Genomic DNA, 114360 nt, shown 5'->3' on the forward strand with positions numbered 1-114360 from the left:
CATTGTAAAATGAAGTGTAAGACCAAGACTATTTATAAAAATAGAATTGTCTTTATTATAATTTCTAATTCTAAAACTAAAGGCTGATTTTTTTAACTTTCGTTGTTTCTCAACACTACTCGTTACGTTACATGATCATTTTTTAAAGAACTTCTATCGCATCCGCTTCGCGCTTCTGCTTTTATGATGCCGGAAATAAATCCCTTATCTTACTTTTTCTGTTGCCCTTCGTTTCCGTTGGGACTGCAAAGGTAGGAATCTTTTTCAAACCTCCAAAATAAATGTGAAATTTATTTTTAACGGTCTTCCTTTCATTCCTGCGTTTAAATAACTTTAAACCCCTCTTTTTTCATGGCCTCGTCCTCAGATCCGACCGTTCCTCCCTTGCGGAGTGGTGCAAAGATAGGACAATAATCCTATCAGTTCCTAATATTTAATGACTTATTTATTTACATTTAACTTAACCTACTGTAACATTGAACGATAAAATCATCGGGACACGGCTCCTATCCCCCCGGGAACGTCCTAAATAAGAACCGGCACCTGTAGTATATTAGATATCTAATATACGGAACCACGAAAAACAGGCATCCTCAACTATCCCTTCGCCCCTATGATAACAAAGAAGGCAGGGGGATTCCAGGCTTTCCATATAACACTCCTATTTTAACAGAGGGTTGACAGAGAGAAAATAGGGCTTTACCTCTATGAACCCTCTACAAACCCTCTATTATACCCCTAGAAAATCTCTATAAAACTAGAATATGTATCGGTTCTACCATACAGTTGGTAGCTATAAAGAAGTACTTTGATTAAAATAGAGAAAAACTAAAATGTAGACAGTTTATTTTTTAGACTCCGATCCTCCATCCGATTTCACCTCGTCGTCAAAAAGAATGCGCACCGATGGAGTATACGTATCATCATTTTGCCCTGTTTTATTGGCCCAAAAAAAAGCGCCCAAAAAAATCAAAGCAATAAAAACACTACAACCGATTAAGAAAAAAATTATGGACATAATACCAAAGTTAAATAAGATTTCTCTTCTTCCCATACCACCTTGTCATTAAACTGGTAAAGGAAATAATTGTGACTGTACTTATAGGCATTAAGATCGCTGCGAATAAAGGAGACATCGTTCCTTGGACCGCAAAGCTCAATCCTATGATATTATAGAGTATAGAAATAACAAAGCTCATTTTAATAACTTTAACCGTATCTTTACTAAAGGCGAAGAAACTAGGAAGCTTTTCGAATGAAACACCATCTAGAATGGCATCGCAACCTGGTGAAAAATTATTGATATCATCAGATACCGCGATCCCAAGATCTGCTTTGCGTAAAGCACCTGCATCATTTAGACCGTCCCCCAGCATACACACCTGCTTCTCTTCCCCCTGCCAATCACTAATTTTTAGCAATTTATCATTTGGATTCTGATTAAACAACAGTTTAGCGTTTGACGGAAAGATCAACTGCAAAGCCTCTGCCCTACGTTCATTATCCCCAGATATTAAATGTAACCCATAACGATCTTTCAATCCGCCAATTACTTCTGTAAGTCCTTTCCTCCACGATTGCTCCATCGTAAAAAATCCCTTCACTACACTATTTATCTTTATATACACAACAGAACCTTCAGTATCGGAATGTCTCACACCTGTAAATAATGCACTGCCCACCATTACCTGAAAATCAGAATACCAGGCCGATTGTCCTTTTCCAACAAACTCCTCATACCCATTGATTGGCAGGATAGTACATGGTCCCAACCATTTGATTATTTCTCTACTTAGGGGATGATTCGAATTCCGACAGAGTGTATATACCAAATCTCTTTCCATCCTGGACAAGCTTCCTTCGAAATACATATTAGAGATGCTGGGAGAAGAAATTGTCCCCGTTTTATCAAACACAATCGTATCAATAGAAGCCATCTGTTCAATAGCAGAAGTATTTTTGATATACATTTTATTTTTATCAAATATGCTCAATGCGGCGCTTAAGGTGAAAGGCGAACTTAACGCCAACGCACAGGGACAAGCGATTATAAGCACAGCAGTAAATGATGCCCATGCCTTATCTGTGTCGTATCCGATTAACCAAAAAGCCGCAGCAAACACGGCTATTGAAATCAATCCTACCGTAAAATACTTGCTGATTACTCCAACAAAAGTTTCAAATTTTCTTTCATAGGATTTAAAACTCTCATTATTCCACAACTTTGTAAGATAGCTTTGAGAAACTGCTTTTACCACTTCCAACTCAATCGCTCCCCCCGTCTGGCGTCCCCCAGCATATACAACTTCACCTAAATTTTTTTTGACCGGATTGCTTTCTCCTGTAACGAAACTAAAATCAACCAACGCATCTCCTTTTAGTAGAATAGCATCTGCAGGAATGATCTCATTATTTCTTACCAAAATTCGTTCTCCAATCTTAATATCTCCAATTGGTGTGGGTTTCTCGCTACCTTCTGCCAAAACCGTAACCGCAACAGGAAAATATGATCTATAGTCCCGTTCGAAGGAAATATGATAATAGGTTCTTTCCTGCACCCATTTACCAATTAAAATAAAAAAGACTAAGCTACACATGGTATCGATGAAACCAGCCCCTGTTTGCGTTAAAATTTCAAATGCAGATCGAAAAAAAAGAACAAAAATTCCGAGAGCTAAAGGCACATCAAGATTCAATCTTTTCTGCTTTAAACTATACCAAGCTGATTTAAAGTAATCTGAAGCACTGTACAGCAGAACAGGAAAGCCAAATGCCAAGTTCATATAACCAAAGAAAGTGGCATATTCTCTTTCGAAGTCAGCCATTCCAAAGTACTCTGGAAAACTGATCATCATGGAGTTTCCAAAGCAAAAACCAGCGACAGTAATTTTACCAATTAAACCGGTTTGATTAACCTTCTTTCCTTCTTTTACAATATCCTGCAAGGTAATCTTTGGATCGTATCCGATACTATGAAGAAGCTGAACGACTTCCTTGAGCGAAATCTCTTGTTTACTAAATGTAATACTGGCTTGCTTTTTCATAAAATCTACCTTAGCTGATTTTATAGCAGTATTCAACTTAAACAAATTTTCAAGCAACCAAATACAGGAGCTACAATGAATAGCAGGCACATAGAATGTGATAATCGTGATATCATCGTCCTGATAATCGACTAATTTTGCTACAATATTAGGTTCATCGAGATAATTTAGATCTTCCTTATGACGATTTTGAGATTTACCAGGGTGTGTATTGTATTTGTAATAACTCTGTAGGTCATTTTCGTTCAAAATTTGATATACCGTTTGACAACCTAAACAACAGAACTGATGCTCATTCAAAATATAGGGAGTTTGCTCCACGACATCTCCACAGTGATAGCATTTGGTTTTAGTGATCAAACTGCTCTGCTCTGCCATAAAAAAATACGTCTAAATTGCTTGACTAAACAAATTATCTCTTTCTTTTGTTTTTTGCAACCTCTCATCAAAAGCCATACAGACATTTCTCAGAAAAGACTTGCCCAATTCGGTGATTTCGACTTTCGAATCCTCCACCAGTACCAATCCATCAATCATCAAAGGAACTAATCTTTTTTTGATTTTATCATCAATTTCAATATTTCCTTTTAGACACACTTTTCCTCTACACATCATATCTAATATATAACCCCGAATAATCAAATCTTCCTCATTAAGAAGATGACCTTTAAACACGGGTAATTCGTCCGCATTAATTTTAGCGTGATACTCTTCTACAGTTTTCACATTCTGCGCAAATGCGCTCCATGAATCGCTAATCGAAGAGACACCTAGACCAATCATTAAGGGAGTGTACCTATCCGCATATCCCATAAAATTACGATGTAAAGTTCCACTTTGAGAAGCTAAAAACAGAGCGTCATCTTTTTTCGCGAAATGATCCATACCCACATCCTCATACCCAGCGGCTTGAATCATATCTTTACCCTTCTTATATAGCTCAAGTTTTTCCTCTCCTTCTGGTAGATCATGCTCTGTAAACCTTCTTTGACCAGGCTTTATCCAAGGCACATGTGCATAACTATAAAAAGAAATTCGATCAGGCTGCATCTTCAATGAAATTTCAACAGTTTTCAAAACCGACGCTAAGGTCTGTAAAGGTAATCCGTAGATTAGGTCAAAATTAATTGATTCGTAACCAATAGCTCTTGCTATTTTCATCACCTGCTCCACATCCTCAACAGTCTGATGTCGATTTATTATCGCTTGAACACGCTCATCAAAATCCTGAATACCGAGACTTAACCGCTTGAATCCCAATCCATATAACGTATGCAGATGATCTGCTGTAGTGTTCGCCGGGTGAGCTTCAAATGAAAATGAAGCGTTTTCACTTTTCTCATTCCCGTGTAGAATTCCTTCGATCAATCTCTTCAGATTATCAGGGGTAAAGAAAGTCGGTGTACCTCCACCTAAATGAATTTCACTAATTGTCAACGCTCCTGCCCCCAACACCTTTCTATACATTTTCCATTCGCTCAATAACGAAGTAATATAAGGATCTTCGACATTATGGTTCTTCGTAATACGTGTATTACAACCACAATATGTACAAAGACTTTCGCAATAAGGCAAATGAATATAAATACTTATGCCTTGCTCTTTTGATTCTTCATAACGTTTCTTTACACGAAACTTCCAGTCCGACTCATTGAAGTCTTCATTCTGCCAAAATGGTACTGTCGGGTAACTCGTATAACGAGGAGCCGCTACGTTATATTTGGAAATTAACAAGTTTTTGCTATCTACACTCATAGTTGTTTATTAATATCGTTTTTGCTATCACAATTAAAAGAACAATAACAGGCATCGCCCAAACATGTTTTTTTGTCCCAATTATTAAGATTAACGATCGTCTGTACTGCAATATTTTCGGGAGATTTATCCTGAGAAGGTGTATTAGCCACGTGCAATTTGAGCACAGAAGCATAGGAGATATCGATATGATCTAAAGTCGTAGATCGAGTTATTATCTTCTTAACTCCTATTTCCCGTAATGCATCGAGCAGAGACCTGTCCAATAAATCCCGCTCAGAAACAATAACCACTTCTTTACCTTTTGCATAATGAATCGTATTTAAGTTAAGTCCATTTGAAATCAGGGTAAGATCATGTACTTTGGCATTCGCCTTTGCAAGTAGTTCTTTCTCGAACTCTATTATATTGTATGCAACAACTCTCATTGATTCATTCATGGTGTAACACCCCAAATCTAACAGTAGTTCTGCACTTTACGAGTGTAGCTCATCAAGCAAATAAATGATTTTTATCACTTATTATTTAAACGAACAGCGGCCATCTGTTCTGATGGCCGCTGTTTCTATCTTATTTTCTTTAGTCTTTTAATAGACAATATTCGAATCGCTGTTCTCTCTTTGACTATTATTCCTTCGTCTTTTAGTTCTGCGAGAATACGACTTACCGTTTCATTTGCTGTTCCGGCAAACGCGGCAAGATCCTCTCTGGAAATGCGCACGAGTACTTCGTCATCTTCTTCACTGTCCCTACTTTTCAATGCTATTTGAGTCAAAGCATTCGCCACCCGCTTTCTAACACTGTCATAAGCAAATCCCAACATTTGCTCCTCCTTCTCTTTAATATCTCCCGACAGCATTTTTATAAATTTATTTGCAATCCCAGGCTTACTATAGAGCAACTCAAAAAAACTATCCTTAGTAATCAAAGCCACCTCCGAATCCTCTAAAGAAGCTGTACTTTCAGTATAGTTTTCATTCATCAGAATAGATTCGTAACCAAAAAAATGACCATCACCATGAATACCAGTTGACAACTCTCTTCCGTCTTGATAGTTAAGAAAACTACGCACCTTACCTTTCACTACATAATACATAAAGACAGGAGAATCATCTGTTTCATAAATCAGCTGCTTCTTCTTGAACATTTTGACACGTGATTCGGCGACAAGGTGTTCCAATAAATAGTTTTGTTCATCCTCTTCCAGATCTAGGAATCGATTATTACTTGCTGCAACATTTAACAAACTTTCCTTTTTCTTGAGCCTGCTTTCAATCGCATTCAACAATTCAATATCATCAAAGGGCTTAACTATATAATCATCTGCTCCCATCTCCATCGCCTTGCGCATATCCACACGCTCCGACTTCGCTGTTATGAAAATGAAAGGTATATGCATTGTACTTTCCTGTTTACTTAGCATATAAAGCACACCATACCCATCCAGCTCGGGCATCATGATGTCACAAAGAATAAGATCTGGATGATATTTATTGGCTAGTTCGACACCGATCATACCATTCTCCGCTGTGACAATATCATACTCACCAGTGAGTTCCAAAATTTCCGCACTTCCTTCTCTAATCTCTAGATTGTCCTCGATGATTAAAATGGTTCGTTTCTTCATTTATTTTGCTTTAAGCTTAGCGTTTAAATACCATACGAAAAAGTGCCCCTTGATTTATGGCTGACCAATACTCAAGTTCTCCATCCATAAGGCTAATGTATCGTCTTACAATATTAAGTCCCAATCCTGTACCGGGGATATTACCTGTATTATGTGCTCTAAAAAAAGGCTCGAATAAATTCTTTTGATCCTCAACAGGAATACCTATTCCGTTATCTTTGACAACTATTGTACATTTGTCTTCTGTAATCTCCGTAGAAAACTCTATAAAAGTATCTTCACCAGAATATTTTATCGCATTGGATATCAGATTAATAATACTATTTTTAAGTAAATGGGCATCCAAATAAAATTCGGCCGTTGCTCCTGTATGCTGATAAACAATGTGTTGATTCTTTTTACAGATCAATTGCATTTCACCTGAAATCTCTTCACCTAGGTGTACCAGATTTATATTTTGCTTATTAACCGCAACAACACCTGCTTCTAGCTTCTCTAAAGATAGAAAATCATTAAGGATATTGTTGAGCAACTGTACCGACCCCTTGATACGATTCGTATGCTTTATCACAGCTTCAAAGTCCGGTCGTTCAATATACTTATCAATCAACGATGCGGAAAGCTGTACCGAACTCAAAGGAGTTCTAAACTCGTGTGATGCCATTGATACAAAGCGGGATTTAAGTTGATTTAATTCTTTTTCCTTTTCTAAAGAATTACTTACGTCCGCTTTAGCCTTTTCTAATTCAGACACCAAAGATATTAGATCCTTGGTACGATGCCTAACGACCTCCTCCAATTCTAATGTGTGCTTCAAGAGCTCGTCTTCTGCCTTCTTCTCCTTAGTTAAGTCGTGAATAAATCCAGTAAAAATACTTTTGTCCTTATAAAAAACTTCACTCACAGCTAGTCGAAACGGGAAAGTAGTACCATCTTTCTTCTTCCCTCGTACTTCTCTACCTATTCCGATTATTTTCTTTCTTCCTGTTTCTTTGTAATTGGAAATATAACTATCATGACTACTCCGATCTGGCTCTGGCATCAGCATAGATATATTATTTCCTATTACCTCTTCTGCGTCATATCCAAATAAAGTAAGAGCTGCTGGATTGATCGTTTCGACAATACCTTTATTATCGATAGTTATAATTCCATCTATCGCCGTCTCTATTATTGCTTCTAATAACCGTGCGGATTCGAGACTCATCTATTTGACCAATTTTTTGTAACGGATACGTTTGGGAGCTACATCTCCTAATCTCTTTTTACGATTCTCTTCATATTCCGAATAGTTTCCTTCATAGAAATAGACTTCTGAATCTCCTTCAAAAGCTAAAATATGAGTACAAATTCTATCTAAAAACCACCTATCGTGTGAGATAACAACAGCACAGCCTCCAAAGTTTTCCAGCCCCTCTTCTAATGCGCGTAGTGTATTCACGTCGATATCATTTGTTGGCTCATCTAATAACAGTACGTTCGATGCCTTTTTCAAGGTAATAGCAAGGTGAACCCGATTGCGTTCTCCTCCTGACAATACACCGACTTTCTTCTGCTGATCGGCACCGTTAAAATTAAATTTTGAAACGTAGGCTCTAGAATTTGTAGAACGATTGCCCAACATAATGTTATCATTACCTTCTGTAATATTTTCCCATACAGACTTTTCAGGATCTAGGTCATTATGCATCTGATCGACATAGCCCAAAACCACGGTCTCACCAACTTTGAATGTCCCTGTATCCGGAGTTTCTTGTCCTGTAATTAAACGAAACAACGTTGTCTTCCCTGCACCGTTTGGACCGATGATACCGACAATACCAGCCGGAGGCAGTGAAAAACTCAGATTTTCGAATAAAATGCGATCTCCATAAGCTTTGGATATATTATCAGCCTCTATCACGACATTCCCAAGGCGAGGCCCAGGAGGGATAAACAACTCTAGTTTCTCTTCTCTTTCCTTTGTTTCTTCAGAAGCTAATTTGTCGTAGTTATGCAGACGCGCTTTGGATTTAGCATGTCTCGCTTTCGGAGCCATCCGCACCCATTCTAACTCCCTTTCTAATGTCTTTTGACGTTTTGTCTCTTGTTTCTCTTCTTGTGCTAAACGCTTAGATTTTTGATCTAACCAAGAAGAATAGTTTCCTTTCCATGGAATTCCTTCCCCGCGATCAAGTTCCAAAATCCATCCTGCAACATTGTCCAAGAAGTACCTATCGTGTGTGACCGCAATGACCGTACCTTTATAATGCTGTAGGTGTTGTTCCAACCAATCTATAGATTCTGCATCCAAGTGGTTGGTCGGTTCATCCAGCAATAATACATCTGGTTCTTGTAGTAATAGTCGACAAAGAGCAACCCTACGTCGCTCTCCCCCTGACAAATTGGCAATTTTGGAATCTGGCTCTGGACAGCGAAGTGCATCCATAGCACGCTCTAGTTTAGAATCCAGTTCCCAAGCGTTAGTAGCATCTATTTTGTCCTGTAACTCGCCCTGTCTAGCCAGTAATTTATCCATTTCATCTGGATTCTCATACACTTCAGGCAAACCAAAACGCTCATTAATCTCTTCATATTCTTTCAGAATCGCTGCAGTCTCTGCAACTCCTTCTTCTACAATCTCCTTTACGGTCTTCTCCAAGTCCAATTCTGGCTCTTGTGCCAAATAACCAACCGAATACCCTGGGGAAAAGACAACCTCTCCTTGGAAGGACTTATCTAAACCAGCAATAATTTTTAAAAGAGATGATTTACCTGATCCATTGAGACCTATAACACCGATTTTGGCACCATAGAAAAATGATAGGTATATATTTTTTAAAACCTGCTTTTGGGGTGGGTAAATTTTATTTACACCAGCCATTGAAAAAATTATTTTTTCGTCTGACATATCTTTTTAGACCTAAACTTTTATATTTTTAACTATATGCTCCAAAGATACCAAATTCGCGACGAATTGTGAAACACTGTAGCTATACTAAAGATCAAAACGTTATATATCAATGAACGAAACCTGCCATTTTGACTTTATCACCCTATGGCTTGATTGTTGATAATTTATAGAAAATAATAGGTTGGGATTTACATTTATTTCATACATTTATAAAAGTCCTAACTTAGTTTAAAAGAAAGAAAGGTAATTACATGGAAGCAAAATTCTCACCAAGAGTCAAAGATGTGATATCTTATAGCCGAGAAGAAGCATTACGTCTTCGTCATGACTATATAGGCACAGAGCATCTCCTACTTGGACTTATTCGAGAAGGTGATGGGGTGGCGATAAAAATCCTTAGAAATCTATTAGTAGACACGGCCTCAATCCGTCAGTCTATTGAGGATGCTGTAAAAGGTTCATCGGTATCCAGAGCACCGGTAGGATCGGTCCCGCTGACAAAACAAGCGGAAAAGGTATTGAAGATTACATATCTTGAAGCAAAAATTTTCAAAAGTGATATTATCGGTACGGAACATCTACTGTTGGCTATATTGCGGGACGAAGACAACATCGCCTCACAAATCTTACAACAGTTTAATGTAACGTACGATTTATTCAAAAATGAAGTAGAACAGAATAAAGCGACAATTACGGATGAGGCACCAGGCTCGTCTACACCTGATGACGATTACGCAGAAGAGGAAAATTTTTCGGCACCGAAAAAAGTCTCCGACATTAAATCCAAGACTCCAGTTCTTGACAATTTTGGTAGGGACTTGACTCGTGCTGCTGAAGAAGGCAAACTCGATCCTATCGTCGGCCGTGAAAAAGAAATCGAACGTGTATCTCAAATACTATCTCGCCGTAAGAAAAATAATCCAATTCTTATCGGTGAACCAGGCGTTGGTAAATCCGCAATAGCAGAAGGCCTTGCGCTTCGTATAGTACAGCGTAAAGTTTCACGTGTATTGTTTAATAAACGTGTTGTTACACTAGATCTAGCTTCTCTTGTCGCTGGTACCAAATACAGAGGGCAGTTCGAAGAACGCATGAAAGCAGTCATGAATGAGCTTGAGAAATCTCCCGATGTAATTCTATTCATCGATGAGATCCATACTATTGTTGGAGCAGGTGGGGCATCAGGCTCATTGGATGCCTCGAACATGTTCAAGCCGGCATTAGCCCGTGGTGAGATTCAATGTATTGGAGCAACAACACTGGATGAATACCGACAGTTCATCGAAAAAGATGGGGCGCTCGATAGACGATTCCAAAAGGTGATGATCGAGCCAGCTTCTCACGACGAGACTATTGAGATCCTCAACAGAATAAAAGACAAATATGAAGAACATCATAACGTCAATTATACTCCTGAGGCAATTGAAGCTTGTGTCACGTTAACAACCCGATATATTACGGATCGTTTTCTACCGGATAAGGCTATTGATGCTCTAGATGAAGCGGGATCCCGCGTACATCTAACCAATATACATGTCCCTCAATCTATCATCGATATTGAAGAGAAAATTGAAGAGATTAAGGTAGAAAAAAACAAAGTTGTCCGTTCTCAAAAGTATGAAGAGGCAGCAAAACTCCGGGATACAGAGAAGAAATTATTAGAAGAACTGGATAAAGAGAAGGCGGCATGGGAAGCTGAAACCAAAAGCAAACGCTACACGGTTACAGAAGATAATGTTGCAGAAGTTGTTTCTATGATGACGGGTATCCCTGTACAACGCGTAAGTCAAACCGACAGTCAAAAATTACTGAACATGGGTGAGTCCATGAAAGGACGAATCATAGGTCAGGATGATGCTGTTCATAAATTGGTAAAAGCCATACAACGAACACGCGCTGGATTAAAAGACCCGAAAAAACCTATTGGTTCCTTTATCTTTTTGGGACCTACTGGTGTAGGTAAGACTGAACTTGCTAAAGAATTAGCTCGGTTTATGTTTGACTCTGAGGACTCCTTGATTCAGGTTGACATGAGTGAGTACATGGAAAAATTTGCTGTATCTAGACTAGTTGGAGCGCCTCCAGGATATGTAGGTTATGAAGAAGGAGGGCAACTCACTGAAAAAGTCCGTCGTAAACCTTATTCTGTGGTGTTATTAGATGAAATAGAGAAGGCACATCCAGATGTATTCAATCTTCTGCTCCAAGTCCTTGATGAAGGTCAGCTAACCGATAGTCTGGGCAGGAAAGTTGATTTTAGAAATACGATCATCATCATGACTTCTAATATCGGGGTGCGTCAACTGAAAGAATTTGGGCAAGGCGTTGGATTTACGACTGCTGCGAAAGAAAATCAAGCGGATTCGCATTCGAGAGGTGTGATAGAGACGGCTTTAAAACGTGCATTTGCTCCTGAATTTTTAAACCGTATCGATGATGTGATTGTTTTCAATTCGTTAACCAAAGAGAATATTTTCAAAATTATCGATATTGAATTGAGATCGCTCTTTGGTCGTATCGAAGCACTGGGACACTCTATTGACCTAACGGATAAAGCTAAAGAGTTTATTGCCGAAAAGGGCTATGATACAAACTTTGGTGCACGTCCTTTGAAACGTGCGATACAGAAGTATCTTGAAGATCCGATTGCCGAAGAAATCCTCAAAGGAGAACTAAAAGCAAATGCAGTCATTATGGTTGATCTAGACGAAGAGAAAAAAGAAATCGTCGTTAAAGGAGGCAACTCTGGTGATAGTTCTGTCGCGTCAGATGTAAGCGAAGAAAATGAAAAATAAACGTAAAGTTTAAATAAAAAAAAACCTGACCAAATGGTCAGGTTTTTTTTTATTGATTATGGTAACTTATCGAAATCTATCACAGGAACTTCTCCTTTTTTAATAGCATCAAATTTACTACCTGGACTTACAATGTTATTAAAAAAACCACCATTCTGAAGATAAAACCCATCTTTTGTAACACCTCCAGTTGCATCTATGCGTTGCTTTTGCGTATATGTATTATCTACTGTAAACCGAGCTCTTTCTATAGGTTTCCATGCATTATCAGCATAGTACCATTGGTTTTTATAAACTACTTTTCTTCCCAAATACCCTTGATTAGGGTCAAAGTTTTCTAGGAAACTATGAAACCTCTTCAAGTGACTATCTGTCTGTGGCCGCTTAAAGCTAGCTATAAGCTTCCAATCATTTACTTCGGGAGCAAAAAACCAAGCTGTAAAATCTGTATTCCCACTTCCATCGGGGCTACCCTTCAATAAAAACCGATAGGTATTTCCAGCTTTCCAATTGTACTTAAGATAGCTCTGTCCTCCGGAACCTTCATTTCCAAATTCGCCGGTATGCACCGCAACGCCCTTTTTTAACAATCTTATCTTATGGTCTTCTGGTATGGATTTCGGATCATCCGTTTCGAATGGACTCCATACAGAAAATAAAACACGTCTTTCTGAAGCAGAATTTACTTGAATACCGAAATATCCCTGAGCAAACCCAACAGCCATAAAATAGGATCCAATTTTATCTTCACCTACAGGAATCTGCATTTCATTATAATAATAGCGTACTGTTTCATTCTCCGGCACCTCATACCCCATATGACAAGAAGGCCCTCTCCTACTCCAATAATAGAAACTGGGATCATCTGAAAAAATTAGTCCTTCCTCAACAGCAGATCCGGAGACAATAATATGGCTAACCTCTGCCTCACCTTCCATTCCTTTTAGGTCGAGATGATGGTATCCTGGCTCTTTGATCTTAAAAGTACCTAAATCAATATCTGTGAATCCATCTTTATCTATAACAGCCTGTCTTTTATTTTTCAAAAACACAATTTCTAATTTGGCTATTGAGGGACCTGCTTTTCGTCCACGTAGCTTTATTTGAAGATCTCCCTTTCCAAGCACTTTAAAATATGTATTGGTATTTCGGGAATCGCTTGCGGCGATAAATGCGGTTTCTCTTCCGATTCTTGACTTCCCGTGATTTCCCCCTATCTGAAAAGCGTTCCCAGCTAATGATACTTCATAAGATTTTGTAGATTGCGCCCATACATCGACACAGAAACTACACAAAAGAAAAGTAAGAAGGTAAAAAATAGACTTTGTGTTCTTCATCTTTAAATATTAACTAAATTAGAATATGCGAATTTATTAATTAGTATTCCTCCTTAAAAGTATCGTAATCAAAGGATACTAGAAAAGATGCGAAAACAATCAAACGTTTGTCAAACAGGAATGTTACGATAAATTAAAAAAGGCGGGCCTCCCAATATCGAAAGCCCGCCTTTAATCTCCTATTCTTCTTCAGATCAAAACCCCACCGATTTAAGGTTTAATCCTGTCCTCTCACTTAATCCAAACATAAGGTTCATATTCTGAACAGCTTGACCAGACGCACCTTTTAACAAATTATCCGTAGCATTTAAAACAAGCAGCTTATCGCCATGTTTCTCCAGATAAAGAATACTTTTATTCGTATTCACTACCTGCTTGAGATCGATATTGACACGTGAAACAACGGTAAATGGATGATCCTGATAATAATCTTCATAATAGGTGTACGCCTCTTCCTCCGTCAAATCTGAATCGACATAAATACTGGAAAAGATACCACGCGGGAAAGCTCCGCGTAACGGAACAAAGTTGATACGTTTTGCAGCTCGATCCATTAATGGACAATCCGAATCTTCTAAAAATCCATTTTGCAGCTGGTTCAATGATTCAGAAATTTCTTGCAGATGTTGATGCTCAAAAGACTTGTAGGCTGAAAGATTGCCTGACCTCCAGGAAAAGTGCGAAGTAGCCCCTGGTTTCTGCCCTGCTCCCGTAGATCCAGTAGTCGCCGTGACATGTACCTGTCCTGGTAATAAATTATGGGCAGCCAGAGGTAAGAGCGCGAGTTGGATATTAGTTGCAAAACATCCCGGATTGGCCAAATATTGAGCAGATTTTATGGTATCACGATTTAATTCAGGCAGCCCATAGATAAATTTTTGTCCTTGATACATTGAGTTAGATTTAAGACGATAGTCTTGTGACAAATCAATTATCTTGACTCTAGGGGACACCGTATTTGCTTCTAGAAACTTACGTGCATCTCCATGACCTACACACAAGAATAATACGTCTATTTCTGAATGAAAATCTGTAGTAAAGTATAACTCTGTATCACCCAAAAGGTCATTGTGTACCTCATATATTTTCTTGCCAGCATTTGATCCACTATTTGCAAATACAATATCTACATGGGGATGATAGATAAGAATCCGCAACAACTCTCCTCCTGTATAACCTGCAGATCCGACAATGCCTACTTTAATCTTTTCCATAAAATATGTTCTCTTATCTTAAAAAAATGGGCACTACGTACAAAACGCGGCACCCATTTTCATTTATCAATACAATCTAGTGATTGTCGATTAACCTTTTTGGTTTACTTTGTGCCAAATAATAGTTTGATTTCCGAATATTTTTGAGAACCCTTTTACGTCATCCCCTGTATAGCCTTCATTCATCTCACCATAACTACCGAATTCATTGTTCATCAAATCATGTGCAGATTCAATACCAACGATTACAAATCGATACGGATGTAATTCCACAATAACTCGTCCGGTAACCGTGCTCTGTGAAGATGATAAAAATGCTTCTATATCACGCATTACCGGATCATGCATTTGTCCCTCATGCATCCAGTTTCCATAAAAACCGGAAATTTGATCTTTCCAAGCGAGTTGCCACTTCGTTAATGTATGTTTTTCCAAGGTATGGTGAGCCTTAACCAAAATAATAGGTCCAGCTGCTTCAAAACCAACCCGTCCCTTGATCCCGATAATAGTATCACCAACGTGGATATCCCGTCCAATGCCGTAAGGCTGTGCCAGATCCTGCAATTGTTGTATAACCGCGACTGGTCCGATTTTGTTACCATTCAACGCAACAGGCTCACCTTTCTCAAAGTCAATTGTGACTGTTTGAGGGCTGGTAGAGGTCGCTGCAGTCGGCCAAGCAGATTCTGGCAGGTATTGATTGGATGTTAAGGTCTCTGCACCTCCTACCGAGGTTCCCCAAAGTCCTTTATTAATTGAATACTTTGCTTTCTCTGCGCTATAAGGGAAACCATGATTACCAAGGTACTCTATCTCCGCCTCACGTGATAATTTCAAATCTCTAATCGGCGTAATTATTTCTACGCCTGGGATCAATGTGTTAAAGATCATATCAAAACGAACCTGATCATTTCCAGCCCCCGTAGATCCATGTGCTACGCACTCTGCGCCGATCTTCTTCGCATAATTAGCTATCGCTGTAGCTTGACAAACGCGCTCTGCTGATACAGAAAGAGGATATGTTGCATTTTTCAGTACGTTCCCAAAAATAAGGTATTTAATAGTGTCGCGATAATAGTCCTGTGTCTCATCAATCGTCGTATGCGATTTTACACCAAGCTCGTACGCTCGCGCTTCGATATGCTTTATTTCATCTTCTGAGAAGCCACCTGTATTAACGACCACAGAGTGAACTTCCATACCTAAATCCTTAGAAAGATAAATACAGCAAAACGATGTATCTAAACCTCCACTGAATGCTAAAACTACTTTTTTCATCGAATAAATATTTGTGAGTGCTTATTTTAAAATTGTATAAATGCAATTTCTACACTCGTTTTGTGTTTAAGAGGGTATCAAATCAAAATCCTTTTACTGGCCTACTGCCCAAAGGAAATAACATGCCTAACATTTTCCGCGTCGATTTCCACAATTTTGCTTCAATACGCTTCAGTAAAGATTGCTTCTTTGAAATGCGATCTAAACGTTCCTTTGCTTCGGCTTTACGTTGTATTTTTTCTTTCAATTCCTTTTCTTTTTCAACAGGATCCCAAAGCATAGCTGTACACATACAGTTCTTACGATCTTTACTCATCAATATATCGTAATTTATACAACTTTGGCAGCCTTTCCAAAATTCTTCGTCTTGCGTTAATTCGGAATACGTTACGGGCTCATACCCTAGATCAGAATTAATCTTCATCACTGCAAGTCCAGTTGTCAATCCGAATATTTTCGAATTCGGATACTTCTCCCTAGAAAGTTCGAATACACGCTTTTTTATTGCCTTTGCTAATCCCACTTTCCGAAAAATAGGATTCACGATTAACCCGGAGTTAGCTACATAATCTCCATGCCCCCAAGTCTCAATATAACAAAACCCGGCCCAAGTACCATCCTTATGCAAAGCGATAACAGCCTTTCCTTCATTCATTTTCATAGCCACGTATTCGGGCTTACGGCGGGCAATACCTGTGCCCCGAGCCTTCGCTGACTCAAACATTTCGTCACAGATCTGCTCGGCATACCTCACATGGTCTGCCGTGGCTGGGATAATTAAAAAATCTGAAATTGTCATCTTAAGATGTCGACCTAAAAATTAATACACTAAACGTGCGCTAAAAGTAATAACCAAGGATTAAGAAATTCATCGAGCCAGATGAATTTACCATTAATGAGAATTTTCCTGCCTCTTGTATCAAGCTCGAGGCAGAATAGGTCGTCGGAATCGGAGAATTGGACAGTTTAAGATAATACGTCCAGTCATAACCATAACAACAAACTTTTTAAAAGTTTGCTCCATGTTATTTATATGCCTTTTTTTATTATACATTTAAACTCTTCTATTTACTTCTTATATCTGACAGTGCAAAAGTAAAGAATTATTTTTTTCTTTTATGTAAGAAGATTACAGTTTTTTTTTGAAAAACATCACTTTTAATTTCAATGACACAAAAACTATCAATAAGACTGCAAAATCCTTGAAATGTTTAAAAAACAAAATAAAAAAATAAAAAAACTAGATTTTAGGATTCTATTTGGCTTCTCTTTTCAAATAGCTTATTTTTGCAGCTGAACATATTAATTAGCTATGGTAGGCCCGAGTATCATTTTTTACATTTTATTTGCTGTTCCTTATGTTTTTGTGATGTATTGGCTGGTCAAACAAGATAAACGCAAATACGCATGGGGACTCGCTATAGTGACCTTAATTGCAATTTTAGGTATTTATGTATCACAGAAAGCCAGTAAAAATGCAATCGAAAATTATAGACAACATCAAATTGATGCTAGAGAACAAGAGTCTGAAAATGCAACAGATTCTTTAAAGAATAGAAAATAACAACTACTTTTCGATAAACTAGAACAGGAGTGCCGGATAAAATATCCCGCACTCCTGTTTTTATTATTCTAAATTATTTCTTTTCGGCGATAATCGAAATATCCAGCACAAAATGGTCTTCAATAGCCTTATCCCCTAAACTTGTGAATATGGATCCAGAATTATACTGTATTCCATATTGGGTCCGATCCACTTTTACGCCAGATGCTTTTGCTTCTACCCTATTTTTATGGGTTAAAATCGTTGCCGGAAATGTTATGGCTTTTGTAATACCCTTGATCGTCATATTTCCAGTAATCATAGATTTACCATTTTCTGATTTAACATTCGTAATCACAAATTTAGCCGTAGGATATTTCTCTACATCAAAAAAATCTTCATTTTTCAAATGACTGATCAATCGACTTGAAGCGGTAGAAGAGGCTATTGTATTCGTACTCAAAACAAACTCCCCAGCAGTGAGTCTTTCTCCTTCGAGAATCATCTTACCACTTTGTAGAGATATCGTACCTTCAGTATTTCCTCCTACAATCTTCTTACCCGCCCACTTTACCGAGGATTGTCCTACATTTACAACAAATTCATTCTTCTTTTGCGCTTGTACGGACAGACTAAACGCAACAAATAACAACATTAAAATATTAGCTTTCATTTTTTTTATTTATCTAATTCATCATTTATTAATACCTTCCAATTTTAAGATAAACGCATATTCAAGCGCCTGGTCTTTTAAGTAATCGAATCGTCCTGAAGCGCCTCCATGTCCAAAATCCATATCAGTCTTCAGTAAAATTACATTATTTCCTGTATGAGCTGTACGCAAACGAGCGACCCATTTTGCGGGCTCAAAATACTGCACTTGACTATCATGTAGTCCCGTAGTCACCAATAAATTAGGATAAGCCTTGGCTTCAACATTTTCATACGGCGAATAAGACTTCATATACGCGTAGGCATCTTTATTATTGGGATTTCCCCATTCGTCATACTCATTAGTTGTCAATGGGATCGTCTCATCCAGCATTGTGGTAACAACATCGACAAAAGGCACCGCTGCAATCACACCGTTCCATAGATCCGGGGCCATATTAATAACAGCTCCCATCAATAAACCACCGGCACTTCCCCCTTCGGCATACAAATGTCCCTTACTGGTGTACTTTTGCTTAATTAAATACCTTCCACACTCAATAAAGTCTGTAAAAGTATTTTTCTTCTTCATCAGTTTACCGTCTTCATACCATTGTCTTCCCATTTCCTCTCCTCCTCGAATATGGGCTATAGCATAAATAAACCCTCGATCGAGAAGAGACAACCTTGTACTACTGAAAGTAGGGTCCATAGAAGCGCCGTAAGATCCATAAGCATACAAATAGAGTGGAGCTGTTCCATCTTTCTTTGTCCCCTTTTTGTACACCAGTGATATCGGTACAAGTACACCATCCGCAGCTGGCGCAAAGGACCGTTCGGTAACATAGTCCTCTACATTATACCCTCCTAAGACCTCCTGCTGTTTCAAAAGCACTCTTTCCTTGGTATACATGTTATAATCGAAGGTCGATAAAGGCGTCACCAAAGATGTGTATCCATAACGTACAATATCACTGCTATACTCGGCGTTGATACTGGGATAAACAGTATAAGCTGCCTCACCAAAATCTAACGGATGTTCTTTATTCGTTTTCAGATCCCGTATCGTTAGGTTTGTAAGTCCGTTTTTACGTGTCGAAATCACCAAAAAGTTCTTGAATTCGTCCAAACCTTCAATAAGCACGTCGGGCCTATGTGGTATATATTCTACCCAGTTTTCCTTTGTCGTCTTATCCAATGGGCAGGATACGACTTTAAAATTTTGTGCATCAGCATTGGTCGTTACCAAGAACCGATCTTCCAATGCCGTCACCGCGTATAAAACATCTTTTTGTCTCGCCTGAAACACGCGAAAAACACCAGTAGGTTCATCTGCCGACAAATACCTGACTTCGGTACTCAAAGTTCCTTGGGATTGTATAAATATATATCTCCCATTTTTTGATTTACTAACCTCAATATAATTTGTGTTATCTCTCTCGTGATATACTTCAACATCCAGCTCACTGCTGGTACCCAATGTATGCCGTTTGATCTTTTCAGACAAAAGCGTTAAAGGGTGAATCTTTGTATAAAACACGGTTTTATTATCTGCAGCCCACACCGCACTACCTGTTGTATTTGAAATCCTATCTGTAAGCAACTCTCCCGTTTCCAGGTTTTTGATATGAATAACATATTCTCTCCTCGAGACGGTATCTACTCCATAAGCGAGAAACTTGTTATCAGGGCTTACAGCAAATCCAGATACCGCATAATAGGGCATCCCTTTGGCCATATCATCAACATCCAATAAAACTTCTTCTTTACCGTCCAGTCCGCCTTTTTTTCTACAGATTTTATAGTACTGTTTGCCCTCTTCTGTACGTCGGTAATAATAATAACCATTCTCTAAGTAAGGTACAGACTCATCTTTCTCCTTAATTCTGGACTTCATTTCGTTGAATAGCTTCTCTTGTAGAGGTTCTGTACTTTTCAACATGGCGGCGGTATAATCGTTCTCTTGTTCTAGATACTTAATCACCGCTGATGAATCTGCTCCTTTTTTAAAATAGTCATTCAACCAGTAATAATTGTCAATAACGGTGTCTCCATGCACAATTCTGGTATAAGGTTTTATTGTCGCTACAGGAGCTTGAACATCGGGCCAAGTCACGGTATCAACGGTATCTGATTGTGGTGCACAAGATGCTGTTGCCATACTTAATATCATTATGTAATTACTTATTTTTCTCACCATAGATCTAAGTTATAATTGACGAATAGAATTTAAAAATACAAAAACTCTGCAATTATTAAGTTACAATACTTATTTTACATAGATTTAACTATTTTGGCATACCTCCTAGCATTATATTTGCAATTGAAACAAAAAACAAACTATGCATAAGACAAAATTATTCATTGCCCTATTGGGTATTAGTATACTTCCTTATTCTGGATTCTCTCAGGACAAGAAGGATAAAGCCCCCGCAAACTGGTACAATCTAGACTACAAGACTGACGGCATTTTTGGTATCAGTACTGAAAAAGCTTATGAACTATTAAAAGGACAAAAATCTACACCAGTGGTGGTTGCTGTAATCGATGGAGGAGTAGATGTAAACCATGAAGATCTTAAGGAAGTATTATGGATCAATAAAAAGGACGCCAATACAAATGGAAAAGACGATGATGGAAATGGTTATATCGATGACAAATACGGCTGGAATTTTATAGGAAATGCGAATGGCGAGAATGTGAATTATGACAACCTAGAAGTCACTCGTCTAATCCGTAAATTTGAACCTAAGTACATATCGATCCTTCCGAGCACACGTCTTTCTGAAGCTGAAAGAAGAGAGTTTGTTGCTTACCAAAAAATGATATCGGATTATACCAGTAAAATGGACGAAGCTCAATTTGGTGATTTAAATTATGGACGTCTTAAACAAAGTATCGACAAAGTCATTGCTAAAATTGGAAAAGAACCTAAGGATATCACAAAGGAAGATCTAGATAACTTCAAGACAGAAAACGACCAGCAAAAGCTAGCTATCCGTATTGCTAAGAAAGAGGTCGAAGGTGATGGTTTCGAAAAATTCTATAAGGATATTGAAGAAGCTACAGATTACTTTGGTTCACAAGTAAAATATCATCTAAACAAAGACTATGATTCAAGATCGATTATTGGCGACAACTACGATGATGCAACGGAGCGCCATTATGGTAATCCAGATGTAAAAGGCCCCGATGCAGAACACGGTACGCACGTAGCAGGAATTATTGGTGCCAAAAGAAACAATAATATTGGCATTAATGGGGTAGCCGATAATGTAGAAATCATGTCTATCCGCGTTGTACCTAATGGGGATGAAAGAGATAAGGATGTGGCAAATGGGATCCGCTATGCGGTAGACAATGGTGCAAGGATCATAAACATGAGTTTTGGAAAGGGGTACTATTACAATAAGAAAACAGTCGATGATGCTGTCCGTTATGCTATGGAAAAAGACGTACTATTGGTGCATGCCGCTGGAAACGACGGAAAAAACATCGATATCACGCCAAACTACCCAAACAAATACTATACAGATAGTCTCAACGCTATAACTGGAGAAGCGAAAGGATGGATTACTGTCGGTGCTACCTCATGGAAAATGGATAGTGATCTCTTAGCAGACTTTTCAAACTACGGTTATAAATCCGTGGACGTATTTGCGCCTGGTGTAGCTATAAACTCTACAATGCCAGAGAACCAGTACAAAGATCAACAAGGTACAAGCATGGCTGCTCCGGTAGTCTCTGGACTCGCCGCTATCCTTCGCTCCTACTACCCCCAATTAAGTGCTGAAGAGATAAAAGATGTAATTCTCAAATCTGTGACGAAGGTGGATCAGAAAGTAAAAGTAAAACAAGATGGATCTAGCAAAAAAGTATACCTAGACGAAATCTCTGTAAGTGGGGGAATAGTAAATGCATATAATGCTGTTGTAGAAGCAAATAAGAAAGTTTCTGGCAAAAAGTAAAAAAATGTTAAATTTTCTATAATAATAATTCTTATTTTGCGTTTTACTACTAAACAACAATAAATAAGACGCTTATGGTTGAAAATTCTACTACAATTTATGAAGAAGCTTACAACAGTGATTTAAAAGAAGTGGTAACTGAAACAGAAGTAAAATTCGAGACGAAGATCAGAAATGGCATTCAAAGTCTAGCAAAAGAACCTTCTCAAAGTGTCATAGACAACATTCTAGCCTACTCAAAAACGTTTGTAAGCAAGTAAACAACAAAGTCTCTAAAAGTTTAGAGACTTTGTTGTTTTAAGAGTATCCGGCAAAATGAGTATCTTTGTTTATGTTAAAAAAAGACCGGTATAAAGCCTTTGTAGAATATTTTTCGACGCATAATCCAGATGCTCAAACGGAACTCCATTATGGAAATCCATATGAACTTTTGGTAGCCGTTATTTTATCTGCGCAATGCACGGATAAAAGAATCAATCAGGTTACGCCAGCCCTTTTCAAACGCTTCCCTGACCCAGAATCTCTAGCCGCTAGCAATCAGGATGAGGTATTTACTTATATTAGATCTGTAAGCTACCCAAACAACAAAGCGAAACACTTAGTAGGTATGGCTCAGAAATTGTTGGGTGATTTTAACGGCATTGTCCCTGAAAAGGTGGAAGATCTAGTAAAGCTCCCTGGAGTAGGCCGCAAGACTGCCAATGTAATATCATCTGTTGTCTACAACAATCCTTCTATGGCAGTCGACACCCACGTGTTTAGAGTCAGCAACAGACTGGGATTAACAAGCAATGCTACAACTCCCTTGGCTGTAGAGAAACAATTAGTCAAATATCTCCCTCAAGAAACGATAGCCATAGCACACCACTGGCTGATCCTTCATGGTCGATATATTTGTCTTGCTAGGACACCAAAATGCGACCAATGTCCTATCACATATTTCTGCAAATATTTTGAAAAAACAAAAAAGGCAAAACCTATTGCTAAGGTCGCCAGCGCATAAAATATCAACACGAACCATAACAGACTAATTATTTTAGTAAAAAAATTGTATTTTTAAATTAAAGCTTATATATTTGACACAACAATACTAAAAACATGAGTAACGCAGACAAACTAAAAGCACTACAGCTGACCTTAGATAAGTTAGAAAAATCTTACGGAAAAGGTACTATCATGAAATTAGGTGATTCAGCAGTTGAACCTATTGAGGCTATTTCTACAGGTTCATTGGGGCTAGATATCGCATTAGGTATTGGTGGAGTTCCTAAAGGTCGTATTATCGAGATATATGGACCTGAATCTTCCGGAAAAACAACCTTGGCCACACATATTGTAGCAGAAGCCCAAAAAAAAGGAGGAATAGCAGCAATAATTGATGCGGAGCATGCATTTGATAAATACTATGCTCAAAAGCTAGGCGTTGATGTAGAGAATCTTTTAATATCTCAACCTGACAACGGCGAACAAGCTCTAGAAATTGCAGACAACCTTATCCGTTCGGGAGCTATAGATGTAATAGTGATTGACTCTGTAGCAGCTTTAGTACCTAAAGGAGAAATAGAAGGTGAAATGGGAGAATCCAAAATGGGACTTCAAGCTCGCCTCATGTCACAAGCATTACGTAAATTAACAGGTACTATCTCCAAAACAAACTGTTGCTGTATTTTCATTAACCAATTACGCGAAAAAATTGGTGTGATGTTTGGTAACCCCGAGACAACAACAGGTGGTAATGCACTCAAATTCTATGCATCAGTACGTTTAGACATTCGTCGTACATCTCAAATCAAAGATTCCGACGAAGTATCTGGAAACCGGGTAAAAGTAAAAATTGTCAAGAATAAAGTCGCCCCTCCTTTCCGTATAGCAGAATTTGACATTATGTTTGGAGAAGGAATTTCAAAAGTAGGAGAAATTATTGACTTAGGTGTCGAATATAACATCATAAAAAAATCGGGTTCTTGGTTTAGCTATGGCGATACTAAATTAGGTCAAGGCCGTGATGCTGTTAAGAATCTCCTGTTTGATAATCCAGATTTAATGGATGAACTTGAAGGAAAAATAAGAGCCGAAGTAACGGGTGAAACTGTTGATCAATCAGCTTTATTGGAAGAATAACAATATTTAATTTAATATGTATCGAAAGGGAGCTTTTATCAGAAGCTCCCTTTTTTTGTTATGCAAACTGCAACAACGCTATTACTTCTATAAATATATTTCTATTTTATGTACTTTAGCTAGCAACAACCTTTACTTATTATGGCAATTGATAGAAGATTTTTCCTAAAAACTGTAGGAGCTATTGGTCTTAGCACAACTATTAAGACGACTTCTGCGTATACAGAAAATCAACAAAAGAATGATTTTTCATTATCCTGTCCTCCCTATCTTCAAAACTTTGATTCCGAAAATGTCACAATCTGTGCATTTTTTAACAAACCTTGCTTGGCCTGGGTCGAGCTCTTGGATGATAATGGCAATTCTTATAGCTCCATTTATCAGACAGAAGATGGAATGCGCAACGCAAATACAGACTTCTTTAAATTTAAAGTCCCTCATTTAGACAAAGATTTCAAATATCGTATAGTCGCAAAAGAGATTATCAAATTTGACCCTTATAAAATTGAATATGGCAAAGAGATCGGGACGCAAGCGATAACAACCAAACTACCTTTCGCAAAAGAAGACGTTCACGTACTCATATTAAACGACATCCATGAGGATGTAAAAAGTTATAAATTACTTTTTGATCGAAGCACTTTACCAAGAAAGGACGCCATCTTATTAAATGGAGACCTATTCCATTATGTCACTCAATCCCAAGAACTAGTTAGTAAACTATTTCAACCTATGAATGACCTTTCTTCATCGCAGACCCCCTTTGTAATGATCAGAGGCAATCACGAAACAAGAGGCTCATTCGCAAGGGATTATAAAAGATATTTCGATTACCCAAACAACAAGTTTTACCAGGCATTCTTATTGGGACCTATCTTTTGGATCCTCTTAGACGGAGGAGAAGATAAACCAGACAATCATGAGGTATATGCGAACACCGTTGATTATGACACATATAGACTCGAACAGAAAGAATGGTTAGCTAAAGTTCTAACATCAAAAGAAAGAAAAAAAGCCAAACATACTCTGGTCCTAAATCATATTCCATTCTTCCATTCCGATGATTGGCATGGTACACTACATAATAGAGAATGTTTTCATGATCTCTTGCAGAAACATAAAGTGGATGCATTGATTTCCGGCCACACACATAAATTTGGATTTTACCCTGCGAATACCGATCACAATTATCCAGTTATTATAGGTGGTGGCCCAAAACAAGGTCAACGTACGCTTATTGAAGTATCCGCATCAGGAAAAAAACTAGATGTGAAATTAAAGAAGGAAACTGGAGAACTCATTAATAGCTTCTCAAAAGCTTAAAGTGATGATTAAAAAAAAGGCACAATCTGACGATTGTGCCTTTTCTACTAAAACGATCTTGATTTTATTGCTCGTCAGACAAGAATGGATACCTATAATCCGTATCTGGCGTAAAAGTTTCTTTAATTGTACGAGGCGAAACCCAACGTAATAAGTTGATCATCGACCCCGCCTTATCATTTGTACCAGAGCCTCTTGCTCCACCAAATGGTTGTTGGCCTACAACAGCTCCTGTACATTTATCATTTATATAGAAGTTACCTGCAGCATTACGTAACGCATGTGTAGCTTCTTGTGCAGCATAGCGATCCTGGGAAATAATCGCACCTGTTAACGCATAAATAGATGTGCTATCTACCAATTTTAACATATCCGACCATTGCTCATCCTCATAAACATAAATAGTCAAGACTGGTCCAAATAATTCTTCAGATAGTGTTTCATAATCTGGCGTTTTAGCTAGAATGACCGTCGGATGGATAAAATATCCTGTTGACTTATCGTAAGCACCTCCGATGATAACTTCAGCGTCTTTAGACTCTTTTGCTCTATCGATGTAACTCGTGATTTTATCAAACGATTTCTCGTCAATCACAGCATTGATAAAATTACTGAAATCTTCTGTCCCTCCGATCTTGAAAGATTTAATATCTCTTTCCATTAACCCTTTTAGATCTTTCCAAAGTGATTGTGGAATATATGCTCTAGATGCAGCAGAACATTTTTGTCCTTGGAACTCAAACGCGCCACGAATCAATGCTGTATTCAACACATCTAAGTCGGCTGACGAATGTGCAACGATAAAATCTTTTCCACCAGTCTCACCAACAATACGTGGATAGGTTTTATACAAATGGATATTTTCACCGATAGTCTTCCAGATATCTTGAAATACTCCTGTGGATCCTGTGAAATGTATACCTGCAAAATCTGGGTGTTTAAAAATCACATCACCAGCATCAGGTCCAGAAACATACACCAAATTGATAACGCCATCAGGAAGTCCGGCTTCTTTGAAAATCTGCATAAGCACATTCGCCGAATAGATCTGTGTATTGGAAGGCTTCCAAACAACTACATTTCCCATCATCGCTACTGATGTTGGCAAATTACCAGCAATTGCCGTAAAGTTAAAAGGTGTCAACGCAAAAACAAACCCCTCTAAAGGACGTTGCTCAACACGATTCCATACTCCTTTGCTGTTTGCTGGCGGTTGTTGTTGATAGATCTCAGACATATATTTCACGTTGAAACGTAAAAAGTCTACGATTTCACACGCCGAATCAATCTCTGCTTGATAAGGATTTTTGGATTGCCCTAACATTGTAGCTGCGTTGAGCTTATAACGATATTTAGTAGCGATCAACTCGGCCGCTTTCAAAAATACAGCAGCACGTTGTTCCCAAGGTAAGTTTTCCCAATCTTCCTTAGCAGATAGAGCCACCTGGATAGCCTCTTTAACATGTTCTTTGGTACCTTGAGAATAATATCCCAAAATATGTTTATGATCGTGTGGAGGAGTCAATTTAACTTTTTTCTCCGTACGAACTTCTTTATCACCGATGTACATAGGAACGTCAATTTCTTGCGCTCTTGCATCATTGATAGCCTGACGTAATAAAGCTCTTTCCTTCGTGCCTGGTGCGTATGAATATACCGGTTCGTTAATAGGAGCCGGAACATTAAAAAATCCCTTTAACATAATTTTATTTTATTTATTATAACTGTAAAATAACGAAATATATCCCTGAATTTATAATCTTCAATTGTCCATAAATAAACATATTATATCCAAAAAGAAGACTCCATGCATTTACAACAAAAACAAAACATCTCCCAAAAGCAACTAAAAATCAAAAGTATACATCAAAAATAAAAATCATAAAAGCCAATTCCCAATTGCAATTTTTGTTATACTTCTACCGTATGCTGCGCTATATATTTTCGTGGAGACATCTTGGTAATAGACTTAAAAACGCGATTAAAATGGACAACATTATTAAATCCCGATTGAAAAGCTGCTTCTGCTATATGTTCCGATTTATTATCAATCAAAATCTGGCAGGCCTTCTCAATTCGTACCTCGTTCAAAAAGCTTATATATGTTTTTGTTGTGTGCTTCTTAAAAAACTTACAAAATGATGTCGCCGTCATATGTACAATTGAGGCAACCTGTTCGACGGTGATATCCTCGTTATAATGATCAAAAGTATACTTGTAGACCTGGCTAATCCGTGCACCATCCTTATCGGAGTAAGTTACGTTTCGAACGCCAGAATAAAGTGACGATGCCTCCCCCCTATGAAAAGCCAATGCATAAAGTAAAGAAAGAAACTCGGTAAAACGCGGCATAGATGTCTTGACCATCAAATTAGTAAAATAATGCATCATTGACTCAGAAACGCTTCGATCTACGCGCTTACTTGTATCTAACTCTAACAAATAATCTTTAACACTCTCGAACTCCGGGATATGGTAAAGCTTTTTCATCCGCTCTAGATTAACAAAAATATGAATAGCATGAATATCGCCAATTTCCTCTTCATCCTCCATATCTCGATCAAACATATGGGGTTCATTTGGCTTCAAAACAAAGATATCTCCAGATTGAAAGGATTGCAGAATATTCCCTACCATAATGGTCCCTTTACCTTTAAGTATGTAGGTTATCTGCGCTTCATCGTGACGATGATAATAATTGTAGAAGTTTTCTTTTTTGTCCTCCATAACAGCGAAAACTCCTTCACCGTACACAGAGACTGTAAATTGAATTGGCTTCATATACCTAACCTTAATCGCTACTTACTTTTGCAACATATTTTTAGTAAAAAAAAGGCGACAATGGAATTCCATGTCGCCTATTATAAAATCCGTTAAACTCAGTACTATTTAGCGGCCGCGTAGTTTTTAGCAACAGCATCCCAATTTACGACATTGAAAACTGCCTCTAAATAGGCTGGGCGTTTATTTTGATATTTCAAATAATAAGCATGTTCCCATACGTCAATCCCAAAAATAGGAGTTCCTTTTACTTCCGCGACATCCATCAAAGGATTATCTTGATTTGGCGTAGAGGTTACTGCTAATTTACCATCAGCACCAACAATTAACCAAGACCATCCAGAACCAAAACGCGTAGCACCAGCCTCTTGTAGTTTCTTCTTCAACTCCTCAAAAGAACCGAATGCTTCATTAATAGCTGTAGCCAGCTCACCAGTAGGTTCTCCACCAGCGTTAGCTCCTAAAACAGACCAAAAAAGTCTATGGTTGTAGTGACCTCCACCGTTGTTACGAACAGCAGGAGAATACTTACTAACATTTTTTAAGATATCTTCTAACGATGCACTTTCTGCATCAGTCCCAGCAATCGCTTTATTCAAATTATCAACATATGCTTGATGATGGCGATCATGATGAATCTCCATTGTTTCTTTATCAATATGAGGTTCCAATGCGTCATTTGCGTATGGTAACGCTTCTAATTCAAATGCCATAGTTACTTATTTTAATTAAATTATCAAGTTTATTTTAATACTACGAATATAACAAAACACTTTAGCTAATGTTTCATAATAATGCCATTTTATCGCTTGGCACGGAAAAAAGAGCGCATTAAAGCTCCACATTCTTCTTCTAAGATCCCTCCAAAAATCTGTGTCTTAGGATGCATAGCATGAGGAGCCACTGTCGTATAACCTCTCTTTTCATCCTTGGCTCCATATACGATTCTGGACACCTGCGTCCAATAGGATGCTCCGGCACACATTACACATGGCTCTACGGTAACATACAGTGTACAGTCCTTCAGGTATTTGCCTCCTAAAAAATTAGCAGCAGCGGTAAATGCCTGCATTTCCGCATGCGCAGTCACATCGTTCAACCGTTCAGTCAGGTTATACCCTCGTCCTATAATTTTGTTTTGCGCAACAATTATAGCACCAATAGGCACTTCATCTTCTTCAAAGGCTTTTTGGGCCAATCGAAGTGCCTCACGCATAAACATTTCATCCGTATTTACTTCGGCTGTTGTATCTTCGAAATTATAAATACGCATATATTACATCAATCTAGCGCCATTTGGCAATGGACGTTCTACAGCTGTGAGCACTATATCCCCATTTTCATCGGGAAGCCCTGTTACTAAACACTCCGACATAAACTTACCGATTTGCTTACGGGGGAAATTCACAACAGCGATAACTTGTTTACCCACTAATTCATCTTTGGTATACAGTTTAGTTATTTGCGCGCTAGACTTGCGCATCCCTATTTCGGGCCCGAAATCGACAAACAATTGATAAGCAGGCCTCCTCGCCTCAGGAAAGTCATTAACCTCAAGAATAGTGCCTACACGTAGATCAACCTTCTCGAAATCCGACCAATTTATTTCATTACTTTCTGACATTACAACCTATTACTTGAAAGATCTTCTAATTGCTTAGATATTGTAAATACAACATAATCTTTTGTCCTTTTTAAACGCTTCGCTAAACGCTCGACCAGCTGCTCTTCCTCTCCCGGCGCATAATATAAATCATCATCAGTCAAATGATTATACTTACGACTCAATTTAATCTTAGCTACTTGCCAATCTTGTTCGTTAATTTTGATACTGCTCATAATTGTGGTATTAAAATTGCATATATTTACAGCGACTGAAATATCGTCTGTACCATAAAACACGTTTTAAACTATAGTATATTAAACAAATCTACATAAATAAATCAACGATGAAAAAGTTTTTACCTTCATTACTTCTATTATTCTCTGGTGCTACTGTGGTCCAAGCACAAGTACTACCTAGTTTTGAAATCGGACTAAAAGGTGCCTTAAACTACTCAAAATTAAAAGAGGAGAGTTTTTTCAATTCGGAAAACAAAGCTGGTTATCAAGCGGGTTTATATTCCCGTATCGGGGTTTTAGGTTTCCACGTACAACCAGAAATATATATCACTGGCAAAAACACGAAATTTACAACGACGGAAGCTCAAGAAGTGACAACGGGCGAGCTAAAGTTTACCAGTATTGATATTCCGGTTTTATTAGGCAAAAGATTTGGATTAGGACCAATCGGGGCTAGAATCCAAACAGGACCCGTATTCTCGTTCATTACAAATGACAATGGTGACAATAAAATCAAAGAAGCCTTAAATTTTTCGGAGTACAAAAAGAGTTCTACAGCATGGGCTTTCGGTGCCGGAGTAGACATTTCTAGCCTCCGGGTGGATCTCCGCTATGAATTAGGTCTGAACGACATCGCCAAAGGAAGTAGTGAAGCTCAAAAAATCAACATGTGGAGTATCGGTTTGGGTTACCGTTTGTTCAAAATCTAGTTTAAGTCATAGCACTTAATCTTATAAATTATTACAAATCGGTCGGGACATATAAAGGATGTCCCGACCGATTTTATTAAAAGCCCTCCGTATTATCCCTGAAAACATCGGTAGGGCATATAAACATCGACAAACAACAAACACTGGTTTTAGCGAAAATTGAAGATCTCGAAATAAAAATCTTTCAATTCGGAAGATTTAGAACAATTCTAAATTAATGCTATTTAATGGATTTAAAGTCATTTTTATAAATGATTTAGATATTTTTGCGATATTAAAATCTATAAAAAAAAGGATAATGAGTAGTAAATCAAAGCCACTATTGACTTCTTCTCTGGGAAAGAAACTCATCATGAGCTTAACCGGACTATTTTTATGTTCGTTCTTAGTAGTTCACCTGATTGGTAACTTACAGTTGTTTAAGGATGATCAAGGCTATGCATTCAACAATTATGCGTACTTCATGACGCACTTCACCCCTATTAAAGTAGTTTCCTACTTGCTTTACGCATCTATTATCATCCATGCTGTTTATGCTTTAATTTTAACGCTAGGCAACAAAGCAGCACGACCAATCGGTTACAACCAAGGTAGCGGAAATGTTAGTAGTAAGTGGAATTCTAGAAATATGGGGATATTAGGCACTGTAATTCTTGTTTTCTTAGCAACACACATGCAGCAATTCTGGTTCCAATACAAATTTGGCACTACGCCTTATGTAGAGTATAACACAGAAATGTCTACTGGAAATCGTCAAATTATCGCTTCAGATGCCATTCCAAGTGATTATGATGGTTATAAAATCTTCGTAAACAATGGTATCGAGACTATTCAAACTAAAGATTTGTACAAACAAGTAGCCTATACTTTTCAAAATCCTTTCATTGTATTATTGTATGTGATAGCAATGGCTGCCTTAGCGTTTCACATGATCCACGGATTCCAATCTGCGTTTCAAACATTAGGCTTCAATCACAGAAGATACATCGGATTCATCAAAGGACTTGGGATCTGGGTATTTGGGGTTATTATCCCTCTCGCTTTTGCAGCAATGCCTTTGTATTTCTATTTTAAAAGTTTGTAATATCGAATTAATAGTATTAAGATATGTTAGATTCAAAAGTACCAGCAGGCCCATTAGCCGAAAAATGGTCAAAACATAAATTCAACATGAAACTGGTTAACCCAGCCAACAAACGCAAATTTACTATTATCGTTGTTGGAACAGGTTTGGCCGGAGCCTCAGCAGCTGCTTCTTTAGCAGAATTGGGCTACAATGTAAAAACATTTTGTTATCAAGATTCTCCTCGTCGCGCACACTCTATCGCAGCCCAAGGAGGTATCAACGCAGCAAAAAACTATCAAAATGATGGTGACTCGGTTTATCGTTTATTCTATGATACAATCAAAGGAGGAGATTACCGTGCCCGTGAAGCGAATGTATATCGTTTAGCAGAAGTTTCTGTTAATATTATAGATCAATGTGTAGCTCAAGGTGTACCTTTTGCTCGCGAATATGGAGGCTTATTAGATAACCGTTCATTTGGTGGAGCGCAAGTATCTCGTACTTTCTACGCGCGTGGTCAAACAGGACAACAATTGTTACTTGGTGCATACTCTGCATTGAACCGTCAAATCCAAAAAGGCAAAGTACAATCTTACACTCGTCACGAGATGTTGGATATTGTCAAAATTGATGGACAAGCCAAAGGTATCATTACAAGAGATATGGTATCCGGCAAAATAGAGTCGCACGAAGGCCATGCGGTACTATTATGTACAGGCGGGTACGGAAACGTATTCTTCTTATCTACAAACGCTATGGGCTGTAACGTAACAGCAGCTTGGAGAGCACACAAACGTGGCGCTTTCTTTGCCAATCCATGTTATACACAGATTCACCCAACTTGTATTCCTGTAACCGGTGACCACCAGTCTAAATTGACTTTGATGTCAGAGTCATTACGTAATGATGGTCGTGTATGGGTTCCTAAGACACAAGAAATGTCAGCTAAAATCCGTAAAGGAGAATTGAAACCGGCTGATGTTAAAGAGGACGATAGAGATTACTTCCTAGAACGTAAATACCCATCATTTGGTAACTTAGTTCCTCGCGACGTTGCTTCGCGTAATGCTAAAGAAGCTGTTGATGATGGACGTGGTGTCGGTAAAACAGGATTTGCTGTTTACTTAGATTTCAAGGATGCCATTGCTCGCTTAGGAGAAGATACCGTACGTGCCAAATATGGTAACTTGTTTGACATGTATGCTAAAATCACAGATGAAAATCCATACAAACAACCTATGCGTATTTACCCTGCAGTACACTATACTATGGGTGGTGTTTGGGTTGATTATAACTTAATGACTACCGTACCAGGTCTGTATTGTTTAGGTGAAGCAAACTTCTCGGATCACGGTGCTAACCGCCTAGGAGCTTCTGCTTTGATGCAAGGGTTATCCGATGGTTACTTCGTTATCCCTTACACTGTTGGAGACTACTTGGCTAACTTAGGAAGCTTTGCTCCTGTAGACAAAAATCACCCGGCTTTTGAACAAACGCGTAAAGACGTAGAAGATAATATTAAGAAATTATTAGCACTACGTGGTACGAAAACAGTCGATGATATACACAAAGAGCTTGGTCTTATCATGTGGGAATACTGTGGTATGGCTCGTACAGCTGAAGGCTTGACTAAAGCTAAAGGATTAATTCAGGATTTGAAAAAAGAATTCTGGTCTAATGCTAATGTGTTAGGAGAAAACGAAGAGATGAATTTGTCTTTAGAAAAAGCTGGTCGTGTTGCTGACTTTATCGAATTAGGTGAATTAATGGTGGATGACGCCTTGAATCGCAACGAATCATGCGGTGGACACTTCCGTCTGGAATCACAAACTGAAGAAGGTGAAGCCAAACGTAATGATGAAGAGTACGCTTATGTAGCCGCATGGGAATACAAAGGAGAAGGACAAGAAGAAGTACTTCACAAAGAAGAGTTAGTATTCGAAAATGTTAAGTTAACACAAAGAAGTTATAAATAGATTTGAGATAAAAGATAAGAGACCTCGGAGTTCTATAAGATTTAACATCTCTTATCCGAAATCTAAAATCTAAAATCATATACAGATATGAGTAATCACATGAATTTAACGCTTAAAGTTTGGCGTCAAAAAAATGATAAATCAACAGGTCAATTCGTGACTATCCAAGCAAAAGACATCGCTGATGATATGTCTTTCTTAGAAATGCTAGATATTGTCAATGACGATTTGACTCGTAAGGGTGAAGACCCAATATATTTTGATCACGATTGCCGTGAAGGAATCTGTGGTATGTGTTCGTTAGTAATCAACGGACGTCCTCATGGACCTAATCAAGGGACTACCACCTGTCAATTGCACATGCGTAGCTTCCATGATGGACAGACTATCGTTATCGAGCCTTGGAGAGCAGCAGCATTCCCTGTACTTAAGGATTTAGCGGTGGATCGTACAGCTTTCGATCGCATTCAACAAGCAGGAGGATATGTTAATGTGAATACCGGTGGTGTTCCAGACGCAAATATCATCCCTATTCCTAAGCGTATCGCAGATGAGGCCTTTGAATCAGCGACTTGTATTGGTTGTGGAGCTTGTGTAGCAGCATGTAAAAATGCTTCGGCTATGTTATTCGTATCCGCAAAAGTTTCGCAATTCGCATTGTTACCACAAGGACAAACAGAGCGTTATGAGCGTGCTCAAGCGATGGTAGATCAAATGGACGCAGAAGGTTTCGGTAGCTGTACAAATACAGGAGCTTGTGAAGCTGAGTGCCCTGTTGGCATAAAATTAACGAACATTGCTAGATTAAATAGAGAGTACCTTGGTGCAAAAATATTTAGACAAGAAGATGTACATAACTAAGCCTTAATATAAGGTTTAGCTAAACACGAAGAGGTTGCCTTGTCTAGGCAACCTCTTCGTGTTTAGAAACTTATCACATTTATTTATATTTTTTTAACATTGAAATAAAACAAACGATAATCAGCTATTTGATTCTTACAATACTTTTCATTACTTTGTATATCAAAAAGATTCCTCTAATCTAGGCGGGATCGTATGCGTTAAAACTATGGAAAACAAAAACAAGATCACAGTATTGTATGTAGATGATGAGGAAAATAACTTGGTTTCCTTTAAGGCTACTTTTCGGTTAAAATATAAAGTATTTACTGCAATCAACGGACCCACGGCTATCGATATTGTGAAGAAAAACCATATCGATATTATTATCACTGACCAGCGCATGCCGGAAATGACCGGAGTTGCATTGTTGGAAGAGATCATCAAAATAAACCCAGATCCAATGCGTATCCTATTAACAGGGTATGCGGACATGAGTGCTGTTGTAGATGCCGTTAATAAGGGAAAAATTTACCATTATCTAAGTAAACCTTGGAGTGAAGAAGAATTAGATGAAACTATACAGAGAGCATACGAAATATATGCCGAACGTAAAGACGTATTAGAAACATATTCTAAACTAGAGGTTTCTAATGAACAATTAGAATTCCTTTTACGTCAAAAATTACTATCCTAAGTAAGAGTGAAAACTCTTACTTACTAGGGATTGATACTTTAAAGGAAGTTCCATTACCTAATTCAGACTGTACAGAAATAGTGCCCTGTAGTTTAGACAAGGCATTCTGAACATTGTAAAGGCCAAACCCCATCCCCTCAGCCTCGTTACTAGCTCTAAAGAAAAGTCTAAATATATCTTTTATATATTCTTGCGAAATACCAATTCCGGTATCACTTACTTCTATGATAGCATGATCGTCTTTAACAACCACGGATAAGTTGACCTGCTTATCAACATTGTCTTTACGTTGATACTTAAAAGCATTAGATAATAGATTATGCAAAACGAGCTCAAGAACAGCATGATCACTTTTAAATGTATCTGTCTGTTCGACCGTAACATGGAAAGCCACCTGGTTGTTCTTCGTATACATTTTGTAAAACTGAGCGATATTATCAAATAGCAAATGAAAATCGATATCCGACAGCTCGAGTTCTCCTCGCCGCAACAAGAAATAATCCCGCAAACTATTAATATAGGCATCCAAACGCATCAAAGACCCTTCCATAAGGCCCAATATCTCATGCATACGTTCAATCTCATCAAAACCTGCTGCCAACTTTATGGCGGTAAGAATACCTGTCAACGGCTCACGCAAATCATGACTCACGCTATAAGCAAACTTATCTAACTCATGATACGCCTTTTGCAGTTCTTCGTTTCTTATATCTAGCATTGAAGTCGCAATATAGAATTTATTTGCTTCCTCTATAGATGAGATTATTTCTTCCTGCTGCCAAGGCTTACGAACGAACCTAAAGATATGCCCTTTATTTACAGCATCAACAACAGTTTCCATATCAGCATATGCCGTAAGCAAGATTCGTATAGGACGTGGAAACTCAGTTCTAATTCGATGTAAGAAGTCAACACCCAATTCTCCGGGCATACGCTGATCACAGAATATAACTCGTATATCCGGATTGGCTAGTAATATATCTCTAGCTTCTGTCGTATTGGAGGCGGTATGAACCAGATACTGATATCTAAAGTTGGCTTTAAAGCCAACTAGGTTATTCACCTCATCATCGATATATAAAATTTCTGGAACTTCTTGCATAAATTTGGAAATAAAATAGTAATAACCAAATAACCTTTAAACAAAGTTACGGAAATTTAGGCTATTTAAGCTTTTATCTTTTCTAAGTATCTTGTTTAATAGGAATAATTAATTTAAATAATGTCCCTTCCCCAACTTCAGATTCAACAATAATTTTCCCCTCGTGTTTCGCGATGGTATTGTAAGCGATCGACATGCCCAGTCCAGTCCCCTCTCCGACATCTTTTGTTGTAAAGAAAGGCTCGAATATCTTCTCTCTAATATCATTTGGGATACCTATACCATTATCAACAATATTGATATAAATGAAAGAATCATCGTCACAAATACCTGTTTCTATTTTAAGCTTTCCGCCTGTGTCACGATCATACTTTTTGTTAATTGCATAAATAGCATTTGTCAGTATATTTAAGAAAACCTGATTTAACTTACCTGCGTAACATTCGATTTGTGGAATATCACCATATAACTTATCTACCTCTATTCCTTCTTTTATTATACTGCCTAAAATGACTAACGTTGATTCAAGTCCTTCATTAATATCTGCATATTTCAGGGTATCTTCATCCACGCGCGAAAAAATCCGAAGACTCTTTACAATTTCAGCTGTTCGGCTAGCACCATCGTGCATTCCCCGAAGAAGAAAATCAACCTCTGTTTTCAAATAATCAATATCGATATCTTCCTTATAGGCTTTAATTTGCGCCAACTTCTCGTCTAAAGATAACTCCTCCGCAAATGCGATACGCTCCACTTCGTCCAGAGTCTCCCAGACCATCTTTATGTCACGCTTAAGTGGAGCAACATTGGACGTTACAAAATTAATTGGATTGTTGATCTCATGAGCTACACCAGCGGTAAGCTGTCCTAGAGAAGCCATTTTTTCTGCTTCAACAAGCTGCGATTGGGTTTCTTTCAAATGAGTCAATGTGGTTTGCAAAGATTCATTGGATTCAGTCAACTCTCTAGTCCGTTCATTAACTTTCTGTTCGAGCACAAAATTTTGCTCGCGGATTAAACGTTCATTTTCTTGAGAGATTGTCAATTCTCGAGCCTGAGACTCTTCTTTCTCTTTGCGATACGTATTTATCTTGTCACCTAATGCAAAAGAAAGCAAAAGAGCTTCTAATGAAGCACCGATTTGGACGGCATGTGCAGTAAACTGATTATAGGTTAATATACCATAGTCCTTCAGCACGTACACAATGACACTACCTAAGAATATGCCCCAAGCAATCATAAACAACATCGCAGACTGATTGCCTTTTCGATAGGAGACATAACCGACAATCAATACGACTATTGATCCCAGTCCTGCTACAAAATTAACCATCCCGTAGCTTTCAATCGGCCTATTTAACAACAATAAAACTATTGCTATTAAATCGCCAAAAATGATAACGTTAAGCCAGTTATTGAGTTTAGGACCGTATTTCTTAATGTTTAAGAAAGACTTCACAAATATAACTGAGGCAATTCCGGACATCGCACCTGCAAAAGTCACCAAGTTTATATCCGAAATATTCTGCCCGAATGAAAAGCGCTGAAAATACCCTAAAATAGCTAACTGTGCAATACTAACCCAGAAGATATAATGTACATAAACCAAATAATGCCTATCTCGAGCAGAGAAAAATAAAAATAGGTTATACAGGATCATCGTCAACATGATACCGATATAAATACCGGAGCGCAAGTCAAATCCCATAATCCGTCCTACAGTTTCTCTTTGGTTATTTATTGACAAAGGTGCCAACAATTGTTTCGTACTAACCAACTTAAGGTAACAAGTCATCGAATCCCCTTTGTTTAGTAAGAGATCGTAAGTGTAAAACTGATGGGAAAAACTTCTAAGGCTAGATGGATCATCACGATTAATTGCCAAACTATCGACCTTACCTCCTTTCACTTTATACAGTGTAGCATGATCTATTGTAGCATTGCTAATCATCAGGTAAAGGTGGTTCTCGTCCGTATTGTTTACAATATTAAACTTAATCCAATTGTTAAAATTGCTTATACCAAAGTTGGGCACTAGGACATCGTTCCTTTTAAAAACAGCTGAATTCGTAATTAAATCACTTATCGTAAGCTGATTACTAGAATCCTGAAACACAGAAACCTTCTTTCCCATGTACCCCTGCAAAGGATCATTCGTTATCTGGATTATAGGTTGCCCGTATAGGATGTCGCCCGAAAAGAATAGCAGAAAAATACAAAATAAAACTCTAAACGTCATAACTTTCAAATCATTGCTTTAATAAATCGTTTGAGCTTTTACCCCAAAGTATGTTTCACGTCTTGAAGTAAAACTTCGTCAATATCAAAATAACGTCTACCCGATACGATATCTTCGTTAAGCAACAACCTTCTTACCACTTCTGTTGTAACCCCGCCTCCTAACGTTACAGAAGATGCCAGTTGTGGCCATGCTCTTAGCGTCTTACCTAGCGCAGCAAACGATAGCTTCATTCGATCGGATAATCCATCCCCGTCCACGAGTTTCAATATCAGATCTATCTTCTCTTTAGGAGACAATGCATTTAGTTGATCCGTATCAGTGACCGAAACTAAACCGTGGAGAATTGGTCGATCAGGCTCCACATCAAATCGTTCAACATCCACCATGCATCTATCATTAGTTTCCATGACTACCGGTACACGATGTTTTTTTGCTTCGATCCTAGTCTTCATTTTGACATCCAGGCTATCACAGACTTCTACGATCGTATCCAGCTTACCATTTGACAAGATAAACTCCTCAATATTCTCCGAAGTCAATCCTTCAGCAAAGATTTCCACCTCAATGAATGGATCTATTTCTGCAATTTCTTGAGCGGCAATAATTACTTTGCTTACGTTCAATTGATGTACTCCTGTGCGTATCCTATTCAGATTACTCAACTCTACAACATCGAAATCCGCTAGACGCAACGCTCCACAGGCACGCTCCATAGCCAAAGTCAACGCAATAGATTGCCCAACAGACAAACCAATTATGCCTACCTTTTTTTTTCTCAAAAGCTCCTGCTCGACTTCTGTTATTTTGTCCTTGTTCCTATTTGTTCGAACCTTTATGAATTCCTCTTCGCCCAATAGATGAACAATACGATGGGACCAAGGATAGTAAACCCAAACTCCATAATCGTAAATATCTGTCCCCTTTAAATGTTCTTTGATAAAAGCGTTATACTCTCCCTCTGTAGGATTCATTGAGGGATTTTGAACTTTTATCAATTCACGGAGCTGAGATTCTATTGTATCAAAGATATAAGGTTCTTTTTTTAGTAAATCATCAAATCTCTTTTTATCCGTATTGGATTCTAAATAAAAAAATTCGGGTCGGTAAATGTTTTTCATTTGATTTGGTATTATTTATAAGGTAGCACTAGAAAAGATTACAAAAAATCTAAATTTTCCAGTCCACCTTCTAAATTTTTGGCTTTATTGGGCTTAAGATTCGTAATGATATCTTTTAAATGCCAGCTGTCCATATTAGGTAGCTCTGCACGATATTCAATTTCTATCTCACGCTTTCTTAACAATTCTATCTTGGTAACATTCAAACATCCCCTAATGTTGCCTATTGCCTTTCGTTCTTCTTCATCTGCAGATGTCAATTCATCCACATCTTTCAATATCATCGTGGTCGCTACCAGGTCTAATTTTGGATAATAAAAAGTTCCATTATTTCCCACACTGGTTTCTAAGTTATAACCAACACTTTCCGCCATCTTTACCGTGTACGGCGCGCAAAGGGCAAACAATGATTTTAATCCAATCTGGGTAGAAATAGCGACTGCGGCACGCGTTAAAAAAATACTTCCAACACCGTAACCGGCAATTTCTCGGGAATTCCATAACCCACACACTTCTCCAGTCCCCTCCTGAGCATAGCGCCACACAAGATCAAAAATCTTAGGATCCATATTCCCTGTCGCCTCCTCAATAGGAAGTGGCTGAGAGCCACCAGCGACATTGACACGTGCACCTCCATACACATTCTCGCCATCTAGGGATTCAACTATTAAAACAAAAGCTGCAGGATTATACATCCACTCATCCTTGGATGAGGTAACTTTCTTAACTCCGATTGATGTCAAGACATGTGCATGCCCCTCTATAAAACGTTCACAAGTTTTAGGGTCATCGATAGCACGGAATGCTCTTAACCTAACAATAGGACGTTCATCTTTAAATACTAATGCCACTGGAACGGTTATATGTTATTCGATTGAAAACAAAACTAATCAATAAAAATTAAATGTGTTAGATGTTAGACATAAATATTTTTTTGAGCTTGACATTCCGATCAACTTACCTATTTTCCCTCTATTAAAGAATCTAAATGGATGAGAAGAGCTACAAAAGTCGCTTCTATATTACGACGCAATTATATTGCGTGTAAAGGCGAATTTATGTAGGTTTGAACAAAACTTAACAATAAATGGAACTTGACAAAGCAACTCTAGTAAATATTGTACTTTTAATTCACATGGCACTCACCGGAATTATGCTGTTCCGTCTTTTTAAATTAAACAATGCTACCGGTGGACAACTTATTATTACTTTCTTAGCATTAGTAATCCCTGTACTGGGTCCTTCAATAATGATTTGGATATTTAATAAAGAGCTTGAAAAAAAATCAAAACGAACTATTAATTCAGCTCCAAAAAAAAAGAAAAAATAATCCGGCAACTTCTATTAAGACACAACACTGGATCTATTTATATCAATGAGTTCAGACACACCAAACTCATCAAATTTGTCTAATAATGCTTCTGTGCCCATTTCAAGCTTAAATTCCATTTCATTCGCAAATACCGGAATAACAGCGTAAAAGTTAATAACCTTTCCATCACTGGCCTTCAAACAAAGAAAATCATCTTCGAAAGTTAAAAATGGAGGTAATAATAACATACAGCCAAACCCGGTATTAGCAATAGGTTCTGCATCCATACCATTAGGTATAGTATGGCCATAACCAAGCCACGTTTTGTACTCATGTGGAAAACGAGCTAACATCTTGAGAAAATACACGGGCCAGTAATTGTTGTTATCTTGAAAATCTTCATCACCAATTTTCCAATCAGCAGGCAATACAACCATTAGTTCAGCTCGTTCATATTCTTCCTTATCGTCGATTTCATCAGGAACAGTCATCGGAAAATCGCTCATACCCGAGGTGACCAATATATTAAAAGGATATTCTGCAGATGGTTTAATCCAATGCACATCAATATGTACCAAATCAGAAATAATTTCATGGAAAACCATATCTGGCGCCCCAATGTATTTAGACAAGTGTTGCTCTATTTCTTCCAAATAAACACAGACTACTTCAGGAAATGAAAATCCTCGATCTTCCTCATCGGTATTCTCATAACGATACACTCTAGATCCCCCAGCAGTCACCTCACTTTCGATCGAATTATTTTCGTCTTTGTTCTTTTCATTTTCCAGATCTGCGCCAGAAGAGATAATTTTCTTTACTTTATTCCAAAATGACATGTTTTCATTAGTCTAATATAGCCATTATTGACTGTTTAAATTTTGTACGAACAGGAACACCTTCTTTGGTCGCTGAAATCCATTTCGGAGACCTCTTCATAACCCGTAAAACCTCTTTAGCAAAGTCCGGACTTATTTTATCCTTATTAACAACGGTAATATCACATACAGCCCCATCTTCGCAAACTGTGAATTCCAATATTGCTGTTTGTCGTACACCGTAAGTTACATACTCGGTACTATCCATATTTTGGGCTAGATTACTTACATTTAGATTATTCTGCAAGAATCTACTCCAAGCGTTAATACCTCCCTTAAACTGTGGGGCCACATCAATATCAGCCACAATACTTGTATCTTGATACAAACTCGATTTTTTTTCTTTTGCATACGAAGCTATCCCCCATATACACAGCACAATGATAATTCCAACCCTCATAACTCTACTCTTTGTAGGTTTAAGTTAATAAAACTATTTGAATATCAAAAACCAAAAAAACATCGATTATAAATATGGAGAGTAAGGCCCGATTTATCCTTTCGTTAAATTTTCAACATTTTTAAAAACACCATTTTCATCCGTTAAAAAAGTCATTGGATGCTCCGGGTCTTTAATAATTTCGAATAAGGTATGTCCCCATGGTTTCCAGAAGTTTTCCAGCACCTGACCATACGTTTTAACCTGCCAATTATCAAATATTGGTTTCAATGTCCAATCGTTCAAAGGCATCGGTTCTACGAAAACTGCAAGTGGAGTTTCCATATAAGTATATTCCGGCAAACGATTAAACAGATAAGCAGAATAAAAGTAGCGGGCACATATCTCTTCAAATTGGATTGGGTGGAGCACTTGTCCACCTATATTTTGCAACGCATCCTCGTGATAGATTGCATTAGTCCCATTGTCCTGTAGAGTTGCAATAATCGCAAAATCCCCCATACGTAACGAAAAGATCAGCGTATTGATTTCATCTCTGTACAAAAATGTATCTGGGGCATTGTTTACAGGAAACACCCGGATATCGAAAGGGTTTCTATGCTCAAATTCCATAGGGATATACAACGATTGCATCATCGCATGTAGATTCCTAAACTTATGCACCAAGGCTTGAGAAAAATTCATTTCCTCACCAGTCAACATCGATTGTCTAATTCCGACCTGGATCTCATTAAACACCACACCATACAATATTTTTGAAATCCATTGAAATAGCGTAATCTGATCCAACTGACTAACCGCATCATACCCCGTCTTCATCGCCTCCTCTACCTCTTTCTCAACTTTCTCCATATGCAACGAAGCACCTAATGAACAGGGTAATTGCAATTTCTTATACGTGATCATACTTTCATCCAGCAATTTGAAAGGCTTTTCTTCCAAATCAAAAGACTGCATCATCCAGACCGGAAAAACCTGGATACGCTCTTCATCAGAGCTCAAAGTTTCACCTGTTAAAAAACAAGTACTCTGATCAAACTTAAAATCTACAAAGGGGTTGTACAGTTTTGTTGTCATAAGTCGCAAAGGTAGAGTTTTACATTTTTAATCTACGACTATCCTAAAGGATTGACTCTAATTTGACCGTAAATTTGCCTCGCAGTTTTATAGGAGGTTGCTAAAATCATTACAACAGAAACAAGCATTAACCTACGTTCACTTTAAAATCCTGAAAAACCAAAGAAGCATTCACCACCTGCCCTTCCTTGGTCCGTAACCCCTTCAACTCAGAGGTTTTTCCTTTTTCCAACAGATTTTTCATTTCTTTTTCTTCCAAAAAAACACCGTTCAATGTCCTCCATATCTTAAAGTCACAGCCACGCGCATAATGATCACATTGCGCGACCTTCTCATAAAGTTGAATGCTTCCTGGCTGACATTTCGGACACTTTATCTTTCCCTTTTGTTGAGGCTTGATTTCCTCTTGAGCAATAGATATCCGAAGCTGTAACAACTCTTTCGTAATTTTGGCAGTATAGTCCTTGATATGCTTCATAAACACATCATAAGACACTTTATTGGCGCGCATTTCCTCCAACTTTTGCTCCCATTTGCCGGTCAATGTCACTTTGGCTATCGACCTATCCTTTACAAGATTATAAACAGCTAGCCCTTTATCTGTCGGGATAAGCTTCTTTTTATCCCGCTTAATGTAATCTCTTTGAAACAAAGTTTCAATAGTCGCTGCACGAGTCGCAGGCGTACCGAGACCACAATCCTTCATAGCTTGCCGCATTTCCTCATCTTCAATTTCCTTCCCCGACGTTTCCATGGCCTTAAGCAATGAGGCTTCGGTATGGATTGGTTTTGCTTTAGTAAAACGCTCGGACAATTCTAGAGACAGTATTTCCAATAGCTCCTCGGCTATTAATTTCGGGAGTTGTGCATTTTCATTATCTTGATCGTCCGAGTTCTTCTCATCTTCATTTACTTCAATTTGATCAGCAGACAACCGCCATCCATACTGTCTGATTACCGTTCCCTTAGCAATCAATTCTACACCATTAGCATCGATAGTCACTGTTGTAATATCTTTCAGACAGACTTCAGAAAAACTCTCGACCATGCGCTTAGCTATCATATTATAAATATTCTGCTGTTCCTTAAGCATAGGCCCTGGTTTTTCATCGGTCACTAATAGCGCATGGTGATCCGTAACTTTTTTATCATCCACAGAACGTTTATTGAGCTTAGCTCCTATTAAATTCCCGGATATAGCCGCGATTCCCTCTTCAGCAGTATTTGCCAAGTGCTGAAATAGCGACTCGATCTGTTCGAACACATCCTCCCCAATATATCTAGAACCTGTCCGAGGATAGGTAATTACTTTCTTCTCATATAATGTCTGCGCAATACCAAGTGTCTGATCAGCAGAGTAACCATACTTTTTATTTGCATCTTGCTGCAATGAAGTCAGATCAAAGAGTAACGGAGGCTGCTCCTTTGTTTCTTTTGCTTCAACTTTAACGATCTTGGCTTCCGTTCCGACATTGATTTTTGATATAGCTTCTTCTGCAGTATCTTTTTTCTCAATTTTATCTGAGGTCGCTTTAAAAGAAATATTATCTTTTTCAAATCCAGCTTGGATCTTGTAAAAAGCTTGAGGCTTAAAATCTTTGTTCTCCAGATAACGAGAACAGATCATCGCTAATGTAGGAGTTTGAACCCTCCCCAAAGAAAGTAATCCCTTATTTCCGGCTGCTAACGTAATAGCTTGAGTTGCATTGATTCCAATCAGCCAATCTGATTCTGATCGGGATCGTGCCGATTCATAAAGACTATCATACTCTTGCCCTCCTTTTAGATTAGCAAATCCTTCTTTGATCGCTTTATCCGTCTGTGAAGAGATCCATAATCGCCGAAAAGGAACTTTTGAACCTAGGAAATAATAGATATTCCGAAAGATCAACTCCCCTTCACGCCCGGCATCCGTCGCTACGATAATTTCTTCTGCTTGATCTAGTAAGCCTTTTATGATTTGAATTTGCTTCAGAGCCCCTCCATCATCTATCTGTTTCCCGTCTTTACGCACCTTCTTAACTTCGAGTTCAAATTTATTGGGAATGATAGGCAAATTCGAAACAGACCAGTTGTGATAACCATAAGCTTGTGGTGTACATAACTGTACTAAATGTCCAAATGCATACGTAAAAGCATAACCATTTCCTGCTATGTACCCATCCTTAACTTCCTTTGCCCCCATCACTCGAGCCAAATCTCTCGCGACAGAGGGTTTCTCTGCTATTACTACCTTCATTTTTTTATCACCTCTCTAACTTTCATAACCTCCGTCACCTAATCCAAAGATGCTATTGAGATTCCTTTTATTTTACGATACAGATCTACTGCATACACATCGGTCATCCCCGAAACAAAATCCAATACAGCTCGTATTTTAGAATAGGCATCTTCCTTATCCGTATGAAACTGGGCAGGAATCATCGCTACAATTTTTCGGTCATACATAGTTTTGTTCGTTTTCAGATAAGAGGGAACAAATTCTTCGAGCAACGCATTCATCACCTTGTATCCTGCTATTTCGATCTGCACTACCGTAGAGGCATTGTAAATCTCCGCAACAGAGACCTTCTCAATCCGCTTCATCTGACTTACGATCTCGGGCGACAGCGCGTCAATCAGTGAACTTTCAAAAGTTCCTGATAAAAATTTATCTTGATTATTTGTAAACACCTCCGCGCAACCATTTATCAATATGTTGATAGCTTTGGCACGTAGCAACTCAACCCGACTCCCGGTATCTTTTAATCCATCAAGCCTACTCCTCAACTCCTCTCCTCCACAAAGAGGCAATAAAAGTTCTTCAACCTCTTTGTAAGACAATATCTTGAGATGATGCGCATCTTCAAGATCAATAATATTATAGCAGATGTCATCTGCGGCCTCAACAAGATATACTAAAGGGTGTCGTAAATAGCCATTGGGATTAGTCGGATCCTTTTCCAGCCCCAACTCTGCAGCTATTTTATCAAAAACAAACTTTTCTCCTTCAAAAAAACCATACTTTTTACGATGATGATTACCTTTTATATGACCATCAATTGCCGAACACGGATATTTGACAATAGAGGCTAATGTTGAATAAGTAAGCGCATAACCTTTTTCGTCCTTACCGTTGAAAGCATGGGTAAGGATCCTTAATGCGTTAGCATTTCCTTCAAAATGAGTTAAGTCTGCCCACTGTTTCGCCGAAACATGTTCTTGATATTTTTGTCCGGCGCCCTGCGTAAAGAAAGACGAAATAGCTGCTTCTCCCGAATGACCAAAGGCTGGATTTCCCAAGTCATGTGAGAGACAAGCAGATGAGATAATATTACCGACCTCTTGTAGATACGGCACCTCCGTATCAATATCCGGATTCTGCTTTTTCATCAGATTATAGAACAACCTACCTAAAGACCGTCCAACAGAGGCCACTTCCAAACTATGGGTCAATCTATTGTGAACAAAAACAGCACCTGGCAAGGGAAAAACTTGAGTTTTATTCTGTAGCCGACGGAACGGAGAAGAGAATATCAACCGATCGTAATCACGCTGAAATTCAGATCTTGCATCAAATTGTTCATTCGGGATACGATCTTCGTACCCCCATCTTTTAGCAGACAAAAGTTGTTTCCAGTTCATCAATATTATGGATTTTCTAGGGCAAACTTATGTAAAATGCTTTGCATTCGCGAATACCTAAAGGAAAAATAAGCTTGAGTTTATTCGCTTATTAGGTCTCCATTAATGGGTCGATTCTTGGACAATGACAAGCATTAAACTTTCGGACTAACTAAATAATTGCTATTTTTATACAAATAATTCAAGTCATGACAATCTACAAACTTCCTGATACAAAAGCTTTCGAAAGCTGCTTAAATAATAAAAACACGCATCTGTTAACTTTCGTGAACCGTGCAGGGATGCAAATTGCTGTAAGTGATTACGGAGCCCGTTTAGTAAGCGCTTTAGTACCTGACAAACATGGCAATCTAGTAGATGTAGTCTTGGGTTTTGATACCATAACGGGATACACCGATGCAGGCGAACAGTATCATGGAGCCACAATCGGGAGATATGCAAACCGAATTGCTCATGGCTCTTTCAAGATAAATGATACCCCTTTTACATTAGCACAAAATAATGGGGAGAATTCCCTACATGGTGGACCAAATGGATTTCACACCAAGGTATGGGATAGACAGGTAAGTTTGCAAAAACAAGTCGATTTTTGCTACATTTCCCCCGATGGAGAGGAAGGTTTTCCAGGCACTGTAAATGTCAATGTAAGTTATGAATTGACCAATGAAAACGAGATCAAAATTCGCTTTCGAGCCACGACAGATAAAAAAACGGTCATCAATCTAACAAATCATGCCTATTTCAACCTGAATGGGGAGGGCAATGGTGACATACTTAATCACATCCTACAGATCCCTGCTACCACATACATTCCTATCAACAGCAAGCAAATACCTACCGGAGAACTGCTTCCAGTAGAAAATACAGCTTTTGATTTTAGAACACCTAAAAAGATAGTTGAGAGCATCAATAGTCCCGAAGAACAAATACAATATGCGCAAGGTTATGATCATGGATTTATAAATCAATCAACGATCAGTACACCTGCTGCAACGGCTTATTCGCAGGAGAGTGGAATATTATTGGAGGTCTACACAACCCAACCTAGCATACACCTCTATACAGGAAATTTTCTATCCAATGATTTAGGAAAGTCCGGTCATCGCTATTTACGACATGGTGGATTCTGTTTTGAGGCACAACATTACCCAGATAGCCCTAATCAAAAGAACTTCCCTAATGTCATCTTAGCACCTGGCGAAGAGCTAGATCAGACCATCATTTATAAATTTAGTCTTAAGAAATAGCTGTAATAAATTACTTACAAAGCATAAACCAGTACATTTCAGTTTATATTTGAAAAAAAATTATAGACTGATGAATAAGAAAATCTTATCAATTGCACTTTTGAGTGCAGGTATGGCATTTTCTTCTGCTCACGCTCAAATGGCTAAACAGAAAGATGTCAAAATGGATGATTTATTAAAACACCTGAACGGATTATTCCAAAAAGGAGATGAAGCATCTAAAGCAGAGTTAGGAAAAGAAGCTTTGGCTATGTCACAAAGCAAAAATGAAAGCTTCGTGTCCATGGCGGCTAGAGTATATGAAAGCCTAGAACAAGAGGACAAAGCAGAAGCGATCAATAAGAGCATTCTAAAGAAATTCCCAAAAGGAATTAAAGCTCGCTCTGAAGCATATGAAAAAGTATTTGGTGATGAAAATGCGGCTGCCGCAACTGTAGAAAAAGGGTACACCGCTTGGTTAAAACAATTTCCTGCAACTTCATTCGAAGAAAAGGACAGAGGGATTTATGACCAAGCAGCTTCTGCTTTAGCATCTTTATATTTCAAAGAAAATAATGCAGCAAAAGCAAACAGCTACGTCAACCAGCTTAAATCCAGTGCAAATTTTGCGTCTTACGCAAGCAGAATTACGGCAGGATTAATCAAAAGTAACAACTACGATGCCGCTCTTCCTATCTTAGAAGAAGCTTATGCAAGTGCTTTAGAGGCGTCAAAATCAACTGACCCTAAGGTTAAAAACGGCGGAGCAGCTAGAGCTTATGGATCATTAGCGCCGTCCTATGCACAAGCTTTACTTGAAAAAGGTAATGCCGAAAAAGCGATTGGCGTAATGGAAGATTTCATGAAATCTTCTCCATATGCAGCAGGTTCTCCTGCCAACGTCATTACATTAGCAAAAGCTTATGCAAAACAAGGGAAAGAATTAGATGCTTTTCTTTCGTTAGAGAACTTTGTTGTAAAAAATGGTAAGAATGCAGATGTTGTAAAAGAGATGCAACCGCTTTACAACAAGTTAAATAACAATAAGGCCGATTTCAACACTTATTTTGCGGCTGTTGAATCAAAAGCAAAAGACGCCATGGTCTCTAAGTACAAATCAGAAATGATAAAAAAAGAGGCTCCTCAATTCTCTTTAGTGAATAGAGACGGGAAAACAGTATCTCTGGCCGATTACAAAGGAAAAGTTGTTGTATTAGACTTTTGGGCAACTTGGTGTGGTCCTTGTGTAATGTCATTCCCAGGAATGCAGGCTGCTGTAAACAAGTACAAAACTGATAAAGATGTAGAGTTTCTTTTTATAGACACTTGGCAACGTGAAGAAAACTATAAGGATTTGGTAAACGAGTTTATGACGAAGAATAATTACACATTCCATGTATTGTTTGACGAAATGAAAGATCGTACCAAAGCAACTACTACAGCATACGGGGTTTCTGGAATTCCGCACAAAGTAGTAATTGATAAAGAAGGGTTTATTCGTTTTGAATCATCTGGTGGTTCCGCAGATGTTGATAAAGTAGTCAACGAGATGGAGACTAAAATAGAACTTGCAAGAAAAGGTTAATAAAAAAAGAGGGCTTTTATTAAGCCCTCTTTTTTTATCCGTCTTAGGGGTCGATACGTAAAAACTTTCCTTCTTTGTCAAAAACCAAATCTAATCCATTGGTCAATTCGACATCAAAACCGTGTTTTTCTTTATCTATACTATTGACACCTGTATTCTCATAATTATCCTTAACATAATTTACTATTGGAGTTAAGATAAATGAAGTCGGTATTGCAGCGGTATTTTCTCGTGCTTCTACCTCTGTCCAATCTCCATTTTTATCAAACTTCACCTCTACCCCATTATTTAATAACACTTGATATTCAGTACCCGACAACGCCTCTTTTTCCCGAGTTACCGAAAGTACCTTAACGTCCTTGAAGTGATCATTTAAAAATGTATTAGCTACGGCAGGAAGATTATTTACATCAATAAGTTCTTCTTTTTCACACGATACAGCAATAAAAGCAACCGCCAACAATAAACTCAGTTTTAATATTATTTTTTTCATATGTTTAAATTATTTTGTGAGCTCGTAAGCTCCGTTTGTCTATTTTTTATTTACCTAAGACATTAGTCGTCTATACGAACAAATTGTCCTTTCTTATTAAACTCCAAATCGATTCCGTTTGTTAATTCTACGCTGTATTTCCTGCTCGAGCGTGAAATTTGGACGATCTCGTTATTTGGAAAGCTCTTTTTTACGTATTCAAGAATAGAAGCAGGAACAATTTTCACAGGAACAGCTTTAAGCTCTGCGTCTACCTCAGTCCACTCACCTTTGGCGTCAAACTCCAATTTCACACCATCTCTAAGCTTTACATCATAACTTTTTCCTGATAATAACTCACTCTCTTCTTTTACAAGCACCACTTGGTCAGCGGCATAATAAGTAGTAACAAAGTTTTGCGCTTTTTTAGGCAACTGCACAAACGTAATTACTTTGTCTTGCGCATTTGCAACAACCGCAACCACTAATAGTGCTACAGTCATTAAGGATTTAATCATTGTTGTCATCTTTTTAACTTATTTTGATTTAATAATTCAAAGTTCGCACCCAACTTAGGAAACAATTAGGAATGGAAATGTTTTTTAAAAAAAATTATAAAATCTTTTGAAGTATAAAAAGATGTCTGCCCGATTCGTAGGAATAAAGAAGCTTAAGTTGATGTTGCTTTTCCAGAATAGACCTTACGATGGATAAGCCAAGCCCATTAGAATTATTATCTTGACTTCCTTTATAAAATCTTTCGAAAATATAATCAGGATTGAGAGCTCCTGAATTACTATCATTAGCGATAGAAATTTTATCAGCACTAATATCAACGATCACCTCACCATCCTTAATATTGTACTTAAGCGCATTCCTTAACAAATTAGAAAGCAAAATATGAGCGAGGTTCGTATTAAAATCTAACATGAACTCCTTTTGTTCATTTATAGAAATAAGCACTCCTTTATGAGAGGCAATAGCACTAAGTTCCTCCACTATCGACCTTATCACTCGCCCAAAGTCTACAAGCTCTATGGAAGAATATTGATTATTATCAATACGTGACAACATTAAAAGAGATCGATTTAAACCCACCATTCTATGCAATGCAGCTTTAGCATCAGCTATTTTAACCAGCTGTTCTTCAGCGAGGTTTGGATCGTCCATTAAGAGCTCCAATTTATTGATCGTTACGGCCAATGGTGTCTGCAACTCGTGTGAAGCATTTTCCAAAAAGCGCTTTTGACTTTCAAATACAGCCTCATTACGATCAATCATGTGTTTGACCTCCTGATTTAATTCCTCAAACTCCTTAACATTTGTCCGAATTACATTAAAACTAGCTGTATCACCAAATCTATACCGACTCAGATTATCCAAAGTCAACCTAAACGGCTTCCAAGCCCTACTTAATACAAAATGGTTTATAATTAATATACTGAGTATTATAACAACATATAATACCCCTAAAGAAATTGCCAGGTTAATTAGGTAATCATCCTCTTCTACGGTAGAGGTGCGAATTTCTAAAGAGTAGGGCTTCCCTTCTTTGCTATAGAATCCAGTTCGTAAGACACGATAAGGCTCATCTTCCTCGTCGTAAGGCATGTAGATAAACTCTTTTGAAAAATGGTTTTTATCCAGATCTTCCTCGCTTTTTTCTACAGGTAGAATACGAAACTGATTAATCCCAAATTCCTTGGTATTATCCAAAATTGCTGGGTTATCATAAGCTTCCCTTATGATCTCAATTTTCTGATTTTTCAACCCATCATCGACATTATCATACACCTCGTCCATCAGGATAGCATAAAACAGTAATGCCCAAACCGCCATAACAATAAGTATGGTGACAATAATAAATCGATTGGTATAATATTTTAGAGAAACAGTCATTACACTAGTTTATAACCTACTCCATATACAGCTTGAATATCTAGATTTGCACCAGCATCCTTCAGTTTTTTACGCAAGTTCTTTATTTGAGAATAAATAAAATCGAGATTATCAGCTTGATCAGCATGATCCCCCCACACAGTTTCCGCCAGTGTCGTTTTTTCTAAAAGTTTATTCGGTCTCAACAGAAAATAATACAGCACATCAAACTCTTTTCTATTCAATTGCAGCTCTTGGTCTTCAACGAAAGCGGTCCTATTATCCACATCCAGGGATACATTATGATACCTAATCACCGAATCACCATGCTGGCTATTTCGTCTCACAATACTCTTAATTCTAGCTAAGAGCTCCGCAAAATGAAAAGGTTTTGCCAAATAATCATCTGCACCAATTTCAAGCCCCATCACTTTATCATCCACCGAATCTTTAGCCGAAAGAATGAGTACCGAATGGGGTTTATTTTCACGTTTCAATAGTTTAAGCAAATCTAATCCATTGCCCCCAGGCAGCATAATATCCAGCAATACGATATCATAGGAATGATTAAGAACCTTGTCCAAACCTGCTTCGTAAGTGTTAGCACTCTCCACAAGAAAATGTTCCCTTTCCAAAAAATCCTGAATGCTTCGTTGCAATTCTATCTCATCTTCGATAATAAGTACTTTCATCGGCATGAATATTAAAATAAAAAAACTTTATAGTCCCAATAAACAATAATGAATCCATATTTTGGAAACATTTGGGAATTAACAGTACAGGATTACAATTTATTGACTTTCGCCCATAAAAATTACAATTTAGTAAACTTTTAGCTTATTTTTACGTTATAATAAGGCATTGAAATTAATATATAATCGTCGGTTTGAATAAATTCACTCGCGTTTTATTACGCACTTTTCTATGGATTTTTGGTTCAGTAATAGCTTTAGTCCTCTTACTCATCTTTCTAATTCGCCTTCCGTCAGTTCAAAACTACATAGCGGGTAAAGTGGCAAATTATCTCGAGACCAAGATCGGCACCCCGGTAAACATTGGTTATGTCAATATTACTTTCCCCAAAAAGCTAGTCTTGGAAAACATCTATTTTGAAGACCAAAGCAAAGATACTTTAATCGCTGGCGAAAAATTAATGGTGGATATCAATATGCTAAAGCTATTGAAAAACACTATTGAGATCCAAGAATTGGATCTAGAAGGTATAACTGCTAAGATAAATCGATCTGCTCCAGATGGTCAATTTAACTTTGACTATATACTAAAGGCTTTTACCTCTGAAAAAGAGAGTACGGTAACCGCTCCCGATACCTCGTCTGCCCTTATCTTCAACATTGACAAAGTCAACTTTGATCGGATCCGCTTTGCCTATGCCGACGATATGATAGGCACTTCGGCAGATATTTGGCTTAAGCATTTTGACACCCGAATCAAGACCTTTGATCTAAAGAGCAACATGACCTTCGACATGCCAAAAATAAACATAGAAGGGCTTACAGCATATATTAAACAATGGTCACCAACAACAGAAAACACTGCTCTAAAAGCAGAAGATTTTGGAATCACAGACTCTTCCACTAATGCTACGGCATTGCTTCCAAATATTGGAACAGAATTTATCCAATTGAAAGACATCTTTGTTCGCTACCAAGACGCTTCATCAGCAATGGATAGCAAGTTTGATATCAAAAATCTATCTGCCAATGTAGATGCCATAGACCTCAACAATGAAGTTGTGAAACTTCGTGAAGTTATTCTCAATCAATCCGATTCGTATGTCACGTTTGGAAAAACCATTAAAAAGGAAAATCCAAATTCTGACAGTAGCTCTGTCAACTGGGTAGTATCGACTGAAAAACTAGCTATAGATAAAACAAATTTTGCTTTTAGAGATGACAATCAAGCCCGAATGAAAGGCTTCGATTATTTTAACATCAAAATAACAGACCTTGCCGGTGCACTCGATCAATTGCATTATTCCGCAGATTCTATTAGCGGCTCATTACAAAACTTAACAGCCAAGGACCATTCTGGCTTCTATTTAAAACGATTAAAAGCCGATTTTGTTTACACCAATACAGGCGCCACCATACAAAATTTATTGGCAGAAACCCCTAATACCATTATCCGCGATTACTTCAAAATATCGTACCCTTCCTTAGATGCTGCTGCGAAGAACCCTGCTTTATTATCGATAGATGCCAAAGTAAAAAAGACGCAGATTGATATGTCGGACATCCGTTTCTTTGTTCCCGATCTCGAACAAATGGATGTCATGCAACCTCTAATGACTAAAAAATTCTATCTGGAGGGTCGCATCACTGGAAAATTAAATGATCTACATATCCCCTCTTTAGACTTTCGAACATTAGATAACACGAACATCTCAGCCAGTGCAGATATAAAGGGGCTCCCCGATATGGACAAGTTGTTCATAAATCTTAACCTGAAAAAACTAACCACGAGCAAGAAAGATCTCGATAGACTAATTGCTAAATCTATATTGCCTAAAGACATGGCGGTTCAATTCCCAAATTCTATTTCGCTATCGGGCACCTTTAAGGGCGGCATGAGGGGATTTGATGCAAATATGAGTCTCTTGACAGAAAAGGGCAATGCGACCGTCAATGGCTATCTCAATATGGCCGGAAAAGATACAACTTACGATGCTACACTTTCCATAGCAGACTTCAATCTAGGGCATTTGCTCAACCAAGACTCTACATTAGGAATAATATCGGTAGATGCACAGGTAAAGGGCAAAGGTTTAGATCCAAAGTCAATGAATGCAGCTATTAATGGCACCATAAATCGAGTAGATGCCCTCGGTTACCAATACCGAAATATCCGTCTCGATCTAAATGCTAAAAATGGAGACATCGCTGGAAATATAAACTCTAGCGACCCAAATATTAAATTCAATTTGGATATGGCTGCCAATATGCAAGGACAATATCCACAAGTAAAAGCCGAACTAATGATTGACTCTGTCAATCTAAAAAATCTCAAACTCATGGACGACAATTTCCGTTACCATGGAAAGGTAAATCTAGATTTAAAAACGGCCGATCTCAATCATCTCAATGGTAACCTGATTGTCTCACAATCATCAATCGCGTACAACGATGCTCGATATGCCTTAGATACCATATCCATCACAGCCGCTGCGGATACCAACCGTAACACGCTCATTCTAAAATCAGAATTTCTTCGGGCCCATTTAGTCGGAAAATACAAATTAACAGAGCTCTCATCTTCTTTACAGGATGTTGCCCGGATTTACTATAACCCTAAAAATGAGCCTGCGCAACAATTAAAATACGAAAATCAGAACTTCGAATTTTCAGCCACATTAAACAACTCTAGATTCCTACGAGATTTCTTCCCGGGACTTGAAAAAATGGACGATATCTCACTGGATGGGAATTTTAATAGTCAAGAGAAAAGCATAATGGCCAAACTAATCGCCCCGACATTAATATACGATGGTATTGAAGTTCGAGATGTTGGTTTAGATATTATCACCGTAGATAGTACAATGTACTACTCTACGCTTATTAATAAGATTAAGGTCGATAACATTGAGCTGAATAACACCGTGCTCAGTGGAAAAATAATTGAAAACAATTTGGATTTTGGACTTTGGATCAAGGACAAGGCACAAAAAGACCGTTATCATTTAGGTGCAAAAATGAGTGTAGATGAGAGCAACTATATGCTCAGTCTCTTTGAAGACGGTCTCATGTTGAATTATGATAAGTGGAATATATCTCCCGCAAATCAGATTAGTTTTGGCAAAGATGGTATTCGCGCACAAGATTTCAAATTAAGTTATAAAGGTCAAGAGTTTATGATTCAATCTCAAGACAGCACTTTAAATTCACCTATCAACCTGACTTTTAACAACTTTAGAATAGAAACACTATCTAATATGCTGGAATCTGAAACGTTGAATTTCGGAGGAGGCATAAATGGTGCGGCGACGATATCTCGTTTAGAAAGCAACCCTGTATTTGTCTCGGATTTGGAAATCCAAAAATTCTATTTTGGACAAGACACTGTTGGAAATATTTTAGTCAAAGTGGATAACATGCGAGAAAACACCTACTCGGCAGATGTTAAAGTAACCGAAAATGGGAACAATGTACAACTGTTGGGAGAATATATATCTCCACCGTCAGGCGAAGCCAGTTTCAATGCTACGTTAGAGCTAAAACCACTTAAAATCAAAACCATCGAAGCCTTCAGTATGGGATACTTAAAAAATAGCGAGGGCGATCTAAATGGTCTTTTACGTATTGGTGGAAGTTTGGACGCACCAAAGATTTTGGGTGATCTGACTTTTAATAAAGCTCGAATGAACATATCCATGTTAAATGCCGATTTAATGATGGATAATCAAAAAATTATCTTCAATGATCAGGGAATTGCTTTCCGTCAGTTTGCACTTAATGACATGAAAGGTAACCAGGCTAAATTAAACGGCACTATTTTAACCAAAAACTATTCAGACTTTGCTTTCAACCTCAATTTGACGACAAAGAATTTTGCAGCAGTAAATTCGACTAGAGAAGACAATGATTTGTTTTACGGAAAATTAAACATTACCTCTAATATTAGAATCACTGGAGATATAAACAAACCCGTTATTGATGGCGATGTACGGGCGAATGAAAACACCGACTTTGTCTTTATTGTCCCAAATGAAAATCCAGGGATTGCAGACCGTGAAGGGGTTGTCAAGTTTGTTGATAAAAGTGATACTACACGAGCAAATATTTTTGCCAAACTCGATTCCATGACTACTGCTACCAAGTTTTCAGGAATGGATCTTGCACTAAATCTAAGTACAGATCGCGAAGCAAAATTTAAAATAATCATTGACGAGGGTTCACAAGATGCATTGAATATCCAAGGTATCGCAGAACTCAATACAGCGATTGATGCCAGTGAAAAAATAACAATGTCCGGAACATTTACCGTTGAAAAAGGGAATTACTCGTTCAACTTTGGTCCAATCAAAAAAGAATTCGACTTTGAGAAAGGGAGCACGATCACTTGGAATGGAGATCCATTAGATGCCCGCATGGATATCACCGCCATTTATAAAGGTCGATTCCCGACCCTAGAATTAGTCAGCAATCAAATTGGTACTGAAAGCCAGAATTTATATAAACAACGAGTACCTTTCAATGTGAAATTAATTCTTTCAGGTGAACTCTTCAAACCGGATATCCGATTTGACATCGACTTAGACGAAAACAATGCTATTGTATCACAGGATGTGGTTTCTAAAGTTAATATTGGTCTTGCTGCTCTTCGTGATGACCCAGCCGAACTGAACAAGCAGGTTTTCTCACTGATTATCATGGGCCGTTTTATGTCGTCCAATCCTTTTGAAAGTCTTTCAGGTGGCGGAGGTGTCGAAGGTATGGCTCGTAGCTCTGTAAGTTCCTTTCTTTCCGGCCAGTTAAACAGCCTAGCATCAGACTTAATCAAGGGCGTCGAACTAGATTTCAATCTACAATCTGAGCAAGATTATCTAACAGGTTCGGGGCAAAACCGTACAGATCTGAACGTGGGTATTTCCAAAATGCTATTTGATGATCGGTTAAAGATCACGGTAGGTTCTAACTTTGAGGTAGAAGGCAATACCCGTCCAGGTGAAAAACCTAACAATATCGCTGGAGATATCTCAATTGATTACCAATTATCAAAAGATGGGCGCTATTTTGCACGGGTATACCGTAAAAATCAATATCAAGCGACTCTTCAAGGCCAATTTGTAGAGACCGGTATAGGTTTTATCATCAATATGAGCTACAACAGATTTAAAGAACTGTTCATGAGTTCAAAAGCACTCGAACAATACTATAATAGTGATAATAGTAACTTTAGAAAGAGATTCAATGTCGAACGCATGGAGACCGATTCTGTATATCGCGATAGTGTACGGACCGTTGTAAGGGACAGTCTAATGATACACAGCCCTGAGTTTCGTAAACGAATGCAAGAACGAGAAAAAGAAGAACGCCTACAAAAAGGTCAAGATTCAACTCAAAATAAAAAAGACAGTACCAATAAGGGAGTAAAAACTGAAAAAGCAATTTCAGCTATCCGAAATGAGGAAGAAGAAAGGAAACAAGATGAACAATAGAATCGTTCCCATTATTGCATTACTCGCATTTATCGCGCTCGTATTTTCATGCAATTCGACGAAATATATCGCCGAAGGTGAACACTTATATACAGGAGGAGAAGTCGTTTTAAAGATGGATAGCGTATCGAGTCCTGAGCGAAAGATTGCTTTTGAAGAACATCTCACGTCGCTACTCATGCCCAAACCAAACAAAAAAGCATTAGGAGTCCCTTGGAAGCTTTTGTTCTGGAATATGGGAGGCGGTTATGATACCTCCAAAAACTTAGTGCGTAACTGGCTAAAAAAACAAGGCGAAGCACCCGTTCTGCTAGGGACTGTAAATAGAGAATACAACGAAAACCTATTACGAAACCGAATGGAAAATCTGGGCTTTTTCAACGCTACAGTAAGCTCCGATACCGTTGTAAAAGGTAAGTATGCAAGCGTACTTTATACCGGTGTGCCTCGAAAGATTTATCGGATTAATTCGTTATCATACAGTATGGATTCTCTATCTCATATTGGTCGTGATATTTTTGAAGTAAAGGACAGATCTTTATTGACCGTAGGCTCCAATTATAACCTAGATGCAATTATCAGCGAACGCGAAAGAATTGATAATGAACTAAAAAATAAAGGGTATTATTATTTCAACCCCGATAATATTTTAGTAGAAGTCGATAGCACCATTGGTAGTCATAAGGTAGACATGTTTGTAACCATAAAGCCAGAGACCACCGCGCAAGCTAAGGAACCTCAACGTATTGGAAATATTTACGTTTACCCCAATTACACCTTGGGCTCTTCAGGCTACACAAGAAGGAATCCGCGTAATATGGAACTATATGACAATAACATCTATTTCATTGATCCGCAAAACACCTTCCGTAAAAAGGTATTAGCCAATCATATCTTCTTTGAGAAGGGTGAACTCTATAATCGTCACGATCATAATCAGACGATCAATCATTTGGTTAATCTCAATACCTTCAAATTCGTAAAAAACAATTTTGAGAACAATCCGGATTCGGTCAACACGCTGGATATTTACTATTATCTTACGCCTCTTCCAAAGAAATCATTACGCTTTGAGATTTTAGGGAAGACAGCCACAGTCTACAATGGTTCAGAGGCCAACGTAACTTGGACATTACGCAATGCTTTTAAGGGTGCTGAAACTGTCACACTTAACGTTTTCGGAGGCTACGAAACCCAAACGGGCGGAAAGGTCAACCTAAACTCTGCCTATTACAGATACGGAGCCGAAGTAGGAATTACATGGCCTCGTTTGTTATCACCCTACAAATGGGCCCCATCCAAACGTTACATACCTAAAACGTATTTGAAACTGGGTTACGAGTTCTTAAATAGAAGAACGGCGTATGTGCTCAACTCGTCTACGCTGAACTACGGATACATGTGGAAAGAAAACGACCAAAAACAACATGATCTTACCTTAGCTGAGATTATTTATGTACAGCCTCGAAATATATCTGCCGAGTACCAGGCGCAGATGGATACGGTTCCCACATTAAAGCGTATCGTTGACCCACAATTTTCTTTTGGTCCAAACTACAATTATACCTTTACGAATTCGATGGACCAAAACCTTAAACACACCTTTTACTTCAAAGGTGGGATAAATCTCTCGGGTAATGTATTAGGTTTAATTCAAGGTGCAAGTTATAAGAATGATGAAATACGCACCCTTTTTGGGACCGTATATAGCCAGTTCGTCCGTATTGAAGGCGATTTCAGACATTATATGAAATTAGGTAAAGACGCTCAATTAGCATCAAGACTTATGATAGGAACGAGTTATTCCTACGGTAACTCCTATGCATTACCTTATTTAAAACAATATTATACAGGAGGCCCAAACGGCTTAAGAGCATTTAGAGCAAGAGCGGTTGGACCTGGCTCATCCGCGCCCGAAAATATTGGAGCAAACAACTTCTTTGCCGATCAAACGGGCGATTATAAGCTTGAATTAAATACCGAGTATCGCTCTAAGCTTGCCGGTTTTGTTCATTGGGCAGCATTCGTAGATGCTGGGAATGTGTGGTTACAAAGAGCTGATAGCAACAAACCCGGAGGAAAATTATCAAAAGAATTCTTATCCGAACTCGCAGTCGGTGGTGGTGCTGGATTACGTTTTGACTTCGATTTTCTGATTATTCGTACAGATTTCGCAATGCCATTCCGTGTACCGTATCTACCTAAGGGTGATCGTTGGGTATTTAAAGATATTGATCTAAGAAGTTCCAAATGGCGAAAAGATAATTTGATTTTCAACTTAGCGATTGGGTATCCTTTCTAAATTGTTATCCTGCTATTGGCAGTTCAATTTATTTTTATCTGAAAGTGTTTGTTCTTTAAAGAACATCAAGAACGTTTTTCATGATGTTAGTGGGGTTGTCTAAATAGGTCGAAACTCTCGTCTTTGCGATAGGTAAGTGTTTTTAACAAACACAGCGGAGTTTTAATGATAGTAAACGTCACCTCGATTGTAATAGAGAGGTCTACAAACTGTATGGGGTTAATATATAGCTTCTAGATCTCTCCACTTCGGTCGAGAAGACGACATAGTTTCCAAACCGAGCTTGCGAGCTCATCGTAATCTGTCATTGGTAGAGCTTGTACCGACTTATCGATAAAGAATGACGACTACCGAAGGCAGATGCATAGCAAACCAATCTGTATTTAAGCAAAAGACTGCCACACCGTTTCCGATTCTTGGAATAGGCTGTTCCTCAGGTCCGCGATGACGATGATTGATTACTTTTTAGACGCCTCATTAAAGTTTTGTTCAAGAGCTTTTTAAAACGATTAATATTAAGTATATTTAGTTATTGAAATCAAGCGAATGTTGATCTAGTTGTCAAAAGTCTTTTCAAACTACTTAATATAAACACGATTACGTCATTTATTCTAAATGATCGATAAAAAACAAAAGTATGAAAATAACAGTCATAGGAGCAGGAGCCGTAGGAGCCACTACCGCAGATAATATAGCAAGAGGTAATTTTGTAGAAGAAGTTATATTACTAGATATTAAAGAAGGTGTCGCTGAAGGTAAGGCCCAAGACATGATGCAAACGGCAGCATTACTTGGCTTTGACACCAAAATAAAAGGTGTTACCAATGATTATAGCCAGACTGCAGGTAGTACCGTAGCGGTGATCACCTCCGGTATCCCGCGTAAACCTGGCATGACTCGAGAAGAATTGATAGGAACCAATGCCAACATCGTAAAGTCTGTTGTTGAAAATCTAGTAAAACACTCTCCAGAAGTTGTTATTATAGTCGTATCCAACCCAATGGATACCATGACATACCTTGCACTAAAGACAAGTGGCCTACCGAAAAACAGAATCATTGGAATGGGAGGAGCACTTGATTCTGCTCGATTTAAATACCAATTAGCTTCTAAGCTAAATGCGTCTCCTTCAGATCTCAATGCTATTGTCATCGGCGGTCATGGAGACACGACCATGATACCATTAATTAGTAAAGCAACTTGGAATAGTATCCCTGTCAGTACATTCTTGTCTGATGAAGAGCAAGCTGATATCATAAAAAAGACAATGGTAGGTGGAGCCACCTTAACTGCGTTAATAGGCACTTCGGCTTGGTACGCTCCCGGAGCTGCAACTGCAGCGATGGTTAAGAGTATAGTCCTAAATGAAAACAAACTTTTTACTGCATCGGTATACTTAGAAGGTGAAATGGATGAAGAAGATCTTAATATTGGTGTCCCGGTTATTATTAACAAAAAAGGTTGGGATAAAATCGTGCCTCTGACACTCAATGATGAGGAACAAAAAGCATTTAAAGCAAGTGCCGAAGCCGTAAGGAACATGAACGCTGTGCTTAAAGACAGTAATATAATCTAATTTACCAGACTATAAAACCATAGGAGCGATCTCACAATGTATACTTTAGCGTAGCAAAATGGAGATTCCGCCAGTTGGCGGAATCTCGGAACGGTAATCTATGATGAGCCCCTCGGGGGGTCTCGACTACACTACGTTTTGTTCGATTACTTGTCCCGATTTCGGGAAGACGTGGTAGTTTGAATTTTAGACAGCCTCTAAGAAACATATATGCACACCATCCCATTACACATCCTTGCATTGGAACAGCAAGGCTATCACATATTAGTAGAGGTCAAACTTTTTGACACCATTCATAAAATGGTAGTTGACACGGGCGCGAGCAAAACAGTCTTTGACAAAAGTATGTTGTTTCAAGCAGGAATGACAGAGACTGCACTCATCACATCCAATATACTTTCGACAGGTTTAGGTACCAATGCGATGGAAAGTCACACTTTCCATCTAGAGAACTTCAGCATTGCCGACTGGTTGTGTAGCCCCATCGAAGTTGCTGTATTAGACTTATCAACGATTAATTATGCTTATACCCAAATGGGGATATCTCCTATTATTGGGGTACTAGGAGGAGACATTTTACTACAGTATGGAGGAATAATCAATTACAAAAAAAGAACCCTTACTTTAAACAAACACAGACGAAAACAAGCCTACAAATAGTCAATCTATATTTCCTATATAAAAGAATCTAAATGGATTAGGAGAGCTACAAAATTCGCTTTTATATTACGACACAATTATACGGCGTGTAAAGGCAGATTTATATAGTAATATCCTCGAAAAGATTTGAAAATAACATGGGGAGGGGTAACCTAGCGAATGGAGATTCGTTTTACTACAGTTTCCGTACCAGATCCGACACGTACAAAATAAAACCCAGGAGACACCTTACCTTCGGTTTCAAAAGAAAGGTTTTGATTACCTGCATCCAGTGTAGAGTTTGACAGATTCAAGACCTCATTACCCAAAGCATCCATTAACTTTATAGCAACATTACTTTGCTTAGTCAATTTGAATGAAACACTTATCTGTTCTGCAACCGGATTGTACATCACTTTTACATTGGTCACTACCTTCTCTGCGGCGTCATCTTTACCGGCCGAGACAGATGCGCCGACCAGTTCATACCCAACGCTACCGCCAATATTAGCATGGGCAGTATGTACACACGCTAGCAAGACAAAGCTAGTGTACATTATTTTCGCGTATTTAAGGATATTTACTTTCATTATTAATTTAGACAACACACAATTGGAAATGGTTTAATCAAATCTAATCAATACCAATCAAACTTCCTAATACAAAGTTAGTTTTTTAAAAAGCTAAGTGTGCATGATATTATATATATTTTCTGCTTTTAACAATTTTTAACAAGAAAATTCGTTACGTCAAGATTTTGCTCTATATTGGCACCATATTTAATAGTAACACGGTAAATAATGACTATGGGCTCAGACCATAAACACACATTGAATCGCCTCAGTATGGGCGGCTTACTCATCTCCTTAGGAATCATATTTGGAGATATTGGAACTTCTCCACTTTATGTTTTCAAAGCAATTTTTAACCAAGGCACCATCGACAAAGACCTCGTTTTAGGGAGCATTTCATGTGTGTTTTGGACGTTGACGTTGCAAACGACCATCAAGTACGTCCTGATTACCCTAAATGCCGACAATAAAGGAGAAGGGGGCATACTTTCCCTTTATTCCCTGGTACGTAGAAAAGCCAAATGGCTGATTATACCGGCTATCATCGGTGCCTCTACCCTGCTCGCAGATGGTATGATTACTCCCGCCATTACGATTTCCTCAGCTATCGAGGGATTGGCTATACATAATCCATCCTTTCCTACGGTACCTGTTGTCGTAATTATTATCTCCTTATTATTTCTCATCCAACGTTTTGGCACCTCTATCGTAGGCCGAGTTTTTGGTCCTTTAATGCTCGTGTGGTTTACAACCATCGGATTGTTAGGATTCTCTTACATACATTATGCACCAGAAGTAATCAAGGCTATAAATCCTTATTACGCTATCGAAACCATAATCAACTACCCCAATGCTTTATTTATTATAGGTGCTATTTTCCTTTGTACTACGGGTGCAGAAGCACTTTACTCCGATATGGGACATTGCGGAAAATCCAATATACGCATTAGTTGGATTTATGTTAAGCTGACCCTTATCTTAAATTATTTTGGTCAGGGAGCTTGGTTAATTATGCATGAGGGAACCCCTATCGGCGAGCACAACCCTTTCTACGCAATTATGCCTGATTGGTTCCTAATTTATGGAATTACGATAGCAACTATAGCCGCAATCATTGCTAGCCAGGCCATGATTTCAGGCTCTTTCACATTGATATCAGAAGCCGTAAGGCTCAACATCTGGCCTAAGGTCGCTATTCGATACCCTAGCGACCAGAAAGGACAACTCTATGTACCTTCCATCAACCTCATTTTGTTTATAGGCTGTATGCTGGTTATTGCTGTCTTTCAAAAATCAAGTAATATGGAAGCCGCTTACGGGTTATCTATAAATCTGACATTTTTGTCGACGACCATACTAATGATCTTTTTCATGCTCCGAAAACGCGTAAACAAAGTATGGATTGTACTCTTCGCAATTGTTTATTTCACGGTTGAATTAGCCTTTTTAACAGGTAATGGAGTTAAAATAACGCATGGTGGATGGTTAACATTAATACTTGCCTTTACCATATTCACCGTTATGTTCTCTTGGTACAGAGCGCGCAAAATAAAGAATATGCATGTGCGTTTTGATGATATTAAAACCTACTACCCGATCATCTCTGAGTTGAGTGAAGACACATCGGTACCGACTTTTGCTTCTCAACTGGTTTATTTGACCAGTGCCAACAACGTAGAAGAGATAGAGACAAAAATTATTTATTCCATTATCAATAAAAAACCAAAACGCGCCGATGTCTATTGGTTAGTCCATGTGGATGTTCTGGATACCCCTCACGGTAGAGATTATAAAGTCAATCAATTGATTCCAGGAAAGCTTATCCGTATTGATTTTAAACTTGGATTCAGAGAAGAACAAAAGATCAGTTTACTTTTCCGCAAAGTTGTCGAGGATATGGTAAATAAAGGAGAAATAGATATCACCAGTCAATATAAAACATTAAAGAAACATAAAATTGCAGGTGATTTCAATTTTGTTGTTTTAGAAAAAGTCTTCACTAAAACATCCGACTTAAGCTGGGGTGACCGTATCATTATGGAAATCTACAAAATACTTAAACATTTCAGTTTAAGTGAAGAAAAAGGCTTTGGGCTTGACAGTAGTTTTGTGACGTTAGAACGCGTCCCTCTAAACATTCCCAACACCGAAAACATTAAGTTAAGAAGGTTAAAATAATACAGAAGAAAAGTTAGAAAGTCGGCGTGCTAAACGCACGCCGACTTTCTAACTTTCTTTAACCGCATCTTTATTCAGCTTCGAGTGCTTATACCCATAAATAAAATAGATAAGCAACCCTATCGCTAGCCAAATTATAAATATAATCCAGTTGCTAGCTCCCAATTCGCTCATTAGATACAAATTAACGAGTATCCCTATAACCGGAAGCAACGAAAAATTATGTTTAAAACTGAAGAAACTTAACACCAACCAGGTTCCCCAAAAAACAACTACAAGCGACTTGTGTATAATAACGTCCTTAGTCCCCAGTGTCTGCCACTCTTTAAGGCTATCCTGTCCATAAACATACATCAAGATAACTCCTGCGATAAAGCCCAATCCTACAATATACTTACCATTGACATACGGCACTCTGAATTTAGCCTTCTCAGAAAGTCCCGATTTATCCATATAAAGCACACCACCACATACTAGGATAAATGCAAAAAAAGTACCGACAGAAGTAAGGTCAACAAAGAAGTCCATTTTGAAAAACAACGCCGGAACAGCAACTACAAAACCTGTGACTATGGTTGCAAAAGAAGGCGTCTTATATTTCGGATGAATAGTTGCAAATTTCTTCCAGAGCAAACCGTCTCTACTCATAGTCATCCATATACGAGGCTGAGCTAATTGAAACACAAGTAGTGCACTCGTAATCGCTATAACAGAGGTTACTGAGATAATACCAGCCATATGATCAAATCCTACATACTGAAACACATAAGCCAACGGATCTTTCACATTTAGATCCGTATAGTTGACCATCCCCGTCAAAACCAATGTAATCAACACATACAACACCGCACATATTATCAGACAGTATATCATTGCTTTTGGAAGATCTCGCTGTGGATTTTTACACTCTTCAGCAGTAGTCGATATAGAATCAAAACCAATAAACGCAAAAAACACCGCAGCAATACCACTCAACACACCTCCCATTCCATTAGGCGCAAAAGGTGTCCAATTCTCCGGCTTTATAAAAAAGGCACCGCCCAAAATAACAGCTATTATGATTCCGATCTTAATCACAACCATGATGTTACTAGCACGTTGAGATTCCTTAATTCCAATATATACCAAGCAAGTAACTAAGACTGTAATCAATCCAGCTGGTAAATCAAAGATAATAGGTAAATCTCCAATTTTTGGCGCCGTATTGTACGCCTCAAGAGCTATTTTATCAATCCCGGTCAATTTATCTGCTCCTACTTCAAGCATCTTGGCATGCGCTTCGATTGCATATGCGGGAGCCATAGTTAACCACTTAGGGATATAAAGTCCAAATCCCTCACACATCGAAACAAAATATTGCGACCAAGAAATGGCTACCACCATATTAGAAACAGCATATTCCAATACCAATGCCCATCCTATTATCCAAGCAAACAACTCACCGAAAGCAACGTAGGCATACGTATAAGCCGATCCCGATACCGGAACTGTACTCGCAAATTGAGCGTAAGACAGAGCCGTAAACACACATGCAAAAGCAACAAATACAAATAGAAGTGACACGGCTGGACCACCATTGTAAGCAGCCAATCCAATGGTGCTAAATATACCAGCACCTACTATTGCCGCGATTCCCAAAGAGACCAAGTCTCGCACACCTAATACCTTTGCCAGTCCAGAACCATGGTTCTGAGCATCACTTAGTATTTGGTCAACACTTTTCTTTCTGAAAAGTTGATTCTTCATATTTGTAAAGTTAGAATGTTAAGAAGTTATAAAGCTCAAAGATAGAAGTTAAAAAGTCCATTAAAGCTTCTGTGTTATATAATTGTAAATTTCAAAAAAATCAGACATATGTTCCTTCTGATATTCTTCCAATCTTTGCCCCAATTGTTGTATATGTCTATCACTCACCTCAAATTTCCATATCCTTTTACATATATTAAAGAGTGCATGGGGCAGGTTTTCAACCTTAGCATATTCAAAGATATATTTTGATGCTATAAATTTATCATAAAAAATGAAAAAGCGATCGCTATCCACTTTTTCCAACCCACGAAGATAGGTCGCTACCGCTTTTCGATCCACCTCTTCCAAATGTTCATACAGTCGTCCTACATTCAATAGATCATGAGCGATAAGTTGATGATCTAATAGCAATTCCAAAGCAATATGAGCTAGAAAAGAAGCTCTAATCGGCAGATCGAGAATATCCTGTTCGATTGCGATCCGCAATTGATGGGTATGTTTATAAAAAAAATCAGAATTATGAAACAAGCGATCAACTTCTACGTGTCTTTCCCAACCCTCTGTAATCGATACCGCCTTTGGCGTTGACTGCAACAACTGATCGTATTTATGGAGTTGAAACGAATACCCTTTGTCTACATTTTTTAATAGATCAGGCAAAAGCCCTCCCAAAACTTGCTCAGGCTCTACAGCATAGCGTTCAAAATAATAATGCGACAAAAAGTTCACAACAGGAGTATATTTTAAATTATCGTAATATACATCTTAATATCTTATCTTTGCAATCTTAATAAAAATTAAATAAATATGAGTTTTGTAGAAGAATTACGTTGGAGAGGCATGCTTCAAGACATTATGCCCGGAACCGAAGAGTTACTTACTAAAGAGAAAGTAGCTGGATATATCGGTTTTGACCCAACCGGCGATTCTTTACATGTTGGTCATTTGACCCAAATCATGACTCTAATCCATTTTCAAAATGCCGGACACAAACCTGTAGCCCTTGTAGGTGGTGCTACTGGAATGATTGGAGACCCTTCATTCAAGTCGGCAGAAAGAAACCTTTTAGACGAGACTACACTCAATCACAATGTAGCTTGTTTAAAAAATCAGTTAGCTAAGTTTTTAAATTTTGGTGAAGGTGAAAACGATGCCAAGATGGTAAATAACTACGACTGGTTTAAAGATTTCAATTTTTTGGATTTTATTCGTGACGTGGGTAAGTTGATTACGGTCAATTACATGATGTCCAAAGATTCGGTAAAGAAACGCTTAGAAGGTGATAATGGTCTATCATTCACCGAGTTTACTTATCAACTAATTCAAGGTTATGATTTTTATTATCTATGGAAACATCATAACTGTAAAGTACAGATGGGTGGATCAGACCAATGGGGTAACATTGTGACAGGTTCCGAAATGATCCGACGTCAAGATCAAGGTACGGCCTTTGCTGTTACCACTCAATTGATCAAAAAATCTGACGGACAGAAATTTGGCAAGACCGAATCTGGTGCTGTATGGTTAGATCCCAAAAAGACTTCTCCGTTCAAATATTACCAATTTTGGTTGAATGCGACAGACGATGATGCAAAAAACTGGATCAAGATCTTTACTCTAAAAAGTAAAGACGAACTGGATGCTATTATAGCAGAGCATGACACCGCACCACATTTACGCGTTGTACAGAAAGCTCTAGCCAAGGATATTACTATTCGTACACACTCTTTAGAGGCCTACGAAATGGCAATCAAAACTTCCGAGTTCCTATTCGGAAATGGTTCCTTAGAATTCTTAACAAGTTTAGATCATGAAGCTGTACTAGATGCATTCGATGGAGTACCTCAATTTACAATTGACAAAAATGAGCTGATCGAAGGTATCAATATTTTAGATCTATTAGCGCTCAAGTCTCAGGTATTCTCCTCAAAAGGAGAAGCTAAAAAAATGCTTACCGGAGGTGGTGTTTCTTTAAACAAAGAAAAGCTAAACAATGTAGAACAGATAATAGACGCCACGAATCTGATCAACGAAAAGTATCTTGTAGTACAAAAAGGAAAAAAGAACTACTTTTTAATAATAGCAGAATAATCGAAGAATTAAATAGACAAACAGAAGCCACTTTTTCGGAAGTGGCTTCTGCGTTTTATAACCTTCCCTTTATAGGGTATCAAACTTATCACTTTATTAACCAATATATTTTTACTTTTTAGTTTTTACTTTTTAATTTCGTACATGATTAGCAATAGAGAGTTATTCTTAAAAAACACCGCTCAAACGTCAAATAGTCCGCGTCTAATCGAAATTGAACGGGCTGAAGGTTCCTATTTATACGGTCCAGAAGGACAAAAGTATTTGGATCTTGTATCCGGTTTTAATGTTAGTAATATCGGTCACCGACATCCGAAGGTAATTGAGGCTATTAAATCCCAACTAGACAAATATATGCACGTCACCGTTTACGGTGAATTCGTTCAAGCGCCACAGGTAAAATTCGCCACCAAGTTACTAGAGCAACTACCTTCCTTCTTTCAATCCGTTTATTTGACAAACTCTGGAGCAGAAGCCGTAGAAGGAGCTATGAAGATAGCAAAGAAATACACAGGACGAAGGCAAATCATAGCAGCTAAGAAAGCGTACCATGGAAGTACACAAGGAGCGCTTAGCCTCATTGGTAACCCCGCCTATCAAGAAGCTTATGCTCCTTTATTACCCGAAATTGAGTTTATCACATTTAATGACAGCAACGATCTCTCTCAGATCACAACGGCAACGGCAGCTGTTATTGTAGAAGCCATCCAAGGTGAGGCTGGAGTTCGCGTCCCAGATATGGCCTATATAAAGGCCTTACGTCAAAGATGCACGGAGACAGGCACACTTCTAGTTTTTGATGAAATTCAAACTGGATTTGGGCGAACCGGGTCGATGTTTGCTTTCCAACATTTTGATATTATTCCAGACATTCTGATGCTTGCAAAAGGAATCGGAGGAGGCATGCCTTTAGGTGCTTTCGTTTCTTCAAAAGAGATTATGGATGTGATCAAAGACAACCCTATGCTTGGTCACATTACGACATTTGGAGGACACCCAGTAAGCTGTGCAGCAGCCCTAGCATCACTGGAGGTTATCCTAGAGGAAAAGTTGATCGAGGGAGTCGCCGATAAAGCGAAATTATTCAAAAAAGAACTAACCCATCCCAAAATAAAAGAGATTCGAGGTTTAGGGCTTATGATGTGTCTTCAACTGGAAAACTTTGATCAAGTCTATAATATCAGTAAACACTGCGCAGAACATGGCGTCATGATCGACTGGTACCTACACTGCGAAACAGCATTGCGCGTCGCTCCTCCATTAACAATTTCAAACGATGAGATTATAGAAGCTTGTAAAACCATTAAAGAAGCTATTGATAAATTTTGTTAGTTGTTAGTTATTCCTTAATTTGAGGCCTATTAAGCCTTTAATTCATGAACAACAGAAGAACATTTATCAAAAATTCAGCCTTAGCTCTGGGTGCGAGCTGCCTGTCCAACTATTCGTTGAAAGCCGAATCTATTTCTACGCGATCAAAGATAGAGATACAACAGGGGGATATCATCCTATTTCAGGGGGACTCTATAACAGACAATGGTAGGAGCAGAGATAGTGTGCTCCCTAATGATACCCAAGCACTGGGGCGAGGGTATGCTATGCTTGCCGCAAGCACGTTATTACAAAGACATGCCGAGAAGAACATTAAAGTGTATAACCGTGGCATCAGCGGCAATAAAGTACCTCAATTGCAAGATAGATGGCAATCCGACTGCATTGACCTGTCCCCTTCGATATTGAGCATTCTGGTAGGAGTCAATGATTATTGGCATACAAGAAATGGCAATTATGTGGGGACGGCTCAGCTCTACAAAGAACAATACCAAAAACTACTGGACACTACATTAAAGAATTTACCAAGGGTAAAACTAATTATCGGAGAACCTTTTGCTGTAAAAAACGTGAAGCATGTAGATGACAGCTGGTTTCCCGAATTTGCAAACTATCAACGTGTAGCCCATGAGATTGCTAAGGAGTACAATGCCATACTCCTTCCCTACCAAAACATATTTGACAAAGCAACACATCGTGCCTCTGGCGACTATTGGACCACCGATGGCGTACATACTTCAGCAGCCGGCGCTGATTTAATGGCTCAGCATTGGCTAGACTGTTTTAAGTAAACTCAAGATAAAAAAAACAACACTTAACATTAACTTAATATATGCTTCATTTTTTGTTTATAGCTTTGCAAAAATAAAATCATGGAGAATTATTTATATTTAGTCATCATTACACTGATTACCTTGGGTATAATTGACCTAATGGTCGGTGTAAGTAACGATGCTGTAAACTTTCTAAACTCTGCTATTGGTTCCAAAGCCATTCCGTTCCGATTGATCATGATTCTTGCCAGCGCAGGTATTTTGTGTGGAGCGGTATTTTCAAGTGGCATGATGGAAATTGCACGAAGTGGGATCTACATACCTAGTATGTTTAGCTTCAACGATGTCATTATCATCTTCCTAGCGGTTATGATTACGGATATCATCTTGTTAGACGTATTCAACTATTTCGGTCTACCCACTTCCACTACAGTTTCAATCGTATTCGAGCTTTTGGGAGGAGCTGTCTGTTTAGGACTGTATAAAATAGCGACCACAACAGGAGATTGGTCCACGCTATCGCACTATATAAACACAGAAAAAGCATCAGAAATTGTAATAAGCATACTCCTATCAGTAATACTCTCTTTTACGGTAGGTATGGCTGTGCAATATGTATCACGATTGATATTCACCTTTCAATTTGAGAGGAAAATGAAAACATTTGGTGTGTTCTTTGGTGGAGTTGCACTAGCTGCTATCAGTTACTTTATTATCATCAAAGGACTAAAGACCGTTAGTTTTATTGACAAGTCCACAAAAGAATGGATCAATACGCACGAACTATTACTCATCGCAGGAAGTTTTGTATTGTTCACCATATTTAGCTTTATACTCACCCAATTAAAGATCAACATTCTAAAAGTTATTATTGGAATAGGTACATTCGCTCTTGCACTATCTTTCGCTGGGAATGACCTGGTCAACTTTATCGGCGTTCCGGTAGCTGCTATCCAAGCGATAGGCTTTTTCAGCGCTTCTGGCGGTAATCCAGACACTTACATGATGAGCGAACTTGGTTCAGCAGATATTGTTGCACCGATTTGGATTCTATTTATCTCCGGTGGTATCATGATCATCACCTTATGGACATCAAAAAAAGCAAAAACTGTCATTGAGACTGAAATGAGTCTCAGTAGCCAGGATGGAGGGGCCGAAAAATTCCAGCCCAATACATTATCAAGATGGATTGTTCGTGGTTTTTTAAATTTAGGTACCGGTATAAGCTATTTAATGCCACGCGCACTACAGACCCGTCTAGATCGTTCTTTTGAAAACGAGCGCAGTACAGCCAAAAAGAAGACGCAGGACGAGCCCATGTTTGACATGGTCCGTGCGTCGGTCAACCTAATGGTTGCGAGTAGTCTGATTGCACTCGGCACATCTATGAAGCTACCATTATCCACCACTTACGTAACATTTATGGTAGCCATGGGTACCGCGTTTGCCGACCGCGCTTGGGATCGGGAAAGTGCCGTATACCGTGTCTCTGGAGTCTTTCATGTTATTGGAGGTTGGTTCTTTACTGCTGCCTGTGCTTTCGCAGGTGCATTTGTAATAGCTTACTTATTGAAAATAGGTGGCATAATTACTTTTGTAGGGGCATTAGTTCTGCTAGCCTTACTTTTAGTTTATAATGCAAAGAGTCATAAGAAAAAAGTTGCCGAACAAGCTAAAAGAAAATTAAAGCTAGCTAAAGAAGATATACATACCCTTCAACAGGTTACGGAAGCTAGTTCCGATCAGATCAGCGAGGTGTTTGCCAAATCGAATATTTTCTATAAGGAGATTGTGGACGGATTAATCAAAAATGACCTGACGACACTTTCGATGAATAAAAAGTTGATCAAGAAATTCCTTCGCGATCTAGATTCGACCAATGACAATCTCTATAATTTCATACGGAATCTTGACGACTCTTCAGTCAAAGGTAGCCGGTTTTACATTATGTCTTTGGGCTACCTGCAGGATATCGTCGAGAATCTTTATGTGATTGCTGGCAATGCACAAAGCCATGTCGATAATAATCACAAGATGTTGAAAGACTACCAAGGCAATGATCTACAACTCGTAGCTTCAGAACTGGGCAACTGGTATGCCGAAGTATATAACATGTATAGAAGACGTGACTTTTTGAAGATAGACAATACGATGAAACAACGTGATCAGTTGCAAAAGGTCATCAACAACCTATTGGACAAACAGATTGACCACATCCGTACGACAGAAAACAGTCCAAAGAATACAAAACTATATTTCTCCATTCTATTGGAAACCAATGAACTTATTAGTTCTACCTTCAAATTACTGCGGTTGAACAAAGAATTTGAAGAGTTTAAAATAAACAACAAGAAAATTAAGTAAGAAAAGAAAAGCCCGCTGATGCGGGCTTTTCTTTTCTTACTTAATGTGCCAATACCTCTGGCAGCTCTTCAATATCGACTTCCCCATTCTCCGAAATAGAAACAAATCGAACCGGCACAATCTCATTGACCAATAATGGGTCATATGCTGTACGTACCTTCACATAGTTTTTTGAAAAACCGTGCATATAACCATCCTTAATATCCGACTCAAATAACACCTCACCTACAGCTGTTAGATTCTCTTCGTAAAACCCTCTCCGTTTCTTTTCAGACAGTATATGGAGCATCTTACTACGATCAGAACGTTGAGCTCCTGGTACAGCACCTTCCATTTGAGCTGCTATCGTGTTCTCTCGCTCGGAATAGGTGAATACGTGTAGATAAGAGATATCCATTTCATTTAAGAAATTATAGGTATCAATAAAGTCCTCTCGGGTCTCCCCAGGGAAACCAACAATCACATCGACTCCTATACAGCAGTTAGGCATCAAGCTTTTTATCTTCGCCACCCTTTCTGCATATAACTCACGCTTATAGCGTCTGCGCATCTGCGCTAATATCTTATTAGATCCCGACTGCAATGGCATATGGAAGTGAGGCACGAAACGCTTCGATTGTGCCACAAATTCAATCACCTCGTTGGCCAACAAATTCGGTTCAATAGAAGAAATACGAATTCTGTCAATGCCCTCAACTTCATCCAGGGCTTTTACCAGATCCAAGAACTTGTCCTGACGCTTACCATCCCTAATACCAAAATCTCCGATATTAACCCCCGTCAATACAATTTCTTTTACACCCGATGCAGCAATCTCTTCCGCTTGTTTTACGATGTCTTCAATCTTGCCCGAACGACTTGCACCACGTGCCAATGGAATCGTACAGAATGTACACGAATAATCACAGCCATCCTGCACCTTTAAGAAAGTACGCGTACGATCTCCGATAGAAAATGCAGACACAAATTGATTCGTTTCGTCTATTGGTGCATTATGAATGATTGTCTTTTCCTGCTTAGTCAGGTCATTGATATGTTCGATGATATTAAACTTCTCAGCCGCTCCTAACACCATGTCTACTCCCGGAATCTCGGAAATCTCCTTCGGTTTCAGTTGAGCATAACAGCCTACAATGGTAATATAAGCATTGGGCGAATGCTTTAATGCTTCCTTCACCACCTTACGACATTTCTTATCTGCGTGATCCGTTACGGAACACGTATTGATTACATAAACATCTGCCTGCGAATTAAAAGGCGTGGTTTCATAGCCCGCATCCTTAAAAATACGACCTATAGAGGATGTTTCTGAAAAATTCAGCTTACATCCCAGTGTGTAAAAAGCAACTTTTTTATTCATATCGATCTGCAAAAATACACATTTTTATAGATATGAGATTTCAGAAATCAGAATTCAGTGCTCAGGCTGAAGATGTGAGATGCCTATGACACTAAATTTCAGCTTTAGCGGTAATTTTATTAGCTTTGAACGTCTTTGCAAACTGCGCACAGCGAGGTTCCGATTTACTCGGAATATGCAAATCTGGCAAATACACAGAGAATAAAACAGATACATAAAATGAAACAATATCTAGATTTACTAAAACAGGTATACACGAATGGTGTGGATAAAACAGACAGGACAGGAACAGGTACACGCGGTGTTTTTGGTTATCAGATGCGTTTCAATCTGAAGGAAGGTTTTCCGTTAGTAACGACCAAAAAGCTGCACCTGCGTTCCATCATCCACGAATTGATCTGGTTTCTGAAAGGCGAAACCAACATCCAATACCTGAAGGAAAATGGGGTAAGTATTTGGGACGAGTGGGCCGATGAAAATGGTAACTTGGGTCCTGTTTATGGTTCGCAATGGCGGTCGTGGCCTACGCCAGATGGAGGTCATATTGATCAGATTGCCCAAATCATACACCAACTAAAGAACACGCCAGATTCTCGTCGTATTATTGTATCTGCATGGAATGTTGCCGAAATAGGTAATATGGCCCTCCCACCTTGCCATGCCTTTTTCCAATTTAATGTAGCTCCAGCTCAACCCGAAAAAGGTATACTCAAGCCTCAGTTATCCTGTCAATTATACCAAAGAAGTGCTGATATTTTCTTAGGTGTACCGTTTAACATTGCTTCGTACGCGTTATTGACTATGATGGTCGCACAAGTATGTGATATGGAAGCAGCAGATTTTATTCATACTCTCGGCGATGCCCATATCTATAGCAATCACTTTGAACAGACGGAGCTTCAATTATCTCGCGAACCGAAGCCTCTTCCACAACTACGGATAAACCCGGAGGTAAAAGATATTTTTGATTTCAAATTTGAAGATTTCGAATTAGTGAACTACGAATTTCACCCACATATCAAAGCTCCCGTAGCGGTGTAGTGGCTGTGGAAATTTGAAAATAAGGAGCTTTTTTAATTTTTACTTTTTAATTTTTAATTCGTGAATCCCCACATAACACTCGTAGTAGCTGCCGCTGAAAATAATACCATCGGTAAAGACAATCAAATGCCTTGGCACTTGCCCAATGATTTTAAGTATTTTAAGAAATCTACATTGGGGCATTCCATTGTAATGGGACGTAAGACTTTTGAATCTATCGGAAAGCCACTACCCGAACGTAGGAATATCGTACTGACCAGAGATCAACGTTATACAAATCCGGATGTCGATGTCGCCAACAGCCTAACAGAGGTCTTGACTTATTGTCGTGATGAAAACGAAATCTTTATTATCGGTGGTGCCGACATTTTCAAACAAGCATTACCTCTTGCGCAAAAAGTACTTTTAACCCGTGTGCATGCAGAAATAGCCGGAGATACTTTCTTTCCAGAACTTTCTGCCTCAGAATGGCGGTTAATAAGCCAAGACAAACACTCCAAAGACGAAAAGCACGCTTACGATTATACCTTCGAGGTGTGGGAAAGAGCGTAAAAAACAAGTAACAAGCTATAAAATTAAAGGCTTATCTCTGTCGTTAATTTACACTAAAATATTGGAACAAAAAGCCTAACTGATTTGTTCAGTTAGGCTCTGAGCTTGTCTTGGACAACAAAATCAATAATATAGTTTCTCTACAATAGCCCTTCACAACTATTGTCTTCATCAGATCTATTTGATATAGATTTTATTTCCGCTTTCGTTAATATAATATTTTCCCCCTTGAGGACCTTCATAAACGGGATGCCCATTATGTTTTGCCCCGGTTAACTTATCTCCATTTGTGGTAGTTTTCACTTTGTTTGGTTCAACTTTCGCCGCACTTTTCTCTGCTTTGACGACGTGGTTTACTTTGGCTGGTTCCTTGTTTTCCATTGGCTTTACATTACCAACAGATTTTTCTGTTTTGTTACCTTTTTTATCGACAGCTTGATGAGCTTTCGGTTCTGTTATTAAAGCTTTTTTCTCAATGGCAGCCTTGGGATGCTGTTCCATTTTCTTGGGCGAGATCTGGTTTGCTTTCTGTTCTGCTTTTGCCGGTTGGCTCTCTGCCTTTTTAACCGTTTGTGCTTGTGTAGCTCCTATTCCTAATGTGGCTACAAACACAGCTAATGCTGCGATTTTTTTGAAAGAATTTAAGGTTTCCATAACCAATAAAATTATATAAATACATTACACATTAGCGCTCAAAAGAAATACCGAAAACAACGACAACACACTGCTTATCAAGCACATTAACATAGTTTTAACTATAATATATTATTACTCAATATCCAACAACAAAAAATCCCCAATTGCCTTTCGCAATTAGGGATATCATTTTCTTCTATTTCTTAATATTTACTTCAAAAGCTCATTCAGCGCTTTCTCTACTTTCTCAAATCCAAACTGAGACTTTACTTCTTCAAACATTCGTTCGATCTGATCATTGCAAAGATTGCCGATACTGCCTTCGTGCGTATGCTTCACCTCTTTCGAGGGCTGAAAAGTCCCCTCTTCTATAGCCATACCAATATTTTTATAAGCTTCGCGGAATGGAATACCTTGTAGCACCTCGTTATTGACCACCTCGACACTAAATAGATAATCGTATTTAGGATCGTCCAATATATTTTCCTTGATACTAATGTGCTGTAGCATGAAAGTAGCCATCGCTAAACAATCATTCAATGATTCAAAAGATGGAAACAGATTCTCCTTCAACAACTGTAAGTCCCGGTGATAGCCCATTGGCAGGTTGGTCGTCATCAAAGCAATTTCATTCGGAAGAGCTTGTATTTTATTACAACGTGAACGAATGAGTTCAAATACATCAGGGTTCTTCTTATGCGGCATGATACTCGAACCGGTAGTCAGGTGAGCAGGAAAGGATATAAAACCAAAATTCTGGTTGATATACAAGGTAATATCCATCGCAAACTTGGCTAAGGTAGCGGCGATTGAACTCATAGCCTGCGCTACGATACGCTCTGTCTTACCTCGTCCCATCTGTGCATACACAACATTGTAGTTTAAGTCCTCAAAACCTAGAAGCTCCGTGGTCATCGTACGATTCAACGGAAAGGATGAACCATATCCAGCTGCTGATCCCAAGGGATTCTTGTTACTGATACTCCAAGCAGCCTTCAATAAATACAAATCATCCACTAAACTTTCGGCATAAGCGCCGAACCAAAGCCCAAAAGAAGATGGCATAGCGATTTGCAAATGTGTATATCCGGGCATCAAGACATTTTTATATTGCTCGCTTAACTGCAAAAGTTGTTTAAACAAAAGCTCGGTATTATTAAAAATACCTTGTATCTCGGAGCGAAAATACAGCTTTAGATCGACCAATACCTGATCATTACGTGATCGGCCCGAATGGATCTTTTTACCGGCCTCTCCAATACGCTGCGTAAGCATCATTTCGACCTGCGAATGCACATCTTCTACACTGTCTTCGATCGTAAACACGCCTTCTAGTATCTCTTCATGAATTTTCTTAAGCGCTTGCTGAACTAAAGCCAGATCTTCATCTGTCATCAGACCAATACTATTCAACATCCGCGTATGTGCCAATGAGCCCAATACATCAGCTTCTGCCAATTGCAGGTCCATTTCGCGGTCGTTACCAACGGTAAACGATTCGACAAAGGAATCTACATCTATATTTTTTTGCCAAATTTTCATTAAATTCTGTTTAGAAGTACAAAAGTACCAAATACATCGTAAAATATTCCATACAATCCACATTCCTTGTAAATTGAGTCTTAAAAATCAATAATTTAGAGCCTAATATTTTAACTAATTTTTATTAATGAACAAAAAATCGCTATTATTCTTTGCGTGTCAGTTAGCATGGTTGCTACCTCAGGCGCAAGAGGGGAAAAAACCACTAAGCTGGCAGGAAATCCCGTCATGGCACTATATCCGGATGAATGGAGCACAGCCGTCGGCCGACGGAAATTGGTTTGCCTATGTTGCAGGCCCATCTGAAGGCGATCTTACATTGACCTTAAAAAAGACACAGGATACACTGAATTACAATTACAAAATCGGTGGTCTAAGCTCGCCAATCGCCTTCTCTAATAACAGTCAATACCTTGGTTTCTTCGAGTCCCCGAATTTCAAAGAAATCAAAGCCAATGAAAAAGCAAAAAAACCGAGCAGTAAAAAGCTCAAAATTGTAGCTTTGAGGGATACAGCTTCGATAAGCTTTGACAAGGTACAAAGCTTTAACTTTTCTAACGATGACAATAAGTGGGTCGCAATCCGCTTCGAAAGTGCTCCTCCTGCCCCAGGTGCTCCTCGAGGAGAGGATACCGGAAAAGGCGCAGATTTGTTGTTATACAACTTATTTACAAAAAAGAGTTTCAACCTAGGTAATGTCAGCGACTACAAATTCAACAAATCCGGGCAATACCTAGCATATACAGTAGACGCAAACGGCAAAAACGGTAACGGTATATTCTTGATGGATATGGCTACAGGCTTGACAACCGCTCTTCAAAATGACGACGCGAACTTCTCGAAGATCAATTGGAATAAAGAAGGAACAGCTTTTGCACTATTAAAATCCAAGAAAGATAAAAAGTACAAAACACCGGTATACTCCCTAATCGGGGTAAAAAACATCAAAGGCCAACAGGCGGAAACGTTTACTTACTCTGGATTAGATGAAAACCAGATCATGGCTGGTTTTGGAATAAGTCAAAATACAGTTCCATCCTGGAGCAAAGACTTAAGTACTGTGTTTTTTGGTGTAGCTAAGCTGGAAAAAACGGAAGAACCGAAAAGCACCGAAAAAAAGATTGACAATTTAGGCAAGGATTCGACGAACAATAAACTTGCTATCGCACAGAAAGACAGTATTGGTAAGGATACTACTGCAACAAAAGTAGCAAAAGTAGCGCCTAAGAAGCCTGAAGTCAACAAAAAAGATCTGGAAAAACCAGATATGATTATCTGGAACTGGCAAGACAAACGCCTACAATCCGCTCAACGTACGCAATTGCAAAGAGACAAGAACTTTATGATCATGAGCGCATGGAACATTACCTCCAATAAGTTTGTTTCACTAGCAGATAGCGCGGTTAAATCTATTGCATTAGCACCAAACCAAACGATTGGTTATGGCTTAGATTTTACACCTTATGAGTATGAGTCTAATCTCGATGGTCAAGGATATGGTGATCTATACATTGTCGATGTAAAGACAGGAGCAAAAAGACTTGCGGTAAAAAAAGTATACCTTAATGCCTCGCGCGGCTTCTCCTTCTCACCTAATAGTGGTTTTCTATTGTATTACAATGATGGTCACTACTATACCTTGAATGTAAACAGCCTTCAAACGAAAAATATTACCGAGAATATTCCTTCCTCATTTGTCGATATATACGATGATCACAATGTATCAAAAGTAGCGACAGGTAATTACGGTTGGACAGCAGATGGCAAATCCGTACTATTGAAAGATAACTTCGATCTTTGGAAAGTATCTGCCGACGGCAAATCGGCTACCACACTGACGGACAACTGGAAAGGAAAGAAATTAGCAACACTAGGTGTTAGCAGACTTTATGAAGACGATGAAAATATAGACCTTAAAAAAGATCAATATTTTGGCATCATCAGTCAGGAGACTAAACAAAAAGGAATTGCGTTATTAGCTGCGGGTCAAAACAAGATGCAGATTCTAAAATTGGATGATGTTAATATCAGTCCGATAAACAAAGTAAAAAACAGCAACAAGTTCTTTTATACAATAGAGAGCAGTAACAAAGCTCCTGAATATTTTGTTAGTCAGGACAAGTTTCTAAAAAGCGAGAACCAGCTAACATCAAATACAGGCAACAAAGACAAATACGATCTTTCAGCAGGATCAAAATTGATCAGCTATGTGAGTGATCACGGAGACACCTTGCAAGCTACACTATACCTTCCTGCAAACTACGTAGAAGGCAAGTCCTATCCTACTATCACCTATATCTATGAAAGGTTGACGGACGACAAAAACACGTACACACAGCCCGGTTATCCAGGTGGTGGATTTAATAGAGCTATGTATAATAGCAATGGCTATGCGGTACTGATGCCGGATATCAAATACAAATTGAACGATCCAGGTATGTCTGCGGTAGCTTGTGTAATCCCCGCAGTAAAAGCAGCGGTAGCTACCGGTATTGTAGACGAGAAAAATGTCGCTATCCACGGGCACTCTTGGGGAGGATACCAAACAGCGTTCTTAATCACGCAATCGAATATCTTCAAAGCGGCTGTTGCCGGTGCACCACTCACCAATATGATTTCGATGTATTCTTTGATATATTGGAACTCAGGTTCATCCAATCAAGCGATCTTCGAATCCAGTCAAGGGCGTCTAACTACAGGATACTGGGATAACTGGGAAGCCTATACGCGAAACTCGCCAATCTACCACATCAAAAAGGTAAATACACCATTAATCATCATGCACAATGACAAAGATGGAGCCGTAGACTATACCCAAGGGGTAGAATACTATAATGGCTTAAGACGTCTTAACAAGCCGGTTGTGATGCTTACCTACAACGGTGAAAACCATGGCTTAGTTAAAGAAGTAAACCGTAAGGATTACGCTGTGCGTATGATGGAATACTTTGATTACTACTTGAAAGGTAAAGAAGCCCCAAGCTGGTGGTCTAAGGGTGTAGATTATATGGACTTAGAGAAACACTTAGAAGAAAGAGCGTTTTAATAATGGTTAATGATCAATGGTTAGTGGTTAAGCTACTAGCCATTTGTCAATAATCAGCAGCAAATGGAATAAAAGCTCATAGTCTACTACAAGCATAAAAAAAGGCGTTGAAAATTTTCAACGCCTTTCTACTATGTTTAGTTTGTTGTATTACTAGCCATTTGACAAGGCCGCCGCACCAGATACAATCTCGGTAAGCTCTGTTGTAATTGCTGCTTGACGCGCTTGGTTGTACGACAATTTCAGAGATTTTAACAAATCGCCGGCATTATCTGTCGCTTTATCCATCGCCGTCATACGTGCACCGTGCTCTGAAGCATTTGAATCCAAAACAGCCTTATACAGCTGAATTTTGATTGCTTTAGGAATTAACTCTTCAATAATTTTCTCCTTAGAAGGCTCGATAATATAATCAAGTTCAGCAACATTATCTTCTTTATCCTCCGGTACCAAAGGTAAAAGTTGCTCCGTAGTCAAAATCTGAACTGCAGCATTCTGGAATCTATTATAAACCACTTCTACGCGATCGATATTACCTTCCTTAAACTCAGTCATAATGTACTCCGTAACCTTAGAAACATTTTCGAAATTAAGGTTATTGAATATTTCGTTATTATTGCCAATAACATTAAAACCACGCTTTGTGAAAAAATCGTGACCACGCTTACCAATAGCGATAACACTCAGATTACCACGGGCATGTTGCTCCGCATATTTGCTAAAGATAAGATTATTGGTTGCTTTGATAGCATTCGCATTGAATGCTCCCGCTAAACCTCTATTTGAAGTAATCACAACGACCAATACCTTATTAGGTACACGGTCTTGTGTATACGGCGAGTCGTTACCTTCTACAGAAGTGGATACTTGAGCTAAAATATCTCTTAATTTATTGGCATAAGGGCGCAATTGCACAATTGCATTTGTCGCACGTTTTAATTTCGCAGCAGATACCATCTTCATCGCTTTGGTGATCTGTTGCGTGGAACTAACGGACGTAATCCGGTTTCTTACTTCTTTTAAATTTGCCATATTCCAATTTAAGTAGTAAGTATTTAGTAATTAGTATTTAGACCTAGAAATCTAAGTACTAAATACTAAATACCTTGTACTTATTAATATTTTGAAGCTAATTCTTTAGCTACTGTTTCTAACACATTTGTCAACTCATCAGAGAATTTACCTGCTTTTAAAGCAGACAATACTTCCGGATGACGTTGTTCTAATTGTGTTAAGTATTCTTCTTCAAACTGTCTTACTTTATCTACAGGGACGTTACGCAACAATCCTTTAGTACCTACGTAGATAATAGCAACTTGTTTCTCCACAGAAACTGGAGAGAACTGACCTTGTTTCAAAATCTGAACGTTACGGATACCTTTATCCAATACAGCTTTAGTAGCAGCATCAAGATCCGAACCGAATTTAGCAAAAGCTTCCAACTCACGGTACTGTGCTTGATCTAACTTCAAGGTACCAGCAACTTTTTTCATCGATTTGATCTGTGCGTTACCACCTACACGTGATACCGAGATACCCACGTTGATCGCTGGACGGATACCTGCGTTGAATAAGTTAGATTCCAAGAAGATCTGACCATCTGTAATAGAAATTACGTTGGTAGGGATATAAGCTGATACGTCTCCTGCTTGTGTCTCAATGATAGGAAGTGCTGTCAATGAACCGCCACCTTTTACCAAATGTTTGATAGACTCAGGTAGATCGTTCATATCACGAGCGATATCATCCGAAGAATTGATTTTAGCAGCACGCTCTAATAAGCGAGAGTGAAGGTAAAATACGTCCCCAGGATAAGCCTCACGTCCAGGAGGACGTTTTAACAATAAAGATACCTCACGATAAGCTACCGCTTGTTTTGATAAATCATCATATACGATCAATGCTGGACGCCCTGTATCACGGAAAAACTCTCCGATCGCAGCACCTGCCATTGGTGCGTAGAACTGTAATGGAGCTGGCTCAGCTGCTGAAGCAGCCACAACTACAGTATAAGCCATCGCACCTTTTTCTTCTAATACACGCACGATATTCGCTACTGTAGAGTTCTTCTGTCCTACAGCAACATATATACAGAATACAGGCTGACCTGCATCATAAAATTCTTTTTGGTTGATGATCGTATCGATACAAACCGCAGTCTTACCAGTCTGACGGTCACCGATAACCAACTCACGTTGACCACGACCTACCGGAATCATCGCATCGATAGCTTTGATACCTGTTTGTAATGGCTCAGTAACTGGTTGACGGAAAAGTACCCCTGGTGCCTTACGCTCGATAGGCATTTCGTAAGTTTCGCCTTGGATTGGTCCTTTACCATCAATAGGTTGTCCCAATGTGTTTACTACACGCCCCAACATACCTTCACCTACTTTAATAGATGCGATACGGTTAGTACGTTTGATTGTATCTCCTTCTTTAATTTCGTCTGATGGGCCTAAAAGTACAACACCTACGTTGTCTTCTTCTAAGTTCATTACAATACCTTGTAATCCATTAGCAAACTCAACTAACTCTCCGGATTGAACTTTTGTTAAGCCGTAAACACGAGCAATACCGTCACCAACTTGTAGTACGGTACCTACTTCTTCCAATTCGGCTTCTGACTTAAAGCCTGACAATTGCTCTCTTAGAATTGCCGAAACTTCATCTGGTCTTACCTCTATCATTTTAACTTCGTATAAGGGGTTTTAGAATCTATTACTTTTATCGATTTCGTACAAGTGCTTAAACACCTTGTGTTACGAAATGTCTTTCTAGTTTACTTAATTTGCCTGCGATTGTTGCATCAACCTGTCTGTCGCCTACTTTAACCACAAATCCACCGATTAAGGTAGGATCCACTTTATTGATTAAAATAACTTCAGCATTGATTTGTTGACCAATAGCAGTCTTTAACGCTTGAATATTTTCTGCTGACAATGCCGCTGCAGAAAGGACCTCGGCCTTAACAATACCATTCAGCTCATTGTATTCACGGATGAATTCTAAAGCTGTAGCATAAATCAATTCGCCACGTCCTTTGCGGATCATAATGCCAAAGAAAGCCATTATTTCAGGTCTCGCTTTGTCTTTAAAAAGAGCAGATAAAATATTCTCCTTTTTGTCTGTTTTAATAATCGGATTACTTAAAACAGCCTGTAATTCGGAGCTCGACTTAATTATCGTTACAATCTGCTCTATATCGGCCTTTACAGCCTCTACATGGCCTTGCTCTTTTGCCAAATCTAATAAAGACTTAGCGTATCTAGAAGCAACTTTGAATACTGACATGTTAAAAAAGTTAAAAATTAAAAATTAAAAATTAAATAGTGAGCTGATCACTAGTTCAATTTAACATCTTTCAACAAGTCAGAAACTAACGCCTCTTGCTTGCCTTGATCTTCAAACTCTTTAGTTAAAACCTTACGTGCGATATCTAAAGATAAAGAAGAAACTTGGTTCTTAACTTCTGCTAAAGCTTTCAACTTTTGATCTTCAATTTCACGCTTAGCGTTTTCTATCAACTTAGCACCTTCTGTTTGCGCAGCCTCTTTCGCATCAGCAACAATCTTATCTTTCAATAATTTTGCTTCCTTAAGAATTGCGTCACGCTCTACACGGGCGTCTTTTAACAACTGCTCATTTTCATTTGTCAAACGCGCCATTTCTAATTTAGCTTTCTCTGCAGATGCTAAAGCATCAGAAATACCTTGTTCGCGTTCGTCTAATGCATTAATGATTGGTTTCCAAGCAAATTTACCCAATAAAACCACTACGATCACTAATACGATTAGTAACCAGAAAAATAAACCGAAGGAAAAATCGTGAATTAATGCTTCCATTATATATGTTTAATATTTTTTAATGTTCGTTTTTTGTTAAGTAACATCATTTGCAACCAACCGTTGCAAATGATGTCCTGTACTTGTGTCAAAATGGGCTTATTTACCTAAGATTAGGGCAGCAAGTGCCAAACCTTCAACTAATGCACCAATGATGATCATCGCAGTTTGAATTTTAGAAGCAGCTTCTGGTTGACGAGCGATAGCTTCCATAGCTGAACCACCGATTTTACCTAAGCCTAAACCTCCACCGATTACGATTAATCCTGCTCCAATTAAGTTGTACATAATAATTATTTTATAAAATTTAACAAAAAATTCTGATTAATGATGCTCTGGGTGCTCCTCTACCGCCATACCAATAAATAGCGAAGACAACATTGTAAAAATGAAGGCCTGTAAGAAAGAAACCAATAGCTTTAAAACAAAGATGATCAACGTCAATAGCATGGAGATACCAATACTACCACCTAACGTCAATTGACTCTGAAATAAGTAAATTACTGCAATGAAACCCATGATCACAAAGTGCCCTGCAGTCATATTTGCAAACAAACGTAGCATTAACGAGAATGGTTTCGTAAAGATACCCAACAACTCGATAGGAGCTAACAAAATTTTGAAAGGAACAGGAACACCTGGCATCCAAAAAATATGCTTCCAATATGCTTTATTTGCTTTAATATTAGTAATTAAGAAAGTAACAATAGCCAAACCAAATGTTACTGTAATGTTTCCTGTCACGTTGAAACCAATTGGTGTAAGACCCATTAAGTTTAACAAGAAGATCAAAAAGAATACGGATAACAAATAAGGCATAAACTCTTTGTAACGGTGTCCAATATTAGGACGAGCCATTTCATCACGTACATAAATAATCAGTGGCTCCAAGATACGCCCAATACCCGTAGGGATAGCGTTAACGCTCTTTTTATATGTTTTCGCCAAGCTCAAGAATGCCCAGAACAACAAGATTGTAGCAATGATTAAACCTGCAACATTTTTCGTGATCGAGAAATCCCAAGGTTTTGCATTGGTCGGATGACCTTTTTCATCATAAGTTATAGTACCTGCCACATCAGTTTTGTAAATTTTGCCGTGGTATAACTTATAAAACTGTCCATCCTTCTCAACAATAGCTTCACCATGATGAAACTCAGCAGAAGAGAATACTTTCAAACCATTATCAATCAAAATAACCGGCAACGCAAAACCATAATGTTTGCCTGAGGCTTTGTGACTGAACAAGGAAAAGTAATAATCATCTTTGACGTGATGTTGGGAATAAGCCGTTATTTCCTCCGGCGTAGAAATTTCTGAAGCCTGAGCTCGAACTGTGAACGGATTAACTGTAAAGAAGATTACTGTAAAAAGCAAAATTGCTCTCTTAAGACTCACCATTTTAGACTACTATATGAATAATGAAAAATTTTGGGCAAAAATACAACTTTATTTGGCATAAAATACCAAATGACTAAAACTTTTTGTTATTTTTTTTCAACAGTGCTATCCTCTTGATTCAAAGCCTGAAAGGCGATGAAAACATCGAAAAACAAAAACAGAAAAAACACAACTAAAAAGTTATACTCTATAAAATCATTCTCAAAGACGCCCAGACCTTTTCGAATGTAAATATACCCTGCAATAACTTTGATCGTCATGATCCCTAAAAAGACAAAACCTAAATTTTTGGGCATTGCCCAATTCGTCAACATAATTAAGACTAATGCAAACAAAGAACCTACTGCCCCAACAGCATACATGCCCAATAAGCTATACCCCGATTGCGACCAAAACGCACTCAACTCCATGCCATCCAAAACCAGATAATGTGCAAAATAAGCCGTTACTGCAAGCAGCACTAACATCAAAATATTTTTTATATAGTTATTCATCTTTTGTTTGTATTCAAAGGAATTCATGAGCTCGTTTCACTCGGTTATTCATCTTTTGTTTGTATTCAAAGGAATTCATGAGCTCGTTTCACTCGGTTATTCATCTTTTGTTTGTATTCAAAGGAATTATTCATTAGAGTTAACCTCTTGATGGCATTCATGAACTCACTCCATTCGGTTCATGAGCTCGTTTCACTCAGTTATTCATTTTTACTAATTCTATTGGCCTGCCGAATGAACTGCACCAGCGAAGCTAACACCCCCAACATAGTCAACCCTTTTGTCCACCACCCTCCTTCAACTCCCAATCGTTCATCAACCCAATCTCCAAGCAAATAACACAAGTAAATTGTTGCCCCCATCTGAAAGGGCATGGACGTAAAAACAATCCACTTACTTACTTTCTTAGAAGATTTTTCCTCTTTCATATGTAAATAATTATTCCATGATCCGCCAGCTGGCGGATCGGTTTGACCTTTAATCGTCATTATCTTGTACCGACGAATCCGCAAGGAATATCCAAAATATTTTCATTCGAGTTTGTGTAGTTTCTGCTACATGGATATTTCAAATGATTAAAGATTGGTCTGCAAACTTAGATAAAAAGCTTGGTATTCGTGCTATATCCGCCTAAATAATTCAACTCCCAGCACCAACTTCCTGATTGGTATCAGAGGTCTCTAAAACCTTCTGTCCAATCTTAATCTCCGGGTATCCGTACGCATCACCAAGGATCATTTTAATTTCCGAAGAAGACTTACCTTCATTGGTCTTTAGCACCATCAAGATATGATCCAATTTCTCCTTCGAGATAAGATCTTCGGCATCGATTTCCGTACCTACATAGTGAATCAGATGACCATAAATAGTACCCTCTACCATCCCTCGCTTGACAGCAATCTGGGCTATATCAAATCCGTCAAGATACATTTCTAGGGTGACTTGTTTGGTATCGAGCTCCTTACCATCTCCTTCATCGGCGATGGCTACCGTGTCATCCTTCACAATATTCCCCACCAAAGCCAAATCTTCAATCCCCTCTTCTTTGGTCAAAGCCGTAGCGATGGTCAGACAATGCTTCAACACTTCATATTTTCTTTTAAAATCTAAAAGTAGAGCCTTCAACTCCTGAATATATTTTTTGGTACGTTTGCGCACTTGCCATTCCTCAATATGCTGCGCGGTAGCATCGATCAATTCAGACTCCATACGTGGTAAGAACCACTGGACAGCAGACGATGTACGGTCACATATTTTTTGATAATCAACATCTTCCGGGTTGGCCAGCATACCATACAACTGCGTAACGAATTTATGAGCCACCCCTTCTTGTTGCTTAACAGCCGTCATCACCACCAACATAAAAGCTTCCACCCCAGGCTTGTTATCAATATTACGATTAGCTAACGAATCACTCAATTCCTGAACAGCCTCCGTGAGTGTAGTCCATCGAAAACTTTGTAGTAAAATCTGTCCTAAAAAAACGCGTTGACACTGTACCAACACCTTATCCATTTCTCCTTCATCAAGCAGTTGCTTCATAAAATCAACGACCTGATAATCTGTCCGTATCGCATGTGCTGCTATTTTTGACCGCAACACCAGCCCTTCTAGACCGGTCAGCCTACTGAGTGCAACATAGACCTGTCCAGAAGCAAACGAAGTACCGGCATCGATAATCGCCTTTTCAAACGTAAGCCCCTGACTTTTATGGATCGTAATCGCCCAAGCCAGGCGTAACGGATATTGCGAAAAAGTACCCAAAACTTCCTCTTCTATTTTGTCCTCACCTTTATTGTACTTATATTTTATATTCTCCCAGGTTTCTCGCTTTACCACCACATCTTCTCCTCCGTCTTTGAAGCCCACCACGATTTGATGTTTATCCAACAACAGTTCCTTAACAAAGCCGATCTTTCCATTAAAATATTTCCGATCTTCACCCACGTCATTTTTGATAAACATGACCTGTGCCCCTTCCTTCAGCGCTAAGGTCTCCTCTGTCGGAAAAGCGCCTTGCTGAAAATCATCCTTGACAATAGCCTTAATGTTATGCATGCGTCCAGCAAGCTTCACCAGTTCTTCTTGATTTATCTGCTCCGCGATACGGTTATGCGAAGTCAAAGTAATATACTGGTCATCTTGTGCCGGCACGAATACATCGTGATGATGACTGTTCAATAAATCCAGATCGGCAGCCGTACACTGGTTATTCCGAATATTGTTGAGCACGGAAATAAACCCTGTATCCTGTTGACGATATATCTGCTGCAGCTCCAACTTAACCAAGGCACTATTTCGCAACACCTTAGCATCAAAAAAGAACATACTGGAATAATGACTACGCAACACTTGCCATTCGGCATCTTTAACCACAGGAGGTAACTGATAAAGGTCACCTATAAACAGTACCTGAACTCCCCCAAAAGGTCGCATATCTCGACGTACAGATTTCAAAATAACATCTATTGCATCCAAGGTATCAGCCCGGACCATAGAAACCTCGTCAATAACTAACAATTCTAGCTCCTGTAAGATAGCCCGACGTTGTTTAGTTAATTTAATCGTACTAAAAAGACGGCTTTTATTATAAATATTATGGTCTTGCTCATCCCATTTTAAAGCATAATCCTCAATAAAAACACCAAAAGGCAACCAAAACAAAGCATGTAGCGTAGTACCCCCTGCATTCATTGCTGCTACCCCTGTAGGAGCTGTAATCGCCATTTTTTTATAGCAATTATCTCGTATATAGCGAAGAAAAGTAGTTTTTCCTGTTCCGGCTTTTCCCGTAAGAAACAGGTTTTGGTTTGTCTGATTAACAAACGCTACTGCTTTCTTAAAGATTTTATTTTCGTTGTCGTATTGTTGCTTCATGATATACTGCAAAAGTAAGCGTTTTGAAGTTCTCAAAAAAAACAATTAACTTTATGTACTTTCGACTAGAAGTATTAACTTAACCTTTAGAAATATAAAAAACATGACGTATATAGATAAAACGGAACTATTCAATCAGATTGAAGCTAAAATTACCGATGCTGGTTTTACGATCGAAAACGTTGACCAAAACAGGCCTTGGGGAGGATTTTTCGTAATCAACGAAGATCAAGCTCAACAATTTGCGAACCAATATTTCGATGGTCTAGACATTAAAGACCTAAAGATATCTGGAAAATTGAGCCCCAAAATCCTAGTTGTAGCACCTTCAAAGAGACTATCTTGGCAATATCATCACCGCAGAGCCGAAATTTGGAGAGTCATTCGAGGAGAAGTCGGTGTAGTAACAAGTCCAGATGATAGCGAACATGAACTAAAAATATTAAAAGAAGGCGAATTTATCCGCTTGGCACAAGGCGAGCGTCACCGTTTGGTAGGCTTAGGCGAATATGGTGTGATAGCAGAAATATGGCAACACACTGATTCAGAAAGTCCTTCCGACGAAGATGATATCGTACGCGTTCAAGACGACTTTGGAAGATAATTAGTCCTTATTCCATCGCAGTGAAACCATACATCTTATTACAACCTTAAAACAAGTCTTATGTTTCCATACAGATACTTAAAGTTCTGTTTTTTAGGTTTATTAATTTCTATGGTTTCACCTACCTTGGCGCAGAAATATTGTAAATGGGGAGACAAGGGAACTGATCATCTTTTAAAAACCAATTTATTAAACCTTCCCCTAAAGACGTTTAATCTTGAATACGAACGTTCATTCAGATCCAACATCAGCATCGGTGTAGATGTGTCTTTCACCCCCAAGCGGGACGTACCTTTCAAAGGTTCTATAATAGACAAGATTACCAATGAAAACGCAAAGAAAAGCGTCGAAGAAACGCGTTTTAATCAGTTTTCAATAATTCCTCAAGCTCGGTTTTATTTTGGAGATCGAGACGTATTCACCCGGTTTTACACCTCTCCTTATATCAAATATTCCCGATATCAAACCGGTAGTACCTTATTCTACAACTCCAACGTCGTAAATACAGCAAACTCAACGCTTATCCCTATTGAAGTTCCAATTTCGGGAAATATTAACACGTTAAGCGCCGGTATAGCAGTGGGATTACAATTCCAGATCCTTAAATCACTTTACCTAGACTGGAAAATCATCGGCACCCATTATGGTTTCCTTTTTGGCAAAGGATCTGGAACATCAACCCAAGCACTATCCGAGAACTTACAAGAAGAAATAAGAAAATCTCTTCAAAAACTGGATGATCTCCCTTTTTATTCCTTTCCCCATACCGTTACGCAAGATCGTGTCGAGCTAAAACCCAAAGGTGCAAACGTGGGATTCACTTCCGCTATTTCCGTTGGTTACCGATTTTAGCGGTTACTTTTTGCTTTAGGCATTCGTGAATCCAAAGCATTTTATCTAAGTTTGTACATACTTCATATTTTACGGTACATGACTACATATAACGAAGATAGTATACGATCCCTCGACTGGAAAGAACATATCAGACTACGGCCTGGTATGTACATCGGTAAGTTGGGAGATGGTTCTGCCTATGACGACGGCATTTATGTTTTATTAAAAGAAGTGGTAGACAATTCCATCGATGAGTTTGTGATGGGAGCAGGAAAAACCATCGACATCACAGTCAATGAGAATAAGGTATCCGTGCGGGATTATGGCCGCGGAATTCCTATTGGCTCTGTGGTGGATGTTGTCTCAAAAATAAATACAGGAGGTAAGTACGACAGCAAAGCATTCCAAAAGTCCGTTGGTCTGAATGGGGTCGGTACGAAAGCCGTCAACGCTCTTTCGGCAAACTTCACGGTTCAATCCTACCGACAAGGTGTCACCCGCATTGCACAATTTGCAAAAGGTGAGCTTACCGAAGATGAACAAAAAGAAACCACACAACGTAACGGTACAGCAGTAACTTTCTACCCAGACGACAGTATATTCAAACATTATAAGTACCGGGTAGAATTTGTTGAAAATATGATCTGGAATTATGTTTTCCTCAACTCGGGACTTACCATTAACTTCAACGGGCAAAAATTCATTTCAGAGAATGGTCTAAAAGATCTTCTTGAGCGCAACGTAGACACTGAAAGCATGCGCTACCCGATTATTCACCTCAAAGGAGAAGATATCGAGATCGCAATGACCCACGGTCAACAATATGGAGAAGAATATTACTCATTTGTCAACGGACAGCATACCACACAAGGCGGAACGCACCAAGCGGCATTTCGTGAAGCTTTAGTAAAGACAGTTCGTGAATTCTACAAAAAAGAGTTTGACGCATCTGATATCCGTGCTTCTATAATTGGAGCTATCGCGATCAAGGTACAAGAACCCGTCTTTGAGTCGCAGACCAAAACCAAACTAGGCTCGCAAAGTATAGGTCCTGAAGGTCCTACGGTACGGACTTTCATCAATGACTTCGTTAAGAAAGCATTAGATGATTACCTACACAAAGACTCAACCACGGCTGATGCCTTATTGAAGCGTATCATGCAATCGGAGCGTGAACGTAAAGATATCGCCGGAATTAAGAAATTAGCCAACGAACGTGCAAAAAAAGCTTCTGTACACAACAGAAAACTTCGTGACTGCAAGCTACACTTCGGTGATAAAAGTGAAAGAAACCTAGAAACCACCCTTTTCATTACCGAGGGAGATTCAGCTTCCGGTTCCATCACCAAATCACGTGATGTACAAACGCAGGCCGTATTCAGTCTCAAAGGAAAACCATTAAATAGCTATGGCTTGACCAAAAAGATCGTTTACGAAAATGAAGAGTTCAATCTACTGCAGCACGCTTTAAATATTGAAGACGGTTTAGACGGTCTCCGTTATAATAACATCGTGATAGCGACAGATGCCGATGTCGATGGTATGCACATACGCTTGTTATTGATGACTTTCTTTCTGCAATTTTTTCCAGATCTGGTTAAGGCCGGCCACGTTTCGATTTTACAAACACCCCTATTCCGTGTACGTAATAAAAAAGAAACTATCTATTGCTACTCGGATGAGGAGCGTCAACGTGCCATTGCCAAATTAGGGAATAAACCCGAAATCACACGATTCAAAGGTCTTGGTGAAATATCTCCCTCCGAATTTGGTTTATTCATCGGAGAAGACATGCGTTTGGAGCCCGTAATACTTTCAAAAGATAATAGACTACAACAGCTATTAGAGTATTATATGGGCAAAAACACACCCGATAGACAACGACATATTGTAGACAATCTCCGTGTTGAGATTGATCTTGAAGCCGAGCTCGCTCAAAAAGCTGGCTAAAAAGAAACACCTACCTGCAGAAATCATCCTTTCTGCAGGTATATTTCCAATATCTACCTCAATCCGACTTCCCATCTTCTCTCGATAGCACGTTTATGTTATATCCCTGGGATAGAACCTCTGACCTGATTTTACCAACAATCCCTCTCCCCATAAAAACGCATTGAAACCATCAAAAGTGACGAATTACACCTTTTTTAATGGTGTGCAACATTTTTTATTCCACAAATTTTATGGCTCTTTGCATATCAAAAGATCGCAATGGAACATACTTTTCATATCCCTGTACTTGGTCTAGCTTTTTCTATAGACAGCCCACTTAAAGTCGCTCAATTTGGCATCGCTTCGGTCATGTCTATCGTAGACGACGAGCTCGTCGAGCGTATGCGAGAATACTACGCAAAAAAACATTTTCTACCCTACATCCCTATTGGCCCCAAAGCCACAGACAGTCGTTCGCAACGAATAACAGCCTATCTTGACCTCGTACAGGAGATCGTGAAAGAACAGATACAGCAACTTCGCACGGCAGATCTGGATCACAGTACGGATCTGCAAAAGTATTTCGAGCTCCTACCGGACACTTCAAGTGTTAAAAGGATATACAACAACTACCTGCAAGAAATAGACCCCAACAAGAAAGCACATCTCAAAGCGACCTTAATGATGAATGTGCAACCGGGAGATATTAATGTAAACATTATGTCTAAGGTTGATAAAATCAACACAGATTCTGCAGGAAACGTCTTAGACCACTTATATTCCGATGCGAGCGCTGCATTGCGCGGATTTGCCATGAGCAATATCAAAGGCGGGTTAGTGTTATCTGCCGGCATGAACCCCAGGCTATACAGCTATCTAGGCGAATTGCCACAATTCATACCCAATAAAAAGGGAGAATTTCAGAAGCAGGTCATTCTAAAAGTATCAGACTATCGATCGGCGCTAATACAAGCCAAATTTCTAGCAAAAAAGGGTATCTGGGTTTCGGAATTCCGGGTCGAATCTGGTCTTAACTGCGGAGGGCATGCCTTTGCTACCGAGGGACTTCTGCTAGGCCCTATACTTGAGGAGTTCAAAACAAATAGTGCAGCATTACAGCACGAGCTAAGCAGCATGTACACCGAAAGCTTAAAAGCAAAAGGTCATGTACTTGATAACTGTCCCCAGATACGCATCACGGCGCAGGGGGGAATAGGAACAGCCGCCGAACAAAGCTTTTTATTGAGTCATTATGGATTAGCAGCTACAGGCTGGGGGTCTCCATTCCTTTTGGTCCCGGAAGCTACAACAGTCGATGATCAGACGTTACAGGCACTAGCCTCCGCTCAGAAAGACGATTTCTATACCAGCGGCGCATCACCATTAGGTGTTCCATTTAATAATTTCAAAAAAAGCTCCGCTGAATTAAATAGACTACAACGCATACAGAAAGGACGTCCGGGTGCCCCTTGCACCAAGAAATACCTTATCTCCAATGCAGAATATTCAGATGAACCCATTTGCACTGCATCACGCATCTACCAATATACCAAATTAAAAGAGCTGGAAATCTTTGAAGGAGAAAGCGAAGACTACCACAAAAAATTAAAAGAAATCACCGAGAAAACATGCCTTTGTGAAGGGTTAGCCACTTCAGCCTATCTAAAATATGATATACTACAAAAAAAAGAAGATGATGCCGTAGCTATCTGTCCGGGGCCAAACACCGCTTACTTCAACAGTATCTACAGCCTACAGGATATGGTGGATCATATCTACGGGCGCAAGGATCTGTTGGTCGGTTCGGATAGGCCATCTTTATTCATCAACGAGTTGAATCTCTACATCGAATACCTAGAGCAATACCTCCGGGATAACGAGTTGCAGATGGATGATAAAAAAGAAAAGTTTACCGCTCGATTTAAGAAAGAACTAAACTCGGGCATTGCTTATTATAACAAAATAGCAGAGCAGCTTTTCCCAACAGACCCGGTCCAAAGAAACACATTCACCCAACAATTGGTCGATGGACAAATCAAACTAACGGCATTATAAAAAGAAAGAGGCAATTAAAAATTGCCTCTTTCTTTTTTATTTAAATTTTCTGAATTTCCCAAATACTCCGAGTGGCAATTTAGGTCCTGCTGTCGCCTGCAGGTACAGCTCTCCTATCTCCAAGTTTTCTACCTTCGGAAAAGATGTCCTAATCAGATTCTCCACGATAACCGAAGAAAAACCTAAGGAATAGGTATTCAAGATTAGAAAATGCTCTTCTGGATCCAAAAGCTGAACCACATCACGCATCATTTCCATAATATGATCTTCTAACTTCCACTTTTCCCCTTTAGGTCCATGCCCGTAGGCTGGCGGATCTAGTATAATACCATTATATTTATTCCCGCGTTTTAATTCTCTTTTAACAAATTTCAAGGCGTCTTCCACTACCCAGCGAATATCCGAAACCCCGGAGAGCTCTTGATTTTCATTGGCCCAGGTTACGACCTGTTTGATCGAATCTACGTGCGTGGTATCAGCCCCAGCCGCTCTCGCGATTAAAGAAGCTCCACCTGTATAAGCAAAAAGGTTCAACACTTTAGGATTCGGTGTTTTGAACGACTTTACACTTTCCGAAATATAATCCCAATTTACAGCCTGCTCAGGAAATATCCCCACATGCTTGAATGAAGTCAACCCCAATCGAAACTTGATAGCGACATCATTATTCTTATAACTGATATGCCAGCGATCGGCTATCTTAGGATTCTTTTTCATCCACTCGCCACTGGTTGCAGACCTGCCTTTAAACTTGATGTGATGTACTTTATTCCATTCCGCATCTCCTAATGCCTTAGGCCAAACAGCCTGTGGTTCGGGACGGATCAAGAGCAAGTCACCAAAACGTTCTAATTTTTCGAAATCACCGCAATCAACCAACTCGTAATCTTTCCAGTGCTGTGGTGTTAATAATTGTATGTGCGTAGTTGTAGACAAAATACTAATATTTAATTTGGGGCAAAGGTAAACAAAACTCGCATTATTTTATGACCTCTCTTGCAGCCTTCATCAAAGGGCTCGCAAAAACAAAATCATTTAGCTCCTTGGTAGTCGAATTTAACATATCCCGATTCGATCCTTCCCAAAACTTCTGCCCTTGATGCAAGAATAGAATATACTCTCCAATCCCCATGACCGAGTTCATATCGTGGGTCACGACAATAGTTGTACAATCATACTCCTGCGTAAGATCATGGATCAATTCATCAATCAATATAGCTGTTGCTGGATCCAATCCCGAATTAGGCTCATCACAAAAAAGATATTTCGGACTCATACTGATCGCTCGCGCTATGCCGACCCTCTTTTTCATCCCGCCCGAAAGCTCTGCTGGATACAGCTTATTTTTACCGGCCAAGTTGACCCGTTCCAAACAAAAATTAGCACGATCCACCTTTTCTGACTTACTCATATCCGAAAACATGTCTAACGTAAATATGATATTTTGCTCGACAGTCATCGAATCAAAAAGTGCAGAATTCTGAAAAAGCATTCCGATCTCCTTTCTTATCGGCACCTTCTCCTCAAAGCTCATCGCCGTAAACTCTTCCTTATCAAAAAAAACCTTACCCTGCTCGGGAGCATGCAACCCCACAATACATTTCAACAAGGTACTCTTGCCCGACCCCGAGCCTCCAATAATGAGACTCACCTTACCCGGTTCAAAAATTGCATCTATCCCCTTCAACACCACATTATCACCAAATGCCTTATGAATATTCTGAATTTCAATCATATTAAGGTTCCTTTATAACATTAATGCGGTGATGATATAATCACTTGCCAATATAGCGATACAACCGATCACGACCGCTTGTGTTCCTGCCTGTCCAACTTCTAAAGCTCCACCACGCACATGAAATCCCTTATGAGCAGGCACTGTCGTAATTATAAACCCGTAGACAAGAGCCTTTACCATTGCCACGACAATAGTGAATCCATTGAATCCACCCTGAATCCCCATTATATATTCATTGGCGGTCACTGCACCTGTTAATGCACCTCCAAAAAGACCTCCTACAATAGCACAGAATATGGCTATCGTGACCAATACAGGAACCATGATAACCCCGGCAATCAACTTAGGGAGTATCAGGTATCCGGCCGCATTAATCCCCATGATCTCTAAAGCGTCTATCTGTTCGGTAACTCGCATGGAGCCAATCTGAGACGATATGGAGGATCCTACTTTACCCATCAGCACCAACGCTGAGATCGTGGGTCCCAGTTCTAAAATATTAGAATCCCTATTGATCTGACCAATGACTGAGCTCGGAATTAAATCGGACACCAACTGAAATGCAATCTGCATCGTCATTACAGCCCCTATAAAAGTAGAGATGATAACAATCAGTCCCACAGAACCAACTCCAATCTCGCTCATCTCATGTAAAGTCTCCCGCCAATAAATCTTCCACTTTTCAGGTCTCTTAAAGACCTTCTTTAGCAAAAGTACATACTCTCCAAAATGATAAAAAAACATATGTTGCTGTTTACTATTTATGCTAAAATACATATTAATAGTAAAAAAGTTCATTTCTTTTATCCTAATTTATTCAACCGGCCACTTCATTCACCGACAAAACCTTTTGATTTACCGATTTTTCCAAATCGATAGCCTGATTCTATGGGTAAAGTTCGAAATAGCACAGTACATTTGTAGCATATAACAAAGTTAAATACTATATTTATTCGCGATATGAAAGGGAAAATTTCGACAGGCATATGGTTTATATTTTTTGGGATCATAGCCCTACTTCATAATTTTGATGTAATTAACTTCAATTTTTGGGCTATTCTTCCCTATTGGCCTTTACTCATTATAGCTCTTGGAGCCAACCTTATCTTCCAACAGCGCCCCAATGGAGTACTGATTCTGAGTGTCATCAATATAGCACTATGTATTTTCTTAGGCTACAAAGGACTGACCTCCACCGAACGGTTTAATTTTGGGAGTAAAGTCACTTATGACAACACGACTGATACTATCGGGACCAGCACATCCGTAACATCAGCTTACATTCAAGGGACAGAAAAAGCTACATTAGAATTTAACGTAGGAGCCTCTGCAATCGTACTCGATACCACAGACTCTTCGTTGTTGATAGAAGCATCTTCTCCAAACAAAAACATCGGTTTAAAATTAATAAATGATGGCGATAGTCTAACCCCTCAACTGGAGTTAAATACTGTTATCAAGCAAAATAGCAAAGGTAATAACAAAATAAACCTAGCCCTGAATACGCTACCACTTTGGGATTTGTCCGTCAATATGGGAGCAGCGAGCTTTACAGGAGATTTTAGCAGACATAAAGTAGATAAGATGGAAATCAATGCTGGCGCCGCTTCTATTAATCTGACGTTTGGCATGCCGCAGGTCGAGACATCTGTAATAGAAATAAATACGGCTGCCTCAAGCTGCAAAATAAGCATCCCTAAGGATGCCGCCTGTAGACTAGAGATGGAAAGTATCCTGACATCTAAGAAATTTGACGGTTTCCACGCAAAAGAAAATGCGCAACAGACAGATAATTACAACACCGCCGAAAAGAAGTATCTGATTAAGATTACAGGCGCTGCTAATTCTCTAAACATAAGTAGATATTAATCCTACAAATACCTAACTTTGTCCTTACGATGAAGGCAAATACAAAGTTGATATTACCGGGAGGTTATTGCAATTCGAAACTCGAATATTCACGATTTAAAACAAGAGAAGTAAATATAGGCGACATCCCTATGGGTGGAGACAATCCCATCCGTATACAGAGCATGACGACCATCGACACGATGGATACGTTAGGTTCTGTAGAGCAAACCATCCGAATGGTAGATGCTGGCTGTGAATATGTACGCATCACTGCACCTAGTATCAAAGAAGCCGAAAATTTAGCAAACATCAAACGTGGACTTCAGGCACGAGGATATCAAGTTCCTCTGGTAGCCGACATACATTTCACCCCCAATGCAGCCGAAGTAGCGGCTCGTATTGTCGAAAAGGTACGGGTCAATCCGGGCAACTACGCCGATAAGAAAAAATTTGATCAAATTGACTACACGGACTCCGCTTATCAGGCTGAACTAGAACGTATACACAAAAAATTTGCCCCATTGGTCGGCATTTGTAAAGAGTACGGCACTGCGATGCGTATAGGTACCAACCACGGATCACTATCTGACCGGATAATGAGTCGTTATGGAGATACCCCGGAGGGCATGGTCGAGTCTGCTATGGAATTTATGCGTATATGCGAAGATTTGAATTATTACAATCTTGTCGTATCCATGAAATCTTCCAATCCACAGGTCATGGTACAGGCTTACCGTCTACTTGTCGAGCGAATGGTAGCCGAGGGAATGAATTATCCTTTACATTTGGGCGTCACTGAAGCCGGTGATGGCGAAGATGGACGCATCAAATCTGCTGTCGGCATAGGAACGCTCCTAGAGGATGGATTGGGCGACACCGTACGCGTATCATTGACAGAAGAACCCGAAAAAGAAGCACCGGTAGCGATTGCTTTAGTAAACCGCTATTCGAAAAGAAAGCAAGAAATTGAGACGCAAGAACAACAGCCCATCCTTGCATTCTCTTCTGCTAAGACCACCATCCCATACACCTCAAAAGAAGTTAATACGTTCGTGGGTGGATCTTTAGTTCCACGTGTCATCGTAGACATTTCGGGCAAAAATCTAAAAGATCCTTTTATCCTGTCGGATGTGGGTTATCGCTACGATCTGATCAACGACAAATACCATATGGGCGATCAGTCTGTAGATTTCGTATACCTGGGCGACCAGCTGCCTTCATTTACGATGCCAGGCAACCTGAAGCAGTTGTACAACTACCCTACTTGGCGCCAACTGACAAACACAACAAACATCCACCCGATATTCACCTTAGAAGAATTCAACGCAGCTGGCTCCAAAGATCCAGTGTTAAATATCATACGGATCAGCAATGAACTCTTGCAGTCAACACATTTCGAATTGCTGCAATTAGACGATAGTATTGTTTTTCTACTGGAGACTAGCCATCTACATGGAATGGCAGATCAACGTCAGTTTTTTGCAAACTTACAGGAAATAGGTATTGATACTCCGGTTATCCTACAACGCAGCTATGCTACCGCAGATTTTTCCGGTCCGATTGGTGACATTATGAATCCCGAAGAACCCATTTCTAAATTGCAGTTGTATGCAGCTACCGATTTTGGAGCTTTGTTAGTAGATGGATTAGGTTCCGGTATCTGGATTGATGCCAAATCCATTCCGACAGATAAATTATCTTCTATTTCATTTGGCATACTTCAAGCCACACGATCACGAATTTCTAAGACCGAGTATATCTCCTGTCCTAGCTGTGGTCGTACCCTTTTTGACCTGCAGGAAACTACACAAATGATTCGCAGCAGAACAAACCACCTCAAAGGCCTCAAGATCGCAATCATGGGTTGCATTGTTAATGGCCCAGGAGAGATGGCCGATGCCGACTATGGCTATGTAGGCGCAGGACCGGACAAAATAACGCTGTATAGAAGCAAAGAAGTTGTCAAGAAAAACGTCAGTTCGGCCAACGCCCTCGACGAATTGATCGAGATCATCAAGAATGACGGTCTTTGGGTAGCGGAAGAGGAAATTTAAACAGACGTCGATGTATATGCTGCCGGAGATAGATATAAAAGCCTAGAGCTATCATCACTCCTGCAGCTCCCATTAAATACAAGGTGTATTTAATCCCCATACCTTCTGCAACAGCACCTATAAGAAGACTCCCTATAGGAAAAACACCTTGAAATGCCATGACATAATAGGACATGATACGCGCTCTATAACTGGGGATAGCGTGTGTCTGGATATAGGTATTGATACTCGAATTTTGCATCATCATTGCAAAAGACACAGCGACGGTAAATAGCAATGCCGAAACCAAGTAATGTGCATAGGCAAGCAACAAAAGTGCAATCCCCATGATCAGAGCAGAAAACAAGACCCTATAGCGCAGGTTTTCACCAGTCTTCAACCGGGCCATATTAATAGCCCCAATCATAGCTCCTAGCCCCGCTGCGCTTTCAAACCACGAAAAGGTACGTTCATCCCCATTAAACAAATCTTTCGCTACAGCAGGCAGCAAAGAGGTATATGGAATCACAAAAAGACTAGAGCAAGTCATTATAATGATCAGAGAGGCGATATGTGGCGAACGCTTTAAATAGTCAAACCCATCTTTCATTCCTTGCCAATTGGACAATTGCTTTGTATTGGCGACAGGAGATTCAGTGATGCGCATTAAAGACAAAGTGAATAGAACCGGAATAAAACTTAAGAAGTTGATAAAGAAACAAACCAACTCGCCGTAAGTGCTTAAAAGAATCCCTCCGATAGCCGGCCCTACCATCCTTGCTGCATTAAACACCGAAGAGTTAAGCGCAATAGCATTGGGCAAGTCCTTCTTGTTATCAACCAGAGAGATTAATAATGCCTGTCTGGATACCACATCAAACGCGTTAATCACCCCCTGCGCAAACCCCAATACACACAGCCAGTATACAGAGACCCAATTCACATAAACCACTGAAGTAAGCAAAGCTGCTTGTATCATTAACAGCACCTGTGTAATCACCACCAATCTGTACTTGGACCGTCCATCGACAAAACTTCCGATAAAAGGAGAAAACAACAATGAAGGTGACAACGAAATGAAAGAAACAAACCCCAGCCAAAAAACGGAATCAGTGAGCTTATAAACTAACCAACTTATAGCGATACGCTGCATCCAGGTACCCAACAGCGAAATGGATTGTCCTATGGTATGTAGCCTAAAATTGGGGTAATGAAGCGACCTGAAAATATCCATATGGGCAATATACTTAAATCAGCGGAGTGAAACCTATATTCCAGAAACATTATGACCTTGAGAAAACGTAGTCTTCTCAAAAAACTCTAAAGAATTAACTACCTTTGTAACAGCTAAAACAAGAGATAGTTTTTAGATCCTGACAATAATTTGTAAACAATAATCAATCAAAAACATGAAATTTTTTATAGACACAGCCAATTTAGCACAGATTAAAGAAGCACAAGATCTAGGTGTATTAGATGGTGTTACGACCAATCCAAGCTTAATGGCTAAAGAAGGAATCAGTGGCGACGAGAACGTAATCAATCACTACAAAGCAATCTGCGACATCGTGGACGGCGACGTCAGCGCAGAGGTTATTTCTACCGATTACGAAGGCATGATTAAAGAAGGCGAGGCTCTTGCCGCTTTAGACAGCAAAATTGTAGTTAAGGTACCTATGATCAAAGATGGTATTAAAGCTATCAAATACTTCAGCAAGAAAGGCATCAAAACAAACTGTACATTGGTATTCTCTGCTGGTCAGGCTTTGTTGGCTGCTAAAGCAGGAGCAACTTATGTATCCCCGTTTATCGGTCGTCTTGACGATATCTCTGTCGATGGACTAGGCTTGATCGAAGAGATCAGATTAATCTACGACAACTACGGTTTCACTACGCAAATCTTAGCTGCATCGGTACGTCATAGTGCACATATATTAGGCTGTGCTAAGATCGGTGCTGATGTGATGACAGGTCCATTATCGGCAATAACAGCATTGTTAAAACACCCACTAACGGATAGTGGTCTTGCTCAATTTTTAGCAGATCATGCTAAGGCTTCTGGCAAATAAAATACAAATCATTCAGGGGTCGCCAGGGATGTCCTGGCGACCCCTGAATAAAACGAAAAAACATATACCAAGACAGGCACGATGAGTATTGAAAAAAAACAGGTAAAAGACGCTACAATCAACGAAGAATTTGTGGACATTTTAAGAAGAAATAAACTTAAAATAACCCAACCACGTCTACGCGTTTTAGAAATTATTTCCGAAAAAAAGTCTGCCATATCCCAACCCGAGTTAGAGAAAATTGTAGGCAAAGATATCGATCGAGTAACCCTCTACCGGATCCTAGGAAGCTTCGATGAGAAGGGAATTCTGCACAAGGTTTTTGATCTAAACGGCACAGCAACCTATGCCATCTGTTCGACCAAATGCACAGCCCACCACCACCACGACCAGCACATACATTTTATCTGTTCGGTTTGCAACAGTGTATACTGTCTCGACGAAGTCAGCATTCCCAAAATTACCCTTCCCAATAATTTTGCACTGCATTCCATAGCTATAAATGCTGTAGGTCTGTGTGACAAATGTAGCAGCAACGCATAATACTTTGCTGCTTACATCTTCCTTTCCCAATGCCCTTACCTCCTAAATAAAACCTCCACTCGGATACGTTAATTTCCATTATTTCCATTCGCTATTTTCCCTTACTATCTTTTTCAGCGTTAGTCCGAAAACAGGAGTTCGAAAGAGAAAAAAATAGCTAAAAACAATCAAAAAATAAACAACACAAAATTAGCAAACAAACAATTAAATATCTAACAACAAGATTATTACAAAAAACTAAATAAATTAAAAATACAACGATAAAATATTAGCAAAAGATATCTAAAACAGGTAAAAAGACAAAAACAACCTTAACTCTCTTTGCTAGCACATACCAAAATCATAAAATTTTAGCTTAATTAAATTAAAAACCTAATTATCAATAAATTAATAAAGATAAAATAAACAACAAATTAACAACAGGTATTTTAAAAATAAATATCTTCTTGTTTCCTCAAACTCCCGCATCATTTTTGTATATTTCCTATATATTTTAAGAGAGGGTACCATGGGCGTCCACAAAAATTTGTTCTACCCATTTATGGGACTCCCCTTTAATATAATATAGAGCTTTTATAATTAATCTGCGTTAGGCTTTCATAAGCTGCTAAGCAAAAAAATAAGTGAACGTAGTCTAACTAGAGGCTTCAGTACTTACAACAGAAAAACGAATGAAATCAAAAAAAGAAAATCCCTACAAGGAAGTTTTAACCCAACTGATTATTGATGTCTTTGAAAAATCAGGGAACCCACTTCTCAACTATAAACAGGTAGCTTCAAAGCTAAATGTTACAGATACCGATTCTAAAGTAGCCATTGCTGACATCCTTAGCGACACTTCCAAAAGCAGTCCTTTCGCTCAACCTGAAAGAGGCAAATTTAAGCTCCGCCAACTACAGGTTTATATCATCGGAAAAGTAGACATGACGGCAGATGGGTCAGCCTATATCGTCCCTCAAGATGAGTTCGAAAACGACATCTTTGTAGCACCTCGAAAAGTACGCCAAGCACTACATGGAGACATCGTAAAAGTGCATGTATACGAACGAAAAAAAGGACGTAAAAGAGAAGGCGAAGTCGTCGAAATATTGCAGCGTGCAAAGACCGATTTTACAGGAACGATAGACATCTCTCAGAGCTATGCTTTTTTCCTTCCTGACGATCGAAAAATGCTCCACGACATCTTCATCCCGTTAGACAATTTGAACGGAGCGAAAGACGGGGAAAAGGTATTGGTCACCATTATCGAATGGCCTAAAAATGCGAAGAATCCGATAGGTAAAGTCAAGACCGTGTTAGGTGTCAAAGGTGAAAATAACACCGAGATGAATGCCATCCTTGCCGACTACGGCTTTCCACTAAAGTTCCCCAAAGAAGTCGACGAAGCTGCAAATGCGATACCCGAAGAAATCAGTAAGGAAGAGATTGCCAAACGCAGAGATTTTAGGGACACACCTACCTTCACGATTGACCCTGCGGACGCCAAAGACTTTGACGATGCCATATCATTCAAAACATTGGAGAATGGAAATTATGAAATCGGGGTTCACATTGCAGATGTATCCTATTATGTAACCCCGGAAAGCATTTTGGACAAAGAAGCTTTCGAGCGAGCGACATCGGTCTATTTGGTAGACCGGGTAATCCCCATGCTGCCGGAACGCTTATCCAACAATTTATGCTCCCTACGCCCCAATGAAGACAAACTCTGCTTTTCAGCAGTATTTGAAATGGACGAAAAAGCAAATATTATCGATCAATGGTTCGGCCGTACGTTGATACATTCAGACCGAAGATTCAGCTATGAAGAGGCCCAAGAAATCATTGAGAATAAAACTGGAGACTATGCAACTGAAATTCTCAAATTGAATGAACTGGCCTATATTCTTCGCGATCGTAAATTCAAAAATGGAGCAATAAGCTTTGAAAGCGAGGAGGTCAAATTTCATCTTGACGAAAATGGAAAACCATTAGGTGTATACACCAAAGTTAGAAAAGATGCACATAAATTGATTGAGGACTTTATGTTATTGGCCAATCGTAAGGTAGCTGAATATATAGGCAAACAAGGAAAAGGGAAAAACAAACTTGGATTTGTTTATCGTTTTCACGACACCCCTAACCCAGAGACACTAACGAGTTTCTCTCAGTTTGCGTCCCGGTTTGGCCACAGGCTGACTATCAAATCAGACAAAGAAACAGCTAAATCACTGAATGCTCTAATGACCAAAATTGAAGGCAGTAAAGAACAAAACCTACTGACTTCCCTTGCTGTTAGATCGATGGCAAAAGCAATCTATACAACAAAACAGTCATCGCATTATGGTTTAGCGTTCGACTACTACACACACTTTACCTCACCAATACGTCGTTACCCCGATGTTATGGTACACCGTCTACTCCAATTTTACTTGGATGGAGGTACGAAAGTCAATGTAGAGCACTACGAAAAGATGGCCGAGCATTCTTCTCAAATGGAGAAAAAAGCGGCAGAAGCAGAACGCGCATCCATAAAATATAAACAGGCCGAATTCCTGCAAGATCAGGTTGGCGTCGAGTACACAGGGATCGTATCCGGAGTTACCGAATGGGGTATGTATGTCGAAATTCAAGAAAACAAGTGTGAAGGGATGGTCCGTCTACGCGACATCACCGACGATTTCTACACGCTTGATGAAAAGAATTTTGCGATCATCGGTCAACGCCGGAAAAAAGTATACCAACTGGGCGATACTGTGCAGATTAAAGTCAAGAAAGTTGATTTAGAAAAAAGGCAGATAGACTTCACCTTAATAAGTTAACACGATTGGGGTATCATCTTTTGGGGGGATGATACCCACTAATCTACCTATTTGAAATTATACTTTAGGAGTATACAAAATTATGATTTCCCAAGCCCGATAGATAAAGACTCAAAAACATTGAATCTACTACTTTCTACCGCGGCATATACAAATAAAAGAAAGTATAACCATAAATCGTATCGACCTTCTTAAGCTATAGCAAAAACATGCTATACATGCTTATTATTTTAACAAACTTTAGCTATCAAAGCGACAATCAATAACATATTGAAATTAGTTATCTTTGTAACAACTGTTTATCCGTAACAAAATGAGCCAAAAGTGTGCCCTTGTATTAGACGACCATCAGTTGTTTGGTGAGTCCTTTGCTGTATTATTGGAAAAGTACACCGAGATAAAAACTGTACACACCTTTCAGGAGATATCCGAGTTATTTCGTTTTTTAAGTCAACATAGCCGACAAAATTTTTTTATTTTTTTGGATTACTACCTCAAAGACACGAATGGCTTGACTGTATTAACGGATATCCGGCGACTCAATAAACGCTGTAAAATCATCTTTCTGACGAGCGCAAGTAGCTGGCCCGTCATCTACAACATAGAAAATCACAACCCCGATGGCATTATTAGCAAAGCCGGCGGTCTCGATATCTTATTAGAATGCATACAATCTGTACAAAAAGATCAGCAATACCTATGCCCCAGTTTCCAGGAATTAAAAGCAATCAACATCAAAAACCAACCGGTAAGTTTTACGGCACGTGAGCTCGAAATACTTAACTATTTTGTTGAAGGATATACCATTGCCGAAACTGCGGAAAAGACCTTTTTAAGTCGACATACCATCGTAGCTCATCGTCGTAACATGATGTCAAAGGCCAATTGTACTTCTATCAGTCAATTACTAACATACTCCAGCAACTGGAAACTGATTTGATAAAACACAGAAAATTCTAAACAAAACTTTCATGATTCCACTGGATTACAAACAGGTATGGACCGAACCCGATTGTAGCGGGTGAGCTCTTGAATGCCTACGATAAAGAAAAATGTAATGAAAAAAGTTCTTGATGTCCATTAAACCGAACGAAGAGAGCTCATTGATGCCTTTGAAAAAGTAGTCATGGATCAATAACACAAACACTTTCAGAAAAAAATGGGGATCGCGATAATTCGTAATCCCCATTTTTCTGAAAGTTCTTGATGGTCATATTCTTGGAATATACCCATACCACTGCTTAGAGCTCCAATACCTCGACTTCTGTTCGTCTATTTGCTTGATGTTCTGCACGCGTACAGTCCACCCCATTGCTACATTTATTCAACAGGCGCTTCTCTCCGTAGCCTTTAGCGACCAAACGCTCCCGGGCAATACCTCGAGTAACCAAATAGTCTACCGCCGACTGCGCTCTACGTTGAGACAGTTTTTCGTTATAACTATCCGAACCGCGACTATCCGTATGGCTGGACAATTCTATTTTCAACGTAGGATTATCGCGCATTGTCGCTACCAAACGATCTAATATCTTAGCGGCATCTGGACGAATATTATGCTTATCGAAGTCATAGTGAATATTTTCTAAAATAAACTTATCTCCTACTTTCAAAACAGGTGTCAAGTTCATGGTATATCGTATCACCGTATCTTTGGTAGGAAGGATAGCATGTACAAGTACGGAGTCTGCGTGATAGCCCTTCTTCTCGCCCAACAATCGGAATTCTGTATTAGGCGTTATGTCAAAACTGATAAACGCGTTGTTGTCTGTCGTTCCCTTTGAGACAATAGCGTCTTTCATACCGAATAATGTGACCGTGGATGCAGGCAACAATTCACCGGTATTACGATCGCGGGTCACTCCTTCGAGGATAATACGAATTTTAGGTTTTTGAAAAACAAATGAATAAATATCGTCAGAACCTATTCCGCCTTTTCGATTGGATGAAAGGTAACCAACTTTAGCTTCGGCAGACTCGCCGTACTCGACATAAGCAAAGTCATCCGAAGCAGAATTAATAGGGTATCCTAGATTAACTGGTTTGCCAAATATATTTCCTTTACCTTTTGCCTTAAAAATATCCAGACCACCCATACCGACATGCCCTGTACTTGAAAAATACAATGCATCTCCAATCACAGTCGGGAACATTTCGTCTCCAGCGGTATTGACAGCGTCTCCTGCATTCTGCGGAGCACCCCAACTTCCATCCGACTGAAGTATGCTATACCATATATCCACACCGCCTTTACCACCCGGCATATCCGAGGCGTAATACAATGTTTTCTCATCACGACTCAACGCAGCATGTCCCAAAGAGTACGACTTCACATTGTTGTAAGCAAAATCCTCTTCTACCCAATCTCCCGCCTTCTTACGAAATACCTTAAGCTCTAGATTATGCTTATTCCACTTGTCACCATCTGCTTTAAATCGCTCCCCATCCTTGCCCGGAAAAGTACGTGTTACATACAAGATATCTTCCGCGGCATTGGTAGCTATCGGTCCAATATGATAAGAAGCGCCGTTGATAGACGAGGTCAACTGATTTGGATAAACCAATGTACCATCCGCTTGACGTTCGGCAGCATATACCTTTAGAAATGCCTGCCCGGTCATCCCACTTTTGGTGTTCAACAGGCTATTAGGCTCTGCAGCATACAACACACCTTTAGCCGTTGTAGCCACCCCAAATTCTGCTAAAGAGGTATTAACAGCCTGCTCATTCTTCAGCTGATGTTTGGTAGGATTGCGCATCCATACTTGGGCTGAATCTGCCCCAGTAATGGCAGCTTGAATAGCTTCATTTTTTTGCTGTGTAGCCAAATAAAGCTCATACTGCTGTTTTGCTTCCGCGTACTTACCTTGCTGCTTCAATACTTCTGCATAGTTCAAACGCGATTGTGCCGAAGCTCCTTTTTGCGTTACGATCCTTGCATACCAATTTTCAGCTAGATCATATTGCTTGATGTAAAAATAACTGTGAGCCAGATGCTCCATAGTTGCCACACTCGGTTTCTTGACATCAACCAGTTTTTCGTAAGCGGCAGCCGCTTTGGCGTACTGCATCTCTTTGTAAAATTGATCGGCCCTACTCCGTCTACTGGGTTGTTCCTGTGCATTGACCGCAGTAATCCCCAACGACAATGCCCCTGCCATCAGGACCGTATTAATAAATGTTTTCGTTCTCATGATCTATAATGACATCTTGTTAGAAATAGCGTGGACTTAAGATTTGACGGTACGACTTACCGAAGGTGATCCCTAAGGTAATCTCATGGGTTCCGTTCTGCAGCCCGCTCATACGATTCAACATGTGATCATAAGAATACCCTACGCGCAATTTCGGACTTACATAAAATTGGGCTATGCCACTTAATGAATTTAGTGAACTTAGCTTATTAACAGAAACATTATTGTATTCCCGGTCAAAAATACGAGCTCTGGTCCGATAACCTCCACCGATCCAAAATTTGTCATTAAAGATAAACATGGCATTTAGATCTAACGAAGTAGGCCCTTTGAAATCATCTTTGACCAATAGACTAGGTCTCAACAATAAACCTGGTTCCAATTCAAAAAGAGCTCCCGCAATGAAATAACCGTGTATTTTACGATAAAGACTTTCTAAGGAGTTTTGATTAAACTGAAAATCTTCGCTGCTGTTACTGTTCGAGAAAAGATCCTGAACCGATACACCTGCATACCATTTCGGATTACTGTAATACACTCCTAGACGGATATCCGGTCGCCAAGTCGTGATCATATGATCTGGTATGGCCCAGTCATTTCTCTCCACGGGAGACAGCTTATTCCCGTCAAGACTATACTGGGTTACTCCTCCGGCTACACCAAGTGCCAAACGATGTTCGTCTGCACGGTCTAACTGCAATCGTAATGCATAGTTTGCAAAGATACTGGTAGCTCCCTGCGCTCCAAGCTTATCTGCTGTCACTTGCAAGCCGACACCATGTCGCTTCTCCACAGGATCCAATATGCCGTCAATAGAAATAGATCCTGTCTTAGGAGCTCCATCCCATCCGGACCATTGGCTCCGCAATCCCATCTGCCCAAACCATTCTTCCTTATACCCTGTATAAGCTGGATTGACCGCTATGGAATTAAAGATATACTGCGTAAACTGTATATTTTGTTGGCCATGGCCCTTCATTGCTAGAAGGACCATAGACATGAACAACACACTTTTTATATTAAACTTCTTCATTGTAGAATAGCTTATCTTGTTTTAATTAACACCCATCCTTTACGCACCTCTTCTTGTCCACCTTTTTTCAACGTCACAATATAATAATAAGTTCCTTCATTGAGCCCTGCTCCATTCCAGCGATTATCATAACTCTCATTACGGTATACCTCATTACCCCAGCGGTTTACAATTGTTAAACCGATCTGGTCATAATTCTCAATACCTACGATCTCGAAAGTATCATTGATACCATCACCGTTTGGTGTGAAAGTATTCGGGATAAAGACATTGGATGCCTCAATCGTAATCGTCGCTACAGCACTTCTACAGTTTGTAGGGTTGAGTACTTCACATACGGTGTATGGATAGGTGTAAGTACCCGGTCTTGTACTTGGCGCGACCGTGATCGTACCATCTGCATTCATGGTCAGCCCAGGATTACTTGGTACACCTGGTTTCAGGGTAACTTCCGTTAAATCTATTGGCTTTCCATTGTAGCTGTCATTTTTCAACACAGATTCTGTCGTCACTTCCTCTTTAGACCATTCCAATTTTATTGGATCGTCTACGGTAACAATTGGAGCCGGCGCCACTACCACCTTCACTACAACAGAGCTACAGTTGTTCGGATTCAATACCTCACAGATCTTGTACGTGATCTCGTAGCTTCCTGCCGGTGTCTCTGGATCTACTGTAACGATACCTGTTTTAGGATCTAGCGTAGGAACAGGAGCCCCAGGTGTTTTTGGATCTGCAGGTTTCTCTACCGTAACTGTTACATCCTTCGGATCAACTGGTTTGTTGTTCAATTTATCATTATCCAACACCGATGGAGTTTTACCGCCATCTTTACCGTTGATAGCTGGTGGCGTATCTACCACTGCTTCGATTGGAGGTGCTTCTACAACAATAGTAACCGTAGTCGTAGAACAGTTGTTCGGATTCAACACCTCACAAATTTTGTAGGTGATCTTATACTCCCCTGCTGGTGTCTCTGGATCTACTGTAACGATACCTGTTTTAGGATCTAACGTAGGAACAGGAGCCCCAGGTGTTTTTGGATCTGCCGGTTTCTCTACCGTAATCACAACATCCTTCGGATCAACTGGTTTATTATTCAATTTATCGTTGTCCAGTACATTAGGTGTCTTACCGCCGTCCTTACCATTGATAGCTGGTGGCGTATCTACCACTGCCTCAATAGGAGCCTTCTCTACAACAATAGTAACCGTAGTCGTAGAACAGTTGTTCGGATTCAATACCTCACAGATTTTGTAGGTGATCTCGTACTCGCCTGCTGGTGTCTCCGGATCTACTGTAACGATACCTGTTTTAGGATCTAGCGTAGGAACAGGAGCCCCAGGTGTTTTTGGATCTGCCGGTTTCTCTACCGTAACTGTTACATCCTTCGGATCAACTGGCTTATTATTCAATTTATCATTATCCAACACCGATGGAGTTTTACCGCCATCCTTACCATTGATAGCTGGTGGCGTATCCACCACTGCTTCGATTAGAGGTGCTTCTACAACGATAGTAACCGTAGTCGTAGAACAGTTGTTCGGATTCAATACCTCACAGATTTTGTAGGTGATCTCGTACTCTCCTGCTGGTGTCTCTGGATCTACTGTAACGATACCTGTTTTAGGATCTAACGTAGGAACAGGAGCACCAGGTGTTTTTGGATCTGCCGGTTTCTCTACCGTAACTGTTACATCTTTCGGATCTACTGGGTTGTTGTTCAATTTATCGTTGTCCAGTACATTAGGTGTCTTACCACCGTCCTTACCATTGATTGCTGGTGGCGTATCTACCACTGCTTCGATTGGCACCCAAGGTAATGGGGTGATTGTACAGTCTGCACAATTCGGATCTGTAGGATCCCCAGGATTTGGTGTATTACCGGAAGTAGATTCGCCAGTAACTGGATTATCTTTCGGATCCTTACCTTCAGCTTTCGCAATGTTAGATACAAAGCCTTTAATCATATCGGCTTGTGTAATCGTATGTTCTGCCTGAAGTATAACTTCTTGTCCAACATTCAATTTACTTATAGTTCCAACATTTTTAACATCGGCATTATCATCGGTAACTGCAATATCATATAACGTTACATTTCCAGTATTGGTCACCTTAATGGTATAAGCGATCTTATCGCCTGCGTGTCTATAGCCAGACGTAGATACCGCTGTCTTCACGATAGATATGGATGGATCCATCGGGAAATCAACCACTGTAGTAGGATCGCTCGGATCTTTTGGTGTAGGGTCTACAGATGGTACATTCGGGATATTTGTGGTGCTGCCCGGAGGAGTACCTCTTACAGTAGCATTATTTTCTACTAACCCCGCATCCTTGTCCGCCTGAGTCAACGTGTAAATGGCTGTACCTACTGCTGATTCACCGGGAGCTAACTTTATTTTATTAAGGGTAACACCAGATGGAAGTTTCGCATCCGTAATTTTAATATTATCGATCGTAACGTTACCGGTATTGGTAACCTTGAACGTATAGGTAATCGTATTGCCGTCTGTGGATAGCGATCCGTCTTTACTGAATGTAAGTGATGGATTAGCCGGAACATCTACGATAGTAGGGTTCTCCGGATCGCCAGGTTCGCCCGGATTGCTCGGGTCAGGTGACGATGGTACTGGTGTGATAGGTGTAGCAGGATTGCTCGGATCCGTTGTCGGTGGCGTACCTGTTACGGTAGCCTTGTTAACAACCTCTCCGGCATCTTTCTCCGCCTGTGTAAGTGTATACGTAGCTGTGCC

The 114360-nt window shown here is 39.1% G+C and carries 90 protein-coding genes; 36 read left to right on the plus strand and 54 right to left on the minus strand.

Annotated elements, in window-relative coordinates:
• Positions 1-844 precede the first annotated feature (844 nt).
• From ccoS to ettA, 7 genes are all read right to left on the minus strand, one after another.
• Entirely contained in the window at positions 845-1018 is a 174-nt protein-coding gene (ccoS, locus tag B5X76_RS16870) for a cbb3-type cytochrome oxidase assembly protein CcoS (RefSeq protein ID WP_079645093.1), read from the minus strand.
• Positions 1019-1028: 10 nt separating this feature from the next.
• Entirely contained in the window at positions 1029-3422 is a 2394-nt protein-coding gene (locus B5X76_RS16875) for a heavy metal translocating P-type ATPase (RefSeq protein ID WP_079644940.1), read from the minus strand.
• Positions 3423-3434: 12 nt separating this feature from the next.
• Complete coding sequence (gene hemN, locus B5X76_RS16880; protein WP_079644942.1) at positions 3435-4799, minus strand: oxygen-independent coproporphyrinogen III oxidase; 1365 nt, start codon at positions 4797-4799, stop codon at positions 3435-3437.
• Positions 4796-5239: a Rossmann-fold NAD(P)-binding domain-containing protein gene (locus B5X76_RS16885; protein ID WP_245801078.1), complete on the minus strand. Its 444-nt coding sequence runs from the start codon at positions 5237-5239 to the stop codon at positions 4796-4798. The genes hemN and B5X76_RS16885 overlap by 4 nt, the downstream gene beginning before the upstream one ends.
• A gap of 125 nt (positions 5240-5364) precedes the next feature.
• Positions 5365-6426: a response regulator gene (locus tag B5X76_RS16890; RefSeq protein WP_079644946.1), complete on the minus strand. Its 1062-nt coding sequence runs from the start codon at positions 6424-6426 to the stop codon at positions 5365-5367.
• A gap of 16 nt (positions 6427-6442) precedes the next feature.
• Positions 6443-7633: a PAS domain-containing sensor histidine kinase gene (locus tag B5X76_RS16895; protein ID WP_079644948.1), complete on the minus strand. Its 1191-nt coding sequence runs from the start codon at positions 7631-7633 to the stop codon at positions 6443-6445.
• Positions 7634-9316 (minus strand): energy-dependent translational throttle protein EttA, encoded by a 1683-nt coding sequence (ettA, locus tag B5X76_RS16900; protein ID WP_079644950.1) that lies wholly within the window; start codon positions 9314-9316, stop codon positions 7634-7636.
• A gap of 254 nt (positions 9317-9570) precedes the next feature.
• On the opposite strand from ettA, the gene B5X76_RS16905 reads away from it, so the two are divergent.
• Positions 9571-12114, plus strand: coding sequence for an ATP-dependent Clp protease ATP-binding subunit (locus B5X76_RS16905; protein WP_079644951.1), 2544 nt, complete (start codon positions 9571-9573; stop codon positions 12112-12114).
• A gap of 56 nt (positions 12115-12170) precedes the next feature.
• On the opposite strand, the gene B5X76_RS16910 is transcribed toward B5X76_RS16905, so the two are convergent.
• From B5X76_RS16910 to B5X76_RS16925, 4 genes are all read right to left on the minus strand, one after another.
• The gene (locus B5X76_RS16910; RefSeq protein ID WP_079644953.1) at positions 12171-13451 is read right to left on the minus strand and encodes a DUF3472 domain-containing protein; all 1281 of its coding nucleotides are present in this window, start codon (positions 13449-13451) and stop codon (positions 12171-12173) included.
• Positions 13452-13645: 194 nt separating this feature from the next.
• Positions 13646-14665, minus strand: coding sequence for an N-acetyl-gamma-glutamyl-phosphate reductase (gene argC / locus B5X76_RS16915; RefSeq protein WP_079644955.1), 1020 nt, complete (start codon positions 14663-14665; stop codon positions 13646-13648).
• Positions 14666-14755: 90 nt separating this feature from the next.
• The gene (gene argG, locus B5X76_RS16920; protein ID WP_079644956.1) at positions 14756-15943 is read right to left on the minus strand and encodes an argininosuccinate synthase; all 1188 of its coding nucleotides are present in this window, start codon (positions 15941-15943) and stop codon (positions 14756-14758) included.
• An 82-nt stretch (positions 15944-16025) separates the two neighbouring features.
• On the minus strand, positions 16026-16742 hold the full coding sequence (locus tag B5X76_RS16925) for an N-acetyltransferase (RefSeq protein WP_079644958.1): 717 nt from the start codon (positions 16740-16742) through the stop codon (positions 16026-16028).
• A gap of 513 nt (positions 16743-17255) precedes the next feature.
• Here B5X76_RS16925 and B5X76_RS16930 point away from each other — a divergent pair.
• Positions 17256-17507, plus strand: a complete 252-nt coding sequence (locus tag B5X76_RS16930) for a hypothetical protein (RefSeq protein WP_079644960.1) — start codon at positions 17256-17258, stop codon at positions 17505-17507.
• Positions 17508-17580: 73 nt separating this feature from the next.
• Here B5X76_RS16930 and B5X76_RS16935 read toward each other — a convergent pair whose 3' ends face one another.
• Together B5X76_RS16935 and B5X76_RS16940 are read right to left on the minus strand one after the other, a co-directional pair.
• Positions 17581-18159, minus strand: coding sequence for a YceI family protein (locus tag B5X76_RS16935; protein WP_079644961.1), 579 nt, complete (start codon positions 18157-18159; stop codon positions 17581-17583).
• A gap of 21 nt (positions 18160-18180) precedes the next feature.
• Complete coding sequence (locus tag B5X76_RS16940; RefSeq protein ID WP_245801079.1) at positions 18181-20298, minus strand: S9 family peptidase; 2118 nt, start codon at positions 20296-20298, stop codon at positions 18181-18183.
• A 181-nt stretch (positions 20299-20479) separates the two neighbouring features.
• Between B5X76_RS16940 and B5X76_RS16945 the strand changes: the two genes are divergently transcribed.
• The 4 genes from B5X76_RS16945 (at position 20480) to B5X76_RS16965 (ending at position 25549) form a co-directional block, all read left to right on the plus strand.
• Positions 20480-22105 (plus strand): S8 family peptidase, encoded by a 1626-nt coding sequence (locus B5X76_RS16945; protein ID WP_079644964.1) that lies wholly within the window; start codon positions 20480-20482, stop codon positions 22103-22105.
• A 331-nt stretch (positions 22106-22436) separates the two neighbouring features.
• Positions 22437-23108 (plus strand): endonuclease III, encoded by a 672-nt coding sequence (nth, locus tag B5X76_RS16955; protein ID WP_079644968.1) that lies wholly within the window; start codon positions 22437-22439, stop codon positions 23106-23108.
• A gap of 95 nt (positions 23109-23203) precedes the next feature.
• Entirely contained in the window at positions 23204-24226 is a 1023-nt protein-coding gene (recA, locus tag B5X76_RS16960; protein ID WP_079644970.1) for a recombinase RecA, read from the plus strand.
• A 141-nt stretch (positions 24227-24367) separates the two neighbouring features.
• Positions 24368-25549, plus strand: a complete 1182-nt coding sequence (locus B5X76_RS16965; RefSeq protein WP_079644971.1) for a metallophosphoesterase family protein — start codon at positions 24368-24370, stop codon at positions 25547-25549.
• Positions 25550-25613: 64 nt separating this feature from the next.
• Here B5X76_RS16965 and pruA read toward each other — a convergent pair whose 3' ends face one another.
• The 6 genes from pruA to B5X76_RS16995 all read right to left on the minus strand — a co-directional run bounded on the left by pruA (position 25614) and on the right by B5X76_RS16995 (position 30169).
• Entirely contained in the window at positions 25614-27251 is a 1638-nt protein-coding gene (pruA, locus tag B5X76_RS16970; RefSeq protein ID WP_079644973.1) for an L-glutamate gamma-semialdehyde dehydrogenase, read from the minus strand.
• A gap of 209 nt (positions 27252-27460) precedes the next feature.
• Complete coding sequence (locus tag B5X76_RS16975) at positions 27461-28330, minus strand: helix-turn-helix domain-containing protein (protein ID WP_079644975.1); 870 nt, start codon at positions 28328-28330, stop codon at positions 27461-27463.
• Positions 28331-28434: 104 nt separating this feature from the next.
• Positions 28435-29043, minus strand: a complete 609-nt coding sequence (locus B5X76_RS16980) for a superoxide dismutase (protein ID WP_079644977.1) — start codon at positions 29041-29043, stop codon at positions 28435-28437.
• A gap of 89 nt (positions 29044-29132) precedes the next feature.
• Positions 29133-29603, minus strand: coding sequence for a nucleoside deaminase (locus B5X76_RS16985; protein ID WP_079644979.1), 471 nt, complete (start codon positions 29601-29603; stop codon positions 29133-29135).
• Between the two features lie 3 nt (positions 29604-29606).
• Positions 29607-29954, minus strand: a complete 348-nt coding sequence (locus B5X76_RS16990; RefSeq protein WP_079644981.1) for a tRNA-binding protein — start codon at positions 29952-29954, stop codon at positions 29607-29609.
• The gene (locus tag B5X76_RS16995) at positions 29954-30169 is read right to left on the minus strand and encodes a hypothetical protein (RefSeq protein WP_079645095.1); all 216 of its coding nucleotides are present in this window, start codon (positions 30167-30169) and stop codon (positions 29954-29956) included. The genes B5X76_RS16990 and B5X76_RS16995 overlap by 1 nt, the downstream gene beginning before the upstream one ends.
• A 110-nt stretch (positions 30170-30279) precedes the next feature.
• On the opposite strand from B5X76_RS16995, the gene B5X76_RS17000 reads away from it, so the two are divergent.
• The 5 genes from B5X76_RS17000 (at position 30280) to B5X76_RS17020 (ending at position 35461) form a co-directional block, all read left to right on the plus strand.
• Positions 30280-30882 carry a porin family protein gene (locus tag B5X76_RS17000; RefSeq protein WP_079644983.1) on the plus strand — a complete coding sequence of 201 codons (603 nt, stop codon included), beginning with the start codon at positions 30280-30282 and terminating at the stop codon, positions 30880-30882.
• A gap of 298 nt (positions 30883-31180) precedes the next feature.
• Entirely contained in the window at positions 31181-31966 is a 786-nt protein-coding gene (locus B5X76_RS17005; protein WP_079645097.1) for a succinate dehydrogenase cytochrome b subunit, read from the plus strand.
• A gap of 23 nt (positions 31967-31989) precedes the next feature.
• Positions 31990-33924 (plus strand): fumarate reductase/succinate dehydrogenase flavoprotein subunit, encoded by a 1935-nt coding sequence (locus tag B5X76_RS17010; RefSeq protein WP_079644985.1) that lies wholly within the window; start codon positions 31990-31992, stop codon positions 33922-33924.
• An 87-nt stretch (positions 33925-34011) separates the two neighbouring features.
• A complete protein-coding gene (locus B5X76_RS17015; protein WP_205600169.1) occupies positions 34012-34785 on the plus strand; it encodes a succinate dehydrogenase/fumarate reductase iron-sulfur subunit in 774 nt (257 codons plus the stop codon).
• 208 nt (positions 34786-34993) lie between these two features.
• A complete protein-coding gene (locus B5X76_RS17020) occupies positions 34994-35461 on the plus strand; it encodes a response regulator (RefSeq protein ID WP_079644987.1) in 468 nt (155 codons plus the stop codon).
• Positions 35462-35477: 16 nt separating this feature from the next.
• On the opposite strand, the gene B5X76_RS17025 is transcribed toward B5X76_RS17020, so the two are convergent.
• From B5X76_RS17025 to B5X76_RS17040, 4 genes are all read right to left on the minus strand, one after another.
• Complete coding sequence (locus B5X76_RS17025; protein ID WP_079644988.1) at positions 35478-36563, minus strand: sensor histidine kinase; 1086 nt, start codon at positions 36561-36563, stop codon at positions 35478-35480.
• Between the two features lie 82 nt (positions 36564-36645).
• A complete protein-coding gene (locus B5X76_RS22375; protein WP_079644990.1) occupies positions 36646-38802 on the minus strand; it encodes a sensor histidine kinase in 2157 nt (718 codons plus the stop codon).
• Between the two features lie 38 nt (positions 38803-38840).
• Entirely contained in the window at positions 38841-39923 is a 1083-nt protein-coding gene (locus B5X76_RS17035; RefSeq protein WP_079644992.1) for a ThiF family adenylyltransferase, read from the minus strand.
• 38 nt (positions 39924-39961) lie between these two features.
• On the minus strand, positions 39962-40774 hold the full coding sequence (locus B5X76_RS17040; RefSeq protein ID WP_079644994.1) for a hypothetical protein: 813 nt from the start codon (positions 40772-40774) through the stop codon (positions 39962-39964).
• A gap of 236 nt (positions 40775-41010) precedes the next feature.
• Here B5X76_RS17040 and B5X76_RS17045 point away from each other — a divergent pair, with 236 nt between their 5' ends.
• On the plus strand, positions 41011-41253 hold the full coding sequence (locus tag B5X76_RS17045) for a hypothetical protein (RefSeq protein ID WP_079644996.1): 243 nt from the start codon (positions 41011-41013) through the stop codon (positions 41251-41253).
• Between the two features lie 14 nt (positions 41254-41267).
• On the opposite strand, the gene B5X76_RS17050 is transcribed toward B5X76_RS17045, so the two are convergent.
• The 5 genes from B5X76_RS17050 to B5X76_RS17070 form a co-directional block, all read right to left on the minus strand.
• A complete protein-coding gene (locus B5X76_RS17050) occupies positions 41268-42074 on the minus strand; it encodes a suppressor of fused domain protein (RefSeq protein ID WP_079644998.1) in 807 nt (268 codons plus the stop codon).
• A 7-nt stretch (positions 42075-42081) separates the two neighbouring features.
• Positions 42082-42513: an energy transducer TonB gene (locus tag B5X76_RS17055; RefSeq protein ID WP_079644999.1), complete on the minus strand. Its 432-nt coding sequence runs from the start codon at positions 42511-42513 to the stop codon at positions 42082-42084.
• 93 nt (positions 42514-42606) lie between these two features.
• Complete coding sequence (locus tag B5X76_RS17060; protein ID WP_079645001.1) at positions 42607-43590, minus strand: hypothetical protein; 984 nt, start codon at positions 43588-43590, stop codon at positions 42607-42609.
• 127 nt (positions 43591-43717) lie between these two features.
• A complete protein-coding gene (locus B5X76_RS17065; protein WP_079645003.1) occupies positions 43718-45829 on the minus strand; it encodes a type IA DNA topoisomerase in 2112 nt (703 codons plus the stop codon).
• 38 nt (positions 45830-45867) lie between these two features.
• Positions 45868-47214 (minus strand): deoxyguanosinetriphosphate triphosphohydrolase, encoded by a 1347-nt coding sequence (locus B5X76_RS17070; RefSeq protein ID WP_079645005.1) that lies wholly within the window; start codon positions 47212-47214, stop codon positions 45868-45870.
• A gap of 188 nt (positions 47215-47402) precedes the next feature.
• Between B5X76_RS17070 and B5X76_RS17075 the strand changes: the two genes are divergently transcribed.
• On the plus strand, positions 47403-48461 hold the full coding sequence (locus tag B5X76_RS17075; protein ID WP_079645007.1) for an aldose epimerase family protein: 1059 nt from the start codon (positions 47403-47405) through the stop codon (positions 48459-48461).
• Positions 48462-48531: 70 nt separating this feature from the next.
• Positions 48532-50025 carry a TlpA disulfide reductase family protein gene (locus B5X76_RS17080; RefSeq protein ID WP_079645009.1) on the plus strand — a complete coding sequence of 498 codons (1494 nt, stop codon included), beginning with the start codon at positions 48532-48534 and terminating at the stop codon, positions 50023-50025.
• Between the two features lie 43 nt (positions 50026-50068).
• Here the strand turns inward: B5X76_RS17080 and B5X76_RS17085 are convergent, their stop codons facing one another.
• The 4 genes from B5X76_RS17085 to B5X76_RS17100 form a co-directional block, all read right to left on the minus strand.
• Positions 50069-50518, minus strand: a complete 450-nt coding sequence (locus B5X76_RS17085; RefSeq protein WP_079645011.1) for a PepSY-like domain-containing protein — start codon at positions 50516-50518, stop codon at positions 50069-50071.
• 62 nt (positions 50519-50580) lie between these two features.
• The gene (locus B5X76_RS17090; RefSeq protein ID WP_079645013.1) at positions 50581-51024 is read right to left on the minus strand and encodes a PepSY-like domain-containing protein; all 444 of its coding nucleotides are present in this window, start codon (positions 51022-51024) and stop codon (positions 50581-50583) included.
• A gap of 85 nt (positions 51025-51109) precedes the next feature.
• Positions 51110-52396: a sensor histidine kinase gene (locus B5X76_RS17095; RefSeq protein WP_079645014.1), complete on the minus strand. Its 1287-nt coding sequence runs from the start codon at positions 52394-52396 to the stop codon at positions 51110-51112.
• Complete coding sequence (locus tag B5X76_RS17100) at positions 52396-53067, minus strand: response regulator transcription factor (RefSeq protein WP_079645015.1); 672 nt, start codon at positions 53065-53067, stop codon at positions 52396-52398. Before B5X76_RS17100 ends, B5X76_RS17095 begins: the two co-directional genes overlap by 1 nt.
• Before the next feature lie 320 nt (positions 53068-53387).
• Between B5X76_RS17100 and B5X76_RS17105 the strand changes: the two genes are divergently transcribed.
• From B5X76_RS17105 to B5X76_RS17120, 4 genes are all read left to right on the plus strand, one after another.
• Entirely contained in the window at positions 53388-58550 is a 5163-nt protein-coding gene (locus B5X76_RS17105; RefSeq protein ID WP_245801080.1) for a translocation/assembly module TamB domain-containing protein, read from the plus strand.
• Positions 58540-60852, plus strand: a complete 2313-nt coding sequence (gene tamL, locus B5X76_RS17110; protein ID WP_245801081.1) for a translocation and assembly module lipoprotein TamL — start codon at positions 58540-58542, stop codon at positions 60850-60852. The genes B5X76_RS17105 and tamL overlap by 11 nt, the downstream gene beginning before the upstream one ends.
• Positions 60853-61489: 637 nt before the next feature.
• The gene (locus tag B5X76_RS17115; protein ID WP_079645018.1) at positions 61490-62428 is read left to right on the plus strand and encodes a malate dehydrogenase; all 939 of its coding nucleotides are present in this window, start codon (positions 61490-61492) and stop codon (positions 62426-62428) included.
• Positions 62429-62638: 210 nt separating this feature from the next.
• Complete coding sequence (locus B5X76_RS17120) at positions 62639-63088, plus strand: retropepsin-like aspartic protease (protein WP_079645019.1); 450 nt, start codon at positions 62639-62641, stop codon at positions 63086-63088.
• A 152-nt stretch (positions 63089-63240) separates the two neighbouring features.
• On the opposite strand, the gene B5X76_RS17125 is transcribed toward B5X76_RS17120, so the two are convergent.
• A complete protein-coding gene (locus B5X76_RS17125; protein ID WP_079645020.1) occupies positions 63241-63657 on the minus strand; it encodes a T9SS type A sorting domain-containing protein in 417 nt (138 codons plus the stop codon).
• 210 nt (positions 63658-63867) lie between these two features.
• On the opposite strand from B5X76_RS17125, the gene B5X76_RS17130 reads away from it, so the two are divergent.
• Entirely contained in the window at positions 63868-65817 is a 1950-nt protein-coding gene (locus B5X76_RS17130) for a KUP/HAK/KT family potassium transporter (RefSeq protein WP_139375369.1), read from the plus strand.
• A 48-nt stretch (positions 65818-65865) separates the two neighbouring features.
• On the opposite strand, the gene B5X76_RS17135 is transcribed toward B5X76_RS17130, so the two are convergent.
• Together B5X76_RS17135 and B5X76_RS17140 are read right to left on the minus strand one after the other, a co-directional pair.
• Positions 65866-67563, minus strand: coding sequence for an amino acid permease (locus B5X76_RS17135; protein ID WP_079645022.1), 1698 nt, complete (start codon positions 67561-67563; stop codon positions 65866-65868).
• Between the two features lie 60 nt (positions 67564-67623).
• On the minus strand, positions 67624-68295 hold the full coding sequence (locus B5X76_RS17140; RefSeq protein ID WP_079645023.1) for a hypothetical protein: 672 nt from the start codon (positions 68293-68295) through the stop codon (positions 67624-67626).
• 78 nt (positions 68296-68373) lie between these two features.
• On the opposite strand from B5X76_RS17140, the gene tyrS reads away from it, so the two are divergent.
• From tyrS to B5X76_RS17160, 4 genes are all read left to right on the plus strand, one after another.
• The gene (gene tyrS / locus B5X76_RS17145) at positions 68374-69657 is read left to right on the plus strand and encodes a tyrosine--tRNA ligase (protein ID WP_079645025.1); all 1284 of its coding nucleotides are present in this window, start codon (positions 68374-68376) and stop codon (positions 69655-69657) included.
• 144 nt (positions 69658-69801) lie between these two features.
• Positions 69802-70989: an aspartate aminotransferase family protein gene (locus tag B5X76_RS17150; RefSeq protein ID WP_079645027.1), complete on the plus strand. Its 1188-nt coding sequence runs from the start codon at positions 69802-69804 to the stop codon at positions 70987-70989.
• Between the two features lie 44 nt (positions 70990-71033).
• Positions 71034-71780 carry a GDSL-type esterase/lipase family protein gene (locus B5X76_RS17155; RefSeq protein ID WP_079645029.1) on the plus strand — a complete coding sequence of 249 codons (747 nt, stop codon included), beginning with the start codon at positions 71034-71036 and terminating at the stop codon, positions 71778-71780.
• An 81-nt stretch (positions 71781-71861) separates the two neighbouring features.
• On the plus strand, positions 71862-74126 hold the full coding sequence (locus tag B5X76_RS17160; RefSeq protein WP_079645030.1) for an inorganic phosphate transporter: 2265 nt from the start codon (positions 71862-71864) through the stop codon (positions 74124-74126).
• Positions 74127-74166: 40 nt separating this feature from the next.
• Here the strand turns inward: B5X76_RS17160 and mtaB are convergent, their stop codons facing one another.
• Entirely contained in the window at positions 74167-75486 is a 1320-nt protein-coding gene (gene mtaB / locus B5X76_RS17165; protein WP_079645032.1) for a tRNA (N(6)-L-threonylcarbamoyladenosine(37)-C(2))-methylthiotransferase MtaB, read from the minus strand.
• Between the two features lie 219 nt (positions 75487-75705).
• Here mtaB and B5X76_RS17170 point away from each other — a divergent pair, with 219 nt between their 5' ends.
• Together B5X76_RS17170 and B5X76_RS17175 are read left to right on the plus strand one after the other, a co-directional pair.
• Positions 75706-76527: a thymidylate synthase gene (locus B5X76_RS17170; protein ID WP_079645100.1), complete on the plus strand. Its 822-nt coding sequence runs from the start codon at positions 75706-75708 to the stop codon at positions 76525-76527.
• Positions 76528-76587: 60 nt separating this feature from the next.
• Positions 76588-77079, plus strand: a complete 492-nt coding sequence (locus B5X76_RS17175; RefSeq protein WP_079645033.1) for a dihydrofolate reductase — start codon at positions 76588-76590, stop codon at positions 77077-77079.
• Positions 77080-77256: 177 nt separating this feature from the next.
• Here the strand turns inward: B5X76_RS17175 and B5X76_RS17180 are convergent, their stop codons facing one another.
• Positions 77257-77733, minus strand: a complete 477-nt coding sequence (locus B5X76_RS17180; RefSeq protein WP_079645035.1) for a hypothetical protein — start codon at positions 77731-77733, stop codon at positions 77257-77259.
• Positions 77734-77925: 192 nt separating this feature from the next.
• Positions 77926-79257, minus strand: coding sequence for an argininosuccinate lyase (gene argH / locus B5X76_RS17185; protein WP_079645037.1), 1332 nt, complete (start codon positions 79255-79257; stop codon positions 77926-77928).
• 127 nt (positions 79258-79384) lie between these two features.
• Here argH and B5X76_RS17190 point away from each other — a divergent pair, with 127 nt between their 5' ends.
• Positions 79385-82303: an alpha/beta hydrolase family protein gene (locus B5X76_RS17190; protein ID WP_079645039.1), complete on the plus strand. Its 2919-nt coding sequence runs from the start codon at positions 79385-79387 to the stop codon at positions 82301-82303.
• Between the two features lie 153 nt (positions 82304-82456).
• Here the strand turns inward: B5X76_RS17190 and atpG are convergent, their stop codons facing one another.
• The 9 genes from atpG to B5X76_RS17235 all read right to left on the minus strand — a co-directional run bounded on the left by atpG (position 82457) and on the right by B5X76_RS17235 (position 90920).
• Complete coding sequence (gene atpG / locus B5X76_RS17195; protein WP_079645041.1) at positions 82457-83335, minus strand: ATP synthase F1 subunit gamma; 879 nt, start codon at positions 83333-83335, stop codon at positions 82457-82459.
• 83 nt (positions 83336-83418) lie between these two features.
• Positions 83419-84993 carry a F0F1 ATP synthase subunit alpha gene (atpA, locus tag B5X76_RS17200; RefSeq protein WP_079645049.1) on the minus strand — a complete coding sequence of 525 codons (1575 nt, stop codon included), beginning with the start codon at positions 84991-84993 and terminating at the stop codon, positions 83419-83421.
• A gap of 58 nt (positions 84994-85051) precedes the next feature.
• Positions 85052-85597: an ATP synthase F1 subunit delta gene (gene atpH / locus B5X76_RS17205; RefSeq protein ID WP_079645051.1), complete on the minus strand. Its 546-nt coding sequence runs from the start codon at positions 85595-85597 to the stop codon at positions 85052-85054.
• A gap of 50 nt (positions 85598-85647) precedes the next feature.
• Complete coding sequence (locus B5X76_RS17210) at positions 85648-86148, minus strand: F0F1 ATP synthase subunit B (protein WP_079645053.1); 501 nt, start codon at positions 86146-86148, stop codon at positions 85648-85650.
• 99 nt (positions 86149-86247) lie between these two features.
• A complete protein-coding gene (gene atpE, locus B5X76_RS17215) occupies positions 86248-86436 on the minus strand; it encodes an ATP synthase F0 subunit C (protein ID WP_079645055.1) in 189 nt (62 codons plus the stop codon).
• Between the two features lie 36 nt (positions 86437-86472).
• The gene (atpB, locus tag B5X76_RS17220) at positions 86473-87549 is read right to left on the minus strand and encodes a F0F1 ATP synthase subunit A (protein ID WP_079645057.1); all 1077 of its coding nucleotides are present in this window, start codon (positions 87547-87549) and stop codon (positions 86473-86475) included.
• Positions 87550-87635: 86 nt separating this feature from the next.
• Positions 87636-88043, minus strand: a complete 408-nt coding sequence (locus B5X76_RS17225) for a hypothetical protein (RefSeq protein WP_079645059.1) — start codon at positions 88041-88043, stop codon at positions 87636-87638.
• A 200-nt stretch (positions 88044-88243) separates the two neighbouring features.
• Positions 88244-88471, minus strand: coding sequence for an AtpZ/AtpI family protein (locus B5X76_RS17230; RefSeq protein ID WP_176141119.1), 228 nt, complete (start codon positions 88469-88471; stop codon positions 88244-88246).
• Positions 88472-88682: 211 nt separating this feature from the next.
• A complete protein-coding gene (locus B5X76_RS17235) occupies positions 88683-90920 on the minus strand; it encodes a helix-turn-helix domain-containing protein (protein WP_079645063.1) in 2238 nt (745 codons plus the stop codon).
• 103 nt (positions 90921-91023) lie between these two features.
• Between B5X76_RS17235 and B5X76_RS17240 the strand changes: the two genes are divergently transcribed.
• The 4 genes from B5X76_RS17240 (at position 91024) to B5X76_RS17255 (ending at position 96345) form a co-directional block, all read left to right on the plus strand.
• Positions 91024-91524: a cupin domain-containing protein gene (locus B5X76_RS17240; protein WP_079645065.1), complete on the plus strand. Its 501-nt coding sequence runs from the start codon at positions 91024-91026 to the stop codon at positions 91522-91524.
• A gap of 60 nt (positions 91525-91584) precedes the next feature.
• Positions 91585-92376, plus strand: a complete 792-nt coding sequence (locus B5X76_RS17245; RefSeq protein ID WP_079645067.1) for a DUF3575 domain-containing protein — start codon at positions 91585-91587, stop codon at positions 92374-92376.
• A 78-nt stretch (positions 92377-92454) separates the two neighbouring features.
• Positions 92455-94308: a DNA topoisomerase IV subunit B gene (locus B5X76_RS17250; protein WP_079645069.1), complete on the plus strand. Its 1854-nt coding sequence runs from the start codon at positions 92455-92457 to the stop codon at positions 94306-94308.
• A gap of 261 nt (positions 94309-94569) precedes the next feature.
• Positions 94570-96345: a hypothetical protein gene (locus B5X76_RS17255; protein WP_079645070.1), complete on the plus strand. Its 1776-nt coding sequence runs from the start codon at positions 94570-94572 to the stop codon at positions 96343-96345.
• Positions 96346-96381: 36 nt separating this feature from the next.
• Here B5X76_RS17255 and B5X76_RS17260 read toward each other — a convergent pair whose 3' ends face one another.
• Genes B5X76_RS17260 through B5X76_RS17270 form a run of 3 tightly spaced genes read right to left on the minus strand, consistent with a single transcriptional unit; the run spans position 96382 to position 98827 of the window.
• The gene (locus B5X76_RS17260) at positions 96382-97281 is read right to left on the minus strand and encodes a class I SAM-dependent methyltransferase (RefSeq protein WP_139375370.1); all 900 of its coding nucleotides are present in this window, start codon (positions 97279-97281) and stop codon (positions 96382-96384) included.
• A gap of 43 nt (positions 97282-97324) precedes the next feature.
• Positions 97325-98080, minus strand: a complete 756-nt coding sequence (locus B5X76_RS17265) for an ABC transporter ATP-binding protein (protein ID WP_079645074.1) — start codon at positions 98078-98080, stop codon at positions 97325-97327.
• A gap of 12 nt (positions 98081-98092) precedes the next feature.
• Positions 98093-98827, minus strand: coding sequence for an MlaE family ABC transporter permease (locus tag B5X76_RS17270; RefSeq protein WP_079645102.1), 735 nt, complete (start codon positions 98825-98827; stop codon positions 98093-98095).
• Between the two features lie 216 nt (positions 98828-99043).
• Between B5X76_RS17270 and B5X76_RS17275 the strand changes: the two genes are divergently transcribed.
• Positions 99044-99952: a LiaI-LiaF-like domain-containing protein gene (locus B5X76_RS17275; RefSeq protein WP_079645076.1), complete on the plus strand. Its 909-nt coding sequence runs from the start codon at positions 99044-99046 to the stop codon at positions 99950-99952.
• A gap of 29 nt (positions 99953-99981) precedes the next feature.
• Positions 99982-101988 carry a (E)-4-hydroxy-3-methylbut-2-enyl-diphosphate synthase gene (gene ispG / locus B5X76_RS17280; protein ID WP_079645078.1) on the plus strand — a complete coding sequence of 669 codons (2007 nt, stop codon included), beginning with the start codon at positions 99982-99984 and terminating at the stop codon, positions 101986-101988.
• Here the strand turns inward: ispG and B5X76_RS17285 are convergent.
• Entirely contained in the window at positions 101948-103201 is a 1254-nt protein-coding gene (locus B5X76_RS17285) for an MFS transporter (protein ID WP_079645080.1), read from the minus strand. The genes ispG and B5X76_RS17285 overlap by 41 nt on opposite strands.
• 175 nt (positions 103202-103376) lie before the next feature.
• On the opposite strand from B5X76_RS17285, the gene fsa reads away from it, so the two are divergent.
• The 4 genes from fsa to B5X76_RS17305 all read left to right on the plus strand — a co-directional run bounded on the left by fsa (position 103377) and on the right by B5X76_RS17305 (position 108320).
• Positions 103377-104036 carry a fructose-6-phosphate aldolase gene (gene fsa, locus B5X76_RS17290; protein WP_079645082.1) on the plus strand — a complete coding sequence of 220 codons (660 nt, stop codon included), beginning with the start codon at positions 103377-103379 and terminating at the stop codon, positions 104034-104036.
• Between the two features lie 81 nt (positions 104037-104117).
• Positions 104118-104579, plus strand: coding sequence for a Fur family transcriptional regulator (locus B5X76_RS17295; RefSeq protein ID WP_079645084.1), 462 nt, complete (start codon positions 104118-104120; stop codon positions 104577-104579).
• Positions 104580-105250: 671 nt separating this feature from the next.
• Positions 105251-107380 (plus strand): ribonuclease R, encoded by a 2130-nt coding sequence (gene rnr / locus B5X76_RS17300; RefSeq protein WP_079645086.1) that lies wholly within the window; start codon positions 105251-105253, stop codon positions 107378-107380.
• Positions 107381-107693: 313 nt separating this feature from the next.
• A complete protein-coding gene (locus B5X76_RS17305; RefSeq protein WP_079645088.1) occupies positions 107694-108320 on the plus strand; it encodes a response regulator transcription factor in 627 nt (208 codons plus the stop codon).
• Between the two features lie 301 nt (positions 108321-108621).
• Here B5X76_RS17305 and B5X76_RS17310 read toward each other — a convergent pair whose 3' ends face one another.
• The 3 genes from B5X76_RS17310 to B5X76_RS17320 form a co-directional block, all read right to left on the minus strand.
• Entirely contained in the window at positions 108622-110571 is a 1950-nt protein-coding gene (locus tag B5X76_RS17310; RefSeq protein WP_079645090.1) for an OmpA family protein, read from the minus strand.
• A 19-nt stretch (positions 110572-110590) separates the two neighbouring features.
• On the minus strand, positions 110591-111604 hold the full coding sequence (locus B5X76_RS17315) for a PorP/SprF family type IX secretion system membrane protein (RefSeq protein WP_079645092.1): 1014 nt from the start codon (positions 111602-111604) through the stop codon (positions 110591-110593).
• A gap of 11 nt (positions 111605-111615) precedes the next feature.
• Positions 111616-114360, minus strand: a 2745-nt coding sequence (locus tag B5X76_RS17320) for a DUF7507 domain-containing protein (protein ID WP_139375371.1), incomplete at its 5' end; no start/stop codon positions are given.

Source organism: Sphingobacterium nematocida, assembly GCF_900168125.1.
GTDB lineage: Bacteria > Bacteroidota > Bacteroidia > Sphingobacteriales > Sphingobacteriaceae > Sphingobacterium > Sphingobacterium nematocida.

Bases quoted from the DNA above. Each gene is read 5' to 3' on its own strand.
- B5X76_RS17180 (WP_079645035.1), bottom strand. From the start codon at position 77,733: ATGGAAACCTTAAATTCTTTCAAAAAAATCGCAGCATTAGCTGTGTTT.
- B5X76_RS17085 (WP_079645011.1), bottom strand. From the start codon at position 50,518: ATGAAAAAAATAATATTAAAACTGAGTTTATTGTTGGCGGTTGCTTTT.
- recA (WP_079644970.1), top strand. From the start codon at position 23,204: ATGAGTAACGCAGACAAACTAAAAGCACTACAGCTGACCTTAGATAAG.
- B5X76_RS17025 (WP_079644988.1), bottom strand. From the start codon at position 36,563: ATGCAAGAAGTTCCAGAAATTTTATATATCGATGATGAGGTGAATAAC.
- B5X76_RS17035 (WP_079644992.1), bottom strand. From the start codon at position 39,923: ATGAAAAACATTTACCGACCCGAATTTTTTTATTTAGAATCCAATACG.
- B5X76_RS17095 (WP_079645014.1), bottom strand. From the start codon at position 52,396: ATGACTGTTTCTCTAAAATATTATACCAATCGATTTATTATTGTCACC.
- B5X76_RS17210 (WP_079645053.1), bottom strand. From the start codon at position 86,148: ATGGAAGCATTAATTCACGATTTTTCCTTCGGTTTATTTTTCTGGTTA.
- atpB (WP_079645057.1), bottom strand. From the start codon at position 87,549: ATGGTGAGTCTTAAGAGAGCAATTTTGCTTTTTACAGTAATCTTCTTT.
- B5X76_RS17255 (WP_079645070.1), top strand. From the start codon at position 94,570: ATGGAACATACTTTTCATATCCCTGTACTTGGTCTAGCTTTTTCTATA.
- hemN (WP_079644942.1), bottom strand. From the start codon at position 4,799: ATGAGTGTAGATAGCAAAAACTTGTTAATTTCCAAATATAACGTAGCG.
- B5X76_RS17230 (WP_176141119.1), bottom strand. From the start codon at position 88,471: ATGAAAGAGGAAAAATCTTCTAAGAAAGTAAGTAAGTGGATTGTTTTT.
- B5X76_RS17100 (WP_079645015.1), bottom strand. From the start codon at position 53,067: ATGAAAGTACTTATTATCGAAGATGAGATAGAATTGCAACGAAGCATT.
- B5X76_RS17235 (WP_079645063.1), bottom strand. From the start codon at position 90,920: ATGAAGCAACAATACGACAACGAAAATAAAATCTTTAAGAAAGCAGTA.
- tyrS (WP_079645025.1), top strand. From the start codon at position 68,374: ATGAGTTTTGTAGAAGAATTACGTTGGAGAGGCATGCTTCAAGACATT.
- B5X76_RS17075 (WP_079645007.1), top strand. From the start codon at position 47,403: ATGACAATCTACAAACTTCCTGATACAAAAGCTTTCGAAAGCTGCTTA.
- B5X76_RS16975 (WP_079644975.1), bottom strand. From the start codon at position 28,330: ATGAAGCCAATTCAATTTACAGTCTCTGTGTACGGTGAAGGAGTTTTC.
- B5X76_RS17160 (WP_079645030.1), top strand. From the start codon at position 71,862: ATGGAGAATTATTTATATTTAGTCATCATTACACTGATTACCTTGGGT.
- argH (WP_079645037.1), bottom strand. From the start codon at position 79,257: ATGAAAATTTGGCAAAAAAATATAGATGTAGATTCCTTTGTCGAATCG.
- B5X76_RS16940 (WP_245801079.1), bottom strand. From the start codon at position 20,298: ATGGCAACAGCATCTTGTGCACCACAATCAGATACCGTTGATACCGTG.
- B5X76_RS17020 (WP_079644987.1), top strand. From the start codon at position 34,994: ATGGAAAACAAAAACAAGATCACAGTATTGTATGTAGATGATGAGGAA.
- B5X76_RS16930 (WP_079644960.1), top strand. From the start codon at position 17,256: ATGGTAGGCCCGAGTATCATTTTTTACATTTTATTTGCTGTTCCTTAT.
- argC (WP_079644955.1), bottom strand. From the start codon at position 14,665: ATGGAAAAGATTAAAGTAGGCATTGTCGGATCTGCAGGTTATACAGGA.
- B5X76_RS16895 (WP_079644948.1), bottom strand. From the start codon at position 7,633: ATGAGTCTCGAATCCGCACGGTTATTAGAAGCAATAATAGAGACGGCG.
- B5X76_RS17170 (WP_079645100.1), top strand. From the start codon at position 75,706: ATGAAACAATATCTAGATTTACTAAAACAGGTATACACGAATGGTGTG.
- B5X76_RS17010 (WP_079644985.1), top strand. From the start codon at position 31,990: ATGTTAGATTCAAAAGTACCAGCAGGCCCATTAGCCGAAAAATGGTCA.
- B5X76_RS16965 (WP_079644971.1), top strand. From the start codon at position 24,368: ATGGCAATTGATAGAAGATTTTTCCTAAAAACTGTAGGAGCTATTGGT.
- argG (WP_079644956.1), bottom strand. From the start codon at position 15,943: ATGAAAAAAGTAGTTTTAGCATTCAGTGGAGGTTTAGATACATCGTTT.
- B5X76_RS17295 (WP_079645084.1), top strand. From the start codon at position 104,118: ATGAGTATTGAAAAAAAACAGGTAAAAGACGCTACAATCAACGAAGAA.
- B5X76_RS16875 (WP_079644940.1), bottom strand. From the start codon at position 3,422: ATGGCAGAGCAGAGCAGTTTGATCACTAAAACCAAATGCTATCACTGT.
- B5X76_RS16995 (WP_079645095.1), bottom strand. From the start codon at position 30,169: ATGAGCAGTATCAAAATTAACGAACAAGATTGGCAAGTAGCTAAGATT.
- B5X76_RS17050 (WP_079644998.1), bottom strand. From the start codon at position 42,074: ATGTCATTTTGGAATAAAGTAAAGAAAATTATCTCTTCTGGCGCAGAT.
- B5X76_RS16985 (WP_079644979.1), bottom strand. From the start codon at position 29,603: ATGCGTATTTATAATTTCGAAGATACAACAGCCGAAGTAAATACGGAT.
- B5X76_RS16890 (WP_079644946.1), bottom strand. From the start codon at position 6,426: ATGAAGAAACGAACCATTTTAATCATCGAGGACAATCTAGAGATTAGA.
- B5X76_RS17265 (WP_079645074.1), bottom strand. From the start codon at position 98,080: ATGATTGAAATTCAGAATATTCATAAGGCATTTGGTGATAATGTGGTG.
- B5X76_RS17125 (WP_079645020.1), bottom strand. From the start codon at position 63,657: ATGAAAGTAAATATCCTTAAATACGCGAAAATAATGTACACTAGCTTT.
- tamL (WP_245801081.1), top strand. From the start codon at position 58,540: ATGAACAATAGAATCGTTCCCATTATTGCATTACTCGCATTTATCGCG.
- B5X76_RS17285 (WP_079645080.1), bottom strand. From the start codon at position 103,201: ATGGATATTTTCAGGTCGCTTCATTACCCCAATTTTAGGCTACATACC.
- B5X76_RS17250 (WP_079645069.1), top strand. From the start codon at position 92,455: ATGACTACATATAACGAAGATAGTATACGATCCCTCGACTGGAAAGAA.
- B5X76_RS16905 (WP_079644951.1), top strand. From the start codon at position 9,571: ATGGAAGCAAAATTCTCACCAAGAGTCAAAGATGTGATATCTTATAGC.
- B5X76_RS17090 (WP_079645013.1), bottom strand. From the start codon at position 51,024: ATGACAACAATGATTAAATCCTTAATGACTGTAGCACTATTAGTGGTT.
- atpG (WP_079645041.1), bottom strand. From the start codon at position 83,335: ATGGCAAATTTAAAAGAAGTAAGAAACCGGATTACGTCCGTTAGTTCC.
- ispG (WP_079645078.1), top strand. From the start codon at position 99,982: ATGAAGGCAAATACAAAGTTGATATTACCGGGAGGTTATTGCAATTCG.
- B5X76_RS17225 (WP_079645059.1), bottom strand. From the start codon at position 88,043: ATGAATAACTATATAAAAAATATTTTGATGTTAGTGCTGCTTGCAGTA.
- atpH (WP_079645051.1), bottom strand. From the start codon at position 85,597: ATGTCAGTATTCAAAGTTGCTTCTAGATACGCTAAGTCTTTATTAGAT.
- B5X76_RS16925 (WP_079644958.1), bottom strand. From the start codon at position 16,742: ATGACAATTTCAGATTTTTTAATTATCCCAGCCACGGCAGACCATGTG.
- B5X76_RS17080 (WP_079645009.1), top strand. From the start codon at position 48,532: ATGAATAAGAAAATCTTATCAATTGCACTTTTGAGTGCAGGTATGGCA.
- B5X76_RS17270 (WP_079645102.1), bottom strand. From the start codon at position 98,827: ATGTTTTTTTATCATTTTGGAGAGTATGTACTTTTGCTAAAGAAGGTC.
- B5X76_RS17015 (WP_205600169.1), top strand. From the start codon at position 34,012: ATGAGTAATCACATGAATTTAACGCTTAAAGTTTGGCGTCAAAAAAAT.
- B5X76_RS16910 (WP_079644953.1), bottom strand. From the start codon at position 13,451: ATGAAGAACACAAAGTCTATTTTTTACCTTCTTACTTTTCTTTTGTGT.
- B5X76_RS17275 (WP_079645076.1), top strand. From the start codon at position 99,044: ATGAAAGGGAAAATTTCGACAGGCATATGGTTTATATTTTTTGGGATC.
- B5X76_RS17120 (WP_079645019.1), top strand. From the start codon at position 62,639: ATGCACACCATCCCATTACACATCCTTGCATTGGAACAGCAAGGCTAT.
- B5X76_RS17005 (WP_079645097.1), top strand. From the start codon at position 31,181: ATGAGTAGTAAATCAAAGCCACTATTGACTTCTTCTCTGGGAAAGAAA.
- B5X76_RS17135 (WP_079645022.1), bottom strand. From the start codon at position 67,563: ATGAAGAATCAACTTTTCAGAAAGAAAAGTGTTGACCAAATACTAAGT.
- ccoS (WP_079645093.1), bottom strand. From the start codon at position 1,018: ATGTCCATAATTTTTTTCTTAATCGGTTGTAGTGTTTTTATTGCTTTG.
- B5X76_RS17240 (WP_079645065.1), top strand. From the start codon at position 91,024: ATGACGTATATAGATAAAACGGAACTATTCAATCAGATTGAAGCTAAA.
- B5X76_RS17155 (WP_079645029.1), top strand. From the start codon at position 71,034: ATGAACAACAGAAGAACATTTATCAAAAATTCAGCCTTAGCTCTGGGT.
- atpE (WP_079645055.1), bottom strand. From the start codon at position 86,436: ATGTACAACTTAATTGGAGCAGGATTAATCGTAATCGGTGGAGGTTTA.
- nth (WP_079644968.1), top strand. From the start codon at position 22,437: ATGTTAAAAAAAGACCGGTATAAAGCCTTTGTAGAATATTTTTCGACG.
- B5X76_RS17190 (WP_079645039.1), top strand. From the start codon at position 79,385: ATGAACAAAAAATCGCTATTATTCTTTGCGTGTCAGTTAGCATGGTTG.
- rnr (WP_079645086.1), top strand. From the start codon at position 105,251: ATGAAATCAAAAAAAGAAAATCCCTACAAGGAAGTTTTAACCCAACTG.
- B5X76_RS17000 (WP_079644983.1), top strand. From the start codon at position 30,280: ATGAAAAAGTTTTTACCTTCATTACTTCTATTATTCTCTGGTGCTACT.
- B5X76_RS16885 (WP_245801078.1), bottom strand. From the start codon at position 5,239: ATGAATGAATCAATGAGAGTTGTTGCATACAATATAATAGAGTTCGAG.
- B5X76_RS17070 (WP_079645005.1), bottom strand. From the start codon at position 47,214: ATGAACTGGAAACAACTTTTGTCTGCTAAAAGATGGGGGTACGAAGAT.
- B5X76_RS16990 (WP_079644981.1), bottom strand. From the start codon at position 29,954: ATGTCAGAAAGTAATGAAATAAATTGGTCGGATTTCGAGAAGGTTGAT.
- ettA (WP_079644950.1), bottom strand. From the start codon at position 9,316: ATGTCAGACGAAAAAATAATTTTTTCAATGGCTGGTGTAAATAAAATT.
- B5X76_RS17305 (WP_079645088.1), top strand. From the start codon at position 107,694: ATGAGCCAAAAGTGTGCCCTTGTATTAGACGACCATCAGTTGTTTGGT.
- B5X76_RS17245 (WP_079645067.1), top strand. From the start codon at position 91,585: ATGTTTCCATACAGATACTTAAAGTTCTGTTTTTTAGGTTTATTAATT.
- B5X76_RS17315 (WP_079645092.1), bottom strand. From the start codon at position 111,604: ATGAAGAAGTTTAATATAAAAAGTGTGTTGTTCATGTCTATGGTCCTT.
- mtaB (WP_079645032.1), bottom strand. From the start codon at position 75,486: ATGAATAAAAAAGTTGCTTTTTACACACTGGGATGTAAGCTGAATTTT.
- B5X76_RS16980 (WP_079644977.1), bottom strand. From the start codon at position 29,043: ATGGCATTTGAATTAGAAGCGTTACCATACGCAAATGACGCATTGGAA.
- B5X76_RS17045 (WP_079644996.1), top strand. From the start codon at position 41,011: ATGGAACTTGACAAAGCAACTCTAGTAAATATTGTACTTTTAATTCAC.
- B5X76_RS17065 (WP_079645003.1), bottom strand. From the start codon at position 45,829: ATGAAGGTAGTAATAGCAGAGAAACCCTCTGTCGCGAGAGATTTGGCT.
- B5X76_RS17055 (WP_079644999.1), bottom strand. From the start codon at position 42,513: ATGAGGGTTGGAATTATCATTGTGCTGTGTATATGGGGGATAGCTTCG.
- B5X76_RS17115 (WP_079645018.1), top strand. From the start codon at position 61,490: ATGAAAATAACAGTCATAGGAGCAGGAGCCGTAGGAGCCACTACCGCA.
- B5X76_RS16945 (WP_079644964.1), top strand. From the start codon at position 20,480: ATGCATAAGACAAAATTATTCATTGCCCTATTGGGTATTAGTATACTT.
- fsa (WP_079645082.1), top strand. From the start codon at position 103,377: ATGAAATTTTTTATAGACACAGCCAATTTAGCACAGATTAAAGAAGCA.
- B5X76_RS22375 (WP_079644990.1), bottom strand. From the start codon at position 38,802: ATGACGTTTAGAGTTTTATTTTGTATTTTTCTGCTATTCTTTTCGGGC.
- B5X76_RS16935 (WP_079644961.1), bottom strand. From the start codon at position 18,159: ATGAAAGCTAATATTTTAATGTTGTTATTTGTTGCGTTTAGTCTGTCC.
- B5X76_RS17310 (WP_079645090.1), bottom strand. From the start codon at position 110,571: ATGAGAACGAAAACATTTATTAATACGGTCCTGATGGCAGGGGCATTG.
- B5X76_RS17150 (WP_079645027.1), top strand. From the start codon at position 69,802: ATGATTAGCAATAGAGAGTTATTCTTAAAAAACACCGCTCAAACGTCA.
- B5X76_RS17060 (WP_079645001.1), bottom strand. From the start codon at position 43,590: ATGACAACAAAACTGTACAACCCCTTTGTAGATTTTAAGTTTGATCAG.
- B5X76_RS17130 (WP_139375369.1), top strand. From the start codon at position 63,868: ATGACTATGGGCTCAGACCATAAACACACATTGAATCGCCTCAGTATG.
- atpA (WP_079645049.1), bottom strand. From the start codon at position 84,993: ATGATAGAGGTAAGACCAGATGAAGTTTCGGCAATTCTAAGAGAGCAA.
- pruA (WP_079644973.1), bottom strand. From the start codon at position 27,251: ATGTTAAAGGGATTTTTTAATGTTCCGGCTCCTATTAACGAACCGGTA.